The organism is uncultured Lawsonella sp. (assembly GCF_947252745.1).
Lineage (GTDB): Bacteria > Actinomycetota > Actinomycetes > Mycobacteriales > Mycobacteriaceae > Lawsonella.
The window spans coordinates 345,470-460,812 of sequence record NZ_CAMXWW010000001.1; the positions used below are offsets into that span (position 1 = coordinate 345,470).

The 115,343-nt window shown below is 62.1% G+C and carries 85 protein-coding genes, 1 tRNA gene and 3 pseudogenes (1 of these 89 cut by a window edge); 31 read left to right on the forward strand and 58 right to left on the reverse strand.

Features of this window, described 5'->3' with window-relative positions; genetic code table 11:
• On the reverse strand, positions 1-1,820 hold the 5' portion of the coding sequence (clpB, locus tag Q0X28_RS01505) for an ATP-dependent chaperone ClpB (protein ID WP_298575725.1). The gene continues 757 nt to the left of window position 1, outside the view; the window shows 1,820 of its 2,577 coding nt (coding positions 1-1,820); it begins with the start codon at positions 1,818-1,820; its stop codon lies beyond the left edge, outside the window.
• Between the two features lie 259 nt (positions 1,821-2,079).
• On the opposite strand from clpB, the gene Q0X28_RS01510 reads away from it, so the two are divergent.
• Complete coding sequence (locus Q0X28_RS01510) at positions 2,080-3,309, forward strand: FAD-binding oxidoreductase (RefSeq protein ID WP_298575728.1); 1,230 nt, start codon at positions 2,080-2,082, stop codon at positions 3,307-3,309.
• A gap of 36 nt (positions 3,310-3,345) precedes the next feature.
• Here Q0X28_RS01510 and Q0X28_RS01515 read toward each other — a convergent pair whose 3' ends face one another.
• From Q0X28_RS01515 to dnaK, 4 genes are all read right to left on the reverse strand, one after another.
• On the reverse strand, positions 3,346-3,732 hold the full coding sequence (locus Q0X28_RS01515; RefSeq protein WP_298575731.1) for a heat shock protein transcriptional repressor HspR: 387 nt from the start codon (positions 3,730-3,732) through the stop codon (positions 3,346-3,348).
• Positions 3,729-5,000 (reverse strand): molecular chaperone DnaJ, encoded by a 1,272-nt coding sequence (gene dnaJ, locus Q0X28_RS01520; RefSeq protein ID WP_298575734.1) that lies wholly within the window; start codon positions 4,998-5,000, stop codon positions 3,729-3,731. The genes Q0X28_RS01515 and dnaJ overlap by 4 nt, the downstream gene beginning before the upstream one ends.
• A gap of 210 nt (positions 5,001-5,210) precedes the next feature.
• Positions 5,211-5,927: a nucleotide exchange factor GrpE gene (grpE, locus tag Q0X28_RS01525; RefSeq protein WP_298575737.1), complete on the reverse strand. Its 717-nt coding sequence runs from the start codon at positions 5,925-5,927 to the stop codon at positions 5,211-5,213.
• A gap of 12 nt (positions 5,928-5,939) precedes the next feature.
• Positions 5,940-7,790, reverse strand: a complete 1,851-nt coding sequence (gene dnaK / locus Q0X28_RS01530) for a molecular chaperone DnaK (protein ID WP_296239674.1) — start codon at positions 7,788-7,790, stop codon at positions 5,940-5,942.
• Positions 7,791-7,967: 177 nt separating this feature from the next.
• On the opposite strand from dnaK, the gene Q0X28_RS01535 reads away from it, so the two are divergent.
• From Q0X28_RS01535 to Q0X28_RS01545, 3 genes are all read left to right on the forward strand, one after another.
• Complete coding sequence (locus tag Q0X28_RS01535; RefSeq protein ID WP_298575741.1) at positions 7,968-8,891, forward strand: DUF5692 family protein; 924 nt, start codon at positions 7,968-7,970, stop codon at positions 8,889-8,891.
• A 76-nt stretch (positions 8,892-8,967) separates the two neighbouring features.
• Positions 8,968-12,384, forward strand: coding sequence for a (Fe-S)-binding protein (locus Q0X28_RS01540; RefSeq protein ID WP_298575744.1), 3,417 nt, complete (start codon positions 8,968-8,970; stop codon positions 12,382-12,384).
• Between the two features lie 113 nt (positions 12,385-12,497).
• The gene (locus Q0X28_RS01545; RefSeq protein ID WP_298575747.1) at positions 12,498-13,721 is read left to right on the forward strand and encodes a pyridoxal phosphate-dependent aminotransferase; all 1,224 of its coding nucleotides are present in this window, start codon (positions 12,498-12,500) and stop codon (positions 13,719-13,721) included.
• A 295-nt stretch (positions 13,722-14,016) separates the two neighbouring features.
• Here the strand turns inward: Q0X28_RS01545 and Q0X28_RS01550 are convergent, their stop codons facing one another.
• On the reverse strand, positions 14,017-15,012 hold the full coding sequence (locus Q0X28_RS01550; RefSeq protein WP_298575750.1) for a hypothetical protein: 996 nt from the start codon (positions 15,010-15,012) through the stop codon (positions 14,017-14,019).
• Positions 15,013-15,620: 608 nt separating this feature from the next.
• Here Q0X28_RS01550 and nrdF point away from each other — a divergent pair.
• A complete protein-coding gene (gene nrdF / locus Q0X28_RS01555; protein WP_296239682.1) occupies positions 15,621-16,640 on the forward strand; it encodes a class 1b ribonucleoside-diphosphate reductase subunit beta in 1,020 nt (339 codons plus the stop codon).
• A 169-nt stretch (positions 16,641-16,809) separates the two neighbouring features.
• On the opposite strand, the gene Q0X28_RS01560 is transcribed toward nrdF, so the two are convergent.
• From Q0X28_RS01560 to dcd, 3 genes are all read right to left on the reverse strand, one after another.
• On the reverse strand, positions 16,810-18,543 hold the full coding sequence (locus Q0X28_RS01560; RefSeq protein ID WP_298575754.1) for a hypothetical protein: 1,734 nt from the start codon (positions 18,541-18,543) through the stop codon (positions 16,810-16,812).
• Between the two features lie 2 nt (positions 18,544-18,545).
• Positions 18,546-19,067 carry an RNA polymerase sigma factor gene (locus Q0X28_RS01565; RefSeq protein ID WP_298575757.1) on the reverse strand — a complete coding sequence of 174 codons (522 nt, stop codon included), beginning with the start codon at positions 19,065-19,067 and terminating at the stop codon, positions 18,546-18,548.
• Positions 19,068-19,288: 221 nt separating this feature from the next.
• On the reverse strand, positions 19,289-19,882 hold the full coding sequence (dcd, locus tag Q0X28_RS01570) for a dCTP deaminase (protein ID WP_298575760.1): 594 nt from the start codon (positions 19,880-19,882) through the stop codon (positions 19,289-19,291).
• A 321-nt stretch (positions 19,883-20,203) separates the two neighbouring features.
• Here dcd and Q0X28_RS01575 point away from each other — a divergent pair.
• Positions 20,204-20,277: transfer RNA gene (locus tag Q0X28_RS01575), tRNA-Gly, on the forward strand.
• 74 nt (positions 20,278-20,351) lie between these two features.
• Positions 20,352-21,620, forward strand: coding sequence for a glycosyltransferase 87 family protein (locus tag Q0X28_RS01580; RefSeq protein WP_298575763.1), 1,269 nt, complete (start codon positions 20,352-20,354; stop codon positions 21,618-21,620).
• Between the two features lie 105 nt (positions 21,621-21,725).
• Here the strand turns inward: Q0X28_RS01580 and trpA are convergent, their stop codons facing one another.
• The 8 genes and pseudogenes from trpA to Q0X28_RS01620 all read right to left on the reverse strand — a co-directional run bounded on the left by trpA (position 21,726) and on the right by Q0X28_RS01620 (position 31,655).
• Complete coding sequence (gene trpA / locus Q0X28_RS01585) at positions 21,726-22,574, reverse strand: tryptophan synthase subunit alpha (protein ID WP_298575766.1); 849 nt, start codon at positions 22,572-22,574, stop codon at positions 21,726-21,728.
• Positions 22,567-23,730 carry a tryptophan synthase subunit beta gene (gene trpB / locus Q0X28_RS01590; protein WP_367270665.1) on the reverse strand — a complete coding sequence of 388 codons (1,164 nt, stop codon included), beginning with the start codon at positions 23,728-23,730 and terminating at the stop codon, positions 22,567-22,569. Before trpB ends, trpA begins: the two co-directional genes overlap by 8 nt.
• 75 nt (positions 23,731-23,805) lie before the next feature.
• Positions 23,806-24,582, reverse strand: a pseudogene (gene trpC / locus Q0X28_RS01595) (indole-3-glycerol phosphate synthase TrpC); the annotation flags it as partial.
• Positions 24,583-24,585: 3 nt separating this feature from the next.
• Entirely contained in the window at positions 24,586-25,608 is a 1,023-nt protein-coding gene (trpD, locus tag Q0X28_RS01600; protein WP_298575769.1) for an anthranilate phosphoribosyltransferase, read from the reverse strand.
• On the reverse strand, positions 25,605-26,231 hold the full coding sequence (locus Q0X28_RS01605) for an aminodeoxychorismate/anthranilate synthase component II (protein WP_298575771.1): 627 nt from the start codon (positions 26,229-26,231) through the stop codon (positions 25,605-25,607). The genes trpD and Q0X28_RS01605 overlap by 4 nt, the downstream gene beginning before the upstream one ends.
• A 2-nt stretch (positions 26,232-26,233) precedes the next feature.
• Positions 26,234-27,751: an anthranilate synthase component I family protein gene (locus Q0X28_RS01610; RefSeq protein ID WP_298575773.1), complete on the reverse strand. Its 1,518-nt coding sequence runs from the start codon at positions 27,749-27,751 to the stop codon at positions 26,234-26,236.
• Positions 27,752-28,044: 293 nt separating this feature from the next.
• The gene (locus Q0X28_RS01615; RefSeq protein WP_298575778.1) at positions 28,045-29,700 is read right to left on the reverse strand and encodes an acyltransferase; all 1,656 of its coding nucleotides are present in this window, start codon (positions 29,698-29,700) and stop codon (positions 28,045-28,047) included.
• Between the two features lie 50 nt (positions 29,701-29,750).
• Positions 29,751-31,655 carry a hypothetical protein gene (locus Q0X28_RS01620; RefSeq protein WP_298575781.1) on the reverse strand — a complete coding sequence of 635 codons (1,905 nt, stop codon included), beginning with the start codon at positions 31,653-31,655 and terminating at the stop codon, positions 29,751-29,753.
• A gap of 102 nt (positions 31,656-31,757) precedes the next feature.
• Between Q0X28_RS01620 and Q0X28_RS01625 the strand changes: the two genes are divergently transcribed.
• The 4 genes from Q0X28_RS01625 (at position 31,758) to Q0X28_RS01640 (ending at position 37,264) form a co-directional block, all read left to right on the forward strand.
• Entirely contained in the window at positions 31,758-32,150 is a 393-nt protein-coding gene (locus Q0X28_RS01625) for a hypothetical protein (RefSeq protein ID WP_296239482.1), read from the forward strand.
• A gap of 99 nt (positions 32,151-32,249) precedes the next feature.
• Positions 32,250-32,729, forward strand: a complete 480-nt coding sequence (locus Q0X28_RS01630) for a universal stress protein (protein ID WP_296239481.1) — start codon at positions 32,250-32,252, stop codon at positions 32,727-32,729.
• An 82-nt stretch (positions 32,730-32,811) separates the two neighbouring features.
• Complete coding sequence (locus tag Q0X28_RS01635) at positions 32,812-32,979, forward strand: DUF2613 family protein (protein WP_296239480.1); 168 nt, start codon at positions 32,812-32,814, stop codon at positions 32,977-32,979.
• Positions 32,942-37,264: a DUF3367 domain-containing protein gene (locus tag Q0X28_RS01640; protein ID WP_298575786.1), complete on the forward strand. Its 4,323-nt coding sequence runs from the start codon at positions 32,942-32,944 to the stop codon at positions 37,262-37,264. The genes Q0X28_RS01635 and Q0X28_RS01640 overlap by 38 nt, the downstream gene beginning before the upstream one ends.
• A 14-nt stretch (positions 37,265-37,278) precedes the next feature.
• Here the strand turns inward: Q0X28_RS01640 and Q0X28_RS01645 are convergent.
• Positions 37,279-38,679 (reverse strand): annotated as a pseudogene (locus tag Q0X28_RS01645) (acyltransferase family protein); the annotation flags it as partial.
• Between Q0X28_RS01645 and Q0X28_RS01650 the strand changes: the two are divergent.
• Positions 38,561-39,901, forward strand: a complete 1,341-nt coding sequence (locus Q0X28_RS01650; RefSeq protein ID WP_296239478.1) for a porin PorA family protein — start codon at positions 38,561-38,563, stop codon at positions 39,899-39,901. The pseudogene Q0X28_RS01645 and the gene Q0X28_RS01650 sit on opposite strands and share 119 nt — an antisense overlap.
• Here the strand turns inward: Q0X28_RS01650 and Q0X28_RS01655 are convergent.
• Entirely contained in the window at positions 39,867-41,351 is a 1,485-nt protein-coding gene (locus Q0X28_RS01655) for a lipopolysaccharide biosynthesis protein (RefSeq protein WP_367270660.1), read from the reverse strand. The two genes, Q0X28_RS01650 and Q0X28_RS01655, sit on opposite strands and share 35 nt — an antisense overlap.
• A 78-nt stretch (positions 41,352-41,429) precedes the next feature.
• Between Q0X28_RS01655 and Q0X28_RS01660 the strand changes: the two genes are divergently transcribed.
• A complete protein-coding gene (locus tag Q0X28_RS01660) occupies positions 41,430-43,355 on the forward strand; it encodes a hypothetical protein (RefSeq protein WP_298575790.1) in 1,926 nt (641 codons plus the stop codon).
• On the opposite strand, the gene Q0X28_RS01665 is transcribed toward Q0X28_RS01660, so the two are convergent.
• Entirely contained in the window at positions 43,283-44,428 is a 1,146-nt protein-coding gene (locus tag Q0X28_RS01665; RefSeq protein WP_298575792.1) for a glycosyltransferase family 4 protein, read from the reverse strand. The two genes, Q0X28_RS01660 and Q0X28_RS01665, sit on opposite strands and share 73 nt — an antisense overlap.
• 105 nt (positions 44,429-44,533) lie before the next feature.
• On the opposite strand from Q0X28_RS01665, the gene Q0X28_RS01670 reads away from it, so the two are divergent.
• The gene (locus Q0X28_RS01670; RefSeq protein ID WP_298575795.1) at positions 44,534-45,331 is read left to right on the forward strand and encodes a class I SAM-dependent methyltransferase; all 798 of its coding nucleotides are present in this window, start codon (positions 44,534-44,536) and stop codon (positions 45,329-45,331) included.
• On the opposite strand, the gene Q0X28_RS01675 is transcribed toward Q0X28_RS01670, so the two are convergent.
• The 5 genes from Q0X28_RS01675 to Q0X28_RS01695 form a co-directional block, all read right to left on the reverse strand.
• Positions 45,328-46,830, reverse strand: a complete 1,503-nt coding sequence (locus Q0X28_RS01675; RefSeq protein ID WP_298575798.1) for a DUF4185 domain-containing protein — start codon at positions 46,828-46,830, stop codon at positions 45,328-45,330. The genes Q0X28_RS01670 and Q0X28_RS01675 overlap by 4 nt on opposite strands.
• A gap of 119 nt (positions 46,831-46,949) precedes the next feature.
• On the reverse strand, positions 46,950-48,776 hold the full coding sequence (locus Q0X28_RS01680) for a phosphoenolpyruvate carboxykinase (GTP) (protein ID WP_298575801.1): 1,827 nt from the start codon (positions 48,774-48,776) through the stop codon (positions 46,950-46,952).
• Positions 48,777-48,960: 184 nt separating this feature from the next.
• Positions 48,961-49,515, reverse strand: a complete 555-nt coding sequence (locus Q0X28_RS01685; protein WP_296239471.1) for a hypothetical protein — start codon at positions 49,513-49,515, stop codon at positions 48,961-48,963.
• 41 nt (positions 49,516-49,556) lie between these two features.
• Positions 49,557-50,384 (reverse strand): hypothetical protein, encoded by an 828-nt coding sequence (locus tag Q0X28_RS01690; RefSeq protein ID WP_296239470.1) that lies wholly within the window; start codon positions 50,382-50,384, stop codon positions 49,557-49,559.
• Positions 50,374-51,081 carry a hypothetical protein gene (locus Q0X28_RS01695; protein WP_296239469.1) on the reverse strand — a complete coding sequence of 236 codons (708 nt, stop codon included), beginning with the start codon at positions 51,079-51,081 and terminating at the stop codon, positions 50,374-50,376. The genes Q0X28_RS01690 and Q0X28_RS01695 overlap by 11 nt, the downstream gene beginning before the upstream one ends.
• A 259-nt stretch (positions 51,082-51,340) precedes the next feature.
• On the opposite strand from Q0X28_RS01695, the gene trmB reads away from it, so the two are divergent.
• The 4 genes from trmB (at position 51,341) to Q0X28_RS01715 (ending at position 57,902) form a co-directional block, all read left to right on the forward strand.
• Positions 51,341-52,240 carry a tRNA (guanosine(46)-N7)-methyltransferase TrmB gene (trmB, locus tag Q0X28_RS01700; RefSeq protein ID WP_296239468.1) on the forward strand — a complete coding sequence of 300 codons (900 nt, stop codon included), beginning with the start codon at positions 51,341-51,343 and terminating at the stop codon, positions 52,238-52,240.
• The gene (locus Q0X28_RS01705; RefSeq protein ID WP_298575806.1) at positions 52,230-52,955 is read left to right on the forward strand and encodes an NYN domain-containing protein; all 726 of its coding nucleotides are present in this window, start codon (positions 52,230-52,232) and stop codon (positions 52,953-52,955) included. The genes trmB and Q0X28_RS01705 overlap by 11 nt, the downstream gene beginning before the upstream one ends.
• Entirely contained in the window at positions 52,948-56,031 is a 3,084-nt protein-coding gene (locus Q0X28_RS01710) for an MMPL family transporter (RefSeq protein ID WP_296239466.1), read from the forward strand. Before Q0X28_RS01705 ends, Q0X28_RS01710 begins: the two co-directional genes overlap by 8 nt.
• 86 nt (positions 56,032-56,117) lie before the next feature.
• A complete protein-coding gene (locus Q0X28_RS01715; RefSeq protein ID WP_298575809.1) occupies positions 56,118-57,902 on the forward strand; it encodes a YbhN family protein in 1,785 nt (594 codons plus the stop codon).
• Positions 57,903-58,025: 123 nt separating this feature from the next.
• On the opposite strand, the gene Q0X28_RS01720 is transcribed toward Q0X28_RS01715, so the two are convergent.
• The gene (locus Q0X28_RS01720) at positions 58,026-58,898 is read right to left on the reverse strand and encodes a glycoside hydrolase family 25 protein (RefSeq protein WP_298575812.1); all 873 of its coding nucleotides are present in this window, start codon (positions 58,896-58,898) and stop codon (positions 58,026-58,028) included.
• Between the two features lie 67 nt (positions 58,899-58,965).
• Between Q0X28_RS01720 and Q0X28_RS01725 the strand changes: the two genes are divergently transcribed.
• Positions 58,966-60,984, forward strand: coding sequence for a M13 family metallopeptidase (locus Q0X28_RS01725; RefSeq protein ID WP_298575815.1), 2,019 nt, complete (start codon positions 58,966-58,968; stop codon positions 60,982-60,984).
• Positions 60,985-61,106: 122 nt separating this feature from the next.
• Here the strand turns inward: Q0X28_RS01725 and Q0X28_RS01730 are convergent, their stop codons facing one another.
• The 3 genes from Q0X28_RS01730 to Q0X28_RS01740 form a co-directional block, all read right to left on the reverse strand.
• Entirely contained in the window at positions 61,107-62,966 is a 1,860-nt protein-coding gene (locus tag Q0X28_RS01730) for a YhgE/Pip family protein (RefSeq protein ID WP_298575818.1), read from the reverse strand.
• Between the two features lie 402 nt (positions 62,967-63,368).
• Positions 63,369-64,226: a L,D-transpeptidase gene (locus Q0X28_RS01735; protein WP_296239461.1), complete on the reverse strand. Its 858-nt coding sequence runs from the start codon at positions 64,224-64,226 to the stop codon at positions 63,369-63,371.
• A gap of 485 nt (positions 64,227-64,711) precedes the next feature.
• Positions 64,712-65,611 (reverse strand): universal stress protein, encoded by a 900-nt coding sequence (locus Q0X28_RS01740; RefSeq protein WP_298575821.1) that lies wholly within the window; start codon positions 65,609-65,611, stop codon positions 64,712-64,714.
• Positions 65,612-65,802: 191 nt separating this feature from the next.
• Here Q0X28_RS01740 and Q0X28_RS01745 point away from each other — a divergent pair, with 191 nt between their 5' ends.
• The 5 genes from Q0X28_RS01745 to Q0X28_RS01765 all read left to right on the forward strand — a co-directional run bounded on the left by Q0X28_RS01745 (position 65,803) and on the right by Q0X28_RS01765 (position 72,558).
• Positions 65,803-66,903 (forward strand): pseudouridine synthase, encoded by a 1,101-nt coding sequence (locus tag Q0X28_RS01745; RefSeq protein ID WP_298575824.1) that lies wholly within the window; start codon positions 65,803-65,805, stop codon positions 66,901-66,903.
• A gap of 1 nt (position 66,904) precedes the next feature.
• On the forward strand, positions 66,905-67,666 hold the full coding sequence (locus Q0X28_RS01750) for an ABC transporter ATP-binding protein (RefSeq protein WP_298575827.1): 762 nt from the start codon (positions 66,905-66,907) through the stop codon (positions 67,664-67,666).
• A gap of 3 nt (positions 67,667-67,669) precedes the next feature.
• The gene (locus Q0X28_RS01755; RefSeq protein WP_298575830.1) at positions 67,670-70,210 is read left to right on the forward strand and encodes an ABC transporter permease; all 2,541 of its coding nucleotides are present in this window, start codon (positions 67,670-67,672) and stop codon (positions 70,208-70,210) included.
• A 142-nt stretch (positions 70,211-70,352) separates the two neighbouring features.
• Positions 70,353-70,952, forward strand: coding sequence for a hypothetical protein (locus Q0X28_RS01760; protein ID WP_296239456.1), 600 nt, complete (start codon positions 70,353-70,355; stop codon positions 70,950-70,952).
• An 82-nt stretch (positions 70,953-71,034) separates the two neighbouring features.
• The gene (locus Q0X28_RS01765; protein WP_298575835.1) at positions 71,035-72,558 is read left to right on the forward strand and encodes an NYN domain-containing protein; all 1,524 of its coding nucleotides are present in this window, start codon (positions 71,035-71,037) and stop codon (positions 72,556-72,558) included.
• 124 nt (positions 72,559-72,682) lie between these two features.
• On the opposite strand, the gene Q0X28_RS01770 is transcribed toward Q0X28_RS01765, so the two are convergent.
• Together Q0X28_RS01770 and Q0X28_RS01775 are read right to left on the reverse strand one after the other, a co-directional pair.
• On the reverse strand, positions 72,683-74,491 hold the full coding sequence (locus Q0X28_RS01770; protein WP_298575838.1) for an alkaline phosphatase: 1,809 nt from the start codon (positions 74,489-74,491) through the stop codon (positions 72,683-72,685).
• A gap of 304 nt (positions 74,492-74,795) precedes the next feature.
• Entirely contained in the window at positions 74,796-75,455 is a 660-nt protein-coding gene (locus tag Q0X28_RS01775) for a TetR/AcrR family transcriptional regulator (RefSeq protein WP_298575841.1), read from the reverse strand.
• Between the two features lie 107 nt (positions 75,456-75,562).
• Between Q0X28_RS01775 and Q0X28_RS01780 the strand changes: the two genes are divergently transcribed.
• Entirely contained in the window at positions 75,563-77,551 is a 1,989-nt protein-coding gene (locus tag Q0X28_RS01780) for an MFS transporter (protein WP_298575844.1), read from the forward strand.
• On the opposite strand, the gene Q0X28_RS01785 is transcribed toward Q0X28_RS01780, so the two are convergent.
• The 8 genes from Q0X28_RS01785 to Q0X28_RS01820 all read right to left on the reverse strand — a co-directional run bounded on the left by Q0X28_RS01785 (position 77,548) and on the right by Q0X28_RS01820 (position 86,967).
• Positions 77,548-77,946, reverse strand: coding sequence for a CrcB family protein (locus tag Q0X28_RS01785; RefSeq protein ID WP_298575848.1), 399 nt, complete (start codon positions 77,944-77,946; stop codon positions 77,548-77,550). The genes Q0X28_RS01780 and Q0X28_RS01785 overlap by 4 nt on opposite strands.
• A 2-nt stretch (positions 77,947-77,948) precedes the next feature.
• The gene (locus Q0X28_RS01790) at positions 77,949-79,280 is read right to left on the reverse strand and encodes a CrcB family protein (RefSeq protein ID WP_298575851.1); all 1,332 of its coding nucleotides are present in this window, start codon (positions 79,278-79,280) and stop codon (positions 77,949-77,951) included.
• Positions 79,281-79,481: 201 nt separating this feature from the next.
• Complete coding sequence (locus tag Q0X28_RS01795; RefSeq protein WP_298575854.1) at positions 79,482-80,696, reverse strand: hypothetical protein; 1,215 nt, start codon at positions 80,694-80,696, stop codon at positions 79,482-79,484.
• Positions 80,697-80,805: 109 nt separating this feature from the next.
• The gene (gene dnaB, locus Q0X28_RS01800) at positions 80,806-82,236 is read right to left on the reverse strand and encodes a replicative DNA helicase (protein ID WP_298575857.1); all 1,431 of its coding nucleotides are present in this window, start codon (positions 82,234-82,236) and stop codon (positions 80,806-80,808) included.
• Positions 82,237-82,781: 545 nt separating this feature from the next.
• Positions 82,782-83,234 (reverse strand): 50S ribosomal protein L9, encoded by a 453-nt coding sequence (gene rplI / locus Q0X28_RS01805; protein ID WP_298575860.1) that lies wholly within the window; start codon positions 83,232-83,234, stop codon positions 82,782-82,784.
• 47 nt (positions 83,235-83,281) lie between these two features.
• On the reverse strand, positions 83,282-83,797 hold the full coding sequence (locus tag Q0X28_RS01810) for a single-stranded DNA-binding protein (RefSeq protein WP_053962104.1): 516 nt from the start codon (positions 83,795-83,797) through the stop codon (positions 83,282-83,284).
• Between the two features lie 42 nt (positions 83,798-83,839).
• Complete coding sequence (gene rpsF, locus Q0X28_RS01815; protein ID WP_296239445.1) at positions 83,840-84,127, reverse strand: 30S ribosomal protein S6; 288 nt, start codon at positions 84,125-84,127, stop codon at positions 83,840-83,842.
• A 308-nt stretch (positions 84,128-84,435) separates the two neighbouring features.
• A complete protein-coding gene (locus Q0X28_RS01820) occupies positions 84,436-86,967 on the reverse strand; it encodes a transglycosylase domain-containing protein (protein WP_298575867.1) in 2,532 nt (843 codons plus the stop codon).
• Positions 86,968-87,436: 469 nt separating this feature from the next.
• On the opposite strand from Q0X28_RS01820, the gene Q0X28_RS01825 reads away from it, so the two are divergent.
• Both Q0X28_RS01825 and Q0X28_RS01830 read left to right on the forward strand, forming a co-directional pair.
• On the forward strand, positions 87,437-87,991 hold the full coding sequence (locus tag Q0X28_RS01825; protein ID WP_298575870.1) for a PadR family transcriptional regulator: 555 nt from the start codon (positions 87,437-87,439) through the stop codon (positions 87,989-87,991).
• Positions 87,992-88,162: 171 nt separating this feature from the next.
• Positions 88,163-89,227, forward strand: a pseudogene (locus tag Q0X28_RS01830) (inositol-3-phosphate synthase); the annotation flags it as partial.
• Between the two features lie 633 nt (positions 89,228-89,860).
• On the opposite strand, the gene Q0X28_RS01835 reads toward Q0X28_RS01830, so the two are convergent.
• From Q0X28_RS01835 to Q0X28_RS01870, 8 genes are all read right to left on the reverse strand, one after another.
• Positions 89,861-90,358, reverse strand: coding sequence for a hypothetical protein (locus Q0X28_RS01835; protein ID WP_298575873.1), 498 nt, complete (start codon positions 90,356-90,358; stop codon positions 89,861-89,863).
• 82 nt (positions 90,359-90,440) lie between these two features.
• Entirely contained in the window at positions 90,441-90,920 is a 480-nt protein-coding gene (locus tag Q0X28_RS01840) for a hypothetical protein (protein ID WP_298575876.1), read from the reverse strand.
• A gap of 105 nt (positions 90,921-91,025) precedes the next feature.
• Positions 91,026-92,789, reverse strand: coding sequence for a pyruvate dehydrogenase (locus tag Q0X28_RS01845; protein ID WP_298575879.1), 1,764 nt, complete (start codon positions 92,787-92,789; stop codon positions 91,026-91,028).
• Between the two features lie 246 nt (positions 92,790-93,035).
• Positions 93,036-93,275, reverse strand: a complete 240-nt coding sequence (locus tag Q0X28_RS01850; RefSeq protein ID WP_296239652.1) for a hypothetical protein — start codon at positions 93,273-93,275, stop codon at positions 93,036-93,038.
• Between the two features lie 10 nt (positions 93,276-93,285).
• Positions 93,286-94,068 (reverse strand): carbohydrate ABC transporter permease, encoded by a 783-nt coding sequence (locus Q0X28_RS01855; protein WP_298576016.1) that lies wholly within the window; start codon positions 94,066-94,068, stop codon positions 93,286-93,288.
• Between the two features lie 171 nt (positions 94,069-94,239).
• Positions 94,240-95,295, reverse strand: a complete 1,056-nt coding sequence (locus Q0X28_RS01860; RefSeq protein ID WP_298575883.1) for a carbohydrate ABC transporter permease — start codon at positions 95,293-95,295, stop codon at positions 94,240-94,242.
• The gene (locus tag Q0X28_RS01865) at positions 95,295-96,596 is read right to left on the reverse strand and encodes an ABC transporter substrate-binding protein (RefSeq protein ID WP_298575886.1); all 1,302 of its coding nucleotides are present in this window, start codon (positions 96,594-96,596) and stop codon (positions 95,295-95,297) included. Before Q0X28_RS01865 ends, Q0X28_RS01860 begins: the two co-directional genes overlap by 1 nt.
• Positions 96,593-97,840, reverse strand: a complete 1,248-nt coding sequence (locus tag Q0X28_RS01870; RefSeq protein ID WP_298575889.1) for an ABC transporter ATP-binding protein — start codon at positions 97,838-97,840, stop codon at positions 96,593-96,595. Before Q0X28_RS01870 ends, Q0X28_RS01865 begins: the two co-directional genes overlap by 4 nt.
• A gap of 133 nt (positions 97,841-97,973) precedes the next feature.
• Here Q0X28_RS01870 and Q0X28_RS01875 point away from each other — a divergent pair, with 133 nt between their 5' ends.
• Complete coding sequence (locus Q0X28_RS01875; RefSeq protein WP_298575892.1) at positions 97,974-99,512, forward strand: amino acid permease; 1,539 nt, start codon at positions 97,974-97,976, stop codon at positions 99,510-99,512.
• On the opposite strand, the gene Q0X28_RS01880 is transcribed toward Q0X28_RS01875, so the two are convergent.
• Together Q0X28_RS01880 and Q0X28_RS01885 are read right to left on the reverse strand one after the other, a co-directional pair.
• The gene (locus Q0X28_RS01880) at positions 99,486-100,703 is read right to left on the reverse strand and encodes a TIGR00730 family Rossman fold protein (RefSeq protein ID WP_298575895.1); all 1,218 of its coding nucleotides are present in this window, start codon (positions 100,701-100,703) and stop codon (positions 99,486-99,488) included. The two genes, Q0X28_RS01875 and Q0X28_RS01880, sit on opposite strands and share 27 nt — an antisense overlap.
• A 238-nt stretch (positions 100,704-100,941) precedes the next feature.
• A complete protein-coding gene (locus Q0X28_RS01885; protein ID WP_296239644.1) occupies positions 100,942-101,097 on the reverse strand; it encodes a hypothetical protein in 156 nt (51 codons plus the stop codon).
• A 243-nt stretch (positions 101,098-101,340) separates the two neighbouring features.
• Between Q0X28_RS01885 and Q0X28_RS01890 the strand changes: the two genes are divergently transcribed.
• Both Q0X28_RS01890 and Q0X28_RS01895 read left to right on the forward strand, forming a co-directional pair.
• Complete coding sequence (locus Q0X28_RS01890; protein ID WP_296239643.1) at positions 101,341-102,234, forward strand: hypothetical protein; 894 nt, start codon at positions 101,341-101,343, stop codon at positions 102,232-102,234.
• Between the two features lie 64 nt (positions 102,235-102,298).
• Positions 102,299-103,216 carry a fructosamine kinase family protein gene (locus Q0X28_RS01895; RefSeq protein ID WP_298575899.1) on the forward strand — a complete coding sequence of 306 codons (918 nt, stop codon included), beginning with the start codon at positions 102,299-102,301 and terminating at the stop codon, positions 103,214-103,216.
• 38 nt (positions 103,217-103,254) lie between these two features.
• Here the strand turns inward: Q0X28_RS01895 and Q0X28_RS01900 are convergent, their stop codons facing one another.
• Complete coding sequence (locus tag Q0X28_RS01900) at positions 103,255-103,833, reverse strand: hypothetical protein (protein ID WP_296239639.1); 579 nt, start codon at positions 103,831-103,833, stop codon at positions 103,255-103,257.
• A gap of 354 nt (positions 103,834-104,187) precedes the next feature.
• Between Q0X28_RS01900 and tpx the strand changes: the two genes are divergently transcribed.
• Positions 104,188-104,691, forward strand: a complete 504-nt coding sequence (gene tpx, locus Q0X28_RS01905; protein WP_298575903.1) for a thiol peroxidase — start codon at positions 104,188-104,190, stop codon at positions 104,689-104,691.
• A 226-nt stretch (positions 104,692-104,917) separates the two neighbouring features.
• Here tpx and Q0X28_RS01910 read toward each other — a convergent pair whose 3' ends face one another.
• The 8 genes from Q0X28_RS01910 to Q0X28_RS01945 form a co-directional block, all read right to left on the reverse strand.
• Positions 104,918-105,619, reverse strand: coding sequence for an HAD family phosphatase (locus Q0X28_RS01910; protein ID WP_298575907.1), 702 nt, complete (start codon positions 105,617-105,619; stop codon positions 104,918-104,920).
• Positions 105,620-105,821: 202 nt separating this feature from the next.
• Positions 105,822-107,225, reverse strand: a complete 1,404-nt coding sequence (locus tag Q0X28_RS01915; protein WP_298575910.1) for a lipase family protein — start codon at positions 107,223-107,225, stop codon at positions 105,822-105,824.
• Between the two features lie 88 nt (positions 107,226-107,313).
• Positions 107,314-108,327 carry a triacylglycerol lipase gene (locus Q0X28_RS01920; RefSeq protein WP_298575913.1) on the reverse strand — a complete coding sequence of 338 codons (1,014 nt, stop codon included), beginning with the start codon at positions 108,325-108,327 and terminating at the stop codon, positions 107,314-107,316.
• Between the two features lie 341 nt (positions 108,328-108,668).
• Positions 108,669-110,360 carry an FAD-binding oxidoreductase gene (locus Q0X28_RS01925; RefSeq protein WP_298575916.1) on the reverse strand — a complete coding sequence of 564 codons (1,692 nt, stop codon included), beginning with the start codon at positions 110,358-110,360 and terminating at the stop codon, positions 108,669-108,671.
• A gap of 344 nt (positions 110,361-110,704) precedes the next feature.
• Complete coding sequence (locus Q0X28_RS01930) at positions 110,705-112,333, reverse strand: FAD-binding oxidoreductase (protein WP_298575918.1); 1,629 nt, start codon at positions 112,331-112,333, stop codon at positions 110,705-110,707.
• 51 nt (positions 112,334-112,384) lie between these two features.
• Complete coding sequence (locus Q0X28_RS01935) at positions 112,385-113,368, reverse strand: TIGR01777 family oxidoreductase (RefSeq protein WP_296239628.1); 984 nt, start codon at positions 113,366-113,368, stop codon at positions 112,385-112,387.
• A gap of 128 nt (positions 113,369-113,496) precedes the next feature.
• On the reverse strand, positions 113,497-114,246 hold the full coding sequence (locus Q0X28_RS01940; protein ID WP_298575921.1) for a TenA family protein: 750 nt from the start codon (positions 114,244-114,246) through the stop codon (positions 113,497-113,499).
• 116 nt (positions 114,247-114,362) lie between these two features.
• Positions 114,363-115,130, reverse strand: a complete 768-nt coding sequence (locus tag Q0X28_RS01945) for an anaerobic ribonucleoside-triphosphate reductase activating protein (protein WP_298575923.1) — start codon at positions 115,128-115,130, stop codon at positions 114,363-114,365.
• Positions 115,131-115,343: the final 213 nt, after the last annotated feature.

A 115,343-nucleotide genomic window follows, 5' to 3' on the forward strand; every position in this document is an offset into this window, starting at 1 on the left:
AAGGAGCCCAGCGGCCGGTTGGGGTCTGCCACCCCCGCGCGGGCACGGCGGACTGCATCAGACACTGCCTTCACAGCGCCCTCTTGGCCCACCACATTCTGGGCAAGTTCTTCTTCCATGCGGAGCAGCTTCTGCCCTTCGCTTTCCAGCATGCGGCCTGCAGGGATGCCGGTCCAGGCTTCGACAACTTCGGCGACGTCGTCTGGGCCCACTTCTTCCTTCAACATCATCTGCGAGTATTCGCTGGTCGATGCTTGGGAGTTTTCGGCTTCGGCGAGTTTCTTTTCTGCCTCGGGGATGCGCCCGTAGCGCAGTTCGGCGGCCTTACCCAGGTCGCCATCACGCTCGGCCCGCTCGGCCTGTCCACGAAGATCCTCCAGGGTTTCCTTGAGGTTGCGGACGGCGTCGATGGCGTTCTTTTCGTTCTGCCAGCGGGCCGTCAGTTGGGCGAGTTTTTCCCGTTCGTCGGCGAGTTCTTGGCGGAGTGCCACGAGGCGTTCGAGGGAAGCGGCGTCTTCTTCTTTGTCGAGGGCGAGTTCTTCCACCTCGAGGCGGCGCACAATACGCTCAGCGGTGTCGATTTCCTCCGGGGAGGAGTCGATTTCCATGCGCATCCGGGAGGCAGCTTCGTCCATGAGGTCGATTGCCTTGTCCGGAAGGAAGCGGTTGGTGATGTAGCGGTCGGAGAGGGTCGCGGCGGCCACCAGTGCGGAGTCCTTAATACGAACGCCGTGGTGTACTTCGTAACGTTCCTTGAGTCCACGCAGAATACCGATGGTGTCTTCTACGGTTGGCTCACCCACGTAGACCTGTTGGAACCGCCGTTCCAGGGCGGCGTCCTTTTCGATGTACTTGCGGTACTCGTCCAGGGTGGTGGCGCCGACCAGGCGGAGTTCGCCACGGGCCAGCATGGGCTTGATGATGTTGCCAGCGTCCATGCCGGAGTCGCCGGTGGCGCCAGCCCCGACGATGGTGTGGATTTCGTCGATGAAGGTGATGATCTCGCCGTTTGCATCCTTGATTTCTTGGAGGACGCTCTTCAGGCGCTCTTCGAATTCGCCACGGTACTTGGCGCCGGCGATCATGGAGCCCAGGTCGAGGGCAATGAGGCGCTTGCCGCGCAACGACTCTGGTACATCGCCGGAAACGATGCGACGTGCGAGGCCTTCTACGATGGCAGTTTTGCCGACGCCAGGTTCACCGATGAGTACCGGGTTGTTCTTAGTGCGGCGGCTGAGGACCTGTACGACTCGGCGAATTTCGGAGTCACGTCCGATGACGGGGTCGATTTTGCCTTCGCGGGCTCGTGCAGTGAGGTCCGTGGAGTACTTCTCGAGGGCCTGGTAGTTGTCCTCCGGGTTTTCGGTGGTGATGCGTCCGGAGCCGCGCACGGAGGTGAAGGCTGCCTTGAGGTTCTCTGGGGTGGCACCCAAGGACTGCATGGCCTTGGCAACGGGGTGCCCGCTAGTGGCGAGGCCGACCATGAGGTGCTCGGTGGAGGTGTAGTCGTCACCCATGGAACTGGCGAGTTCCTGGGCGGTATTGAGGACGGTCAGCCCGTCCCGGGAGAGGTTGGGGTTAGCCATGCCTCCGCCACTGGCCGCGGGGAGGCCATCCACAAGGGACCGTGCTCGCTGGAGGAGGGCGGCGGGGTCGACGCCAGCACTGTGGAGGAGCGGTCCAGCAATGCCGTCTTGCTGCTCGAGGAGTGCGACGAGCAGGTGAGCGGGTTCTACGCTGGGATTTCCTTTCGCGGCAGCGGTTTGGAGGGCGGCGGAGATGGCCTCTTGGGATTTGGTGGTGAAGCTCTGGGTGTTCATGGGGTTTTGTCCTTTTCTCTATGGTGAAGTGTGGTGATGGGTTGTGGAAGCGTCAGATACGTGATGACCTATGTTTTTAGTGCCTCACTATCACTTAGTTGAGTCATTATGACTCATGTTCAATTTCACTTTAGCAAAGTTGAGCGGATATAGCTAAAGATTTTTTCGAAAAACTCGCAGTCTTTTTTCTCACACCAGCAGCTATGATGGGCACATACAGGCATAGTGGACCACCCCAAGGCGCCTGAGAGGAGATGCAATGAGCCGCCACCGCGACGACACTGCGACCGGATCCGGCCGCCATTCGCGCGGCGAATCCGACCTCACCCCCACCACCTACTACACCGTGCTCGGGCCCGCCATCGAACTCCTCCACGCGCAACCCGAGGACTTCATGCGTGACTTCTATGCCACCGTCTTCGCGCACGACTTCCAGCTCCGCAAACGCTTCCCCGCCTTCACCGATCGCCGTACCATCCGCTACGCTCGCGGCCTCATCTACTTCCTCGAAACTATCGACCAGGCCACCCCCCACCCAGAGCAGCTCGACGATGTAATGGAATTCCTTAGCCAACTCGGACGGGACCAGCGCAAGCACCAGTTCACCGACGCCGACTACCACACCTTGGCAATTGCCCTGCGCGACACCTTCGCCCGTCTCATGCCCCTCCAGTGGAGCACCGACCTGGACGCCGCCCTACTGAGCTCCTTCGAGCACGCCATCGACGTCATGCAGACAGCCGCCTCCGTAGAGAACACGCCCCCGGTCTACCTCGGCAATGTCATGGAAGTGCAGCGCCTCACCCGCAACATCGCCATCATCCGCCTACACGTCGCCCCTCCCATCGACTACCTGCCCGGCCAGTACATGTCCGTCCAGATTCCACAGTGCCCCGGCACCTGGCGTTACCTCTCTGCCACCATCCCCGCCAACCCGGATGGCTACCTAGAATTCCACGTGCGGGCACTCGAGCACGGCTACTTCAGCACCCAGGTGGTACACAACACCCGCCCCGGCGACCAGTGGATTCTTTCCAACCCGCACGGCAATTTACACGTGTCCGGAGAACGCCCCGTCTGTATGATCGCCCGAAACGTCGCCGCTGCCCCCATGCGCTGCATTCTGCTGGACATGGTGCAAACGGGGAAGAACAACCCCCTGGTGGATGTCTACTACGGCACCCGCTATCCCGGTGAACTTTTCGATGCCGCCACTTTGGCCAATATTCAGGCCGCCAACCCTTGGCTTATCGCCCATATCTGCGCGGAGGAAGACAGCGACCCCTGGTGGCTGCGCGACGCTCCCCCACTACCCCCAAATTTGCTGCTGCGGCAGGGCAATCCGCTGGAGTTGGCGGTTGCTGACGGGTGCGTACACGACCGCGAGATCCTGGTGGGCGGCGGCCAGCAAATAGTCCAGCAGGCCGTGGCGAATCTACCGCGCCTGGGCGTTAACCCGGCCGATATTCACCACGACCCACTGGATTAGAGTTCTTAGTGTCCTGACTTATCTGAGTACCCTCACTTAGCTGCGGCGGCGCGCTTCAGGGCTCCACACCACCACTGCTTGACTGCGGGGAACGTGCACCAACACACTCCCAGTACGATGCTGCTGGTTCACCGCTTCAAGTGTCTCCTCCAACTGTTCGACCTGCTCTTGCAGTTCCTTCACCCGCTGAGAGAGCTTCAAGATCCGCTTAATACCGGCCAGGTTGATGCCTTCATCCTGGCTGAGACGTTGGATCTCCCGCAGGAGTTCCACATCCTCATCGGAGTAGCGGCGTCCACCTCCCTGTGCTCGGGCCGGTGTCACCAGCCCAAGCCGGTCGTATTGGCGCAGTGTTTGCGCGTGCATGCCCGCCCGCTCAGCTGCTACCGAGATGACGAAGAAGTGCTTTTCGCGTTTGCTCATACCGCACCTGCCCATCCCGCCCGTGGGTCAAACCCAGAGCGTTGTTCTGCTTGTGCATAGTTTTTGAGTGCCTCGCTGGTGTCGGCATCCAGATGTGTGGGAATCTGCACCTTGAGGGTCGCCAGCAGATCCCCTGCGGCCTCCTTGGCGGGGGCGATCCCACGCCCACGTACCCGCATCACCTGGTCGGCAGTGCTGCCAGCAGGGATGCGGATGGAGACAGTGCCGTCCAGGGTGGGGACGGTAACGGTAGCTCCCAGCGCCAGTTCTGAGAAGGAGACAGGGACGTCCACCAGCAGGTTGTTGCCCTCGCGTTGGAAGACCTTATCGGGGATGATGTTGATCTTCACGAAGAGGTCGCCAGGAGGGGCACCGCGCAGGCCGGCTTCACCTTTGCCGTTGAGCCGCACCTTCTGGCCATCTTTTATACCCGCGGGGACCCGAACTTTGAGGGTGCGGGTGCGGTTGACGACGCCTGAGCCACCACAGTCGGAGCAGGGGTCCTTGATGACGGTGCCGGTGCCGCCGCAGTTGGTGCAGGGTTGCGAGAACTGGAAGGCACCTTGTGCCGAGTGTCGGAAGCCTGACCCATTACATTCGGGGCAGGTGCGGGGGGCGGTGCCTGGGCGCGCCCCGGAGCCGTGGCAGGTGGTGCAGGCTGTCTTGGAGGTGATGCGGATAGGCACGGTGGCGCCTTTTGCTGCATCCCGGAAGTTAATGGTGATGGAGGTGGTGATGTTGGCGCCACCATTGGATTGCTGGGGTGGTTCGGGCCGGTGTCCGCCACCGCGGCGTTGGTTAAAGAGGCCACCAAGAATGTCGCCTATGCCGCCAGCTCCGCCGGTGGCGTTCTGGGTTGCGCCGCCAAAGATGTCGCCAAGATCGCCGATGTCGAAGCCGTCGGTGCCGTAGGTGTAACTGTGACCGCCGCTGGGGGTGAATCCGGTGAAGCCACCGGCGCCCTGACCAAATCCATTGCCGAATCCCCCGGGTGCGCCGAAACCGCCTTTTCCCCCGAACCCGCCGAATCCTGAGGACAGCATGGCACGGAGTTCGTCGTACTCTTTACGTTCTTTCGGGTCGGAGAGAACGGCGTTAGCTTCGCTGACTCGTTTGAAGCGCTCTTCTGCGGCTTTGTCACCGGGGTTGGCGTCGGGGTGGAGACTTCGGGCGAGTTTTCGGTACGCCTTTTTGATCTCGTCTTGGGTGGCATCTTTGCTGACGCCGAGTTCCTTGTAGAAGTCCTTATCGGCCCATTCTCGCTGCATGGTGTCTCCTCCTCTCTGGGCTAAAACTATGGTTATCGATAATATCTAAGATTGAGTCTATACTACTCAACTTTATCTGTGTCAGTAACTGTGTGCCTATTAAATGCCGTAATCTGGACCGCTTTCACAGTCACGAACGGAACTGTCCCCACATAACGTAGTGGCGACCCCACTGGGGAGGCCGCCACTACACTACGTTATGAAATGAGGTTACTTGTCGGCGCTATCCGCATCGGACTGCTCCGCCGCACTTGACTCGGTGGACTCGTCACCGTCGGAAGCGGCAGCCGCGCCCTCGTCACCACGGACAATAACCATGGCTTCGCGGAGCACGCGATCTCCCAGGTTGAAGCCCTTGCGGAGAACTGCGCTCAACACCTTCTCGCCGTCACCGCCTTCATCTTGGATGGCGGAGTGACGGTTGGCGTCGAACACGTCCCCGACCTCGCCGAACTGGGACACGCCCTGTCCTTCCAGGATGGACGTGAACTTATCGGTGAAAGCCTTGAGAGGGCTTCCCTCGGTGACGTCGCCGTGCTGGCGGGCCCGCTCGACATCGTCGGCAAGTACCAGCATTGAGGTGACGACACCGGCTTTGCCATTGTCCCGGGCAGTGCCGAGGTCACGTTCAACACGCTTGCGGTAGTTGGTGAATTCGGCGGTGACCCGCTGCAGGTCCTCGGTGAGTTCCTGCACCTTGGCCAGCAGTTTGTCTTCTACCGTGAGCTCCTCCTCGGCAGCTGTGGCGGCCTGGCCGGCTGCGTTGGGGTCACTCGCGGTGTCGGCACCGTTCCCAGCGGCCGCGTCGGCAGTATCTGCGGCAGCGGCAGCCGGGTTGGCGTCGGCGGCGGTGGCGGAGGCCTGCAGATCCGAGGTGTCGTCAGCCTGTGACTGTCCCTCGGTGGGGTTCTGAGATGCGTCCGTCATGTCTATCAGTCCTTACTTGTTGTCGTCTTCGACAACCTCGGCGTCTACCACGTCGTCGTCGCCACCAGTGGCGGAGGCGTTGTCAGCACCTGCATCGGCGGCGGTGGCACCTTCTGCGGCAGCCTTCTCGTACATAGCCTGGCCCATGGCGGAGGATTCGGTCTTTACCTCTTCCATGGCGCTGCGCAGAGCGGCAACGTCACTACCCTTGAGGGCTTCCTTGGCCTTGTCGAGAGCGGCCTGGACCTTGTCCTTGTTCTCGGACGGAACGGTCTCGGCGTTGTCGGCGAGGAACTTCTCGGTCTGGTAGACGAGAGTTTCCGCTTCGTTGCGGAGAGAAACCTCTTCGCGGCGCTTGCGGTCTTCCTCGGCGTGCTCTTCCGCATCCTTAATCATGCGGTCGATTTCTTCCTGGGAGAGGCCGGAACCATCTTGGATGGTGACGGTGTTCTCCTTGCCGGTGCCCTTGTCCTTAGCGGTGACGTGGACAATGCCGTTGGCGTCGATGTCGAAGGTGACTTCGATCTGCGGGATGCCACGGGGGGCGGGGGCAATGCCGGAGAGTTCGAAGGAGCCGAGCAGCTTGTTCTGCGAGGCCATCTCACGCTCGCCCTGGTAGACCTGGATCTGCACGGAGGGCTGATTGTCCTCGGCAGTGGTGAAGGTCTCGGAGCGCTTGGTGGGGATGGTGGTGTTGCGCTCGATGAGCTTGGTCATCACACCACCCTTGGTTTCAATACCGAGAGACAGCGGGGTGACGTCGAGGAGCAGCACATCCTTCACTTCGCCACGGAGCACGCCAGCCTGCAGGGCAGCACCCACGGCGACGACCTCGTCCGGGTTCACACCCTTGTTGGGCTCGCGGCCACCGGTCAGTTCCTTCACCAGGTCGGTGACGGCGGGCATACGGGTGGAGCCACCCACGAGCACCACGTGGTCGATCTCGGAGACAGAGATTCCGGCATCCTTGATGACCGACTGGAACGGGGTGCGGCAGCGGTCGAGAAGGTCCTGGGTGATGCGCTGGAATTCGGCGCGGGACAGGGTCTCATCGAGGAACAGCGGGTTCTTATCGGCGTCGACGGTGATGTAGGGGAGGTTAATGGTGGCGCTCTGCGAGGCAGACAGCTCAATCTTGGCCTTTTCTGCGGCTTCACGAAGACGCTGCATGGCCATGCGGTCCTTGGACAGGTCCACGCCGGAGGCGTTCTTGAACTTGTCAACAAGCCACTCGACGATGCGGTTGTCCCAGTCGTCGCCACCGAGGTGGTTGTCACCGGAGGTGGCGCGGACTTCCACAACACCGTCACCGATCTCCAGCAGGGACACGTCGAAGGTGCCGCCGCCGAGGTCGAAGACGAGAATAGTCTGTTCCTTGTCGGCTTTTTCGAGTCCGTAGGCGAGGGCGGCTGCGGTGGGCTCGTTCACGATGCGGAGCACGTTGAGACCGGCGATCTGGCCAGCATCTTTGGTGGCCTGACGCTGGGCGTCATTGAAGTAAGCCGGCACAGTGATGACGGCGTCGGTGATGGACTCACCCAGGTAGGCTTCTGCATCGCGCTTCAACTTCATGAGCACGTGGGCGGAGATTTCCTGGGGGGTGTACAGCTTGCCGTCAATGTCATTGGACTTCCAATCGGAGCCGATATGGCGCTTGACGGAGCGGACGGTGCGGTCAACGTTGGTCACTGCCTGGTTCTTGGCAGGCTGCCCGACGAGGACTTCACCGTTCTTGGCGAAGGCCACGACGGACGGGGTGGTGCGGGATCCCTCTGCGTTGGGGATAACCTTTGCTTCTCCGCCTTCCAGGACGGAGACGCAGGAGTTGGTGGTGCCGAGGTCAATACCTACTGCGCGTCCCATGATGTGTACCTCCATATGTTGTGTTCGTTCGTAAGGTCATTTCACGCTCTATTGAGCGGTACGCACTCAAGTATGACATATCCACTCTCAGTACGCAATAGTAATTGAGCCTATTATACTCAATTTTGTGCATCATAGGCACTTGACCTGCAAAGATGGACTCACCCCGGCGTCGATATGCTGACGAAGCTTCCCGAAGCCCGCACCATCACCGCCGAGCCAAAGACACAAGCGTGGTATATGGCACTGGCAGCAAACTTTGACGCCCGCCACATCGGCATCGACCCCGCCACCGGCTTCCGCACCATTGGTGGCTACTGGAATCTACTCAGTGCCGCCGCCGGTTTCCTCAACATCCTCACCATCACCGGTCTCACCCGCATCATCGTGGCAGGGCGTAAGGGCAGCAACGTCAAGTCCATCGTCTGGCTCGATCAGATTTGGCCCTGGATCATTGCCTACGATCTGTGGAACCACGCCTTCCTCTACAACTCTCTCGGTGACTACACCTGGTACTGCTCGTTCGCACTACTGCTAGCCTGCACAATTCCCGCATTCACCTGGGCACGTGGTCAATGGATCTGGTTCCGTTGCTACACCCTTATGTACTGGATTGCGTTCTACAACTGGCTCCCCACCATCGCTACCCCACCAAATGCAATGACCAACTTCGCCACTATGGACCCTGCCGCCAACAAAACGTGCTCCTGGCTCGCCCTTATCGCCAACGTCGCACTCTTCGTGTACTGGCTCTACTTGATTATCAAACACAAGCGGAACCCCTTCACAGAAGCCCTCTTCATGGAAACCAAGGCTTTCCGACGTGTCGTCAAAGAAACTTGCGACGACAAGGAGAAATACTTCATCACAGACTGTGTCGAGAAAACCCCCGAAGAACTCGGATTCGAACCCGACAGCCCCTTCCCACCTGCGAATGGTTACGTCACCCACTACTTCTGGTGGGGCAAGAAAGACAAGCGCTACCCCAAGCTCCGCACACCGCTAAGCTCAACACCAGCACTCGTCAAGAAAGGAATTGAGTCCAATCCTCAATGGGATGTACCAGCTGGAGAGAACGGAGAACTAACCGACACCAACTAGTGCCCTTGCAGTAGGTGCACAATGGTCAAGTTGCGCTTACTTTAGCCAATCTGTGCCGCTGTATAAGATAGATAAGGTGACTAGTGACGACCTGCACGCGCTCGTGAATACCCCTCTCACGCACGCCAGCGCACCCACCATTCCCTGGGATCTCACCATCCCCATCGGGATCGTCGCAACCCTCTTCAGCATCATCTGCTGGGGCGTCTTCATTCGCGGCGTCGTCCACCTCGTCACCATGCTGCGGCTGGCCGAACCCGACCACACCCGCACCAATCACCCCTGGCACCGGCTCTGGAACCTCCTCAAAGAATTCATTGCCCACACCCGCCTCATCCGCAAGCGCCGCACCGTCGCCATCTCCCACTGGTTCGTCATGGTCGGCTTCCTGCTGGGCATCTTCATCCTCTTTGAGGCCTACATCCAGATGTTCGACCCGTCCAGCGGCTGGCCTTGGTTCCACGAACAACGCTGGTTCCGCGCCCTCGTCGAACTTGTCGGCATCACCACCGTCCTCGGCGGCCTCTACCTCACCCTCACCCGCCTAAAAAACAACCCCCACCTAGGCCGCAACAAACACTCCTCCCGCTTCTACAAGTCCAACATGGGAGCCGCCTACTTCGTGGACGCCGTCGTCATCCTCGAAGGCCTCGGCATGCTCGCCGTCAAGGCCGGCCAACTCGCCACCTTCCCCACCTTCGGCGGCGGTGACCCCACCATCGACTGGGCCACCTACTGGATAGCGAAGATCCTCCCCTCCAACCCCCTCATGGTGAGCCTCTTCGCCGTGGCGAAACTCCTCATCGCCATGCTGTGGCTCCTCCTCGTCGGCTTCAACCTCAAGTGGGGTGTCGCCTGGCACCGCATCGGCGCCTTCTTCAACATTTTCCTCAAGCGTGAATGGGACGGCTGGACCTCCCTCCGCGCTGTCCGCCCCATGCGCAGCGGTGAGAAAACCCTCACCATGGACAACGTCGACCCCGACAAAGACCTCCTCGGCGTTGGCCGCATCCAAGACTTCACCTGGAAAGACTGGCTCGACTTCTCCGTCTGCACCGAATGCGGCCGCTGCCAGGATCTCTGCCCCGCCTGGAACACCGGCAAACCCCTCAACCCCAAACTCATCGCCACCGGGCTGCGCGACGTCGCCCAAGACAGCGCCCCCTATCTTACGGCCGCCCGTGCCGCCGGCTTCGTCGACCCAGACACCGGCCGCGTCGACCACGACGCTTTCCCCCGTCTCATCGACCTCCTCCCCGCCACGCCCACCGGGAAACTCGCCCACCAACGTGCCGAACTACAGCGCCTCTCCCAACCGCTCATCGGCCTCAGCCCCCAGCACCCGAACGCCCTACAGCACCCCGAACGCATCGGCCTCCTCGACGAAGAAGCCCTCTGGGCGTGCACCACCTGCGGCGCCTGTGTCGACCAGTGCCCCCTCGACCTAGAACTCGTCGACCACGTCGTTAACCTGCGCCGCCACCAGGTACTCGCCGCCGACCAGTACCCACCGGAACTCGCCAGCCTTTTCAAGAACCTGGAAAGCAAAGGAAACCCCTGGGGCCAATCCCCCACTGCCCGGGAAACCTGGATCGACGAACTCGAACGAGAAACCGGCTGGCGCGTCCCCGTGTGGGGCAAAGACGTCCACGACTTCGCCGGCGAAGGCATGGAATACCTCTTCTGGGTGGGCTGTGCTGGCGCCTACGAGGATCGCGCCAAAGAAGCCACCAAGGCCACCGCCCTCCTCCTGCACCTGGGCGGCGTCAAATTCTGTGTGCTGGGAAACCAAGAAACCTGCACTGGCGACTCCGCCCGCCGCGCCGGCAACGAATTCCTCTTCCAAGAGATGGCAGCCCACAACACCGGACTCCTGGAATCCGTCTTTGGGGAGAGCCCGAACCGGAAGATCATCGCCACCTGCGCCCACTGCTTCAACACACTTGGCAACGAGTACCCGCAGTCCTACACCGTCATCCACCACTCGGTCGTCCTCAACCAGCTGGTGAACCGCCGCCGCCTCGTCCCCACCACCCCGGTTGAGGGCATCACCACCTACCACGACCCCTGCTACCTGGGCCGCCACAACCACTTCTACAGCCAGCCGCGCGAACTGGTAGAGTCCTCCGGCACCCAGGTGAAGGAAATGGATCACATCCGCGAGCAGGCCTTCTGCTGCGGCGCCGGCGGTGCCCACTTCTGGATGGAAGAAAAGCACGGCACCCGCATCAACCTCATGCGCGTAGACGAGGCATTGCAGACCGGAGCCACCACCATCGCCACCGCCTGCCCCTTCTGCACCGTCATGATGTCGGACGGAGTGAAGCAGCGGATGACAGAATCCGAAAGCCGCCTGCTGGCCGCCCAAGCCAAACGCACCCGCGTCGCCGACATCTCCGTACTGCTGCTGGAATCTGTCCGGCGCGGCGACAAATTGCCCCAGCCACTCGTTCCCATCCCCGTGGGCGATATTGACGTCGAGCAGGAAATGGACGGCCTCGATCTGCCGAATGCCATCCCCGCCGAAGAAATGGCAACGGTCAACGACTACACCACCACTCTCCAAGAGACCGACCAAGAAGCTGTCCGCGCTGCCGCCGCCGAACAGGAAGCCGTCGAAGACGTGCTGGCCGAGCTGGAAGAGGAAGCCGTCATCGACGATGCTTCCCTACTCGACGCGGGCGTGGTGACAGTCTCCCTACAAACCGTTGGTCTGCCTCTCCTTGGCCTCATTGAGCGCCCAGATGGTGTTCCCTCCGCCCAAGCTCCCGGCCCCGAACCCGTTGCGGTGCTCCCCAGTTCCCTGGCAACCTACCTGGCGGAGGTACAACAGCTGGAGAAGGAGCGGAAGGCCGAAAAAGAGAAAGCCGCCCAGCGAAAGGAGCGGGTGGAACGGGCTGGCCAGTCCGCCCCCGTTACCGGTAAACCGTTGGAAGAGAAAGCCGACAGTGCTGTCTCTGTGAAGGCTGCCGAGGTGGCCAAGGATGGTGCCGGTAACGAGCTCAACCTGGATGTGCCGGGCCTGCCGCTGGTAGGCATGATTGCCCGCACTGATGGGGTGCCCACGCCGCTGCCACCGCTCTTGCCGGTTACTGAGGAGGCGGCCGCTAAGGCCAACCAGGCTATCGTGCATATTGCCCCCGCTGCCCCACTGGTCGACGAGGACGGCCTAGATAGTGGTTCGGACCATAGCGTAGCTGGTTCCATTAGCAACGGTGCCAGTGACGGCGCTGACACGAGTGCAGAGGATACTGCTGTCGCGCCGGCCGATGCCGAAGAGAAGCGACTCCCCGTGCCCGGATTGCAGCTGCGTGCCGGTGTGCATGCCCCGTTCGACTTCTCCCGCCCACTCGCCCCCACGACGGGCAGTCATGAGGGTGCCGACGGGGCGGATGAGGATCTTGCCGCTGAGCCTGCGAATAATACACATCAGGAGGGTGTCAGTATTCGTCCCGGACTTGCTGCTCCCCAGGATTTTTCAGTTTCCTCCTAAGAACCCCCGAGGATCCGTCACGTACCAGCACAAACCGGTAGTGAGCTCTGGGGCCAACAGGTGTAATCTTGCATCTGTACCAGTACGTTTAATATTTCACAGAAGAGAGCACAATGAGCCCTCGGCCTCTCTACCAGTCCAAGAAACTGAAGAACGTCGTCTACGACATCCGCGGCCCGGTGCTGGACCGCGCCAATGAACTTGAAGCGCAGGGTGCTGAGATCCTCAAGCTCAACATCGGCAACCCCGGCAAGTTCGGCTTCCTGACCCCGAAGAACGTCACCGACTATATGAAGGACAAGCTCGACGCTGCCGTCGGCTACTCCGACTCCCGCGGTATTGCCGAAGCTCGCCAGGCCGTCATCAACCGCTACGCCAACACCCCGGGCTTCCCCGAGGTGGACATGAACAGCGTCTACATTGGCAACGGCGCCTCCGAGCTCATCACCATGTCCCTGCAGTCCCTCTGCAACCCCGGCGACGAAATCCTCCTCCCCGCCCCGGACTACCCGTTATGGACAGCCTCTACCGCCCTCGCCGGCGGCACCCCCGTCCACTACCTGCTGGACGAGGCCAACGACTGGAACCCCAGCCTCGAGGACATCGAGTCCAAGATTACCGACAAGACCAAGGCCATTGTCGTCATCAACCCCAATAACCCCACCGGTGCCGTCTTCTCCAAGGAGACGCTGGAGGGCATTGTCGACATCGCTCGCCGCCACAGCCTGCTAATCTTCGCCGACGAAATCTACGACCTCATCCTCTACACCGAGGCCCCGCACTATAACCTCGCCACTCTGGCCCCCGACCTGCTGGTGTTCACCTTCAACGGTCTCTCCAAGAGCTACCGTGCCTGCGGTTACCGCGCCGGCTGGGTTGTTATTACCGGCCCGAAGGACCACGCCCGCGACTTCCTCGCCGGCTTCCACCTGATGGCCTCCATGCGCTTGTGCTCCAATGTGCCCGCGCAGTACGCCATCGTGGCAGCCCTGGAAGGCGAGCAGGACATTCAGATCCAGACCGCCCCCGGCGGCCGCCTCCACGAACAGTGGAAGACCACCGTGGACACCCTCGACACCATCCCCGGTGTGTCCGTTGTGGTGCCGAAGGGCTCTATGTATGCCTTCCCGCGGTTCGACCCTGAGGTGTACCCGATTGCCGATGACGAGAAGTTTTCCATGTCTCTGGTGGAAAACGAGCACATCCTCATGACCCACGGCACCGCCTTCAACTACCCCACCACCGACCACCTGCGCATTGTGATGCTGCCGGAGGCCGCGGTGCTGAAGGAAGCCATTGAACGTCTGGGCAACTTCCTCTCCAGCTACAAGGGCTAACTGCTGGGCCGTTAGGCCTTCGTCCTAAGACACTCCCTCCCCCTCACTTCTCCGTGAGAGGGAGGGAGTTTTTGTGCGCGTAGTAGATGGCGTGCGTGGAGGGGTAAATGACGACGCACGGGGATAGTGTGCGGACGTTGATGACACAGGTGGGGGCGCCATGGTGGGAATGCCAGAGTGGGGAGTGACGTGCAGGCGGGGTGGAAATAGTAAAAAGTGGGCTACCGGGGGTGAACCCGGTAGCCCACTTTGTGGACTTTACGGAGCTTTATAGCGTGCTGTTACCAGCGGCTAATTAGGCTTCGCCCTTCTTCTTGTTGCGGGCACGGTAGATACCGTAGCCAATGCCACCTGCTACTGCGAGGCAGAGGATGACGATACCAGCGATGGCGCCGCCGGAGAGGCCGCCGTCATCGGTGGGGGTGTCCTTGTAGGGATCCTCGTCAAGAACTTCCATGCCGGAGGCGTCGGTGGAGGGAGCAGCCTTGGAGGACTCGGTGCCCTTCTTGTCGCCGTCCTTCTTGTCGCCGTCCTTCTTGGCGTCTGCCTTCTTATCGTCGGCCTTCTTGTCGCCAGCCTTGGCAGCGTCGGCAGGGCCGCCCACAGCGTTCACGGACAGGAGGGTTGCCGGGCCGGAGAGGGCCTGGCAGTTCAGGCTAATGTGCTGGGTGCCGATGACCTGAGTGTCAACGACGTTGCGCATGGTGACGAAGTTCTGGGGGTTGTTGAATTCGCCAGCGGGGCCTTCCACTGCGGGGTGGACGGTGCCGATCTTGCCAGCCTTGGAGGCCTTCATCTTCATGACGATGGTCGGGACGGCCCAGTTGGCGTCCTTGCCTTCGACGGCAACGCCGAAGCCGGAGACCACGAGGGTCTTGCCGCCAACGAGGGAGATCTTCGGGGTGCCCTTAAGCACGGCGCCGGAGCCTTCCAGGCTTGCAGTCACGAAGGAGGAAGGATCATCGATGGTGAGGCGCATAACGACGTCGTCAGCGCTCTTAATAACGGCGATTGATTCCTTACCAGGGATCATTTCCGGCTTGTAGTTAACGCGGACCTCGTACTCTTCGCCAACCTTCACCTGATCGGGAGCAGAAACGTCGATGACGTCAGTCTTCTCACGAGTCTCGTTGAAGTTCATCGGAGCACCGTTGGTACGGCAGCTGGACTTAATCGTCTTGGAAGCGGTGGCAGCGGAAGCGGTGCCGACCATGAGAGGGGACAAACTAAGGCTCAGACCCGCAGCAGCAGCGAGGGCGAAAGCCTTCTTGGTGATCGTTGAAGTTGACATGTATCCAATTTTACGTAGTGAAAGGCAACATTTCCTCGCTATTTCACTTCATGTAGCAACAAAAATGAGATTTTCGCCACGTAGTGGCACAACTTGGCCCACCGCCCAAAAAATGAACAAAAACTGCTCATTTTTTATTAATCCTCAGCAATTAATAATGCTTTCATTTAGTGGCGTTGAACTGCACAAATAGTTGAAATGGTAACAAATTTCCATTTTCTGTTACTCCACAGAATTTCGATATCTGAAGAAGAAATTTCGACGACTCTCCGATTGTCAAGGCTTTTGTGAGATGTGCGACATTTTTAGATTTCAGGGGTTTATTGCCACCACCAAGCTCGCCCACGCCACCCGCCGCGCTACCCCGCCTCCCCTCTAGCCCCTCTTCCGCTTCCCCTCTAGCCTCTCCTCCGCCCCGCCTCCCCTGCCCTTTCCCGGGCGAAAAATCCGGAGGTCCGACCTTCTTCGCAAGCTCCCTGAGCGCTTGTACCATAGGAGTATCGTGCGAGCGCGATCAACCCCTCCACGCTCGCTGCCGACGCCGCAGAGACTGTCCGACTGCCGCGTGACACCGTGGAGACTACCGTTACCGAAAGGACGCATGCGACATGCCGTTTGAGGTTCTCACCCCCGCCCAAATTGCCTCCGGCCACAAAGCCGACCGCATCCTCGACACCATTAAGGCCAGCCCCATCGACTGGAATAACATCGAGGACCCCAAAGACAAGGAAGTGTGGGACAAGCTCACCGAAAACTTCTGGCTACCAGAAAAGGTGCCACTGTCCAACGACGTCAAGTCCTACAATGACCTCCCCAAGGCGGAAAAGAAGGTCATGCAGAACACCTACGGCATGCTCACCCTGCTCGACACCATCCAATCCACCGTGGGCGCCACCGCCATGGTGGGCGACGCCCTCACCCCACACGAGGAAGCCGTCTACTCCAACATCGTCTTTATGGAGTCCGTGCACGCCAAGTCCTACTCCTCCATCTTCTCCACCCTCTGCTCCAAGGAAGAAAACGACGCCATCTTCCGCTGGACAGAGAACAACGAGCTGGTGCAGAACCTGGCTCGCATCCAGATGAACTTCTACACCGACATCGACCCCATTAAGCGGAAGATTGCCGGCACCATGCTGGAGGGCTACCTCTTCTACACCGGCTTCTTTACCCCCTTCTACATGGGATCCCGCAATAAGCTGCCGAACACTGCCGACCTGCTGGGCCTCATCTTCCGCGACGAGCGCGTCCACTGCTACTACACCGGCTACAAGTACCAGAAAATGCTGGAGCCGCTCTCTCCAGAAGAGAAGGAACGCTACAAGGAGATGACGTTCGACTACCTGCTCGAACTCACCGCCACCGAAGAGGCCTTCCTCCACGAGCTCTACGATGAGGTTGGCTGGTCCGAGCTGGCGATTTCCTACAGTCACTTCAATGCCAACACCACCTTGAAGTACCTGGGTTACGAGCCGCTCTACCCCGCCGACGTGTGCCATGTGGATCCGGGCGTGATGGGTTACATTGCCTCCGACAACATGGAGAACCACGACTTCTTCTCCGGTTCCGGCTCCACCTACATTGTGGGCGAAGTGGAGAACACTACCGACGACGACTGGGACTTCTAGCCGCCGCCTCAACTGCGTCAGCTGAGGCGTCTGCACTAGTTCTGCAGAAGTACAGTTGCTGACCGTTTCCGCACTTATACAAGAATCCCGGAAGGTTCCTGAGCCTTCCGGGATTCTTTGTTATTTCGTTAGCGGGGTGACGGGTCCTGCTGTCCTCAGGGGCAGGTAGTTAGGATCCGCTATGCTGGGTCGCCGGGCAGGGGAAGGACTCGTGGACGGTTTCCGGGACGAGACCTTTGGTGCCCTTGGGGAAGGTGGCTTCCAGCTTGGTGTAGATCTGCACGCCGTACCCGCACTGTTGCAGGTCGGAGAGCTTGATGATGACGGGGATCCGGTGGAACTTGCCGGCGGCACAGAACGGGTCGCAGTCGTTGATGACGGCGATACCGCGGCCGTTGGCCACCTTCTTACCCCAGTCCTTCCAGGAGATCTCGATAAGGCGGAAGGCACCCGTGGCGCAGCCCAGGTAGATCTCGTCGGGGCCCTCTGGGCCTTCCGTGTCGATGCAGTTGAGGAAGCCGGTGGCGCGTACCAGTACCAGGGTGTCCTGCGGGGTGGCACCTTCCACGGCGTACACCTGTCCGCTCTTCGGGTCGAAGGTGAGGGTGGCGGTGGTGGTGGACACCTTGTTAGGGGCAAACTTCACGGTGACGGTGTCGTCGGGGACTGCCCCGCGGAGTTTCTCCGGCGTGCTCACCACGGTACTGCCGGCTTCCCGCGCGATGACCTGGTAGAGGCCGTGGTAGAAGGAGCCGTCAAGACCGGGCACGGTGAGTAACAGGAGGGCTGAACGGGACGGCTGCACGCCCGGAATAGCCTGGGAAAGAACATTTTCCAGGCCGTCTGGGTCAGTGGGCCAGGAGGACAGTGCGGCCACATTGAGGGTGGTCCCGCCGATCTGCACCTGCTGGGTGCCGCGCTTGGTGTAGCCCTTGCCCAGGCCAAACAGCTTGGGACTGCCGGCTTTCTTCCACTTTTCTTGAGCTGCCGGGCTATCGAAGCTCAACTCGCCCTGGGACACCTGGGTTTCCACCTTGCTGGCGTCCATGATGGTGCGCTGGTTGGTGGTGACGTTGTAGATAATGCCGTCATTGTTGAAGTGGCGGACCACTTCTCGGTTGTGTAGCAGAAGTGCGGAAGAGGACAGCTGCTGGACGTTGACGGCATCGTGACGGGCTTCTGCACCGGCGTTACGCAACAGCGTTTGGGCTTCGGCGCGCGGCACGGTGGGGGTGGCGGGGATCACTTGGCCAACACCGACGAGGATGGCGACGGCGGCAGCAGCAGCGGCAATACCACCGATGAATGGGCCACGGGCGCGGCGCTGCTTGGCTCGCTTTTCCCGCTCGGCAGCCATGCTAATGATGATGTGCTGCGAGGTGGTGGCGTCGGGGGCATTAGCTTCGTCGTCCAGGACGCGCTGCACTTCGGGTGCCTCCACGGGGGTGGGGGCGGGCGGTTGAGCCACGCCGGCCAGGTCTCCGGTGTTGCGGCCCGTCACGTAACTGTCACTATTACCGAGGGCGAGGGTACCGTCCGGAATACTGTTGGAGCGGATGGGAGTGACGGCGCTGGAGGCGTCAGTGTTGAGGGCGGCGCTGCGCTCGGCTCGGTGCTCGGCACTCTGACCAGCACTGTGACCGGCACTGCGGCCGACAGTGTGCTCAGCACTGTGGCCGGCACTGTGGCCGGCGTCTGCTGCCCCGTGGGTGGGGAGTTCGGCGGACGTCCGCCCTGCGATAATGGTGTCGAGGAGCTCCATGTTGGGCTGCTCGAGGGACCCGTCACCGGCCGTATGGCGAGGGACGGGGTTGGCTGCCTGTAGACGGCGCCAAGCTTCGGGGTCCGCTTCGCCGAGGGGCTGGAAGCGGAGCGACGACTTCGGTTTCTCCGGGTGAGACACGATTACTGCTCCTCTACAGTGTGTAGTGCTTCCGCGAACCGGATACGGGCGCGATGTAAACGGACACGTGCTGCGGCAGGTTTGACCTGCAGTACGGACGCCAGTTCTGCGGTGGTGAGACCGTCCCACGCAGCGAGCAGAAGAACGTCCCTATCAGAATCAGAGAGGAGAGCTAGAGCTGCCTTGACCTGGGCACTTTCGGCCACACTCTCGGCCACATCGGCGGAGCTGCCATCATCCACCACGTCGATGGGGTCCATGATGGTCTCATGGTCACTGCGGCGGGTTGACGAGCGGAAATACTCACTCACAACGTTGTGGGCGATTCCGAAAAACCACGGAAGCGGACTTTTCAAAAGATGGGGCGGAACATTGTCTCGGGTTTGCCAGACTCGCGTCATCACCACGGACAGCACATCCTCAACATCGTTGAGGGGGATGCGACGCCGTAGGTATGCCACGACGGGCTGGTAGGACTGCTGATACGCAGCTCTAAACCATTCCTCTTGTAGCGCGTCAGTCATATGTCTAGTTTACGATCGAACCTTGCGGGTTGCGGATACCTTCGCCCTACTCGTGCCTCCCACGTGGGGATTGTTACACCGTAGGCCGAAATTCTCACTTATAGGGACGCTGCGTGGGGGAGACGAAGGGAGCGGAGAGGAGAAGACAACGGCAGAGAGAAGCGTAGGGACAAGGTGCCGGAGCGGGAGATACCGGCACAGAGAGGCGAGAAGTCGGAAGGCTAGCGAGGGGTGACGGTGCCGTCGTCACCAACGTGGAAGTTCTTCCAGGCTTGTGACGGGGTAGGTCCACGCTGCCCCTGATATTTCGAGCCCAACGCCGACGACCCGTACGGCCGCAACGTGGGGGAACTCAGCCGGAATACGCACAGCTGGCCCACTTTCATCCGCGGATACAACTTGATGGGCAGATTGGACACATTCGACAATTCCAAGGTGATGTGTCCCGAAAAACCGGGGTCGATAAACCCCGCGGTGGAGTGTGTCATCAGGCCAAGGCGGCCCAACGAGCTCTTCCCCTCCAGGCGTCCTGCCAGACTGTCACAGAGGCTCACGACCTCCAGCGTGGAGCCCAGGACAAACTCGCCCGGGTGCAGAATGAACGCTTCCTCCTCCGGAACCTCAACCAAGGTGGTGAGGTCAGGCTGGGGAATAGCAGGGTCGATATGGGTGTAGCGGGTGGAGTTGAAAACACGGAACAATCCGTCCAGGCGCACGTCAATGCTGGACGGCTGCACGAGGGCAGCATCGTAGGGTTCTAGGGAAAGATCGCCAGAACCGATGACGGCACACAAATCGACATCAGAAAGTAGCACGCCCCTAGCCTAACCTGTTTACCACCCCATCAGTACTATTCGACCGCATCATCTCGCCACCAGACCGCCACTGGATCGGGACTGGACCACCACTAGAACGGCACCGACCTTATCGCCGTTCGGAGAACCAGACACATTCCCGTGGCGGGAAATGGACCCGTCACCGGGCGGAGAAACGAACACCACAACGCAATAAGGGCCGTGTGGGTTTAGCAGGAGAAGCTCAGGCTGCTAATCTAAGGAAGGCGGTTCTTGCCACAACAATGTTTCCCACCGTGAAACAACGCGAATCGTGATGTTGTGGACCTGTAGCCAGCCTCCGCCGATGTAGTTCAATGGCAGAACATCAGCTTCCCAAGCTGAATACGCGGGTTCGATTCCCGTCATCGGCTCCACTCCACACTCCTGCACACACCCTCAGCACTCGAAACCTCACAGCGACTCCGTACACACAGATGGGACAGGCTGCATGCGGCGCGAAAAATGGCTCGGTCAGAACGGTAAATATGCAGCAGGCACCATCCCGCTCATGCTCCTCGCCGCACTCCTCATGGTGGCCCTCCCCGCCAAAGGGCAATTCCCCAGCTACCACATCGACTTCGACGTCTACTGGACCGGCGCCCGCTACTTCCTCGACGGCGGCTACGTCTACGGAGAAATCCCCACCCTCCACCAAGGCGCCCACCTCCCCTTCACCTACCCACCCGTCGCCGTCCTCGTCTTCATCCCCTTCGCCCTCATCCCCTACCAGGCCAGCTCCATCCTCTTCACCCTGCTGTCCCTGCTAGCCCTCTACGTCGTCGCCCGCTACACCCTCACCGCCCTCCGCACCTACGGCTTCGCCGCCACCGAAAAACCCTGGCACGAGATCGTCCTCTGGGTCGTCATCATCGCCAGCCTCTTCACCGCCCCCATCGGCGACACCTTCGGATTCGGGCAGATCAACCTGCTACTCATGGTGCTCATCGTCGTCGACTGCCTCACCCCCCAACGCCGCTGGTGGACCGGCGCACTCGTCGGCCTCACCATCGCCATCAAACTTACCCCGATGGTGTTCCTCCTCTACTTCTTCTGGCGTCGGGACTGGAAATCCCTAGGCATGACCATCGGCTCCCTCGTCGCCTACAACCTCATCGCCTTCCTCGTGATGCCCAGCACCGCCAAGCTCTACTGGACCGAAATCATCTCTGACGGGGAACGCATCGGCAACTACGACTACGCCGGCAACCAGTCCATCAACGGCCTCCTCGCCCGCTTTGGATTGGAAGGCACCACCCTCTCCGTCGCCTGGTTCATCGTCGCCCTCCTCGCCGGGCTGACCGTCGCCGTCATCGTCTGGCAGCTCGTCAAAACACACCAGTACTTCGCCGCACTCATGGTAAACGGCCTGGCCGCCAACCTCTGCTCTCCCGTCTCCTGGGAGCACCACTGGACCTGGGTCGTCCCCTTGGTCGCCCTCTTTGCCGTGTGGGCCTGCAAACAAACCCCCGCCCGCTGGGTGTGGGGTGTCCTCAGCGTGCTGGGCATCATCATTTTCTACGCCAACCCCTACGCCCACCTACCCAACGACCACCACCGGGAACTTACCTGGAATCCCTGGCAGCACATCGTCGGCGAATCCTACGTGCTCTGGACACTCCTGGTGCTCATTGCACTAGTAGCGCTGCGGCCATTCTCCCGCGCCAGCGAAATGCGCGAGGCGGCAGTGAAACTCACCGCACTCAAGAAGCCGGCCTAGGCATCATCAGCCAACATCATGGTGACCTGCTAGCAGCCGGACATGATGTTCACGCCGGAGCCCGTGAACAGAGCCTGCCAGCATGTCCATCTCCCGGTTACCTGGTTAGGCGAGCCCCTCATCAATTGCAGCCCGTAGACTGGCCACAAACTCCTTCACCGGCTCCACCGCATTCTCGCCATACTCGGCGATAAGCCGCACAATAGCCGAGCCCACAATCGCCCCGCCGGACGCGTGCGCCATCGCGTGAGCCTGCTGCGGCGAACTGATCCCAAAACCAACAGCCACCGGAATGTCCGTCACCTCCCGAATCTTCCCCACAATTGCGGGAATATCGGTAGTGATCTCGCTACGCATACCCGTTACACCCAGCGAAGACACCAGGTAGAGGAACCCGCGGGCACCCGTCGCCACCCGCTCAATACGCTCATCGGAGGTCGGCGCCAGCATAGAAATGAAGTCCACCCCATAGCGTGCCGCCACGTCTGCAACCTCGTCACGCTCCTCATAGGGGACGTCCGCCACAATAATGCCGGCTACCCCCAGATCCCGACAGCGGGCAAAGAAACGATCCATCCCATAGTGCAACACCGGGTTCATGTAGCCCATAAAGACCAGCGGGACACTGCAGGTCTCGCGCAGCTGTGCCACCATGTCGAAAATGCCGTCCAAGGTGGTACCGCCCTGTAGGGAACGTAGCGATGCTTCCTGGATGACAGGCCCCTCCGCCACCGGGTCAGAGAAGGGAATGCCCAGTTCCACCAGGTCACAGCCGGCCTCGGCCATACCGATAACCAGCTGACGAGTGGTGTCCAGGGTGGGGTCACCGGCGGTGACGAAGCCGATGAGGGCTTTGCGGTCGGCGAAGGCGGAGGCAATAGTCGGCTGTACCGGCTCGTGCGCAGTAGCGTCGGACTGTGCGGAATCCACCGCGGGGGTTACAGAGTTACTCATGAATATCCACTCCCTTGTAACGGGCAATAGCGGCAACGTCCTTATCGCCGCGACCCGACAAACACACAATGATCGACTCATCCGGGCTCAACGTGGGAGCCAACTTCCGCGCGTAGGCCACCGCATGGGCGGACTCAATCGCCGGAATAATGCCCTCCACCCGGCTCAGATACTCAAAGGCGGCCACTGCTTCATCATCGGTGACAGGCACATACTGCGCACGGCCCGAGTCCCTCAGGTAAGCGTGCTCCGGGCCGATACCCGGATAGTCTAGCCCTGCCGAGATGGAGTACACCTGGTCAATCTGACCATCCTGGTTCTGGCAGAAGTAGGACTTCATGCCATGGAAGACGCCCACCTCTCCCTTCGTCATAGTCGCGGCATGCCGCCCGGTATCCACGCCGCGGCCCGCCGCCTCACAGCCAATAAGCCGCACATCAGCATCGGGAATGAAGTGGTAGAACATGCCCATGGCGTTCGAGCCACCGCCCACACAAGCCAGCACCGCAGCGGGAAGCCGCCCCTCCACCTCGAGAATCTGCCGGCGGGCCTCCTCGGAGATCACAGCCTGGAAGTCACGCACCATCATGGGGAACGGGTGGGGGCCCATCACCGAACCAAGGCAGTAGTGGGTGTCGTCAATACGGCTCACCCATTCGCGCATGGCCGCATTCACGGCATCCTTCAACACCTGGGAACCCGAGGTGACGGCGTGCACCTTCGCCCCCAGCAGCTCCATGCGGTACACATTCAGGGCCTGCCGGTCGGTGTCCTCCTTGCCCATGAACACCTCGCACTCCATGCCGAGCAGTGCGGCGGCGGTGGCAGTGGCGACACCGTGCTGGCCGGCACCAGTCTCGGCGATAAGGCGGGTCTTCCCGCGCTTCTTCGCCAGCAGCGCCTGCCCCAGCACATTATTAATCTTGTGAGAACCCGTATGGTTCAGGTCTTCTCGCTTCAGATAGACCTTGGCGCCACCCAAATCCTCCGTCATGTGCTCCGCAAAGTAGAGCAGCGACGGGCGATTCGCATAGGTGAGGTAGAGATCTGTCAGCTCCGCGCGAAACTCCGGGTCGGCCATGCACTGGAAGTAAGACGCCTCCAGGTCGTGCAGCTCCTGCATGAGGGTTTCGGTAATGTACTGGCCGCCGAACATGCCGAAGCGACCCGGATGCTCCGGGTTAGTGGGATCGCCTTCCGCCACCTGGGCAGAGGCAGCAGCCAAGTTCCGGAGCGCCCGCACCCGGTCCGGGGACCGCATGAGGGTTTCCCCAATGAGGGCTGCGTCCACGCCAATCTGCCGCAGGGTGAACATGTCGGCAGCATCCCGCACCCCAGATTCGCCCACGAACAGCACATCTGGCGGCACCTCCTGGCGCAGCCGGGCCGTGTTCGTAAAGTCCACCTCGAAGGTGCGCAGGTCCCGATTATTGACGCCGAGGATCCGGGCACCAGCGGCGAGGGCACGCGCCACCTCCGCAGTGTCGTGGGCTTCCACCAGTGCGTCCATGCCCAAGTTTTCGGCCAGCGCAATCTTGTGGGCCAGATCCTCATCCTCCAAGAGAGAGACGATGAGGAGCACCGCGGAGGCGCCGAGGATAGCAGCCTCTTCAATCTGCACATCGTCAATAATGAACTCCTTACGGAGAACCGGGATGGTGAGGTCAGCAGCGATTTCCTGCAGGTACTGGGGGCTGCCCTGGAAGAAGTCTGGTTCGGTGAGACAGCTGATCGCGCGGGCGCCACCCTGCTGGTAGTCGCGGGCGATCTCCAGGTAAGGGAAGTCGGGGCTGATGAGTCCCTTCGAGGGGCTCGCCTTCTTCACCTCCGCAATAATGGATACGCCCGGGGCGGCCAACGCCCGGTAGAAGTTGCCGGCGCGGCCGGTGGCCAGGCGTTCCGCGGCGGCCTGCTGGGCGCGCCGGGTGAGGCTGGCAAGGTCCGTTTCCGCTTTGAAGGCATCCACCCGTACGCGGGTCTTCGCCACAATGTCGTCCAGGATCGTCATGGGTTACTCTCCTTCTTCCAACGCATTGGTGGCGGCAATGAACTCCTCCAGCTTGGCCTTGGCCTTGCCGGAGTCGATCATCTCGGCCGCGATCTGCGCGGCCTGCTCCAGGGTGGTGTTCTGCTTCGCCAGGTAGATACCGGCGGCTGCGTTCATGATGACAGTGTCCCTCTTGGGGCCGGGCTGCCCATCCAGGATCTGGCGGGTGATGACGGCGTTCTCGACCGGGCTGCCGCCCACCAGGTCCCGCTTGGTGCCGCGCTGCAAACCGAACTGTTCCGGGGTAAGGGTGTATTCGGTAAAGACGCCGTTGATGCATTCGCAGACGGTGTTGTCGGCGGAGGAGGTGATCTCGTCTAACCCATCCTGGGAGTAGACCACCAGGTTGCGGCGTACTCCCAGGTTGTCGAGCACCTCGGAGAGGGGGCGGACGAGGGACTCGTCATACACACCCAGCACCTGCATATTGGCGGCGGCCGGGTTAGTGAGCGGGCCCAGCACGTTGAAAATAGTGCGGATGCCCAGTGCGGTACGGACGGTGGCAACGTTCTTCATGGCGGAGTGGTAGCGCTGCGCGAAGAAGAAGCACATATTGACGTCGTCGAGTAGTTCCAGGTTGCCCTCCGGACTGATGTTGAGGCGGGCACCCAGGGCCTCCAGACAGTCGGCGGCGCCAGACTTGGAGGATGCGGAGCGGTTGCCGTGCTTGGCGACGGGCACTCCTGCCGCGGCGATGACGAAGCTGGAGGTGGTGGAGATGTTGAAGGAGAATGCTTTGTCTCCCCCGGTGCCGACGATTTCCAGCAGGTCCCGGTTGTGGTCGATGCGGGTTCCGTGGTTGCGCATGGATTGGGCGGCGGCAGTAATTTCCTCCACAGTCTCGCCCTTGATGGAGAGGGCGGTGAGAGCGGCGGCTTTCATGATGTCGGAGGCTTCCCCGGTCATGATTTCGTCCATCATGTAGCGCATGGTGGGGGCGGAGAGGTTATCCCCGCGTACCAGTTGGTCGAGTGCGTCTTTAATCATGCGAGACTCCTTTGGAGGAAGTTGTCGATCATGGTCTGTCCTTGGGGAGTGAGAATGGATTCGGGGTGGAATTGCACACCGTAGGTGGGGTGCTTCACGTGCGTGACGGCCATAATTTCGCCGTCGTCAGCGCGGGCGGTAATACGCAGCTCCTCCGGCATGGTGGCGGGGTCTGCGACAAGGGAATGGTAGCGGCCCACCACGACACGCTCCGGCAGTCCGCGGAAGAGCTCGTCGGTGGGGTCGACGGTGATGGTGCTAGCTTTGCCGTGGAGGAGTTTGTCGGCGTAGGTAATGGTGGCGCCGAAGGCCTGGCAGAGTGCCTGGTGGCCAAGGCAGACACCGAGGATGGGGTAGTCGCCGGTGAGTTCCCGCATGATAGCGGGGCAGATACCGGCATTTTCGGGGCGTCCCGGGCCGGGCGAGAGGATGATGGCCTGCGGGTTGCGGCGGCGGATATCGGCCAGGGTGACGGCGTCGTTGTGCACCACCTGCACTGCCGGCACGCTCTCGGCGCGTTCAGCATGATGTTGCCGCGCATACTGTTGGAGGACGGGGGAGCCCGCCACGAAGTGGTAGAGGTTGTAGGTGAAGGAGTCGAAGTTATCGATGAGCAGAATCATGGCTAATGCTCCTCTCCGCGGCCCGCGACCGTTCCGGCTTCGCGGGGGAGCCCTCCATTGGCGCGTTCCACCGCCTCCACCACGGCCTTCGCCTTGTTGATGGTCTCTTGGTATTCGGTGGCGGGGACAGAATCTGCCACAATACCAGCACCAGAGCGCACCGCCACCACCCCATTGCGCTTGTAGGCGAAGCGAATAGCAATGCACATGTCCATATTGCCGGTGAGGTCGAAGTAGCCCAGGGCGCCGCCGTAGACGCCGCGCCGAACCCCTTCCAGCTCGTCAATAATCTGGCAGGCACGGATCTTGGGAGCACCGGAGAGTGTGCCAGCCGGCAGTACAGAACCCACTGCGTCTATGACGTTCGCACCTTCGGCTAGCTGGGCTTTCACCACGGAACCAATGTGCATAACGTGCGAGTAGCGGTGGACCTGCGCCAACTCCGTCACCTTCACGGTGCCGGGGGCGGCGAAGCGGCCAAGGTCGTTGCGGCCCAGGTCGACAAGCATGTAGTGTTCGGCCAGTTCCTTCGGGTCGTGCAGCAGCTCGTTTTCCAGGGCGGCGTCTTCTTCCGCGGTGGCGCCGCGGGGGCGAGTACCTGCTAGCGGGAAGGTTTTGGCGACCCCGTCCTGTACCGACACCAGGGTTTCCGGGCTGGCGCCGGCGATCTCTCCCACCGGGCTGGTGAAGTAGAACATGTAGGGGGACGGGTTGGTGGTGCGCATCACCCGGTAGGCGTCGAAGAGGGAGCCACTGGCGGGGGCCTGCAGCCGGTTGGCAAGCACCACCTGGAAGATGTCCCCTTCGAGGATGTAGCGTTTGGCGCGTTCCACTATGGCCGTGTACTTGTCGCGGTCCATGTCGGGGGTGAGGGGACCGTGTAGCTGTAGCGGTTCTACCGGCTGGGTAGGCTGTTGGAAGACCAGGTGTTCCATCTCGTCCAGGGTGCGGAGGCCCTGCTGGTAGGACTCGTCAAGGTTCTCGGTGGGGATATTAGTTATGAGAACGATGTGCTGGGTGAGGTGGTCGAAGCAGATGACGTTCTCGAAGAGCATGAGGTCGAGGTCACGGAAGCCCTCGTCGTCTGTGCCGTGCAGATGGAGGGCTGGTTCGTGGACGGCGAAGAAGTCGTAGGCGAGGTAGCCGACGAGGCCGCCGGTGAAAGGCGGCAGTTCCGGCAGGCGCGGACTGTGATGTTCGGCGATGAGGCGGGCGATGACGTCGCGGGGCAGCTCCGCAGTGGTGGTGGCCTGGTCTTCGTGGCCGAAGGGGGTAATGGTGACGGTGCCGTCTTGCGCGGTGACGGTGAGGGAGGGCTGGTAGCCGAGGAAGGTGTAGCGGCCGCGGTGGTGCGGGTCGCTGAGGGATTCCAGCAGGAAGATGTGGGAATAGCGTTCCTTGAGGGCGGCGATGAGGCGCAGTGGGGTGGTGTGGTCGGAGTAGACCGTGCGGGCGAGGGGAACGCGTCGGTAGCGAGAGTGGCCGAGGAGAGTGTGGAGGTCGGCCAGGGTGGTGGTCATGAAGGTAACGTCCTGTTGCTCGTGCGAGGGTGGCGGGGCAGTATGCCTGGCATCTCTCCGGGGGGAGGGTCGGCGGAGCCGAACTGCCAGGGAGGATTTCGCGAAGGTGGAGAAGCCGGTGCGAGAACCGGAGGAATCCACTGCTGTCTGCCGAGAGCAACGGGAAGACCGTGTGCGGGACAAGGGCGCTGGATGCAGCCGCTGCGTTTAGGCAGAGCAGAAGGTACCGCGCCATCGCCAGGACGACAGGGCGAACCCACAGAGGGATTCGCGGCAAGGTCCACAGGCGTTAGTCATATCTTGACTATAGCAACAGGCTTCGAGGAGCTGCTAACACGGCGGGGGCGGTCCCAGGAGGGAGAGTACTGGGTGAGCCCACTGAGCGAGCGGTTGAGGAGCCACGCCAGCGGTACCGTCACCACCACCACAATAAGCGTCACGATCAGCCAATTTCCAGTGAAGGTGTGGTAGTTGAGCAGACGCATGACGCCCTCCATCACCAACATGTGCAGCAGAAAGAATTCATAAGAAATTCTCCCTAAACGGACGGCCGGACCAGCTGTAAACAGTCCATGGTAGTTGCGGGTCACCCGGTCGCCCTCTGGATCACCGAAAATAAGCGGCACGATGAAGCCGCAGGCGGTCATCAAGCCGAAGAACCCACGGCCCCACGCGTCCGCGAACTCCGCCGGCACCACCGCCGGCTCCCCGGCCACATTGATCGCCACATAACAGAGGAACGCAATAACCCCCGTCAGCAGCGACGTGAGGGTGATGGCCGATTGGCGGTAGCGGGGAATGCGCACCGACAACACCGCCATCATCATGCCTACCACAAACCACACCAGGAAGGAGGGCAGCCAGGTGCGGGAACTCACATCCACCACCCGGTAGTCTCGGGTAACCACCTCCCACACCGGAGACACCGCCGCCCACAGCAACAGGAACACCAAGGTGCCCAACGCGCTAAACCGCCGCCGATTCACCACATGCACCGCCAGCAGCGCAATGAGAGGGAACAGCAGGTAGAAGGAGGCGGTTACGCACACTGCCCAGGACTGGGTGAACCCAGTGTGGTAATGCCCCAGCCCATAGATCTGGGTGAAGGTCAGGTGACGGACCACGTCCTCGGTGCTCGCCGCATTCCCCGCCAGGGAGCGCTCCCCATGGAACACCCCAAACACCAGCGCCACCACAACCCAATAGGCGGGAACCAGGCGGCGGAAACGATGCCAAAAATAGCTGCGCAGGGTGGGGGTTTGCCCCACACGCCCGTCCTCCTGCCGTACCACCATGGCCCGCACCCACGGGCGGAAAAGGAAGAAACCCGAGAGCAGGAAGAAGGCAGCCACCCCGAGGGTGCCGATGCGGTCAAACACCCCACCCATGTAGGTGAGGCGGAAATGCCCGGTGGAGAAAGCCGCATGGTTGATGACGATGAGCAGTACCGCGTAGGCGCGCAGCCCGGTGAGGGCCGGCATCTGCCCCGACAGGTTCTCCACATGCCGCACTGGGCGTTGGCGGGCCTGGCGTTCTGCCGTGCGAGTGGGCGAGAGAGCCACGGCGGGGTTGGCGGAGAGGGCGTCGGCCGCTGCTCGTTCCTCCCTTTTGCGTGCCTCCTCGGCGGCCTGGATGGCGCGCTGGCGGGCTTCCTCCTCCGCGCGGGTGAGGGTGCGGGAGATGGAGGCGGCATTGTGGCGGGATTCGCTTCCGCGGTCGAAAGCGGAGTCGTACCGCAGGAAGAGGGTTTCCGCGCCCGGAGTATCCGGTTCCACCTCGAAGGGGTAGGGTGTGCGGGCGGCGGGCCGGCCATGAGGAGTGGATTCGCTGCGCTCGAAGGCAGGTTCGGACCCCATCATGAGGAAGGCGGCGGAGCGTTCCACATCCAAAGGATGCGGGGTGACGGCGGGGATGCCGGCAGCTGGGGTGGGGTGGCCACTGTCTGTCATGGGGCTCCCCTCTCTCCAGGCACGGGTTCATTCTGCGGTGTACTGTCGGGCTACATCTGCGACGGTAGTGCCAGGCTACCAACTTGTGCGCCATTGAGACAGAACACCATGGCAGAGTTGAGCAGTCGTACCGTCATCTGGCGTCCCGCTCCCACCATCCGGAACCACACGGTGTGCGTGCCCGCCTGCACCGGCACCCGCACTCGTTCTCCCCTATCGAAGCTCACCGCAATAGTGCCGGCGATGCTTGCCGTGTAGTGCAGCTCCACATCCCACGTGGAGTACACGAGTGGTCCGGTGAAGGGGTGGCTTACTCCGGTGACGGGGGCGGCCAGGCAGCGCGGACCGGCCGGCGAACCGGCGAACGTACCAGCGGACGCACCAGTTGGGCTACCTGCGGCAGGCTGCACCGGCAACCCTTGCAGCTGCTGCACCGGCTGCAGTAGTGCCGGCCGCAGTACTCCTTGCTCATCCAACAGTGCCGGCGTGGTCGTCCACATCGAGAACACGGGATGCTGCGGCAGCACCCCAAACACTCGGGAGGTGAGGTTATTCGGATACTCCACCGACGAGAGAATGTGCTCAGCCAACGGCTGCGGCTGTAGCCTCCCCGGGTGCGCAGATAGCGTCCGCACCGCGTTCGCCAGATACTGGCCGGTGGGATTCTGCCGCCACACCTGGTTGAAGGTGACGGTACTGGCCAACGACCCCACGACCACCACAGTGCTCAGCATGGCGACGGCGGCGGGAAGCTTCTCATGCCAGGCCAGGAGCGTCTCCCGGAACCGGGTGTAGTTTCTCGCCCTGCTAGGCTCCACATGGGTGAGCAGCGGAAACATCAACATGGCGATGCCAAACAGTACCCCCACCTCCGGCATGTAGCGGAAGGACTGCACCACCTGCGGGGCAGTGTCGGCGGAACTGCGGGCCAGCAGGATCGGTAACTGCTCGGCCACTACCACCAGCACAAACACCGTCCACAGCAGCCAGCTGCGGCTCCGCCACAGGAGCGTCACTGCAATAATGGCGGCCACCACCACTGCGGACACAATAAGGAGTGCCAGCGGCGGGTGCGCCCACGGCAGCCCCGGCTCCCCCGGCAGCGGCTTCTCCCAACGCCACGGGCCACCCAACACCCCAGGCACCACCCCATGCGTTAACGTGCGCCCTAACAGCGACGGCACCTGCGCAAACTCGTGTGCCGGCGGGGTCTCTCGGAGCGAAGAAAAGTAGACGATCATCCACAGGAAACTGGTAATGACTAAGCCAGCCAGCAATGGACGGCCGCGGCGCACCTGCTCGGTAATCTCCGTCACCCACTGGTGGTGGGACGTCGGCAACACCACCCAACCCATCGCAATCAGCGCCACCACCAGCACAATCAGCACAGCCTTCTCATAGAAGAAGAGGGTGAACAGATACACCAGGATAATGCGCACCATCAGCAGCTGACGCCGATCGACATCCGTTGACCGGCACAGCAGAACGGTATCCGCCGCCGTCCACGCCAACCCCGCCCACAGCGGAACAAACGTGAGGCCCGCCGACCACCACACCGTGGAAGGCAGCGCCACCGGAGACAACAGCACCACCCCCAGCGCCGCCAGCGACAGCCACCGCTTGCCACCCATCACCGTCACCATCCGCAACGTCGCCAACACCGCAAGAAGATGCAACAGCCCCAGCTGCAGCGCCGGCAGCCACCACTGCAAGGGCGCTAACCTGGTAGCCAACCCCGACAGCAGAAACGCCCCCGGCATCAAATGCCCATGATGGTTCCAAAACAAACAGGTGGAGGAGAGGCCACAATGCTGGTAGTGGCCAATAAGAACAAGATCATCGGTGTAGAAAGACCCCTGCGCCAACACCACCGTATGCAGCACAACCGCGACCGCGACCAGCGCCCACGCCACCACCCAGTAGCGGCGGGATGACAGCGCAGGGCGCGACAACACCGGGAACACACCTTCATCATAGTCAGCGCCAACAGCCTGGGAAGGGACCCCTCACCGTGCCAAATACCGCCAAATGTGGGGTGGCGTCACTACAGTAAAACTATGCGTTTCGGAAAGACCTCGCTCCGCCTCCTCAGCTGCGTGAGCGCCTGCGCCCTCGCCCTCACCGGCTGCGCACAACCGGACCAGAACGCCTCCCACACCCCCTCCCCCGCGGACAGTGTCCCCACCGACGTCAACATCACCTGCGCGCGCTTCACCTCCCTCTCCCCCGCAGACCAAAAAACGGCCACCGACAAACTACTCCGCAGCTACCAGGAAGCCAGCGCCCTCGCCTCCGACCAGGCGAAAGCCCGGCGCGACTTCCACTTGGAAGGCAAACCTTCCGACCGTGTTGAAATGGAATCCCCCTCCTTCCTCAACCTGGCCCGCCACACCTGCGCACTGCCCCGCAACCGGGATGTTCGGCTACTCACCGCCATGGGGTTCAGCTAGCCCCCTCCTACAGAAGCACCCTCGCCGTTTCTATACAATCTAGCTAGACACCCGTTGCGCGGCTCCCGCGCAGCCCACAATTCTCCAGAGGAGACCCTCATGACTGCCCCCAGTGACCGTGTCGTACTGATTGCCTACGACGGCTCTCGCCAGGCAAAACGCGCTGTGGCTTTCGTCTCCACCTTCATCCACGAGGAACGCGTCATCCTCCTCACCGCCTGGCAAGCCGTCCAAATGCAGGCCGCCCGCGCCTCCGGCATCGGCGGACTCGTCCAACCCGACTGGGACTCGGAAAAAATGGTCGAAGATCCCGGCCTCACCGACGCCCGCAACTTCGCCTTCGAAGGCGCCGAACTGGCTAAAGAACACGGGATGGAGAATACTGAAAGCTACCTCGTGGAGTACACCACCAGCGTGTGGAATGCCATCTGCAAGGTGGCAGAGCAGCTCGACGCAGACCTCATTGTGACCGGCACCCACGGCCGCACCGGATTCCAGGAGCTGATGCACCCCTCCGTGACCGACCGGGTCCTCAAGCACGGACACCGCCCCGTCCTCATCGTGCCCCCCGAGGTATAGGAGGTATACCACCCCCAGCCCACGGGGCAACCGTCACCCGCGCCCCCTCTCGGAGACCACCCAAAGGAGACCTGGAACCGATATGAAGATCGTCACCGCCGGCGTTCTCAGCACCATCGTCGGTGCTGCATTGGCGCTTGCCCTCGTCATCCCCATCACCAACTCCACCTCCGGTTCGAGTCTCCCCCAAGGCATCACCGGAAACGCCGACGATGCCATCTCCGGCCAGGTTGTCTACGGCAGCCGCTAATCGCCGCCACCCCCGCTGCCTGCGGCGCTGCCACACCCCCTCTTGCACGCCACGGCACCATCACCTGCTTCGCCACCTGCGGCGCCACCGCAGCTTCCCCTACCTGCTCAGCTACCTCGGCTTCCTCTGCCTCACCCTCCTACAGGACCCTGGTCGCACCGCCGCCGACACCAAACACGACCTCACCGCCAACCCCCTCGGTTTTCTCGCCCGCTCCACCAGCCTGTGGGACTCCACTGCCCCCATGGGGCAACTCCAGAACCAGGCCTATGGCTACCTCTTCCCCCAAGGCCCCTTCTTTGCCTTCGGGCACCTCCTGCACCTCCCCGGCTGGCTCACCCAACGCCTCTGGTGGGCGCTACTCCTTTGGGTCGGTTTCTGGGGCATCATGTGGCTTGCCCGCACCCTCCGCATCGGCGGCCCACGCAGCCGCGTCGCCGGTGCGCTGGTCTACGTGCTCTCCCCCCGCATCCTCACCACGCTGGGGGCGATAAGCTCCGAATCCCTCCCCTACATGCTTGCCCCGTGGGTACTCGTGCCAGTGGTGTGGGCGCTTGACGGCAATGGCTTGTCGAGCGGCGCCAGTGGCCCGCGCCCGGCGCAGCTGCGCCATGCCGCTTTTCTTTCCGCCGTCGCTGTCGCCTGCATGGGGGCCGTCAACGCCACCGCTACCCTGGCCGCGGTGCTCGTCAGTATCCTCTGGTGGCTCCTCCACCGCCCCTCCGGCCGTTGGGCCAGGTTCACCGGCTGGTGGATGCTCGGCGGAGTACTGGCATGCACCTGGTGGATTGGGCCACTGCTACTGCTTGGCCGCTACTCTCCGCCCTTCCTCGACTACATCGAATCCGCCCAGGTGACGACCCGTTGGGCGAACCTGTCGGAAACACTGCGCGGTACCACCTCCTGGACCCCCTATCTTTCCACCGAGCGGGTTGCGGGGGCGCTGCTCGTCACCCAACCTGCCCTCATTGTCGCCACCGCCCTGGTTGCTGCCGCGGGCCTAGCAGGATTAACCCTGCGCAGTATGCCGCACCGGGGGCGACTCATCACCATCGCCCTGGTGGGCGTTACCCTTCTCTGCTTGGGCTGGGTGGGGGCCCTCGGCGCACCCTTCGCCGGCCACGTGCGGGCTTTCCTGGACGGGCCCGGCGCGGCCTTCCGCAACGTCCACAAATTCGATCCGCTGCTCCGGCTGCCCCTCGCCCTGGGCTTCACCCACCTACTCAGCCGCGTCCCCGTCCATTCCTGGGCGGACGTGGCCCACCCGGAGCGGCAGCCGCGTGTCGCAGCCGGCATGGTGATGGTGATGGCACTGGTGGTGGCGGTGTCTCCCGCCTGGACGCTGCGTCTCGCTCCGCAAGGCACCTACCGGGAGGTACCCGACTACTGGTCCGAGGCCGCCCAATGGTTGGCTGCCCACGCCCCGGAACCCCCCAGCGGCGGAGCCGGCAGCAGCCCCCAGGAGCCCACCCCGGCAGCCCGCGCCCTCGTGGTGCCGGGCGCGAATTTTGCCAGCCAACTGTGGGGCCTCACCCGCGATGAACCCCTGCAACCCCTTGCCCGCAGTCCCTGGGCGGTGCGGGATGCCATTCCCCTGGTTCCGCCGAATACGATTCGCGCGATGGATGCGGTGGAGCAGCTGGTGGCCGATGGGCGGCCGGCGGAGGGTTTGGCTGCCACGCTAGCGGGGCAGGGTATTCGTTTTGTGGTGGTGCGTAATGACCTCAACCTGGCGGTGAGTGATGCTGCCAGCCCGCTGTTGGTGCATCGAACTATGCTGGGGTCTCCCGGGTTGCGGCGGGTGGCACAGTTTGGCCCGGCGACCCGGGCGGGGGTGGGATACCAGGCGGAGAATACTCCCCAGCCGGTGCCGTTTTTCCTGCGGGATGTGCCACGCCCCGCCTATCCGGCTATCGAAATTTTTGAGGTGGATCTGGATGGTCCACATACCCCGAGCTCGTTCCCCTTTGGGGGCCCGTGGCTGGTGGATACGGATTCGGTGCCGCTGGTAGTGGGCGGGCCGGAGGCGTTGAGTTCCTTCAACGACACTGCGTTGAGTTTCGGGCAGCCGATTCCGACGGTGCGGATGCTGTCCGGGCATGTGACGCGGCTCTACCAGCAGACCGTCAGCCAGCAGTCTGCCAGTCAGCAAGCTGGGGTGGGGCCGGGCGTACCCTCGCGAGACGCACTCCCACAGGGCAGACGCCCACAGGGCACAGTTCAGGCCGGCGGCCCAACTACGCCGCGCTGGCTGGGCCTCACCATCACGGATAGCCCCAAAGCCCGTGAAACTGACGTCGGGCGGGTCGACCACCACTCCTCCGGTATCCGCAGCCGAGGCGACACTCGCTACACCGGCAGCCGGCACCCCGACTACGCCACTGATGCCGCCCCCCTCATCTACTCCCGCTGGTATGGGGGCAAGGTGACGGTAAGCTCTAGCGCCGGCTACGCGGATCAACTGGGCAAGGTACGCCCCGGGGCAGACCCCGCCGCCGCCTTCGACGGCAACCCCCGCAGTGCCTGGCTCTCTGCTTTCCCCGGTAGCGCGGTTGGGCAATCCCTAACAGTGCACCTCAACCACCCAATTCCACAGGGATCGGTGACGGTGACAGTGCCGCGCGGGCTGCCCGGCAGTCCCGTCAACCGGCTGGTGCTCCACACCAATGCCGGTTCCGCCATCGTGTCCACCACCTCCGGACACCGCACCGTCATACCATTCCCCCCAGGTACAACGACATGGCTGCGGATTTCTGCGGGGTCGACGCGGGACGGATCGGCCGGCGACCAGTTTGGTCTCTCCGAAGTGGTGGTGCGCGATACCAGCCGCCCTACCGCCAGTGGGGCAGGAACCGTGGTACAAATTGGCCGCGAAGTAGTGGTGGGTTACCCCGACCATGCGGAGTTTTTGCCGCCACTGCTCGGCTGGAGTCTGCACCAGGACTATTCGGGGGCACTGCCCTGTGCGGATGGCCCCACGGGGGCGAGGGTGTGCGACCCGTCTTTAGTGGAACCACCGGAGGAGCCGGGGGTGTTGCGTCGCACCATCACCACCCCGCGGGAGGTGGAGGTGACGGCGCGTATGCTGGTGCGGCTGAACAGTGCCCGCATTGCGCAGGTGTCCACCACCGCCCCGCCACACCTGCGGGTAAACACGGGCTGTGATGGGGGGCTGGCACTGGTGGTGACCCCGGGCAGTGCGCTACAGGCCGCCGCCTGGAACTCCCTAGAGAATTCCCCCAGTTTCCCCGTCCCCCAACGTATTCCGCTACGATTGGAGGGTAATTCGGAGGACATCGCGGCGGCACTGCAGCGCGGCGAGACAGTGCCGGCGGTGGCGTGCCAACCGTCCACAGTGCTGCTCCCCGCCGGGGAAGTGCGGGTGGAAGGCCATGCAGGCCGCAACCTGGTGGTGGACACCCTGCAGCTGATAAGCCCTGCCGGCCAACGCCGTCTGGCTGAGGCGGCACGCCTGAGGGCCAACCACCGCTCCACCCCGCCACGTCTGCTGGAGTGGGGAAATAGTGTGCGGCGCCTGGAATTTGGGCCGAGTACGGACACGCGCCTACTGGTGGTGCCGGAGAGCGTCAACCCGGGCTGGCAGGCCACCCTCGCTGATGGGCGCATGTTGCAGCCCACCACTGCCAATGGTTGGCAGCAGGCGTGGTTAGTGCCCGCAAACTCGGAAGGAGTAGTGACACTTCGGTTTACCCCGAACACCCCCTACCGCACTGTGCTGGGGGTAGGCGGAGTGCTAGTGCTGCTACTCATCGTGCTCACGGTAGTCGGTGGGGTGCGACTGCGCCGACTGGATTCCCCCCACTCCGACAGTCCCCTTGCATGGCGATGGAGTGCAGTAACGGCACCCAGCCCCCACCCCCGCCAGTCCTTTGGAGACAGTGGCCGCTACCATTGGGCCACGCTTCTTACCGCCGCCGGCACAGTCCTCAGCGGTCTGCTACTGGCCGCCCACCCGTGGACACTCACCGGTGGCCACAGCTATGCCGGCGACCACTGGCTCACCCAGCTCTGCGCCCTCATTGCCGTCGTCGCCTTAGCTCTCGCCACCACCCCTCTGCCGGCCGGCTGGCGCCACGGCATCCGCACACTGCGGCAACGCTACGCCTCAGCTGGTGCCGCCACTGTGGCACCGGGTGCCGACTCAAGTGCCGCCTCCACTGTCACACTGGGTGCCGCCGCTGCCTCTCCCCCAGACGCCGCCACCACCCGGCGTGCCTCCCAGGCACGCAATCGCCGTCGCAACGGCTCCTCCACCAGTGCATAACTGGCGGCACTCAGCGGCACCGTCACCACCACCGTCACCACCCACACCCCCAACGTGTGGCCACTAAACAGCGGCACCCCCAGAATCTGGAAAGCCGCCCACAACGCCACCAGATGCCACAGAAAAATCCCATAAGACCAGCGCCCCAGCGCCTGCAACACCCCACTACACAGGATAGGGTGACGGGCCCCCACCGGCCCCACCACCAGTGGCGCCACACAGAAAAAGGCGATCTCTACACCCATCACCATCCGCAACGCAAACGCCCGCGGGGAAGGCTCTACAAACGCCGCCGGCCCCATGAACGGCTGCGCCGCCACCAGAAACAGCACCGCCACCACCACTGGGTTCAGCCACCCCACCTGCACCAGTGCCTTCACCCCGCGGTGCTCCCACAACCCCAGGAAACAATCCGCCCACACTTCCGCCAGCAGCATCCCCACCCCAAACCAGGGAATGAATGCCGGGAACTGCATCTGCCCGTTAAGGTCCCCCAACGGCTCCCACACCTGCCCCAACGGCACCCACGCCCAGCCCAAGAACAGCGCGCACACCACCCCAATAGTGGGGATGCGCCACCGCGCCCGCTTCCCCCGCAACCCCCACAACACCCACGCTGCCAGCGGCACTAGCAGGTAGAACGCGCCTTCCACGGACAAACTCCACATTTGGGTGAGCCCATCGGTGAGCGAGAGCGGAACATACACCTGCGTGAGAGTGAGGTTGGACAGCACCCCTTCCCAGGAGAGCCGCTGGCCACCCGGGAACAGCAGTAGCACCGTCACCACCACCAGCCAGTAGGCGGGCATGATGCGGACGAAGCGCGCCCGATAGTAGCGCCCCACCGATGGGCGCACCCCACCAACGTCCTGCCGGGCGGCAAGAGCCTGCCGTCGCCACAACAAAAACCCGGACAGCGCAAAAAACACCGCCACCCACAAATCCAGGCGCCCCCACAGCCACTGCCACCCCACCCCCGTCTGAAACGCCACATGAGCGGTGAGTACACCCAACGCCGCCAGCGCCCGCACGCCCTCCAAAGCGGGGATAAAAAACCGCGGCTGTTCCATAGTGCAAAAATGTCCTGTGTTAGTATTTGTCCTGATAGGCCTTGTATAGACGGCAGTGTGACGCACCGCCGCCAGCGGCCACCGTACTTTCACGCTATGGCAGCGACCCCCTCCCGGAGCCCGCGCTGTAGCACTCGGGTAGCGGTTCGTGGCCCCACACGAACCGCTATCGCCCCTACTATAAACCCCCCCAGAACACCCACTGTCGACCAGCGAAGGAGACCCAATGGCAGCCCCTTCCGACAGCCCCAAGAAACTTCTCCCCAGCATCCTCGCGGGCCTAGGTGCCCTCCTTCTGGTCGCCGGCATCCTCCTCCCCACCTTCCTGGTGCCACGCCTCTCCATCACCCCCCTCTCCGTCGGGCCTGGCAACAGTGGAAACACCTACACCACGGACACCATCGAAGGCACCGCCTTTGACCCCATCGCCTACCGGCAGCAGAAACCCACCGCCGGCAACGCGGACCGCCCCGAATGCAAGCAGCCCAACCCCGCCACCTGGCGCCTCCCCATGTTCTGCTTCATCGACACCCGAGTCCCCCTCAGCAGCCGCACCACCGTCTTCGGCGCCGAACCCGCCAACGAGAAAGTGAACACCTACCAGGCCGGCTACACCCTCTGGCGCAAGGACCGGAAGACGTTGGAGGACGGCATCATCACCTCCTACATCGACCGGGTGACCACCGACCGCCGCACCAGCGCCCCCACCGGTGAATCCATCATCTACCCCAACGCCGACCCGGCGAACCCTGGCGCCAACGACCCCATCAAGCCCTTCCACCGCACCGGCTACCAGTACAAGTTCCCCTACAATATGAGCCTGGACGGCCACTACACCTACTTCGACCCGTTCGTACTGCAATCCATCCCCCTCACCCCCGTGCGGGAAACCGTAGTGGACGGGGTAAAAGCCCTGGAATTTAAGCAGGTTGTGGGCCCCACCAATCTGTACAAGGTGTGGGAGAAGGCGCTGCGCGACGACCACGGGAAACTCTCCTTCATCGACAAACTCACCCTCTCCGCCTACCGCTTTGATGAGCCGGAGAGCGTATGGAAAAACGGTGGCAGCGACAAGGTAGTGCCCTACTACGCCTACTACTACAAAGAGCGCGACCTGGTAGTCTCCCAGGCCACCGGGCAGATCCTCAAAAAGCACGAGTACTTCCAGTGGTTTGCTGCCAAGGATGAGGACGGCGCCCGCGCCTACCTCCACGACAACGGTATGAAGGCGGGCTTGGATAACCCCATCGTGACGCTGGTGGAGGCGGATACGAACCTGTCGGAGAAGGACACGGAGAACATAGTGGGTGACGAGAAGTCCACCTATGCCCTGCTACAGGGCGCGACCGTGGCCGGCTGGGTGATGGGTGGTGTGGGCCTGATTCTGCTGGTGTTTGGTTGGTTTACCGTGGTGAAGAGGACCCGCGAGTGGGAGCGCATTACCCGTGCTGTGAGGGAGGACCTGCCGCTCGACGGTGACGGCGACGACAACAGTGACGACGCCGGCGCTGGCGACGGTGCGAGTGACAGTACTAGTGCCGGTGACGGCGAAGGCGCGGCCCGCTAGCAGCGTCACCCCCGCAAGCACTCTCACCCTCACAAGACCACCCGATGTCGCTACCGGGTGCCAACCGCCCGGCGCGAACCGCCCGGCGCCATTCCGTCGCGCCGACAACCACCAGCGCAGCAGCTGCACACCCCACCGCAGTACCCAACAGCCCCACCGGTGTACGGATAGCCGCCAGCACAATCACCACTTCGGCCACCAATAGCGGCCACACCACCAGGGTGAACCTCTCTCCCTCCACCGCAATAGCCCCCACCAACAGCACCTGCAGCACGCTCAACAGCACCCCCAACAGTGCAAATAGCCACAGCAGCCCCGTCACCGGCGCAAACCTCTCCCCCAACACCAGCGGCACCCAGCGTGACACCACCTCGGTACCCACTACCACCACAGCCCCCACACCCCACAACAACCCCAGCGCCCGGCGTAACGCCCTCCGCCGCGCCTGTGCATCCGCCAACTGCGGGTAGAACACCAACGCCACCGCCGCCGGCAGCCAGAACGCTATCTTGGTGAAAATGCCTCCCGCCGCGTAGAGCCCCGCATCGGTATGGGTGAGCACCCGTTGCGCCAGCACCACATCTATCTGCGCGAACACCATAATGAGCAACTGCACCTGGGTAGCCCACCACACCGCGGACAGGGACACGCCCGCGGCGGCACTGCCAGATGTGGAGGGTGACGGTGCCCGCCCCGTTAGCACCCGCGCCACCGCCCACACCAGCGCATACCCTACCGCCGACGCCACAAACGACCACCCCACCGAGCCAGTTCGCCACAGCACCAGCACCGCCGGCCCCACCTTGCCGACCCCCGCCAACGCCACCACCGCAGCCAGCGCCGCAAAGCGTTGCTCGCCCTGCAGGATGCCCTGCTCCCCCGCCAGCCCCACCAACACTGGCACTGCGAGTAGCGCGGAAAGCGTCACCCACCCCGACCAGTGCGCAAAGTATGCCGTAAGGGCAAGCCCTACCAGCAGCGCCACCACCGACACCACCCCACCGGTGTGCCACACCAGCCGGCGGGCCCCAGCAACCGCCGTCCCCGTCGCCCGCTCCCGCGCCACCACGGTTTGCACCGCTAACGCCGGCACAGCCGCCACCACCTGCACCGCCATCAACGCCGCAAATTGGCCATACCCGGCGGGACCCAGCAGATTCGTGGCAGCAATATGCAGCAGGTACCCCAGGATGTTGGCGAGCATACTGCCCGCAGTCACCCACCCCATACCGCGGGCGAGCTCCCCCCGGCTCGGCCTCCTTACGCTCCGCTCGCTCCGAACACTCCGATCACTACGCCCGACCTGTACGTCCCGCGCACTCCGCACGTCCTCCCGTTCGCCCGGCTCACCCCTTACACCCCGATCGCTCTGTACGTCCCGCTCGCTCCACATGCCCGGCTCACCCGCGGGCGCGGGCTCCGAAGCAGCAGCAGAGCGGAACACACACATGCCTCCATTATGCTGCCCCACCTCAATTTTTCTTTGTGATGCTCGTACAATTCACGACCCTTCAGGCACAATGGAAGCATGTCGCGCAGAGCACTCCGTTCCGTCAACGCTGCCCTCGGCTGGGTCAACCTATGGTGCATTGTGCTCACCTGCGTCCTCCTGTGGCCCCTCTTCAAACGCGGCTACCTCCTCACCCGCGATGCCGTCTCCACCCCCCGCTCCTACATCACCCCCTCCGCCCTCGGCATTGGAGACACCACTGCTCGCGCTGTCCCCCAAGACGCCTTCCTCGCCATCGTCTCCCAATTCATGGACGGTGGCCTGGCCGTCAAAATCCTCCTCTTCCTCGCCCTTATCCTCGCCGGCATCGGCGCCGCCTGCCTCGGCTGGTACTTCCTCTTCCCCGGAACCCGCGGGCAAGCACTTGCCCAGGGTCTCGTCGCCGCCACCTTCGCCATCTGGAACCCCTTCGTGGTCGAACGCCTTCTGCAAGGGCACTGGTCACTGCTGGTGGGCTATGGGGCACTCCCCTGGATCGGCCTCACTGGCACCATGGTGATGTCCCCCGGCCGCTACACTCGCCTCACCGCCTGGGCTGCACTAGCCGCCTCCATGGCGGTCGCTGGCTTCACCCCCACCGGTGCCGTCATGGGCATCATATTCGCCGTCATCTCCGTCGGCCTCCCCAAACGCCCCATCGACGTGGCGGAACTCCGTCTCGCCATCGACCACACCTCCAGCCCCCTCAAATACTGGCAGCGCGTGCTAGTGGTGTTGGCTATCGGACTACTCGTCACCCTCCCCTGGCTCTACCCTTCCTTCCTACAGGTCGCCCACAACGGGCCCGCCTCACTGTCGGACAGCACCGGCATCTCCGCCTTTGCCGCCCGCGGAGAAGGCCCACTGGGGTCCCTGGGGACGTTCTTCTCTCTCGTCAGCCTGGGCGGAATTTGGAACGCAGACGTAGTGCCGGCTAGCCGCTCCAGCTTCTTCATCTTTTTCGCCCTGGCACTCCAGCTAGTGCTGTTGGGCATTGGTGTGTGGCGGTTCCGGCGCTCCAAGACGCGTCGGCTCGTCTACCTGTGGACGGGTGGTGCACTCTTCGCTACGCTCATTGTCACTTTCTTCTCCTACCCCTTCGGTACCCAAGTAGCAGTGTGGCTGGTGGAGCATATCCCGGGGGCAGGCCTGTTCCGCGACACCCAGAAGTGGATGGCGCTGATGATGCCGATCTATGCGGTGCTCATGAGTGCCTGTGCCCGCACTGTCTACGAGTTCAGCTATCGCCACAAAGTGTTTGGGACGCGGGTGGACACGCGGGGGGCGATCGCACTGCTCTGCGTGCTCATTATTGTGATGCTTCCCGACGCGCCGCTAGCTACCGGAAAACACTTGCAGCCGGTCATCTACTCCTCCTCCTGGAACGAGATCATTAAGGCGGTGGAGGGGAGCAACGGCGACATGGCGGTGCTGCCCGCCGGGCAATTACGTGTCTTTGACCACGCCGAGAACCGGCCCGTGCTGGACCCCGCCCCCCGACTGGTGCCGGTAGAAGTATTGAACGCCGACGATCTGCCAGTACAAATGACGCGCACCGTCGACGGCCAGGATGAGCACAACACGGTGGTGGTACGCGGTGAGAATCTGCGCGCCCACCACGTGGAGCAGGCGCTGCTGCAGGGTGCGCCAGCTGGTGTACTGGCCTCCCTTGGTGTGCGCTGGGTGCTCATTGAGAGTGTGGTGGCGCCGAAGGTTCCGGACACTCTGGAGTTTCGCAATACGCTGCGGGGGCTGGAGCCGGTGGTGACGGCACCCGATCTTACCCTCTACCGGGTGCCGGGGATCGTCAGCCGCGACTACTCCCCCACCCGCTGGGAGTGGGCCTTCGCATTCACCTTCCACATTGTGTGGCTGCTCTTAATGCTGGTGGGCTACACCGCCATGACCTGGCTCATCGTTAAGGACAGGAAGCGTGCCGCGGAGGCCTCCCAGGAGAATTTGTAGGCCCGCTGCTGGGCAGCCTTCCCCATCTGGGCACACAGCTGCGGATTGTCGATGAGCCGCTGCGTGGCCTCCCGGAACCCCTCCAGGCTATCCACCAGCAGACCCGTCACCCCATCCACCACAGAGTCAGTAAGCCCGGCGGAACTGCGGTAGCCGATGGTGGGCACGCAGTGTTGTGCCGCTTCCGTGACAGCCAAACCCCAGCCTTCTTTCCGGGAAGGCATGAGATGAAGGTGCGCTTGCGCGAGGAGCTGGTGTTTGCGGGTGTCGGTGACATGTCCGTGGAAGGTGACCTGCTGGGCGGTGAGGCCACAGCGGCGGGCATGCTGGCGCAGTTCCGCCTCCCACCAGCCGCTACCGATAATGTCCAAGTGGAGATGAGGGTAGCTGGGTAGTAGCGCGGCTAGGGTGGTGAGAGCGTGTTCGAGTTGCTTGTGGGGGACAAGACGGGAGAGAGTGACGAGGCGTAGCGTTGCGTCTCCCTCCAGTGGTGCGAGGCGGACCGGCTGATCGGCGCTGAGGGGGGTGCATCCGTTGGGTACCACCGCAATGCGAGCCGCGTCCACGCCCAACCGCTGGAGTTCCCGCTTCGAGGCCTCCGATACGGTGATGTAATGGCAGTCGCGGTGTACGAGGGGCGAGAGCCAAGACTCTAGCCACCAGCCCAGCTGCGCCAACCCTGGCCCCGCTACTGGCCACTGTTCGTGGTGGCAATGGTGTTCCAGGATGATGACGGGGGCGGGGCTCACCAGATGGGCGAAGAACGGTACCCCGTTTTGAGTGTCGATGATGACGTCCGGCACCCCCATGTCCGCTAAGGGCCCGCGACCCCAACGGGCGCAGACGAGCGCCGCCAGCGCTCGCGGATAGACGGTGATGCGGTTACCGCCGCGGCTGAACCGGATGCCGTTATGGTCTTGTTGGGCGGGTGCGCCCGGGTAGGCGGCGGTGCGGTAATACACCCGGTGCCCGGCGTTGGCGAGGGCCTCCCCCATGGTTTCCAGGTAGTGTTCGGAGCCGCCGCCCTGGGGGTGGCCGCTGTCGCGCCAGCACAGCAGTAATACTGTGGCCATGGGGCTCCTTCCTGTCCCCTCCAACCTACCTGGCGGCGCCGCGCACTGCACCAGCCGGCATGTTTCATCCGGCCTTCCTGGCGCTCTGCCCGGTAGGCTCACAGTGTGACCTCTACCCCGCCTGCTTTCCGCGCTCTGCGCCACCGTGCCACGTTGGCCCGCTCGTGGGCTTTGCTCACCAGTTTCCCCGATGAACAGCGCCACCCGGACCGTTTCTACAGCAACCTTGCCAGCGATACTGCGGACGTCATTGAACTGCTGTGGGAGGGGACGACGGGAGGCTCGCTGGCGGGGACGACGGTGCTGGATGTGGGCGGTGGGCCCGGCTATTTCGGCCGCGAGTTTGGGCGGCGGGGTGTGCGCTACATTGGCTGCGAGCCAGATCTACGGGAGCTCCACGCGGCCGGCTTGCCGCTGGAGCAGCAGGTGCGGGGACTGACCGTGCAGGGTTCCGGCATGGATTTGCCGTTTGCTAGCGATGCGGTGGACGTGGTGTATTCCAGCAATGTGGTGGAGCATGTTCCAGAGCCGTGGCGGATGTGCGATGAGATGGTTCGGGTGTGCCGGCCGGGTGGGCTTATCGTGGTGAGCTACACCCTGTGGTACGGGCCTTTTGGGGGGCACGAGATGGGGCTCACCCACTATCTGGGCGGGGAGAGAGCGCGGCGGTTGTATGAGTGGCGGCATGGGCACCCGCCGAAGAATTATTTTGGTCGGTCGCTGTTTGCGGTGGGCTGCCGGGAGGGTATGGAGTGGGCCCGCCTTCAGCCTGATGCGGAGGTGGTGGGGTTCTTTCCCCGCTACCACCCGGGTTGGGCGTGGTGGATGGTGAATGTGCCGGGGTTCCGGGAGGTGGCGGTGAGCAACCTGGTGACGGTGCTGCGGAAGCGGGAGGTGTCTTAGCGGCGGACAATGCCGGGCTTAGGCGGGAATCCGTTGGGGAAGAGGAACTTCGCGATTTCCCCCCGGTTGTCTTCCGGTACGTAGGTGTAGGCCAGTTTCTCCATGTGGTGGACGGTCGGCAGCATCGCCTTCACGGTGGACACCTGGTAGGGCAGCCACGAGGAGAGGGTGAAGAAGACGGTCTGGCCGCTCTGATTGGGCAGGAAGTAGGGGTTGTAAATCTTCGCCCGCTGGGTGGGGATGAGCAGGTAGCGGTTGGTCCAGTTGATGAGGTCCTTAGAGTAGCGCAGGTAGATGTTGTCGCCGTTGCCGAGGGTGAGCATCATGAAGCGCTTAAGGCGCGGGTTCCATTGGACGGTGAGTTCGGAGATGCGGCCGGGGATGACGGGGGCTGCGGCGGCGGGGTCGTCCTTAATCCACTTTTTGCCGTTCCAGTATTCCCAGGCGTGGAGTTCTTCGAAGGAGCGGGCGGGGACGCGAGCCAGGTATCCGTCACCCATGCGCCCATTGGGGGTACAGAATTCGTAGACGTAGCGGCCGTGTTTGAGGAAGGCGCCCATCTGGAAGTTGGCGAAGCCACCGCTGTTGGGCCGGAAGATGTGGGTGGGCTGCCAGGTTTGGCCGTAGTCGGTGGAGCGGTAAATGTGGGAGAAGTTGGTGGTCCACATGCCGGGGTCGCCCCAGCGGCGGATGGACATGAAGTCGATGTATTGGACGCCGTGGAGGGACATGGCGGCGGTGGGGATCTTGGAGAGTTCGCGGTTGTGGCCGTGTCCAGAGTTGACGATTTCTTCGGCTTTGTTTTCGTAACCGGTGAAGAATTGGGTGGTGCGGACGTTGTAGGGGTTGTTGACGTCTGCCCAGGCGAGGGCGGAGCCGCGGAAGCGGCTCATGGGGCCGAAGTGGCCGGGACCGTAATTGTCGCCGAAGGCGATGAGGGTGCGGCCGTTCCCGGCGTCCCAGGTGATGCCGACGTCGGCGCCCCAGACTCCGGCGTCGCGGGAGACGTTGTTGGCGGCGGCGACGCCGACTAGTGGTTTGCCCACGATTTCTGCGTTGGCTGCGTCGAGTGTGGTGACGCTGGTGTATCGGCTGAGGCCGAGGACGAGGTTGGCGCGGGAGAAGTTACCGGTCAGCATTTTTACTGGTTCGGTGATGAGTTCTTGGCCGGCGCGGTCGGGGAGGAAGATGATGTGGAGTGGGTCGCGGGGGGTGAGGTCACCGCGGCCGATGCTGGCGGGGGAGATGAGGTTGTTGGCGCCGATGAGGTCGCGCGGGATGGCGGAGTGGTCGCGGAGGGCAGCGCGATTGTGGTGGGTGAGTTCGAGTGCGCTGGGATAGCCGGCGCGGGCGGCGCTGCGGGCGTCTTGGATGGTGAGGGGGGTGACGGAGCTATCTGCGGCGGTGGCGGGGGTGAGTGTGGTGAGGACGATGGCACCTGTGAGGGTGGCAGCTAACGCAGCGGTGAGGCTGGTGTTAAATATGCGATTGTTGCGCACAGATGTTCTCCTTGTGACAGGTGTGATCACCAGTATTGTAGCAATAGTGCCCCCCACTACCGAGATAGCGGGGGGCACTATTTATGCTTGTGAGCTCGGAGGGAGCTCAGCGAGTCCGATTAGGCCTCAGCAATACGCTGCTTGAGGGCTTCGTACTCGTCAAGAACTTCCTGCGGAACCTTGGGTCCGAGCTTGGTGAACCAAGCGTCGAGGTCGGGAAGCTCGCGCTCCCAGTCTGCCTTGTTGACAGCGAGAGCGGCCTTGACGTCGTCCTCAGTGTAGCCTTCCAGGCCGGAGAGGTCGAGGTCCTCAACGCGGGCGGTCTGGCCAACGATGGTGTTGTCAGCTTCAACACGGCCTTCGAGGCGGTCAACGATCCACTTGAGGACGCGGCTGTTGTCGCCGAAGCCGGGCCACAGCCACTTGCCATCATCGTTCTTGCGGAACCAGTTGACGTAGAAGATCTTGGGCATCTTGTCGCCGCCCTTTTCTCCCATCTCAACCCAGTGCTGCAGGTAGTCGCCAACGTTGTAGCCGATGAAGGGGATCATGGCCATGGGGTCGCGACGGATGGAGCCGACCTGGCCTTCAGCGGCAGCGGTCTGGCCGGAGGACAGGGTGGCGCCGATGTACACGCCGTGGTTCCAGCTGTAGGCCTCGGAGACCAGCGGAACGGTGTCGGGGCGGCGGCCACCGAAGAGGATGGCGGAAACCGGAACGCCCTTGGGGTCGTTGAACTCTTCAGCGGTAACCGGGCACTGGGTGATCGGCACGGTGTAGCGGGAGTTCGGGTGAGCGGCCGGGGTATCGGGCTCGGGGGCCCAATCGTTGCCGTGCCAGTCGATGAGGTGAGCCGGGGCGTCGCCCATTTCCTCCCACCAGACGTCGCCGTCATCGGTGAGGGCAACGTTGGTGAAGATGCAGTTACCGGGCTCCATGGAACGCATGGCGTTCGGGTTGGAGTCGTAGTTGGTGCCGGGGGCAACACCGAAGAAGCCGTTCTCGGGGTTGACGGCGTAGAGGCGGCCATCTTCACCGAAGCTCATCCAGGAGATGTCGTCGCCAACAACCTCGGCCTTCCAGCCGGGGATGGTGGGCTGCAGCATGGCGAGGTTGGTCTTGCCACATGCGGACGGGAAGGCGGCGCAGATGTAGTAGGCCTTACCTTCGGGGGAGGTGAGCTTCAGGATGAGCATGTGCTCAGCCATCCAGCCTTCGTCGCGGGCCATGACAGATGCGATACGCAGGGCGTAGCACTTCTTGCCGAGGAGGGCGTTGCCGCCGTAGCCGGAGCCGAAGGACCAGATCTCACGATCCTCGGGGAAGTGGGTGATGTACTTGGTTTCGTTGCAGGGCCACGAAACATCTTCCTGGCCTTCAGCGAGAGGAGCGCCAACGGAGTGCACGCCGCGGACGAAGTCGCCGTCCTTGCCGATCTTCTCGAGGGCAGCGGCACCCATGCGGGTCATGATGCGCATGGAGACGACCACGTAGGCGGAGTCAGAGATTTCAATGCCGAGCTTGGGATCATCGGCACCGAGGGGACCCATGCAGAAGGGGATGACGTACATGGTACGGCCCTTCATGCAGCCCTTGTACTGCTCGAGCATTTCTTCGCGCATGGCCTTGGGCTCGGCCCAGTGGTTGGTGGGGCCGGCACCGTCTTCGGTCTCGGAGCAGATGAAGGTGCGGGACTCAACACGGGCAACGTCAGCAGGATCAGAAAGAGCGAGGAAGGAGTTCGGCTTCTTCTCGGGGTTTAGCTGGGTGAAGGTGCCAGCGTCAACGAGTTCTTGGGTCAGTCGGTCCCATTCTTCCTGGGAACCGTCGCAGAAAACGACCTGGTCGGGGGTCATGACCTCGGCCCACCGGGCGACGAAGTCAATGATTTTTTCATTCTCAGTGGGGATGGTTCCCTCGAAGCCTGGAATGGTCTTTTCAGTCATCTGTCACTCCTACAAGTAATTGATGTCATGCTCCATGTTAATGACCTATGGCAATAAGAGCACATCGAGGTTTGGTGATTTGGGGGTAACTCCCTATATGAAGTGTGACACAGGACACACCATCACTAGTAGAGCCTGAGTCACACTAGTGAGGTGTGCCTATGAAACACATGTCAACCAGGGTTTAGAGGGAACCATCCCGGGGCAAACTGGGCGGGTAGGGGAGCTTCCATCGCTTGTTGGTGCCGTCGAAGCAAATGTTCTGCAGATGGTCAACGATCCCGTCCGCATCCTCGTCGCTGAAGATCAGCATGCCATCTTCATAACCCAAGGTTGCGCAATGGTTTTCATCAATCTGAATGGCAAAACAAAGCTTCCCAAGTTCCATGTACATTTCACCGGGGCGTATCGCATCAGTATCGCCATGTTCAATTGGGCGCATGATTTCGTCACCATTGGAAGCGAACGACGTCACACCAGTCTCGCCGGTGGGGTCAATAATGCCCACCCCCACCAAATGGGCGGGACCTGTCGTCATCTCGCCGGGATCAAAAAATGTGATATCCGGCTCATATTCGTTGTCGTAGTCCCAACAGATGCCCTCATCGGTGATGTACTCGCCGGTTTCGGGATCTACAGGGGCGTTCATGGGGATGGGCACCCACTGGTTTCCCATGGCGTCAGTCACCACGAAGGCGGACCCAAGCCAGGGGTCGAAGGGAATCTCGAAGTCGGACATGGTGCTCTACTTTCTGTGGAAATGTGTGGAGTCTGAGGGGGTCACGCGCGCGTCTCCTCAGCGGATGTCACCAGCGCTTCAACGGTGTCTGAGTCGGTTGACACGCTGGCATCGCAGTCGTGGTCCAAAACCAGGGCCACGCGGCGGGGTACAAGACTGGAAACAGTGGTTCCTGCCGCAGGCCAGACGCAGTCAACTGCGAGAGGGCGGTCAGTATCGGAAGTGGCGTCGTCGTTCTCTGCAGAGTTGTTGTCCCGCATCGCATCGAAGAGAGTGCCCGAGAAGAACCACTTCGCCATAAGTTCCTCCACACGGCGATTCATCTCGCTGCGCACCCCAGTGATGAGCAGACTCTGAATCTTCTCTTCGTGTTGGCGATACCGCAGCATCGCCACAATGCCCATGAACATCAGACCCACGACGATAGCCGCCAAGATCCACCATGAGCCGTGCAGGCTCACTCCGGAGTAATCCAGGACGAACACGACACCACGGACAACACCAATGCCGGCAGCAAGGGAGAGCACAGAAGGTGCCACCACATCAAGTCCGACATTGGGCACTCTAGTGGTCAACTCACACTGCTGGCCGGCCACCTCGTCAACGGTGGCGAGCAGATCCTGTGAGATAGTGTCCCTCAGTCGAGGCGACACCAGATCGGCGATGGTGAGTTGCAGCAGCGTCATCGACTCATAGGAGCGTTGCCGCCACTGCTCTACCGGGTTCTCCCCGGGCTGCAGCGCATCCTGAGTCCATCTGTCGATGGCGGTTCGTACTTGGACGCGCTGCATTCCCAGGTTTTCGTCGCGTTTCTTGCGGTAATGCTTTTCGAGATAGGTACACGTGTGCACCCAAAGGTCACTTGCCACCAAGCCTCCGCATCATCAGTTCGAGGGCTTCCGTGCAGAAACCACAGCCGGCTGCCACATTCATCACCAACTGCACACAGCGCTCGGTGACGAGTTCCTGTGCGCACTGCTCCGCCAGCGTGTGAGCAGCAGCGTCGGGATCGGACCAGTCCACTGGCGCCAGCACCAGCGGAACCGGATAACGCTGGGGTAGCGTTGCCGCGACTCCCACTTGCACCACCACATCTGGCCATTCACCCACCCGCTGCACGGGGGTGAGAGTGTTTTTCCCACCCGACTGCCACAGGCCGAATACGCCGGATTTGAAGGTCCCCGCTGGCACACACTGAAAAGTCAAGGGCAACGCCGGCGCCATGATGGGGTTCTCCCCCTGGTAGCCGGCCACTACCTCGGTGGGCTGTTGGGATGCAAGAAGAGGGGCAAGGTGCTTCTGTAGGTATTCGGCCACCACCACAACCGGCTCCCGTGTGCGGGGGCCATTCGCTGGTGGAGTGACGCCGAAACCGTCCCCGGTAATCGCAATAAGAGAAGGGCGCGTACACACCGTGAACAACGCAGCCGCCCAACCGGTAGTCCGATCTTCATCGGTCAGGCCGGACAGCGACTGTAGCGACAGCAATAGCGACCGCGCCAGCGGGCGTGCCGGCAATGGTAGCTGGGCAGCAGGTACAGCCTGTTGAGGTGACGGTACGGACATAGGCCCTCCTTTCGGCAGCTAAGTGTGCCGAACTGTGTTCCGCTTGTGGGGAGCTACATTTCCAGCATTTCTCCAAAGGTGCAGGTCAACGCGAAAAAATGGCCAAAAAATACATCAGAAAAGCTTTTTCAGGTGTCTTATTGGCATATCGCCACCCCTCACCTCCGCCTCACCCCCGCACAACTCGCAGAGACACCACAAAAATGACATAGCCGCAGCAAAAAGTGACATTTTTGTCCAAACAAGGGACGATGAACAGGTGACTACTAGCCCAGAACCCACCACCTCCACGCGTAACCCGCGCTGGAACGACCCCGCCTACCGTGAGGCCCTCGCCGCAGAAAAACGCGCCCACAACGCCAAGCGCGACTCCTCCTCCCGCCTCTACCCGCGGGTGACGGCCTTCCGCGCCCGCAAAGGCGCCATCTCCGACGCGAAACAGGCGATCTGGGACGAGTACTTCCCCACCCTCGGCAAAAATGCCAGCGATGAGCGCCTCACCCCCGCCGACATCGACACCTGGTTCGGTCGCCCCGCCACCACCATCCTGGAAATTGGCTTCGGCACCGGCACCTCCACCAGCGCCATGGCCAAAGACGAACCCGACATCAATGTCCTCGCCCTCGAGGTCTACAAACCCGGCATGGCACAGCTCCTCGCCCGCATGGTGCGCGAAGATATCCCCAATATTCGCCTCCTCCGCGGCGACGCCGTCGACATCATGGACAGCATGCTCCCCAGCGATTACCTGGACGGGGTACGCGTCTTCTTCCCCGACCCCTGGCCCAAAGCCCGCCACCACAAGCGGCGCCTACTCCAACCGGGAACCTTCGAACTCATCGCCAGCGTGCTCAAGCCCGGCGGCATCCTTCACATCGCCACCGACCACGCCGACTACGCCGAGTTTATTGAAGAAACCGGCGACGCTTGCCCGGAACTCATCCGCCGTAAAGAAGGACTCGCCACCCCCGCACCCATGAGTCTGCAGCGCCCCACGACTAAATTTGAGGGGAAAGGCCTGCGCGAGGGACGCGTCATCCACGAATTCATTTGGCAGCGTCCCACCGGCAGCACCGGCAGCACCGGCAGCATCAGCAATGACGGCAACGCCACCCGCACCAGTAACACCGGCACCGAAGGAGACATGCATGAGCAGTAACGCTCCCACCCCGCGCGCCCTCCTCATCTGGGACGCCCCCAATATGGACATGGGGCTCTCTGCCATCGTCGGCGGACGCCCGAACAGCTACCAGCGCCCCCGCTTCGACGCCGCCGGCCTCTGGCTCCTCCACCAAGCCGCCCAACTTGCCACCGACACCGGCCTGGACCCCGACAGCATCATCTGCGAAGCCACCCTCTTCACCAACGTCAACGAAGCCAACGTCGACGGCATCCACTCCTGGATCGACGCCCTCCGCAACATCGGCTTCTCCGTCTTCGCCAAACCCAAAGAGACGGCAGACAGCGACGTCGACGACAATATGCTGGAGCACCTCTCCCTCCGCATCTCCGAAGGCAACCTGAAACTCGTGGTCGTCGCCTCCGCCGACGGCCGCAACTTCCAAGCCACCCTAGATGACCTAGCTGCCAAAGGTGTCCTCGCCATCGTGCTCGGCTTCGCCGAAGAATGCACCTGGGCAATGGAAGACCCCAACCTCACCTTTGTGGATGTGGAAGACGTTGACGGACTCTTCCAACAACCCCTCCCCCGCATCGACCTGGAACATCTTCCCAGCGGGGGTGCCTGGCTGCAGCCCTTCCGGCCACTCCGTGCCCTTCTCAACCGCTCCACCGACCGCAGCGACTCGGTAGTGCCCGAACTTGGCCCCGCCATCACCGACGACCCGCACGCCAAGGAGACACTGCATGTTTAGCAAATGGGGCGAATTCATTCAGCGCCACCGGAAGCTCGTCCTCGCCATCATGATTGTGCTGGTCAGCGCTCTCGGCGTGGTGGGTCAGCGACTCCCCGACTATCTCAGCCAATCCGGCTGGTTCGACCCGGGTAGCGACTCCATCAAAGCCGCTGAGCTCGAAGAAAGCACCTTCGGTCGCGATAACTCCGCCGACGTCGTCGTCATGTACGATGCACCCGCCGGAAAAACCGTGGACGACAAGGCCTTCGCCAAAAAAGTACAAAGCCACCTGGACCAGCTGGAAAAAAATAACCCCCAGTACATTGACGGCATCGCCAGCTACTGGAACACCAAGCAGGCCATGCTGACCACCAAGGACAAAAAACACGCCATGGCCTCCATCCGGCTCAAAGGCTGGGGCAATGACATCCTCAAAAACTATCGGAAGGTCGAAAAGCAGATCCCCATCGAGGACGTCTCACAACACATCGCCGGGCAAACCCCCGTCTCCGGCGCCCTCGACACCGGCATGGCCAAAGACATTAAACGCGCCGAACTGATGGGTCTGCCCATCGTCGGCGTGCTCCTCATCATCGTCTTCGGCGGTGTCCTCGCCGCACTCCTCCCCTTGCTGGTCGGCGGCCTCTCCATCATCGGCTCCACCGGCATTCTCACCCTCATCGGCATGACGACAGAGGTGAACGCTTTCGCCCAATCTTGCGTCACCCTCATCGGCCTCGGCCTCGCCATCGACTACGCCCTCTTCATCGTGAGCCGCTTCCGCGAGGAGATGGCAGAAGGATTCGACACGCACACCGCCGTCACCAGAACAGTGGCGACAGCCGGACGAACCGTCGTCTTTTCCGCCATCATGGTGGGGGTTTCCCTGTCCTCCATGCTCATCTTCCCGCAGGCCTTCCTGAAGTCCGTCGCCTACGGCACCATCTCCGCCGTCGTCCAGGCTGCCATCCTCTCCCTCACCATCCTCCCCATCCTGCTGAGCTACCTGGGCAAACGCATTGATGCCCTCCACATCGGACCCCGCAAGAAGGAACCCACCCCACTACAGCTCTACAACGGACTGTGGGGACGCATCGCCGGCGGTGCCATGAAACGGCCGGCCGCCACCATCGTCCCGCTGGTCTTCCTCATGCTGGTGATGGCGCTGCCGATGGGTAACCTCAAGTTCGGCGGCATCAACGAAACCTACCTCCCGCCCGATAACGAGACCCGCCTCGCCCAGGAAGCCTTCGACAAGACCTTCCCAGAGATGCGCACCAACCCCGTGAAGGTGGTCATCTCCGGCTCCACCGGCATCCAAACTGGTGCCATCCTGGCGGAGATTAACCAGGTGAAGGGCCTCACAGGCGAATTCCACATCACCAAGCAGACCAAGGTGGACGAGAACGGCAAAGCCACCACCGTGCTGCACTCTGGTGTAGTGGACATGAAGGACAATGCCAAGGTCGTCACCGATATCCGCGAGAAACTCGACATGCTCTATGCGGGCGGGGGCACCAGTGCGTTCGCCGGCACTAACATGGACGGCTCGCACGTCTACGTAGGCGGCAACCCGGCGTTGGAGAAAGACTCCATTGACGCGCTGCTGCGCCACCTCCCGGGGATGGCCGTCTACATGCTGGTAGCCATCACTATCCTCATGTTCCTCACCTTCGGGTCGCTGGTGCTACCCATCAAGGCCATCCTCATGACGCTGCTGTCGATGGCCTCCACGCTGGGTATTCTCACGCTCATCTTTATTGACGGGGTGGGCGCCAACGCCCTCAACTTCACCCCCGGACCCATGATGAGTGCGGTGCTGGTGCTCATTGTCGCCATCCTCTTCGGCCTCTCCACCGACTACGAGATCTTCCTGGTCTCCCGCATGGTGGAGGCGCATGCGGCCGGCCACACCACCCAGGAATCCATCCGCTTCGGCACCGCCTCCACGGGCCGCATTATTACGGCGGCGGCAGCGATCATGATTGTGGTGACGGGTGCCTTCGGGTTCTCCGAGATTGTCATGATGAAGTACATCGCCTTCGGCATGGTGATCGCCCTCTTCCTCGACGCCACCATTGTCCGCATGCTGCTGGTGCCGGCCGTAATGCGTGTGCTCGATGACGACAACTGGTGGGCCCCGGCCAGCCTGAAGCGCCTACAGCACAAGATCGGCTTGAAGGAATCTGAACTGGACGACCCGACGTTGGCGCTAGTGGACTTCGCCACCGGCACCGACCTGCGCGAACAGCCTGCCTTAGTGGGCGTGGGCGCGGGTGCTACCAGTGTCGCCGGCGGAGCAGCTGCTGCCGCTGGTGCTGGCAGTGCGGCTGCCGCGGGCGGCCATGCCAAGCGCATCTCCGCCGCCGCTATAGCGGATGCCAGTGATGTGCACTCGGCCCGCCGGATCGACCCATCGCTGCTCCAACACGTGTCCACCGAGGAAGGGTTCAGCGCGCCCCGCACCTTCACCACTACCCGCCCCGCCGACTACGGCGAGCAGGTGACGGAGGATGGCTACGTGGAGACGGCTAACGAACCGGAAGAAAAGCAGGAAGAGAAGCCGCGTGGCTTCTTCGCCCGGCGCCGCGCCCGCAAACAAGCGAAGCAGCGGAAGGCGGTAGAGGATATCCGCCAAGCCCAGCGGTCCGCCCAGCTGCGTGCCCAGCGTGAAGCACAGGCAGCTGCCCAGGCTGCGGCCCTCGCCACCACGGTAGAAGACCCATACACGGACGTTGACGAGACCCCCTATACAGTTCCCGAAGCGCAGATGGTCGACAACTACGACGAATTGTTCCAGCACACCGACACGCAGCGGCAGTCCTACCAGACGGAGGACTACGAAGCGGTGGAGACTCCCCGCCCGGGCCTGCGCCCCGTCGCCCGTCGCGCAATGCACATCAACCGCCTAGAGGACAACCGCGGTGACGCAGCCCGTCGTCCGCAGATTCCGCATTCCACCCACGGCGCCTCCTATGACCGCAGAGAAGAAACCGGTTACAGTGGTGACAGTTGGGCCGATGCCCGTAACGACAACACCCCCATCTCGACCGCTGAGTTGATGCGCCGTCTACGAGAGGAAGACGAGAACTGAGCACCTCGGAGCTCCCTGACTTCGACGATCTCAGGGCCCCCTACGTCCCCTCCTTGCACCCCCGCAAGCAGGGAGCGAGCTCCAGCTTGCCTCGCGTCGACCACACATTCCGCGCCGCCACGCCAGACTCTGCTGCACACGGCCCTGCCGCGACGGGCGCCTTAACGACAGACGCTAGTGTCAGTGGCACCGTTGTTTCTGGCACTGCTCCTGCTAGCGGTGCTGTCGCTGAGGGCGCTGCTTCTGGTGGCGCTGCTGGTGCCCCCACGGAGCCAACCGCACCCGACACAACATCCGGCAGCACGTCCGGTACTGCCGCCAACACGAGTCCGCGTCCCCGGCGCGCATCCTCGCTGGGAACACCTCCCCCGCCACCGCTGATCTTCGACCCGTTTGCCGTCACCTCCGAGCGGGAACCGGAACCCCTTACCCCCGGCACGTTCTATGTGGATACGGCAACCTCTGCAGATGGCTCTACCCGCGTCACCGGCAGTGCCAGCAAACAACCCCCCAAAGTTCCCCCCACCACCAAGGTCAAAGGGTTCTTCCAGCGCGTTAAGCAAGCGTGGAACTCTATCCCCCGCTGGTTGAGCTCCTTTGTGGTGCTCATCATCGTGGTGGTTGTACTCTTCGTTCTCTACCACCAAACCTCCTTCCTCAAAGAAGCCTTTGCTGCCATCCGCACCGCCAACTACTGGTGGGTTGCCGCCTGTACCGCAGCCTCCTTCGCCTCCATGCTGTCGTTCGCGGCAGTGCAGTGGACCCTCCTGCGGGCAGCGGGCGTCCGCTCCCCCTTCTGGAAGAACACCGCTATCGTGTTCGCCTCCAACGCTCTCTCCGGATCCATTCCCGGTGGCCCTGTGCTGGGTACCGCCCTCACCTTCCGAGAAACTCGCAGACTGGGTGCCAGCACTATTGTGGCCACCTGGCAGCTGGTGGTGGCGGGAGTATTGGCCACTGCGGGCCTCACTATCCTGGGGCTGGGTGGCGTCATTTTTGTGGGCACAACCTCTAACCCCTACCTCTTGACTGCCGCCCTGATCGCCCTGGTGGCGGTACTTTTTGTGCTGCAATGGGCGATGCGTAACCCGCAGCATATTGAGGGCCGGCTGCGGCCGGTGGTGCAGTGGGTGCAGCAGAAGCGCCGGAAGGATCCGGAGCCGGCGCTGGACAAACTTCACTCCACCATCGAGCAGATGAAGGCGGTGGAGCTTTCCCACCTGGAACTGCTGAAAGCGTTCGGCTGGTCGCTCTTTAACTGGGTGGCGGATGTGGCCTGTATGGGTTGCGCCGCCTATGCGGTAGGGGCACGGCCGAGTGTGGGCGGTATGGCCATTGCATATGTGTCCGGCAAGATCATTGGTACTGCTCCGGTGACACCAGGTGGTTTCGGTACGGTGGACGGCACTCTTATTTGGGCGTTGACGCTGGGCGGGTTGACGGCCGCGAACTCGCTGGCCACCGTGCTGGTGTATCGCCTCATTAGCTTTGCGCTGATGGTACTGATCGGCTGGCTGCTGGTGCTGGTGCTGTTCCGTGGTTCCGAGAAGACCTCCGCGTTGGTGTCCGGTTATGCCGAGACGGCCGAGGAGTTGGGCTACGAGAATGCGACCACATTAACGGGGTCGATTCGGGCGCGCCACCGGGTTGTGCAGGAAAAGTTTGACAAGGAGCGGCGTGACCATGCGGCCGCGCAGCAGGCGGCAGATGAACGGGCGGCTTCCCAGCAGGCTGCTGCCGAGAAAGCTATGGAGGAGAAACCTGCTCCGCCGAAAACTGCACGCGGGAAGCCAGGGTTCGGAAAGCCAGTGCTCAGCGAGCCGGTGTTCAGAAAAGCGGGTTCGAAGAACACTGCGGCAGAGCCGAAGTAAGCAACGCCAGACTCGTCACAGCAAGCAGAACCGAACCAAGCAGAGCCACAGCAAGACGCCCCACAATAACGGGCCAGCACTGTAGCGAGTCAGCACAGTAGCGCGCCAATGTAGTGCGCGGCGCTACTTTTGTTCTACGGGAACCACTCCGGTAGCGGCGAACACACGCAGTTGCTGCATGGTTCCGCCAAACTTATTGGAGTCCACCTCCTGGGCCTGCACGCCGTCAATCTTCGTGTGGGAGGAGTACTGCCAGAACGTCCACGTCTTCCATCCGCCAGGGAGTGGCAAAGTGGGGCTTTGCGCGCCGTTATAGTCGGCAATCCACAGGGGGAAATTGGTGAAGTCGGGAGTGTTCCCCATCTGGTTCATGAGGAACGAACGGTAGCTGTAGATGATGGGGGTGAGCCCTACCCGGTTGTAGGTTTCCTGTAGGAATGCCCGCACCCACTGGTTGAGCTGGGCGGCATTGAGGCCTTTTGCTTCCTCAATGTCGAGTACTGGGGGCAGCGAGGTGCCGCCTTTCACACTGATGGTGTCGGCGAACATGGCGGCTTGGGTGCGGGCGTCTTTGGAGACGTCCGCGTAGTGGTAGCCGCCCATGAGGACGCCGTTGCCTTGGGCGGCCATGGCGTCATTGACGTAGTACTCGTTCTTGTAGTGGGTGCCTTCGGTGGCTTTGACGAACACGTAGGTGTAGCCGGCGGCCTGGACACGTTTGAAGTCCACGTTTGCGCCGTTGGGGTGCTGCCAGGAGGCAATGTCGATACCGTTGGGCATGTCGTTGTAAGGGACATTGGGCTGTACGGTGACCGCCACGGGTTCCGGCAGGCTGACGGTGTTGGCGGTGCCGTCATTGTTTCCGGTGGTGTCGGCGTGGGCGGGGGCGGGAGCGAGGGTGAAGTGTCCCAGGCTGAAGCCGGAGGTGAGGGGTGCTATCAGAAGTGCGGAAGAGAGTCCGAGAGTAGCTAACACGGGGAACAATCGCGTTCTCATAGCTACCAATAGTAACTTTTGTCTCTGCTTTATCATAGTTGTTTTTCGATGCGGCTACCCTGGCTACATGACTATTTCCAGCAACACCCCCCGCTCCGGCCTCACCCTGGAAGGACAGGACCCCTCCATCCGGCCCGCGGATGACCTTTTCCACCACGTCAACGGCAGCTGGCTCGCCACCCATGAGATCCCCGCTGACCGCCCTCTCGACGGCGCCTTCATACAACTTCGCGAAGATTCCGACGCCCGCGTCCGCAGCATCATCGACGACGCCCCCGCTGAATCCCGCATCGGTGCTCTCTATCAATCTTTCATGGATACGGAAGGCCTCAACGCGCTGGGCCTCTCACCGCTGGATGACGACCTCGCACTCCTCCACGACGTTCACGACCACCACACCATGGCTCTCGCTGTGGGCGAGCTACAGCGCGTCGGCGTGGGCGGACTGCTTGGCAGCTTCGTTGACCAAGACGCCAAAGACCCCACCCGCTACGTCGTCTACCTGTCACAGTCTGGCCTCTCCCTGCCCGACGAGGCCTACTACCGGGAGCCGCAACACGCCGACACACTAGCGGCCTTCCAGCAGCACGTCGCCCGCATGCTGGAGACCACCCAGCTGCTGCGCCGTGTCCCCCTCACCGCCAACCTCACCCCCGTGGATGCCGCCGCTGCCATCGTCGCCTTCGAAACCGCGGTGGCCCACCATCACCTCGACGCGGCCACCAACCGGGAAGCCGAAAAGCGCTACAACCCTACTAGTTTCGCAGAAATCGATGCCAACCCTAACTACGCCGGCTACCCCATTGCCGAGTGGTTCCGCCTCGTCGCTGCCCCCGCCGCCAGCAACTACGCCGACACGGTCATCGTCCGCCAACTCGAGTTCCTCGCCGGGGCCAGCACCGTCTGGGCAGACACCGACCTCTCCACCCTAGCCGCCTGGGCAGTGTGGCAGCTCCTCAACTCCCGCGCGTCCCTGCTCACCGAAGATCTCTCCCGCGCCAACTTCGAGTTCTTCGGCACCACCCTCTCCGGTACAGAGCAGCAGCGAGAACGCTGGAAGCGCGGCGTCTCCCTCACCAGTAGCCTGCTGGGCGAAGACATTGGCCGCGTCTACGTGGAGCGCCACTTCCCACCCGCCTACAAGCAGTCCATCACCCAGTTGGTGGAGAACCTGCTGGAGGCCTACCGGGTGTCTATCCGCACCCTGGACTGGATGACCCCCGCCACTCGCGAGAAGGCACTGGCCAAACTGGACAAGTTCACCATCAAGGTGGGCTACCCGGATATGTGGCGCGACTACAGCGCCGTCCACCTGGACCCGGCCGACCTGGTGGGTAACTACCGTACTCTGGCCCGCTTCCTTGATGACTACGAATGGGAAAAGCTGGGGAAGCCGGTCGACCGCACCGAATGGTTCATGCACCCACAGACGGTGAACGCCTACTTCAACCCGGTGATGAACGAAATCGTTTTCCCCGCAGCAATTTTGCAGCCTCCGTTCTTTGATGCGGAGGCCGATGACGCTGCCAACTACGGTGGCATTGGGGCCGTTATTGGGCACGAGATCGGCCATGGTTTCGACGACCAGGGTTCCAAGTATGACGGTGACGGCCGCCTGGAGAACTGGTGGACCGACGAGGACCGCGCCGCCTTCACCGAACGCACCAAACTGCTGGTGGAACAGTACAATGCCCTCACCCCCACTGGCCTGGACCCCTCCGTCCACCACGTGAACGGAGCCCTCACGTTGGGCGAGAATATTGGAGACTTGGGTGGCTTGTCTATCGCCCTCCTGGCGTACGAACTTGCCCTCCAGGCGCAGGGAATTGATGACGTCAACGATGCCCCCGTGATGGAGGGGATGACGGGTCTTCAGCGCGTGTTCTACAACTGGGCGACAGTGTGGCGCACCAAGATCCGCAAGGAACAGGCCATCACCTACCTGTCAGTGGACCCGCACTCCCCCGCCGAGTTCCGCTGCAACCAGATTGTGCGCAACATTCCGCAGTTCTACCAGGCTTTCCAGGTGGTGGAGGGTGACGGTATGTGGCTGCCGGAGGAGCAGCGCGTCCGCATCTGGCGCTAGCCACCACTGGGTAACAATCACAGGAGAAGTCCCCGCAACCTTGCTGGTGCGGGAACTTCTCCTTCATACGCCGGCTGGTGCGCTCGCTCAACCCGAGGCTTTCCGACGCACCAGCGGTAGAGCTAGTCGCTGGTCATTGGGCCGGGGGTAAGACCGAGGCCAGCTTTTTCGGCTTTGTGGGCTTTCGCTTTTCCCACCGCCTTGGAGATGAGCAGCTCACGCTCTTTCAGCTCCCCGAGGCGCACGTAGCGCACCACACCGCTCAAGACAACAGACGCAATCGACATGAGGATCATGACGATAATGGCCACCCAGAAGGTGCGGTTGAAGATGGCGTCGGTACCCAGCGTGAAGGCATCACGGGCGTAGCTCATGGGTGAGAACGGGTGGATGACGGTGAAAAGCCCCGGAGTGGTGCTGAGCGGCCAGATACCACCGAAGGCGAAGAGGCCCATCATGTACACCACCAAGGAGGCGATGCCACCCACCAGGCGCCCGAAGAGCATCCGGTAGAAGGTATAAGCCACACCCGCCATTATGCCGATAACTATGATGATGCCAGCCATGGCAAGGTCGTGGACAGGGTCCCATTCGATGCCTGCCGATACGCCCGCCATAATACCCATGGCCAGAACGCCGACGGCGCTGTTCACTCCCGCGGCCTTTAGTACCGGCAGGAAGGCGTCCTTGGCGCGGCTATCGTAGTGGCGGCCCATACTGACCGGCAGGAACATGGACAGGACCGCGGTGAGCAGGAAGCCGATGACCACCACGAGGGCGAGCGAGGAGCCGGGGGCGATGACCTTCTCGGTAATGTCACCGACGACTTTCTGGGCGGGGTGCATGTTGTGTTCTGCCAGCAGGTAGGGGCTGGCCATTTGGGCGGAGGAGGCTGCCAGGTCCTTGATGAGCGGGGCGTCCTCCACACCCTGGGCCAGGCCAGCGTACAGTTCGTTGGTGCCGGCTTTCAGTTCGTTGGTGCCGTTGGCCAGTTCGTGGGCACCGGCGTTCAGCTGCAGCATGCCGGAGCGGTAGGGGGCGTTTGGGTCGTTGAGGTTGTAGGACACTTCCCGGGCGCCCGCTTTCAGCGTTTTCAGCTGGTTGACGAGGGCGTTGGAGTCCTTGGCGTTGAGAGTTGCGGCGATCTCCTGCACCTTCTTGCCCTGTGCGACGATGTCGGGGATGCCGGACTGTACCAGTACGTCGCCGATGCCGTTGAGGGTGGGGGCGAGCTGGCCTACCTGGGTGAGGAGGGGGACGAGCATGTCGACTAGTTGGTCGACACCGCCGGAGATTTGCTTCATTCCGGCGCCGAGTTCATTGGTTCCGGCGAGGAGTTGGTCGCTGCCGTCTGCTAGCTGGTGGGCCCCATCCTGGATTTGGGCGGCACCGTCATCGAGCTGTTGCGAGCCGTTGCGCGCTTCGATGAGGCCGTCGCGGAGGCCGTTGAGGCCCATGAGGACTTGTTTTGCGTAGTCTTGACCGATGGAGGCGGTGACGGATTGGGAGACGAGGGGGACGAGGCCGCCGGTAAGGAAGGCTCCGGCGGAGCCGTTGTAGTCGTTGTAGGTGATGTTAATGCGGGCCTGTTGGGGCTTGGGATCAATGACCGTGTTGATCTTCTGGGAGAAGTCTTTGGGGATACTGATGGTGAAGAGGTAGCGGTCTTCGAGGAGGCCACTGCGGGCTTCTTTCGCATCTACTTGGGAGATGTTGAGATAGGGCTCTTCTTTGAGGCCTTTGACGACGTCTTGGCCGAAGTTGTCTTCTCCGACGCCGGCATCGTCATTGACGATGGCGATGGGGACGTGCTTGAGGTAGACAGTGGGGTCCCACATGGACCACATGTAGACCGCCGAGCCTGCAATGGGGAGAACAATAAGTAGGCTAATGAGAATTCTGGAAAGAATCGATTTGGGCCGCCAGTTGAGTAGCTTACCTAATCGGGTTTTTGTGGTTGGGGAGTCGTTGATGTCACTCACAATAGGCTCCTTGGGGGCTTCTTGTTCCTAAATAAGAGCAATCGGTACCGGGGATACTACCGGTTAGCAGCTTGTCCTGGTGTCCAAATATCGGTGGAGCCGAAGTATGTGTTACTAAAACTTGCTTTGCAGAATTTAAAGTCCTCTGACCTGCTAATTAGTCATTAAACACAAATTAAGTCTTGTTATTGTTGCCAAAGTGCATTTTATTCTTGTCTATGCTTCATTAAAATATAGGACCATTTATTTGTAATTTCTCACAAATGGGACAAGTGATTAACTTCCCCTCCCATTCAGAAAAAACAGCGAACAAAAACGTCTCCGCCGACACGCCGCAGCATGCCAACGGAGACGCTCAGTGTCACAACAACGAGGCACGAGAACCCCCGCACCCCCGGCGGATCAGTAGGCGCCCCGCGCCCAGTCCCCCATCCCGTCGTTCTTCGACAATGTTCCCTTTGAGTTAATAACGCGCACCACGTCGCCCTGCCGCCAATTCTCGAAGAACCACTTCCCGTTCTCCGTTGAGACATTGAGGCAGCCGTGGGAGGAATCATAGGACCCCTGCGCACCCACCGACCACGGGGCAGCATGCAAGAAAATACCGGAGTACGTCATGCGTAGCGCATACTCCACATTCGTGCGATAGCCCTCCGCTGCCGTCACCGGCACCCCATACGTCGAGGAATCCATGACCATTTGGCGGTGCTTATCGCCAATGTAGTAGAAGCCATTAGGGGTCTCATGCCCTGCCTTCCCCATAGACGTCGGCACACGACGAATAACCTTCCCGTCCGAGTAGACAGTAATCATATGGGTCTTATCGTCTGCGACAGCCACATGGCGGGCACCCACCTTAAAGGTACGGACACTATCGCCCACCTTCACCCTCACGGTAGTGTGGGCAGGCCAGAAAGCAGCCGGGCGCCACCGCAGCTGCGTCGGACTCCACCAGCGGAAAAGCCCTGGCACGTCATAGCGTTCCCGCTTGGAGTTAAAAACCTCCACCTGCACAAATTTCTCAATACGGGCACGGTTCGCCGGAGCCTTAGTGAAGGTGATGATAATAGGCTGCCCCACCCCCACCGTGCTATTCTGCACCGGATCAATGGTGGCAGGCTTAAAGTTCGGCTTCTCCACACCCGGCAGCTCGGGCTGCGGGAAGGGGAAATCCCCAGCGTAGGCAGGGGCCAGGGAACTCACTACCAGGGCAGCAGCCCCAGCCAGAGCGGCAGCACTGAGACGCTTTTTCGTCAACATACAGTTCATTATCCTTTCGCCCTGCGTCATCGGGTCGCGCCACCACAATGGGGCGTAGCAGCAGGGGATATGGCAGAGGACATAGCAGGAGATACGGCACCAGGATACCGGGAATAGCGATCGCCGGTTTCGCTTGGGGGGGGGGATGGCGAAACCGGCGATCTTTGGCGTTGGCGTCCAGAGAGTCATTATGGGGGGGTGCGCGACTCTGCGGACAGCTATCGGCTCAAGCATCAACGTGCGATCCGCAACGCCACGGCTACACTCTAACAGACAAAAGGCAGACACGGGTAAGTTCCCTAAAATTTACGCTAAGAGCGGAAACCCAGGTCAGCCCACAGATCCTCTATGCGCTCCTCTACTCTCCTCAATTATCCAGGAAGACTGGCGGCACAAGCCCGCTGCGGAGGCTGTCACAGCACTCTTCTCTCATAGCAGTGCCCTCCCACAGCGGTGCCCCCACCGTCAGAAACCTTCGCCACCCACTAATCGGTAACGTGCCGTTCACGCACCACCATCAGGGGGACGGGAGACAGCCGCAGCAGCGCCCGCGACGTGGAACCCAACAACATGCCGGTAAAACCACCCCGACCATGCGAGCCCACTACTATCATGCGAGTACCCTTGCCGACCTCCGCCAGCGCCGTCTCCGGCGACTCCCGCCGGATAACAATCTGCGGGGTAATGCTCTCGTAGTCGTCGTCGTACTTCTCCAGCTCCTCCTGCACCACCTGCCGCTGCTCCGCCTTAGCCTGCTCCCAATCCAGGTTGGACAGGTTCATACCGGCCAACGAAGACGCCACCGCACGATCCAGCCAGGCGTTAACCGCCACCAGCTCCGAGCCATGCGCATCCGCTTCCTGGTAGGCAGTTTGTACCGCCAGTGCCGACACAGGAGACCCATCAGCGCCCACCACAATACGGTTATGCTCCGCGGCAAGGTCCATATCGTCCCGCAGCACCACCACCGGGCAATGTGCGTGACCCACTAGCGAGGCAGACACCGAGCCGAGCAAAGCCCCAGCGATACCTCCTAAACCACGCGAACCAATGACCACCATGTCTGCTTCCTTGGACAGCTCTAGCAGCATGGAAATGGGGCTACCTTCATGGAGCTGCTGCATGAGCTCCACCTCGGTAGTGACCTCGCGAATAGCAGCGGCAGCGTCGTCAATGAAACCCTGCGCCTGCCCTTCGAGCTCTTCAAACATTGCGCGCGAGGGAACCATGCCCTCCGCATAGAGGAATTGGGGAACGATGTAGGCGGCCGCCAACAACACTGGCAGATCGCGGGCTTTGGCTTCCTGTGCTGCCCATTGTGCTGCGAGCCGGGAGGAAGGGGAACCATCCACACCCACCACAATGCCTACGGGTACGTCACTCATCGTGCTGCTCCTTCCGGGACTAGTGTTCAGTTCTTACACTTTCAATTCTAGAAGGGAAAACCGCCGAAAACGCCCAAAAGTGAGAATGAACTACAAGCAAATTCTGGATCTCGAACCACCCCTGCCACAACGGATTTTAGAATCCGAATAAGGTGACAAACACCACTCCACGCAAAGGGTAAACTACCTATATGGGCACTCCACTCCACCCCACCCCGCATCGGCCGCTCCCCCTGCGCGACGGCGTGGACCCCGTATGCTTCCGCCTCCCACAACACCTCCCCGCCGAATGGGAAGGGCGCCCCGCCGCCAGCATCCTCCTCGAACGCTTCGACCGCTCCCGCGACTTCCTCGCCTCCCAACTCGCCGCCGGCACCATTGTCGACGACGACGGCCAGCGCATTACCGCCACCACCCCCGCCCGCGGCGGCCTCGCCCTCTGGTCCTACCGCCCCCTCCCCGCAACCGAACCCACCGTCCCCCTCGACATGCCCATCCTCTACCGGGACGACACCCTCCTCGTCATCGACAAACCACACTTCCTCCCCACCATCCCCCGCGGGCGCTACGTCACCCACACCGCCCTCGTCCAACTCCGCCGCCAGCTCGCCGCCGCCGGCGACACCGCCACCGCAGCCGCCATCACCCCCGCCCACCGACTCGACCGGCTCACCGCCGGCGTCCTCCTCTTCACCCTCCACAAAGACGCCCGCGGCCCCTACCAAACCCTCTTCTCCCATGGCCTCACCCACAAAACCTACGTCGCCATCGCCCCACTCCCCCACCCCACCCACAGCCCCCGCGCCCTTCCCCTGCTCGACGGCCAGGCCGTAGAGATCCGCAGCCGCATCGTCATCTCCCGCAACCGGCTGGACTGCTACGAAGAACCCGGTGAACCCAACGCCCACACCACCGTCGAACTGGTGGACAGTCGCGGCGACTACGGCCTCTACCGGCTCACCCCCCACACCGGAAAAACCCACCAGCTGCGCGTCCACATGAACAGTTTGGGAACGAATTTGGTGGGAGATCCGTTGTACCCAGTAGTGGCAGAAGACGGCCCCGACCACCCGGAGGACCCACAGCGCACCCTGCAGCTCCTCGCTGCACAGCTCAGTTACCCTCCGCCCGCGCAGACGCGCCCTCCCGACCCGGCCGACGCAGTCTCCTCCCCGGCCACCATGCACGACCCTGACGACGTCCGTGTCTACCGCAGCGCACGCACCCTCCAGTGGCCCGACGGCACCCCCGCACCACACCACCGCTACCTCCCACCCCTGAAAGGCAGCTGACATGACCACCACCAGCAGCACCCCCGCCGCCCGCGCCGACAACATCACCAAAGTGTACGGCACCGGAGAAACTGAAGTGCGCGCCCTTGACGGCGTCACCGTCTCCTTCCCCCGTGGTCAATTCACTGCCATCATGGGCCCCTCCGGCTCCGGCAAATCCACCCTCATGCACTGCCTCGCCGGCCTCGACACCCCTACCAGCGGCACCGTCCACGTCGGCCACATCGACCTCACCCAACTCGGCGACGACCACCTCACCCAGCTACGCCGCGAACGCATCGGCTTCATCTTCCAATCCTTCAACCTCATCCCCACCCTCACCGCCGGAGAAAACATCTCCCTCCCCACCGACATCGCCGGCAAAACCCTCGACCAGGACTGGGTGAGCACCGTGGTGAAGCGCCTCCGCATCGACCACCGGCTCGACCACAAACCCTCCGAACTGTCCGGCGGTCAACAGCAGCGCGTCGCCTGCGCCCGCGCCATCGTCTCCCGCCCCGACATCATCTTCGGCGACGAACCCACCGGCAACCTGGACTCCAACTCCTCCACCGAAGTCCTCTCCATCCTCCGCAGCGCCGTCGACGACTGGCAGCAAACCGTCGTCATCGTCACCCACGACGCCAAAGCCGCCGCCTACGCCGACCGCGTCCTCTTCCTCGCCGACGGGCAGATTGTGCACGAACTTCACGCTGGCCACGGCGCCCACGACCGCATCACCCGCGACGACATCCTTGACGTCATGCGGACCCTGGAGGGCTAACCCATGCCCAAGACACATCGCCGCCACCCACTCGCCCGCGTTACCCTCGCCAACCTGGCGTCCCACAAACTCCGCTTGCTCCTCACCATTGTCTCGGTTGTGTTGGGCACCTCCTTCATCAGCGCGAGCCTGGTGTTCACCGCCACCCTGCAAGGCAGCTTCCAGGAGATGTTCAACAGCAGCCTCAGCTCCATCGACCTGCGGGTGAGTAGCTCCAACCAAATCGGCTCCATCCCCTTGACCGAGCGCACCAAGATCGCCGACGTGAAGGGCGTCGCCGGCACCAACCCGGTGGTGGTGGGCGGCCTCGCGATCACCGACCAGGACGGCAAAGCCCAGATTGCCCAACCGGGTGGGGTGACGGCCGTCGGTCACTTCCAGAACACCGGTAACCTGACCAAGGACATTCGTCTGGCAACCGGCCACTTCCCCCAGGCCTACGACGAGATTGCCCTCAGCCAGCCGCTTGCTAAGGCGATGGGTTACCGCCTGGGCGACACAGTGGAGTGGATGAGCGCCGCAGGCGGTATCGAGAAGGGCACCCTGGTGGGCACACTCGCCCCCACCGACACCGACCAGGCGCAGCTGCTCTTCACCCCCGACCACCTTATGAAGTCCTTCACGGATGGGGAGAACGTCAACGCTATCGACGTGGACGTGGACACCTCCCAGCCGGGCATCACCGTGCAGAAGGTGCGGGCGGAGCTACACAAGATGTACCCCAAGTACAAGGTGCAGACTGGCCAGGAAGTCGCCGACGAGATGAACAAGGAGGTCCGCAAAAACCTCACCTTCTTCAACTACTTCCTGGTGGCATTCGGCGTTATTGCCCTGGTGGTGGGCACATTCCTCATCTACAACACCTTCGCGATGATCGTCGCCCAGCGTATCCGCGAACTTGCCCTGCTGCGGGCAATCGGTGCTACCCGCCGACAGGTCACCCTCTCGGTGCTGGCGGAAGCACTGGTGGTGGGCTTGCTGGGGGCGGCGCTGGGGGTTGCGGCGGGAGCCGGGCTGGCCTTCGGCTTGGCCGCCCTCATGAGCAAAGTCGGCATGGCTATCTCGAATGGGGGCTTGACGGTGACGGCCACCAGTATCATCGTCCCGCTGGTGCTGGGCGTACTGGTGACACTGGTGAGCGCCTGGGTACCCGCCCGGCGCGCCGGCAACATTCCCCCGGTGCAGGCCATGCATCAGGATTCCAACACCGCCATGGGCTCCCTGAAAGGGCGCACTATCGCGGGAGTAGTGTTCCTAGTGGCTGGCATCGTGGTAGCTGCGGTGGCGGGTGCCTCCATGGTGGGCAAGCCTGGCTTCATCACCGTTGGGGTGGGGGCTCTGGCGATGATGTTGGGTCTCTTCCTGGCGGGCCCGGCGCTCTCCAAGCCGGCGGTGTACGCGCTGGGGTCGCTCATTAAGCCGCTGCCGCCGTTCCGGCAGACCGGCACCTTGGCTATGCGTAATGCGCTGCGGAACCCGGTGCGGACTGCCACCACCGCGTTCGCTTTGACCTTGGGTCTGATCCTGGTGTCAATTGTGGGGGTGATGGGTTCTTCCACGACGGCCTCCACGAAACAGGTCATCACCGGTGGTTTGACCTGCGATTTCGTGATTGTCCCCCCGACGAACATGATGATTCCGCGCCAGTTCACCCCCGGCGTGGAGGACATGGTGGGGGTGGAGGACTCGTCCGCCATCTTCTACGGGTTTACCGACATTGACGGCGAACCCAGGATGTTTGCGTCCCCAGACCGGGACGCCTCCCGCATGATTAACTATGAGATTGCCGAAGGCCGCTACGACATGAGCGGCGATGCTCTCCTTATCTCCCAAAAGTTTGCGGAGAAGAGGCAAGTGCACGCCGGCGACACAATGACGGTGGAGACGCGCACGGGTGACCAGAAGGTGCCGGTGAAGGCCATTTTTAAGGACAATCCCGTCATTGGCGATGTGGTGATGAGCTTCCCCCTCTACGAGAAGGTCGTTCCACCGTCGCACCAGTTGGCCTACCTCATTCTGGTGCAGTCCAACGGCATGTATGGCGCCTCCACTATGAAGGCGCAGTTGCAGAACTCGCTGGCAAAGTTGAAGATTCTGCGGGTGCAGACCACGGAGGAGTTCGCCGGCCGCCAGGCGAAACTGCTGGATTCTATGCTGTCGGGTCTGTACGCACTACTGATGCTCTCTATCATCATCGCGGTGTTGGGCGTGGTGAACACGCTGGCATTGTCGGTGACGGAGCGGCGGCAGGAGATCGGCATGCTGCGGGCTATTGGAATGAGCCGGGCGTCACTTCGCCAAATGTTCTATCTGGAGTCCATTGTGCTGAGCGTATTTGGCACAGTGTTGGGGACGGCAGCGGGCACCCTACTGGGGTGGGCGTTGACGAACACGATGAGCAACTACGGCATCAGCATCGTCGTCATTCCGTGGCAGATGATTGTGGGCGTACTGGTGGGCTCGGTTGTGGTGGGCGTGCTGGCGGCGCTGGGGCCGGCGAAACGGGCGGCGAAGATCAGCCCGCTGCGGGCTATCGCCGACTAGCACCGCCGCCGGAGGCATTTTGGCAACTGTCCAATATGCTCTCCGCAGATATCCCGAGGGTGGCGGCTCGCACCAGCTTCTGAGTGAAACACACCCACTTTTATTAGTAACCCCTCACAATTCAAATAGTTAGGCTATAGACATGACGTCATCCCCCCGTACCTTCCGAAGCGGCGGCCCCACCCCGCACGCCTTCCGGTCGGCTGCCGCCCTGGCAGCCAGTGCGGCATGCGTCATCGCCCTCGCTGCCTGCGGCCCCACCGAGGAGACCATCACCCCGTCACCCTCCCCCAGCAGCAGCACCACCAGCACAACCACCACCGCCTCCAGTAGCAGCACCCCCACCCCTACCAGCTCACTGCGGGCCGCCCCACCCACCAACCAGTGGAGCCGCGACAACCTCCGCGGCGCCCCCGGCCTACCACCCAGCCGCTACTTTGAACCCCCGGTGAGTCCGCACAGCCTCGCCCCCGCCAACACCCGGTGCCTCAGCTACACACCACCCACCGGGAAGGCCACAGACAACGTCATCACCACCGGCCTCACCTCCTGTGCGGAGGCGAACGAGGTGATCTTTGACTTCTTGTTCGGTGCTGGCCGCGAACCTCGCAGCTACGCACGTGTCCGGGACTGGAACTGCCGCCGCAGCTCCCGCACCGACACCCCCGAGGTGCGCTGCACCTCCCGCCTGACCACTATCCGCGCTATCCCCCGCCCCGGGGTGGACACAGCATCCCGCTAGGCCAACCCGGCAGAGAGAAAGGCACCGTAGTGGTTTTTAGAAGACAACAGCTGATCCCACAACTAAAGAAAGGAGACCCACCGTGGTAGACCGCGTTGAGGTATTCGTCGATACCTCCTACTTACTGGCGAGCTTTTACAACTCATGGACTACCGGCGCCAGGGCCCAATTAGAAATAGATTTACCGGCTGTGACCAGCCACCTTAATACAATTGTTAGCGACAAAATTCATCTCCCTGTCCACCGCCAACTCTGGTACGACGGAATCCCGGACTCCGGCCCCCACCGTTACCAACGCACGCTCCGCCACATCAACGGAGTACAACTGCGCGCTGGCCAACTTATCGAATGGGGCGACCGCCGCACCCAAAAGGGCGTCGACACACGGCTCGTAGCCGACATGGTGCTGCGCTCCGTCCGCGGGATCGTCAGCGATATCGTGCTCGTTTCCGGCGACGCCGACATGATCCCCGGCGTAGAAGCGGCCGTGGACCACGGGGTGCGCGTCCACCTCATCGGCTTCGGCTGGGACTCTATTTCCAACTCGCTCCGCTCCGCCTGCGATACTGTCACCGTGCTGGATCCTCGCGACGACTTCGACGAGTGCATGCACATTGAGGTGCTGGAATCCTTCACCCACCATGAGGAGGATGATGACGGCGAGGCTACGGCACCGTCCGGCCTGGGCACCGACGCAGACTCGACTATGCCCGCCACCCTTGACGAGGCTGACACAGCAGCGTTGAGCACCATGGACGAGGCAGAGGATGATGGCGTAACCGGTACCTTCGACGCCAACCCCACTGCCCCCCACGGTGTACCCCTCATCCCACCTGTCCTGTCCCCCGGTAAGTTTAGACGCCGCGGCACCCGCCACCGCATTCGCACCCACCACGCCACCGCCGACTGCACAGCCCACGACGCCGAGGTGGAAGCTAACGCCACTACCTGCCAAGAAAAAGACACCGCCCCCGCCAGCCAGGAAACCGCCGGCGAGGCCGCCCGGGCGGTCGCTGCCCAAGGTGATTGCGACGCGGTAGCGGAGGCGCATGCGGAAGCCGCCACCGAGGGCGCAAGAGAGGGTGCAACAGACGACGCCCTACGGGGCGCAAAAGATGCTGCCACCGGAACTCCCAGGGTGGCTGCCAACGAGGGTACTACCGCTGACGCCGCCAGCGTCCACCCGGACACCCCGGACGGCACCGCCCAACCCGATGCGGCACTAGACTCTCCGGAGGATGCCGAGCCGGTAAGCCAGCCCACCCGGCGGCCATCACCCGGCATGATGGCTCAAAAGCGGCGCCCCACCCAACGGTCCCGCTACGTGCCCCTGCCCTACGACGAAGTATGGGAGAGTGCCGGGAACCAAACTCCGTTCGACATTGGCCAGCAGTACGCCATGTGGTGGTACAACAATGCTGCCACGGCGGAGCAGCGCTCTACCGTCCACATCCTGACCGGGGGCGGCCTGCCGGCGGAGATCGACCGGCCGTTGCTGCAGTTCGCTTGCCAAACCCTGGATGCTTACACCCTGAGTGATTCGCAGCGCGTCAACCTGCGCGACGGGTTCCACATGGGTATCCGCGGCATCATTATGGGCAAATAGGCGGATGCCCTCGCCGGGATCGGTGTGAGGCGAGGGCATCCGTTCGTCCGTTTGTGGCTGGGTGCCGCTAGGGACGGCGAGCCGCTTTTATTCGGCTAGAACTGTTGCGGCTAGAACTTTTTTGCTAGAACTTCAGTGGCTTCTTCACTGGGTAGAGTGCGCTGGTGCCTTCATTGGTGGCCCAGGAATTGCCCCAGTGCTGGCCGCTTCGTGAATTGGACTTGTTGTTCACGAAGAACCAGTCTGCCTGTGCAAACTTGCGGTTCATTTCAACCACCACATAGCCGTGCTTGGAGCATTGGCACCAACGAATGTGCTGGTTGGTGGTTTGCAGTGCCTTGTCGACCGTGTCGAACAGTGGATCGTTTTCGGGGAGTTTCAGGCCCACTTTATCGGCAAGAATGTCGTCGACGTTGGCAGCAGTAACGGAGGGGCCCACAAACTCTACTGCGACGCGGCGGCCCTTCATGTTGCCGTCGAACTTCTCGTAGATGTCGTTAGCGAAGGACATATGGATGTCGCCAGTAACGGCAACTACGTTCTTGATATTGTTCTTGGCGATCATGGAGGTCAGGCGGTAGCGGTCCCACTGGTAGCCATCCCACTGGTCCGAGTTGAACATGATGCCGTGAGCAGGAGCACCGGTCTTGGCGGCAATAAAGTCTGCAATCTCGGGGCTGATGGGCGGAATCTGGAGGGCGGCCATCATCACCGGGTTGCCGATGACTTTCCACAAACACGTGCTGTTCTTGATGTTGTCGCGCAGCCATTGCATCTGCTTCGCGCCACCGATGGTGTGATCTGGGTTGTCCTGCTTCAGCCAGTTTTGCTTGGTGCGGTAGGAGCGCAGGTCTAGGCAGCTCATGTCCATGAGCTTGCCCCAGCGGAAGTAGCGGTAGAGGTGCTCTCCGTCAGTCATGCTGTTGACTCGGGTGGGCATGTATTCGAAGTAGGCCTTTTCGGATTGGCGTTTACGAGCCTTCCAGTTACCTTCCTTGCCTTCAGTATGGTTGACGGCACCTTCGAGGTAGGAGTTGTCGGCGGATTCGTGGTCGTCCCAGACGGTGATGAAGGGGTACATGGCCTGGCAGCGTTGCAGGTCCGGGTCGGTCTTCGTGTGGGCGTGACGGCGACGGTACTGTTCGAGAGTCATGGTCTCGCCCTTGTACTCGTGCTCGCGCACTTTACCGAATGCGCCGGTGTATTCGCCGGTGGCATACTCATAGAACCAGTCGCCTAGGTGGACGACGAAGTCCAGGTCGCCGCGGTCGGCGAGGAATCGGTAGGTGGAGTAGTGGCCGGCTTCCCAGTTGGAGCAGGAGAGGAATGCGAACCGTACTCGCTCTGGCATGGAGTTGAGAGCGGGGGCGGTCTTGGTGGCACCGACCGGAGAGACGGCGCCGGCAGCGGGCCCGTCGAGGACGGTGAAGCGGTAGAGGTAGCGGGTGTTGGGTTGGAGGCCGGTGGCGTCTACCTTGACGGTAAAGTCGCGGTTTTTGTCAGTGGTGACGATGCCGGAGCGGACGGCGCTACCGAAGCGGCGGGAGCGGCCGACCTGGGGGCAGACTTCCCACTTCACCTTGACGGGGGTACCGCGCAGGGAACCGGGGGTCCAGGTGGGTTGTTGGGTGACGCGGGTCCACAGGATGACGGCGTTGGGGGCTGGGTCTCCAGAGGCGACGCCGTGGACGAACACCTTGGTGGAGTAGGGGGAGGTGGGCCCTTGCGGGGCGGCGCCGAGGCTGGTGGCGTTGCGCTGACCGCCGGTGCGGTCGAGCGGGCTGGCGGCGGCGGTTCCGTTGGCCGCGGTGGGCAGGATGGAGGCGGAGGCACCGAGGGCGATGCCGGCGGCAGAGGCTTTGAGCACACTGCGTCGTGACACGTTCTTATCGGAGACGAGGGTTTCCGACGAATGCTTATTTTGTGATCCCATAGCTGGGATTTTTGCACGTCATACCCTATTTTCTTAGCTCAGATGGGGGTTCTCGACAGGTATTCGGAGAGTGTTCATCGGTTGGCTACCGGAGTTCATGATGGCAGAGTGGCGATTTCACTGTTTGTTAACTATTCCTCGTCTACAATGCACTCTGAGCAGCACTTTAATAATTCTTAGGTATTATTAATACCACTTATTTTGGCATTTATTGCCGCAGTTTCGCTTATGACAATGCAGCCCGTCATAATTCCGCCTACCACATTGAAGCTTGCGACAATGCAGCCCGTCAGCATGCAGCGTGTCAGCTCTCCACGGCCGAGCTGCCGGCATTGTCGCTGGGAATCATGGCGAGTACCGACTGCACGATGATGGGGCGTACCTCCGCAAGTGTGTCGCCCGCCTCGAGTGCGCGGAACCCCACTCCCAATTGCGCCATGGTGAGGTTGGTGTAGATGGTACTTCTGCCTGGTGCCAGTTTCTCCCACACATCTGCCAGGTTGGAGTTGGCGCGGGCGTGTACCTCATCGACGTCTACTCCGGCACGAGTAAAGGAGTTGCGGTTGTCGATGGTGGCGGTGACGTTGGGGGTGCGTCCGCCCGGGTTTTCTGCGTTAACGACGATGGTGCGCATCCACCCGTGGTCGGAGGCGGCAGCCTGTTCGAGGTTGACGGTGAGCCAGGCGCTGAGCCATTCGCGGGGATCGTCGATGTCGGCGGTGGCGGCGGCGACGGCGGCCATCCAGCCGGGCATATAGCGTTCGATAACGAGGCGGCGGAGGTCGTTGACAGAGGTGACGTAGCGGTAGATGCTGTTGCGGGCGATGCCGGCGCGCTTGGCGATGGCGGCAGCGGTGAGTTCGGTGCCGGGTTCGTTGCGGAGGATTTCTTCAGCGGCATCGACCAGCGCCGTTTCGATATTCTCACGGTGTTCTTTCACCGTCTTAGCGGCGATACGTGGCATCTTGGTCAACCTCCTGTTTAATCTATTCTAACGGCACCATTGACAGTGTCAGCAACATGGCGCACAATGTTAGAGACACCCTGTCTCTAAAAGTGAGTGGAGGAAAAATGGCACTCCCCAAATACCCCAAGCCCGGTGCGGAGACAGCCAGCCCTGCTGACCACCCTGCACCAGCAGACACTGCACGCGCCACCACTGCATCCACCAGTGCCACCAACGACGCGGACACCACCAGTACCCACGCCGACGTCATCTCCGAACCCGGTTGGCGCAAATGGGCCATGCTCGCCGTCCTCGCCCTCGGCCTGTCTCTCATCATCCTTGACGGCACCATCGTCAATGTCTCCCTCCCCACCATCATCAAAGCCCTCAAACTGGACCTCTCCCAGGCCCAGTGGGTGAGCGCCCTCTACACTGTCGTCGTTGCCTCCCTCCTCCTCGGCATCGGCAGCTTCGCAGACCGCATCGGCCGCCGCACCACCTTCGCCATCGGTCTCGTCATCTTCGTCCTCGGGTCCATCCTCGCCGGCAGCTCCACCACCGGCAACGCCCTCATCTTCTCCCGCGCTCTGCAAGGCGTCGGCGCCGCCTTCGTCATGCCCTCCACCCTGTCCAACGTCCACGCCAACTTTACAGGTCGAGACCGCGCCATCGCCTTCGGAATCTGGGGTTCCACCATCTCCGCCATGGCCGCCATCGGCCCCCTCGTCGGCGGTGCCCTCACCACCTACAGCGACTGGCGCTGGATCTTCTTCATCAACGTTCCCCTCGGCATCCTCTGCCTCATCGGTGCCTTCGTCGCCGTCCCCAACACCAAGGCAGCAAAAGAAGACTCCCTCAGCGACGTTGAGGAAGCTATCGCCGAATCCCCCGAGGGCGAGGCCACCTTCCTCCCCAAGGCCGGTGCCGTGACCCCCAAGACCGGCCATGACGTCCTCGGTTTCATCCTCTCTATCCTCTCCGTTGGCCTCATCGTCTTCTCCATCATCGAAGGCCCCAAGCTGGGCTGGTGGCACCGCAACGCCAGCCTCAAGGTGTTCAACCAGGACCTGATCCCCAACGCCACCCTCAGCTCCGTGCCCTTCCTGCTCATCATCGGCATTCTGATTCTCATCGGATTCGTAGCCTGGGAGCTCTACCGGGTGAAGCACACCAAATACGTGCTCTTCGACCCCTACTTGTTCCGCAGCCCCGCTTTCGCCTGGGGTAACCTCACCGCCATGGTGGTCGGAATCGGACAGTTCTCCCTGACTTTCCTGCTGCCCATGTTCATCATCAACAGCATGTGGAAGTCCCCCATGACCGCCGGCTGGGTCCTGGCAGCAATGGCTATCGGCGCCATGATCTCCGGTGGCCTCGCCCGCCGCGTCACCGAATCCATCACCCCCACCGGTGTCGTCATTATCGGCCTGGGGCTGGAAGTCGTGGGTGTGGCCATGCTGGCCGGTACCCTCAACGTCGAGCAAAACCTCTGGTCTATGGCATTCATGCTGGTCGTCTACGGTGTTGGCCTAGGCTTCGCCTCCGCACAGCTGACCTCCACGGTGATGGGAGACGTGCCGGTGGAACGCTCCGGCATGGGCTCCGCCACCCAATCCACTGTGCGCCAGCTTGGTAGCGCCACCGGTATCGCTCTAGGCGGTTCCGTGCTGGCCACCTCACTCAGCAACCACCTGCCCGACCTGGTAGCCCAGGTGGGTGCCCCCAAGCAGCTCACCGAGCCGCTGGTGCAGGCCACTATTGATTCCGGTGGCGCCAACCTACGCTTCATGCAGTTGCCCCCATTCTCCGACATTCTGCGCCTGGGCTACACCGACGCCGTCTCCACCTCCATGTGGGTATCGATGGCATTCCTGGTGGTTGGCTTCCTAGCCTCGCTGCGGCTGTGGCAAGTGAAGAACCGTCCCTCCAAGGCCATGCTGGCCCGCCAGGCCCGCCGCCACTCCGGGGAGACCGTCGCGGAACGCAGTGCGGCCGTCGAGCAGGAGCTGAAGGACAAAGAGCGCAAGGAGGCCATCAAACGGGCCGCCAACCGCAGCCCGGAAGGCACCTCGGCGGCAGAAGCCATGAAGAACTTCAAGCGCCAGCGCCGCTAGCCCAGGATGAGGAAAGCGGCGAGTACGCCCAGCAACAGTCCACCCAGTACGCTCCCCAGTGCGTAGAACAGTGCCTGCCAACCGTGGTGAGTGCGTAGCATCGTCACCACTTCCACACTGAAGGTGGAAAAGGTGGTGAACGCGCCGCACAGACCAACACCCCAGATGGCATAGCTGTTGTCGCTCATGACGCCCACACTGAGCGCCACGGTAAATAGCCCGAGCAGAAAGCTGCCGAAGAGGTTAGCGAGCAGGATGCCGGTGGAGAAGGCAGGGACGCGCTTCCCTTTGGCGGCACTGTCCAGCTGCACGCTCAGGAGTGTGCGGTCGAGAATGAAACGTAGCAGGGCGCCGAGTGCGCCACCACCCATGACAAGGAGTGCGGTAGTTCCCATTGCTACTTGTCCTCCTCATTCTCGGTGGCATGGGCGGCAGCAAGGCGGGCCGCAAGGTCTGTCACTGTGCCGGCTTGCCCTTCGGGGACAGCCCACCGGGAGTGACGGCTGGCAACTTCTCCGTCCTCATCGAAGGTGATGACGGGGAACTCTGCAGTACCGGGGAAAGCGAAAGCCTCTGAGTCGAAGTCAAGATCGGGCAGGTAAAGTTCCGGCTCGGGTTTCCCATTCGCCATGAGAGGGCGAGGTTTCGCGTGTGAGTGCCGGCCGGCGCGCGGGCTGGATGTGGGCGTAGCCGCAGGCGAGGCATGACGCGTGGTAGCGGCGCGAGACTCAGGTGCAACTTCCTTGGCTGGTGCGGCAGTGGGCTCAGCAGACTCAGCTGCTTGAGGAGCTTTGGTCGTCACAGGAGACTTGTACGCCTCAGGAGTCTTGAGTGCCTCGGTGGTGTCAGTGGCCTTGGCAGCCTCGGCGTCTACAGGTTGTGGTTCCCTCACAGCTTCTACCATCGGTGCCGGTGCGGAAGCACGATGAGCGACCGGCTCGGCCTGGCGGGTTCGGCTATCCTGGCGAGCAGCCTGCGTGTGGTTGCTCTGGTCGGCATGGTCGGCACGGTCGACAGCCAGCAGCTCCTCCGCGTCGTAGGACTCGGTAAAGAGTTCGGAGTCGTCATCCTGCAGGTCCTCAATGGGGGCATGCTTGGCAGGATAGAGCTCCGCTTCCGGCGCTTCAGTAGCTTCGGTGGCTTCCGCAGCCTCAGCGGTTACTACACCGTCACCAGCCTCAGCTCCACTGGCATCAGCTACACGATCATCCGCTTCAGCCGCGGCACGGTCGACAGCCAGCAGCTCCTCCGCACTCTCGTCCGAATCCACCGAAAGTTCGGTGGGCAGCCCACGCTTGGCATCCTGCTTATCCAAAGCCAGCGTGGTACAGAACATGGCCACTACCGCTGCCATCACAGACAGCAGCACATTGAGCAGCACCTGCAGGCTCGCCAGCCACGGGTGACCTTCATTGGCCAGCTGCAGGCTCAGCACCATCACCGTTGAGAATGTGGTGAAACCACCCAGCAGGCCGGCACCCAGGAACGCAACCACAGCGGGCCGGTGGGGCAGGCGACGGGCAGCCGACACCGTCACCACACCCAAGAGGGCGGAACCCACCACGTTAATGAGAAGAACGGACCAGGCGATAGTGCCGGGCGCACTGGTCCAACCTGTGCTGAGAGCCCAACGGAGCAGTGCGCCCAGGGCGCCACCAGCGGCAACCGCCAGGGCCATCCCCAAATAGCTGCGCAGTTTCTCCAGGGAGAAAGAGGTGCGAGATGTCATGAAACGCTTATTACTTCCCGATTCGTGGCCAACGGTGGAGCAGCGTTCTCCTCCCGGAGGCGGGGACGTAGGTTACTGCTTTAACAGTACCTGTTCGCCCCCGCTCTCCCGGAGTTGAGACAGTGTGAATTCCCACCGATTTCCCGGACAAGGGGAAGCCACGAGCGGCCGGGCGGGTGGGCGTCCACGATGGAATACGCGCTAGGGACGCGGCTCCACAATTTGCTTGCTCAAGGATTTAATCCATTCCAGCAGCCCACCAGTGCTGGCAGGGGCCGGCTTACCCGTCCACAGGGTGTAGAGCTTCTGCTTTGCGGTCGGGTCGGTGATGCGGATGACGGTGCCGTGGCGGTTCGCGCGGCGGCTGCCGTTCGGGCGGAGCGTGGCAATCTTGCCATGGTTGCTCCACTTGCCATTAAGGCTGCTGGCTTCCGCCACGAGGTTGCCGCGGCTGGAGTCCTTCCCCCAGGTAGAGAGCTTGTCGGTGTAGAGGAAGTACTTTCCGTTCAGCTTGGTGAGGGAGGGGCCTTCGGACCCTTCGACAGCGTTGCGGTTGACAAGTTTCCAGCCGCTGGTGCCCATGTGGCTGTTGCGCCAAATTTCGTTGTGGGCGCCATCGCGCTTAATGACGATGTAGTAGTTGCCATCATCGTCTTGGAAGGCGGAGCCATCAATGCGGTTGTCGGAGGGCAGGGAGAAGTGGATTTCCTGGGCGCGGCCGGGGCGGAACGTGATCTTGGGGAGGCGGGCATTGTACTGGGACGGCCCGTCATAGCTCAGTTCATTGACTTTCACCAGGTAGGGAACCATGCGGTCCTGGTAGGGGCGGCCGTGGAAGAGACCGAAGTAGCCAGCGCAGAACATGATGTACACCTGGCCATTGCTGTCCCGGAACCACTCGGGGGCAACGATGTCGGTGCCGAAGCGGGCGGCGGGGCTCAGGCCGATGCCCGGGTACTTGGCGCCGCCGAATTGGAGTGCTTCGGGGAAGGACCAGGTTTTGCCGTCCTTGGAGACACCGATGGTGGGCCAGAATTTGCCGTCGTGGCGGTTCCACCCGGACAGCATCCAGAAGGCGCCGTCATGGTACATGATGCTGGGGTCACCCAGGGTGTGGTGGATTGAGCCGAGGGTGGACGTGTCGTCATTGGGGTTGCCGGGGGTGGCGTCCTGGTAGGCGATGCCCAGTTCGTCGAACTGCTTGCCGTCGGTGGAGAGGTAGAGAGTGTCGGAGTGGTCACCGTCGTTGGTGAAGAAGGCACCCATGAGGACGTCACGTGACATGAAGTCGCTGTAGCTCACATTCCGGTTGAAGGCGGGGGCGGCGTGAGCGGGGAGGGGAGCGACACTGGCGGAAGCCAGGGTGAGGGCGAGGAGGGCGGTGGCACCCCGACGCCGTGAGTGGCGGTTAGCCATTTCCGGTTTCTTTCTTGAGTAGTGATGGAGAGAAAGGTGCGTCAGCTGTGGGGGCTCGGGTTAATATAGTCCATCGAGTCCGGGCGACACGCAGTTGGCGCGGCGGCTTCTAGTCGAAGTCGCGGGCTTTGTTGACGAAGCGGGAAAAGTGGAGCTGAGAGACGACCTCGACGGTGCCGGTGGGGCCGCCGCGGTGCTTACCGACGATGATTTCGGCTTCGCCGGCGTGAACATCGTTGGGGTCGAACATTTCTGGGCGGTGGAGCAGAAGCACCATGTCGGCGTCTTGTTCCAGCGAACCAGATTCACGAAGGTCCGATACTTGGGGGCGTTTATCGTTGCGCTGTTCGGGGCCACGGTTGAGCTGGGAGACGGCGATGACGGGGACTTCCAGTTCCTTGGCGAGGAGCTTGAGTTGGCGCGAAAACTCGGCGACTTCTTGCTGGCGGCTTTCCACTTTTTTGCCGGAGCTCATCAGCTGGAGGTAGTCGACGACCACCAGGTCGAGGCCGTGTTGTTGCTTGAGGCGGCGGGTTTTCGCGCGGATTTCCATCATGGTGATGTTGGGCGAGTCGTCGATGTAGAGGGGTTTGTCGGCGATCTCGGACATGCGTTTCACCAGTTTGCCCCAGTCCGCATCGTCCAGGCGGCCGCCGCGCATGTCGGCGAGGCGTACTTGGGCTTCCGCGGAGAGGAGGCGCATGGTGAGTTCGATGCGCCCCATTTCCAGGGAGAACATGACGGAGGTTTTGTCGTGTTTGAGGGAGCAGTTGCGCATAATATCGAGCGCGAGTGTGGATTTGCCAACACCGGGGCGGGCGGCGATGATGATCATCTGGCCGGCGTGGAGGCCGTTGGTGAGCTCGTCGAGGTGGAAGAAGCCGGTGGGGACGCCGGCTGCTTTGCCGTCGTTGCGGGCGATTTCCTCTATTTCGTCCATGGTGGGTTGGAGGACGTCTTCGAGGGATTTGTAGTCTTCGGTGTGGCGGCGTTCAGTGACCTCGTAGATTTCAGCTTGGGCGCGGTCCACCATGGCGTCTACGTCCATGCCGTCGGCGGCGGCGTAGCCGTAGGAGGTGATGCGCATGCCCGCGTCGACGAGGCGGCGGAGCAGTGCTTTTTCGGCGACGATGTGGGCGTAGTAGGGAGCGTTGGCGACGGAGGGTACTGCTTCGATGAGGGTGTGTAGGTAGGGGGCGCCGCCGATGCGTTGGAGTTCCCCTTCTTTGTCGAGTTCGTCGGCGACGGTGACGGCATCGGCGGGCTCTTCATTGGCGGAGAGTTTCATGATGGCGTCGTAGATGCGTCCGTGGGCGGGCTTGTAGAAGTCGTCGGCGCGGAGGATCTGGTGCATCAGCGGGGGAAGGTCTTTGGAGAGCAGCATGGCGCCGAGGACGGCTTGTTCGGCGGCTTGGTCGTTGGGGGGCTGCTTGTCGTGGAGAGCGGCGCTGGGTATTCCGGTATCGCTGGGGACTCCCGCGTAGGGGTCATCGTAGGGCGGTTCGAAGGGGTCTCCGAAGGGCCCAGCGTTGCTTGTCATGGTTGCGCATTCCTACCGATGAACAGTTGGTGGGGTGTGTCTCTTACTTTATGCGTTTAGCGGGATAAAGTCAGATCTACTGTGTGCTGTTGATGGGTGAAATGTGGTGGAGGGTGTGGGGCGTGCAAGCTGTCCACATCTGCCTGTGGATAAACCTGTGGATGAATGGTGCACTTATACCCAAATCCCATGTGGCGTTTGGGGAAGAAATGCGGAAAGTTGTGGAATTGTGTGGATAACTTTTCCAAAATGCCAGTTCAGAGCATATTTCCTAGTGTGGATAAGAGAGCTTTTGGAAGGTTGCAATAATTTTTTCGTCACGCGCTGCCTTCCCCCATAACACCCCCAGCTACCTGCTATTTACGCGCCTTTCGCCGGCTACCAGCCAGTTATCCACAGAGCGGAGCGCTTTATCCTCTCGCCTTCCCCACCAGGGATAGACATAACCACCGGCTAAGCTACCGAGCTTTGTCCAGAAGCGTATTCGGCAGTTAACCGGTGGTTAAAATGCTGTTGTCTGAAGTTTTGGGATGGGTGAGTAGGTATTACTCTGCGGCGATGGCGACGGTGACAGTGGCCTTGACCTTGCTGGAGAGAGCCACGGCAACGTCGTAGTTTCCAACGGTCTTGATCTGGCCCTTAGCCAGCTCAACGGCGTGCTTGTCGATCTTGGGGCCGCCAGCCTTTTCAATTGCTTCGACGATGTCGGCAGCGGTGACGGAGCCGAAGAGCTTGCCGCTCTCTGCAGACTTCACAGCAACCTTGACATCAGTAAGAGCCTCGAGAGCTTCCTTGACCTCGCGGGCGTGCTCAGCGTCGCGGATCACACGATCCTGCTGGGCGCGCTTAATAGCGGCGATCTGCTTCTCGGCGCCACGGGTGGCGACGATAGCCTTGTGGCGGGGAAGCAGGAAGTTCCTTGCGTAACCATCCTTGACCTCGACGATTTCGCCGGGGGCACCAAGGTGGTCAACGGCAGTGGTGAGGATCAGCTTCATTGATCTTCTACTTTCTTCGTTGATAAATCTGTGTGCTGTCTGCCAGATCAGAACGGGGGTTCATCCATCCCTCCGCCGAAGTCGGACTGTGGGGCGGAACCCCACGGGTCGTCGGACGGAGCGGACTGGTTGGCAGAGCCACCACCGAAGGAATTATTGGATCCACCGAAGCTGTCGCCGCCGAAGGAGCCACCTCCTCGCGTCGCCTTCGTCACCTTAGCGGTGGCGTAGCGGAGGGAGGGACCAATTTCGTCGACTTCCAGCTCGATAACGCTGCGCTTCTCGCCCTCACGGGTTTCATAGGAGCGCTGACGCAGACGACCTTGCACGATGACGCGAGAGCCACGAGTCAGAGACTCGGCAACATGCTCGGCGGCATCACGCCAGATGCTGCAGCGTAGGAACAGTGCTTCGCCGTCCTCCCACTGGTTAGTTTGGGAGTTGAAGCGACGTGGCGTAGAGGCCACGGTGAAGTTAGCCACGGCGGCACCCGAGGGGGTGAAGCGCAGCTCAGGGTCTGCGGTGAGGTTTCCCACCACCGTGATCGTAGTTTCGCCAGCCATAATTCCTCCTGCGATGATGTGCGTTAGTCAGCAGCCGGGGGCTTACTGATCAGCGCGCAGCACCTTGGTGCGTAGAACGCTTTCATTCAGGGTGAGCAGTCGATCGAGCTCCTGAACCGTTGCCGGCTCGCAGTTCACATCGACTACCGCGTAGATGCCTTCCGAGTTCTTCTTGATCTCGTAGGCAAGACGGCGCTTGCCCCACACATCGACCTTGTCAACCTTGCCGCCTTCTTCACGGACCACGTTCAACAACGTGTCCAGGGACGGGGCAATGGTGCGCTCGTCGAGAGTGGGATCAAAAATGACCATCATTTCGTATTGACGCACGGACCTCATCACCTCCTATGGACTAGTAAGAATCGGCCACGGCCTTTCCGTGGCAGGAGGGTTCGTTGCGTCTGCAACTTCACCAGTCTAGCAGGAGAAATGGCTCCCCTCCTAACGGAGAAAAGCCATTCTTCCGGGACACGGTGTGTTTTGTTTGGAAATATGGATGCTCTGAGCTAACAGGGCGGTCGGGCCGGGCGGCTAGCCGGTGGTCCACCAGGGCGTCGGTCCGGGTAGCCAGCCGGTGATGCGGGCAGGGGCTCACACCTCTGGGCGGCCCGCCTCAGGCTTGCTCAGTTGGCGGCGGGTTAGCGCCACAGCACCCCGCCGTCCTCGTCCGGGTTGTCCTCGTCCGGTTGGTGTGTCGTGGTGGTGGTGGTGGGCGGCGCGAACGGGTTCTCCACGCCCGGCAGTCCGGGGAAGGTCGGACGGGTGGCGGAGGTGCGCTTCGATTCGCTGGGCTCGTGGTGCTGCCGCTTCTTCTTCTTTTTGTCCTTCTCGGCAGTTTCGGATGGCGCGTAGTAATAGTTGTAGCCTGGTCGGCCGGCTTGGCCGTCAATGGCACCGGGGGCGGGGAAGTACTTGAACTGTTCGCCTTGCAGAGTGCCGTCCATGGTCGCTTTCCAGATGTCGGAGGGCAGTGTGGAACCCCAGACTGCTGCTCCCCCACTGGTTTCCAGGGCGGTGCCGTTCTGGGTGCCCACCCACACGGCGGTGGAGGCCTGCGGGGTGTAGCCCACCATCCAGGCGTCACGGTTCTTGCCGGTGCTGCCTAGCTGCACGGTTCCGGTCTTGGCGGCGGAGGGGCGCCCTCCAGCTAGGCCGTGGCCGTTGGAGTAACTGGCGATGGGTTCCAGGGCGGAGGTGACGTTGTCGGCTACGACTTCCTTGACGCGTCGCTCGCCGGACTGCTGGTCGTGCTGGTAGACGGTGCGGCCTTCGCCACCGTTGGCGACGGCTTCCTTGACGAAGAACGGTTCGTGGTAGATGCCGCGGGCGGCGAAGGTGCCGTAGGCGGAGGCCATATCGAGGGGACGGACGGGGTAAGCACCCAGAGTGATGCCGCCTTCCACGTAGCCATCTTTATTTTGGAGGGTCTTGCCGTAGCCGGGGATTTCGCGGGGGATGCCGGCTTTGTAGGCCATGGCGCGTACGTCCCGTGGTCCGTTCTTGAGGTCCATCATGAGGCGGTAGTAGCTGGTGTTGAGCGACATGACGGTGGCGGAGGCGATGGTACAGGTTCCGCAGCTCATGCCCTCCGAGTTCTCGATGGTGATGTGTCCCATCTTGTAGGGGGCGGAGGAGTACATCTTGCTGAGCGGGATGTTTTGGTCCAGGCCGGCAGCCAGGGTGAATACCTTGAAGGAGGAGCCTGTCATTTGCGGGGAGTCGGCATAGTCGAAGTCGCCGGCTTGGGCGCCACCGTAGTAGGCCAATACTCCACCGGTTTGTGGGTCGATGGTGACGGCGGCTGCCCGCATTTGCTTGGGTTGGCTCTTCAGGGTGTCTTGTACGGCCTTGATGACGGCTTGTTGGGCATCGGGTGAGATGGTGGTGATGATGCGGAGGCCTTCGGAGGTGACGGTTTGTTCGTCGAAGCCGTGGTTGGCCAGTTCCCGCATGATTTGCGCCTTGAGGATCCCGTTGGGGCCAGAGAGGCGATTGTCGAGGGTGCGGTTCTTGTTTTCGGGGAGGGTCTTGGGGAAGTCCATCTTGGCGACTTCCTCGCGGGTGAGCCAGCCTTCCCGCAACATGCCGCGCACCACATATTTCCAGCGGTTTTCGGAGGCGACGGGGTTGATGCGGGGGTCGAGGTTGGAGGGCTGTTGGATGAGCCCGGCCAGCATGGCGGACTGCGAGGGGGTGAGTTCGTGGACGGGCTTGCCGAAGTAGGTTTGGGCGGCGGTATCAACACCGTAGGCGCCGCGGCCGAAGTAGATGGTGTTGAGGTAGGCCGTCATGATGTCTTGCTTGGACCACTGGTTTGCCATCTTCATGGAGATGACGAGTTCTTTGAACTTGCGCCAGTAGGAGCGTTCGTTGCCGACCAGTGCATTCTTGACGTACTGCTGGGTGATGGTGGAGCCGCCGCCGGTGTCGCTGCGGCCGGTGAGTTGGCCGAGGGCGGCGCGGCCGAAGCCGCTGAAGGAGAAGCCCTTGTTCGTCATGAACTCGCGGTCTTCGGCGGCCATGGTGGCGTGGCGGAGGTGTCCGGGGATCTGGGAGGCGTCGACTTCTCGCCGGTTTCCGGCTTCAGGGATGATGTTGCCGAGGACGGTTTTACCGTCGCTGGCGACGAGAGTGACGCGTTGTGCGGTAGGGATGTCTCCGGGGGCGGGGACCCGCACGAAGATGTACATGAGGACGAAGAAGATGACGCTGGCCACGATGGTGGTGAGGAGGAGCAGGGCGATCCATTTGAAGATGCCGGCGATGACGCTCTTCGGGGTGACCTTCTTCGGGGGGCGGGGGGCTTTGGGGCGGCGGGTTTTCTTTGGGGCGCCGTCGCGTGGGGGTTTGCCGCCGCGGCTGGCGGCGGTTGCCTGGCCGGCTGCCGAGCCACGGGATGTAGTGCCACGGGAGGCGGTGCCGCGGGAGGCGGGTGCGGGGCGAGTTCCCGCAGTGTGGAGGGCGTCGACGGAGATACGACGGGCACGCTGTTGCGAGCCTCCAGAGGTTTGACGGGCGGCTTGGCCAGCGCCTCGCTGCGGATGGGTATCGTGTGTGTTTCCGGCTTTGCGGCTCAAGTCCTTGGCAAGCAGGGAGGCTTTACCTTGTGTGGCAGCCCAGGTGTCGCCAACACGATCCCCGAAGGTGCGGGGGGCGTCATGTCGTCCCATGCGGTGTGCCCTCTCTTGCGGCGAAAGTTGTACAACATCCCATCTTATAGGCACTTTCCATTCTGGACGACTATCTCCACCTGCATACTCGATGACGATTCCCACGTGGGAGGTGCGGTGGGAGGGGTCTGCGAGGGCTGTTGTTGGTGCGGTGGGAGGGATTGTCGGAGGCTGTTGTTGATGCGATGTGAGGGGTTGAGGAAGGCCTTGTGGGGGTGACGGCGTCGGGCTCGCATGAGGCCGATGACTGCTGTGGTGGGTTAGAGCGGCGGGTGTGCACGGGGTTAGGTCGGCGGGTGCGCATCGCGGAAAACATCGCCGAAGTCATTGTCGAGGATATATCGGCTCGATATAGTGGATGTTAGCTTTGGGGTTATTTTTCCCGCTCCTGATAGTGTTCTGGCTAGCACCAACCGCGTCGCCCCCAGCGGCGCCGTCACCGCGCACAACCTGTGGAAAGGAGAACACAGTGCTCGACATTGCAGTACTTGGCCTCCTCGACATTGAGCCCATGCACGGCTACCAGATCCGCAAAGTGCTCACCGAAATGTCGGGCACCGTCCGCGGTTTCTCCTATGGTTCGCTCTACCCAGTACTGAACAGGCTCGAGACAAATGGCCTTATTGAGTCTCCTCTGGAAGACTCTGTCGTTACTCTGACGCGCCGAAAGGCGAAGAAGGTGTATCGGCTCACAGAGATCGGCCGCCAATATTTTCTCGAGCTACTCAGCGACATCCCTCCCACTAGTTTTAGCGATGAAGACTTCGGCATGCGCCTAGCCTTCTTCGACAAAACTCCCGCAACGGCACGCCGCCGCCTGCTGGAAGGGCGCCGCCGCCTTCTCGAAGAACGACGCGACCACCTCCTCAGCGTGATACACGGCAGGGTCACTCCACCCATCAACCCCACCAACCCACTGTCCCCGTACAGCCAGGGGTTGAACGAGCTGGCCCTCGAATCCGCCCAACGCGAGATCTCCTGGGTCAACTCACTTATCCAAGCGGAAGACGAAGACGGCGCCTAGCGTTACCACTGCTGCAATGCCCGGCACACCCCGCCGCGTGCTCCCCGGCACCCCTGCTGCCCACCACTGCGGCAGCACCCGGTTCCCCGGGCACCGTCACCACTCCTCCACTTGGGTTCTATCCACCGTGAAGAGGGGTAGCACCCGCTCCCCCACCGCAAGGAGTAAATAGTGACTGACAATAAGATTCGCGTTGCCATCGTCGGTGTTGGCAACTGTGCATCGTCTCTGGTGCAAGGCGTTGAGTTCTACAAGGACGCCAAGCCCACCGACCGCGTGCCCGGCCTCATGCACGTCGTCTTCGGCAAGTACCACATCAACGACATCGAGTGGTCCGCCGCCTTCGACATTGACAAGGACAAGGTTGGTCTCGACCTGGCCGACGCCATCTGGGCAGGCCAGAACTGCACTATCAAGTTCTCTGACGTTCCCGAAACCGGCGTGAAAGTCCAGCGCGGCCACACCTACGACGGCTTCGGCAAGTACTACCGCACCGTCACCGAGGAATCCCCCGAAGAACCCGTCGACGTCGTGCAGGTCCTCAAGGACACCAAGACCGACGTCCTCATCTCCTACCTACCGGTGGGCTCCGAGGAAGCCGACAAGTTCTACGCCCAGTGCTGCATCGACGCCAATGTGGCGTTCGTCAACGCACTGCCCGTGTTTATCGCCTCCGACCCCGAGTGGGCCAAGAAGTTCACTGACGCTGGCGTTCCCATCGTCGGTGACGACATCAAGTCCCAGGTGGGCGCTACCATCACCCACCGCGTCATCGCTCGCCTCTTCGAAGAGCGCGGCGTGCGCCTGGACCGCACCTCGCAGCTGAACGTGGGCGGCAACATGGACTTCATGAACATGTTGGAACGCGACCGCCTGGAGTCCAAGAAGGTCTCCAAGACCCGCGCCGTCACCTCCATCGTCCCCCACGAGATGGCGGACCGCGACGTTCACATTGGCCCCTCCGACCACGTGGCCTGGCTGGATGACCGCAAGTGGGCGTACGTCCGCTGCGAAGGCACCACCTTTGGTGAGGTTCCGCTGAACCTCGAATACAAGCTGGAAGTGTGGGACTCCCCGAACTCCGCCGGCATCATCATCGACGCCCTGCGTGCCGCCAAGATCGCCAAGGATCGCGGCATTGGTGGCCCCGTGTGGGCTCCTGCCTCCTACTTCATGAAGTCTCCCCCGCGCCAGCTGCCGGACGACCGCGCCCGCCGCGCCGTTGAGGACTTCATCGAGAAGGGCGAAGAATGGCCTACCGACCTCACTGAGGCTTCCGTGTGGCGCGCCGGCGAAGATCCGCTGGAGTGGAAGGCATAACCACCAGCTGTCTGCACACCAAGCAGCAGCTTATGAAGCCTTCTCCTAGCGGGTAACGCAATCCGTTTCCACACATAACGGAAGAAGTCACACACAGTGGCGGGTGAGAGATTCTCTCACCCGCCACTGTTCTTTATGCCAGGTCTGTCAATGCCTCTATGCCAGGCCCGTAAATGCAAGAAACGACCTCCAAAATGCGGAGGTCGTTTCTGCGGGAGTAGCTTGCGTGCAACTACTTACTTATGTGATTGATACTGTAGCGCATGTGCTTTACACGCGCACCTTTTTCTCAGATTTCTGAATCGATCTAGAATCTGTCGTCTATTCGACTTGCGCCACGAAAATCCAACTTTTTTACCACTCGGAATAGTAAAACCCGCGATTCCCACCTTAGGCCTAGCACGCTGAAAAAGCGCGTCACCTGCGTTAATATCCCGGAAAGCAGTTAGTGAACCTTTCCATACAGGCGCGATTGCCACATATTGCCGGTATTTTTTACCAGTGATTGTGACGCCTGTCATATTTACCCCCAGGGGTAAACGAGAGAATTCATATACCCCCCCGTTCGGGGGTGATACTGTTTTCTTTTAGGTATTCTTCAAGGAAAACATGAAGAGTATTAGCAAGCATCTGCTCCTCCGAACCACGACCCACCGTCACCGGAATACCGTGATACGAATACGCCGCCTGCAGTGCAGCAACACGCCACGGCGCCAACACTTGGTTCTCAACACCCTTGAAAAACAGCTGGCCACTATTCTGCTTGGAGTCAACACCCGCCACGCCACTCTCAGAATTACTCTTCGGAGACCCCGACCCCTCCACCTTCGCGGCGCGGCGACCTAAGTCCCACTTCTCGTAACTCGCCCAGCGATCCCCCCACCGACAAGAACCTACTGCACACCACAAACACACAATACTGGCGGCCCAGCCCAGCCAACTCACCCCCGGATACCCCCACCTCAGTAGACGTGGAGTCGTAGAGGATCTCCCCAACGACACCCCATCCCGGGCATCCTCAGCATTCGCAAAGCGGGGAGCATCCACCACAAAAGTCCAGTAGCACTTCTCCCGATGACCCAAAAGCGCCAGCCCGTGATCCCGCTTCGCACACGTATTGGTAATACGGTTAATCCACGAGTACAGCGCGTACCGGGACACCGCGAAACGCGGCGTGATCCTTGATCGCCGCGGCAACAACATCCGCAATGTCCTGCGCCTGATGGTTAAACACCACAGGGTGCAACCCCACCCGAGCACGCCGCTGATTCAGCGCCTCGATCCGAGGCACACGCGCCGGCAGGTTATGCTTCGCCACATCCTGCACGTCGGACACGTCCACACCCTGGTAGACGTCTTGCCGCTCACGCAGCTCCGCAATAGTGCGGCGCAGTTGCGCGGGAGAGGACAGATAGCGGTCCACCCCAGCAACGTCAAGCTCACCCTTATCTTCGCCGGGAGATTCCTCCGGTGACGGCGAGGTGGGCGGCACCGGCGGATCCTGCGGCTCATTCACCACAGAAAAGGGCACATCCGGTACCGGCGCAGCCTGGGATGGTACGGCTGCCAGCCCCATTAACAGACCCGCCCCGAGAGCGAGGGACGACATACCCGCCGTCACCTTCCGTAAAGAAACGCGGGCGGGGATACAGGCAGTGAGGGTGTCATCGTGTCTCCTTCGCTTACTCGGGGCTGCGCTGCACGAGCGGAAAATTTACTTATTAAACAAACTGAACTGCGAGGGTCGCTTCGGAATGTTACGGAGGTTAGAGCGAGCCATCGACATAACCTCGCCAAAACCACCATTAAGCACCTGCTTCGACATGGCGGTGGCGAAGCCTTGCATCTGCTCCAAGGTGATCTTCGGCGGCATAGACAGTGCGTTCGGATCCGTCACCACATCAATAACGCAGGGGCCCGGGCGCTCCATCTCCGCAGCAAATACGCTCTCCAGCTGGGTCGGATCCTCCACCCGCACAGAGTGGATACCAAGCGCCTCGCCCACAGCGGCGTAGTTCACGGACTCAGAATCGGTGGCAAAGTCCGGCAGACCAGCCACCAGCATCTCCAGCTTCACCATGCCCAGGGAGGAGTTGTTAAAGACAACCACCTTCACCGGCAAATTGTAGTTCTTGATGGTGATGAGGTCACCCATCAGCATGGACAGGCCACCGTCACCACACATAGCAATAACCGGACGATCGGGGCGGTACGTACCCACCCCAATCGCATGCGGCAGCGCATTCGCCATCGACCCGTGCAGGAAGGAGCCGATAACGCGACGCTTCCCATTGGGGGTGAGGTAGCGGGCAGCCCACACGTTGCACATGCCGGTATCGACAGTGAAGACGGCGTCCTCAGGAGCGGCCTCATCCAGCTTCACCGCAGCATACTCGGGGTGAATAGGCTTCGCCTTGGTGACATCGCGAGTGTAGGCACCCACCACCTTGCTCATGCGGTGCTCCTGGCGCTTCAGCATATCGTCCAGGAAACTCCGATCGGTCTTGTTCTTGACCAGCGGGTTGAGCAGCTTAAGGGTTTCGCCGACGTCACCGTGCACGGCAATGTCCAGGCGAGTGCGGCGGCCCAGGCGGGCGGCGTCGATCTCAATCTGGGCGGTCCTCACATTGGCGGGCAGGAACTGCTGGTAGGGGAAGTCGGTACCGACAAGAATCAGCAGGTCGGCGTCCTCCATAGCATCCTGGCAGGCACCATAGCCGAGCAGGCCGGACATGCCCACGTCATAAGGGTTATCCCACTGGATAACTTCCTTGCCGCGCAGCGAGTGGCCCACCGGGGCCTTCGCCAGCTCAGCGAGCTCTATCACGGCATCGTGAGCGCCCCGGGCACCAGCACCCACAAAGAGGGTGACCTTGCGGGCATTGTTGATAGCATCGGCCAGGGCCTGCACATCCTCGATGGCGGGCACAATGTGGGCCGGCTTAGGGCTAGTGATAGTGTCGGGCAGGTTACCTTCCACCTCCGCATCGGCGACGTCGCCGGGGAGGGTCAGCACGGCAACACCCGGGCCGGAGAGGGCCTGCTGGATGGCGGAGCGAGTAACGCGCGGCACCTGGGCGCTAGTCGACAGCATTTCGGAGAACACGGAGCACTCGTCAAAGATGCGATCCGGGTGGGTCTCCTGGAAGAAGCTGGTTCCGATCTGGGAGGAGGGGATGTGAGAGGCAATGGCCAGCACCGGCAGGTGGGAGCGGTTAGCATCGAAGAGACCGTTGATGAGGTGCAGGTTGCCCGGGCCACAGGAGCCGGCGCAGACAGCCAGCTTGCCGGTAACTTCTGCTTCGGCAGCGGCGGCGAAGGCGGCGGTTTCTTCGTGGCGGACGTGAATCCAGCTGATCTGCTTGGAACGTCGAACAGCATCGACGACGGGGTTGAGGGAGTCACCTACGATGCCGTAGATGTGGCGGACGCCGGCTTCTTCGAGCTGGTGCACCAGATGTTCTGCAACTGTAGCCATTGTTCTTCTTTCTGTACCTCGGCGAGGGCCGGTGAGCGGGCGGAGGCGTTCTGTGTTGTGCGTGCCGTCGACTGTGCGGGGTGTGCACAGGGGCGGCATGTACTCTTCTCAACCGAAACCCGTCGCGGAAATATTCCCCATCCACACCCCGCCGGCGCCCCACCGTGGTATATGGCAACCGGGTGACGGCACAACAAAGGGGGCGCGGCAACTACCACGCCCCCATCACAACAGGTCAGTTCACTATTAGTTCACTTTTCGGTACCAGATTGCCAAGGCGATAAGCACCACCGCGGCAACAAGAAAAATGATCGCAGCGGTCGCCAACGCCGACCCTGTCCCCTGCACTAGCGCCATCACCAGGGTGAGCAGTGCCAGAATGGTGATAGTGCCGACAATGCCCATCGCCAGTTCCAGCCGCTGCATGATGCCGCGCTGCCGGCGCCCAGGATCGGAAACACGCCCCCGACGCGAGAAGTCCGCCATACTGATCCTCCTATGCTTTCACGCCACCAGAGGTAAGGCCGGCAATGATCTTCCGCTGGAAGATCAGCACCATGATGACCAAGGGGACGGTCACAATAGCACCCGCCGCCATCACCGTGGCGTAGGGGTAGTCAAAGGCATTGCCGCCGGTGAACCGGGCAATAGCCACCGTCACCGGCTCCGTGTGCAGCGTGGATAGCTGCTGGGCCAACAGGAACTCGTTCCACGCCATGATAAAGGCAAGGATGGCGGTGGTGAAGATAGCCGGGGCGGCCAACGGCAGCATAATCGTGCGGAAGGCCTTGCCGCGGGAGCAGCCGTCCACCCGGGCAGCCTCCTCCAACTCCCACGGCAGCTCATCAATGAAGCTGGTGAGCGTAAAGATGGTGAGCGGCAACGCGAAGGAAATATTGGGGATGATGAGTGCCCAGTAGGAGCCGCGCAGCCCAATATCGGTGAAGAGCTGGAAGAGCGGCGTCACCAGCGCAATGCTGGGGAACATGGAGGCGCCCATGATGACACCCAACACCACGTACTTGCCGCGGAAGTTGTAGCGGGACAGTGCGTAGGCGGCGAACACCCCCACCACCACCGCAATGAGCGTAGTGACGGCGGAAATGATGAGGCTGTTGCCGATGGCGCGGAGGAAATTGTTACCGAAGTCGGTGGAGAGGGCTTCCTTGAAGTTGTCGAGGGTGACGTGGGTAGGCCAGGGGGTGGTGGAGAAGGTGTAGTCCTTCTCTCGGAAGGCCGTCACCAGCATCCAGTAGAAGGGCAACAAGCCCCACAGCATGATAATGATCGCCAGCACATAGATGCCGACGGAGCCGGCGTGGGGGCGGCGGTTGCGTTTCACTGGGCGGGGTGACGGCTCGCGGACCGGCTGGGTGGCGAGCTGAACCGGTGGGCGCTGCGAGAGCGGCTTCACCGACAGGTCGTTGCGGTAAGCATCAGAAGCCATCAGTTAGTCCTCCTCTGCGACGACGGGATCCGGCTGTTTGTTGAGTCTGGCCCCCAGCACCTTCACAAAGAAGAGGGCGATGAGGAAGATAAGCAGGAAGATCAGTGTGGATAGTGCGGAGGCGACGTTCACCTGATCTTGCCGGATGGCGGCCACCACCAGTTGGGACACGGTGGCGGTGGGGGAATCTGGGTTGGGGCCAACCATGATGTAGGGCAGGTCGTACATGCGGAGGGCATCCAGCATACGGAAGAGCACCGCCACCACAATGCTGCCTTTGGCGAGCGGCAGGGTGATGCGGGTGAAGCGCTGCCAGGCGTTGGCGCCGTCCACACGGGCTGCCTCATAGAGATCTTTGGGGATCATTTGCAGCCCGGCGAGGATGAGGAGCGCCATGAAGGGGGTGGTTTTCCACACGTCCGCCAGGATGATGGAGAATCTGGCCGCCCAGGGGTCGGTCTGCCAGGCGATGGTGGTGTGGAAGAGGGAGTTGATGATGCCCTGTTCCGCGAAGAGGAAGGACCACAGTTTGGCGGTGATGGCGGTGGGGATGGCCCAGGGGACCAGCACGGCGGCGCGCAGTAGCCCACGACCCCGGAAGTTTTGGGCCATGACCAGCGCCATGCCGATACCGATGATGGTTTCCAGCAGCACCGTCACAAGGGTGAAGAAGAGGGTGTTGCCGAGGGCAGGCCAGAAATCATTGGCGAGGGTGCCGGATGGGCAGGCGACGGTGGTGCTGCCGGTGGAGCAGCTTTGGGTGAGCCAGTAGCCGTAGTTGCGGAAGCCGATGAAGCCGCCCGGGTAGAAGAAGCCGTCGTGCCGGTTGAGGACGGGGTCCGATTTGAAGGAGAGGACGACGCCGCTGAGCAGCGGGTAAAGGATGATGACGCCGATGAGGACGAGAGCGGGGGTGAGGAGGGCGGCGACCTTTCCGCGGGCGGAGGGCCGCTTGTGCCGCGGCTGCCCGTTGGCGGTGAGCTGGGGGCCCTTCCGGCGCCCGGTGGCGCTGTTTGTTGCCGTGTTCTTTGCCGTGTTCGTTGTCTTGACCGCGCTCATCAGTGCTCCGCCACTTCGATTGCGCTGGTCATGTCCGCGGTGGCCTGGACGACGGTTTTACGTCCGAAGAGGGCTGCGTAGACATTGTCCTGGATAGCTTTGGAGATGGCCGGGTAGAAGGGGCTGACCGGGCGGGGCACCGCATTTTCCAGGGCTGTTTTGAGAACCGGCAGGTAGGGGTACTTCTTGATGAGGGACTTGTCGTCGTAGATGGAGGTGAGGACCGGCGGGAAGGAGTTTTGGGCGAAGCTCAGCTGGTTCTCCCGGTTTTCGATGAAGGCGATGAAGTCCCGGGCGGTGGCCTTGTGTTCGGAGTAGACGTTGATGGCGTTGTTGTAGCCGCCCAAGGTGGAGGCGCCTACCCCGTCTTTGCCGACCAGCGGGGCTACCGCGAACTTGCCTTTGACTTTGGAGTCGTCGGAGGCGCGGGCGTTCTCGTACATGTAGGGCCAGTTGATGGCGAAGAGGGCTTCCCCGTTGACGAAGGCCAGGTTGGTTTGTTCTTCGGTGAAGGAGACGGCGCGTTTGGCGATGACACCGCTCCGGTAAGCGTCGACGAGTGCTCGGAGGCCGTCGCGGGAGGCATCGGAGGTGACGGTGGGGGTGAACCCGTCAGCGCCGACAATCTGCCCGCCCCACCCATTGATGAAGATGGAGGTGTTCACGGTGAGGCCTTCGTACTGCTTCAACTGGGTGACGAGGCAGTCCAGCTTGTGCTTTTTGGCGATGGAGCAGTCTTGGGTGAGTTCGTCCCAGGTGGAGGGCGGGGTTTTGATGAGGTCGCTGCGGTAGAAGAGTAGCTGGCCGTTGGTGTTTTGGGGGGCAGCATAGACGGTGCCGGAGTAGGTGGCGGATTCCACTGTGGCCGGCAGTAGTTTCGTCATGTCAATGGCCATGGTGCCGTGGAGGGGCTGGAGCCATTGATGGGCGGCGAAGCTGGCGGTGTCGATAACGTCGAGGGCCATGACGTCGAATTCGCCGGAGCGGGCCTGCAGGGATTGCACTAAGGTGTCGCGCTGCGAGTCCGCTTCGCCGGCGAGTTCGTGGAGGTTGACGCGCTCGTTGGGGTGGGCGGCGTTCCAGCGTTGGACGACAGGGCGCAGGTTGGCGATGTCGTTTTTGCCCATGGCGAAGGTGATGGGTCCGCGCTCGTCGAGGTTTTTCTGGGCGGCGTGTTCGGCGTCGTTGTAGGAGTTGTTGGCGCATCCTGTGACGGCGAAGACGGCGGCGACACCAAGGACGGCGAGCTGCAGGGGCCGGTAACGATGCTGGTGGAAGTGGTGATGGTGGAGGTGGCTCATGCGTCTGCCTCCTCGGTGGCGGCCGCTGCGGCTACGGGGGCGGTGGCGGCGACGGCGTCCCAGAGTGTCACCCCGGATTCGTTATCGGCAAAGAAGTAGAGGTCCTGTGGGGCGACGGTGATGCGCACCAGGTCTCCGCGGGCGGGCGGGTTCTGCCAGTCCACGGCGGCGGTGATGCGCTGCTCGGAGATCTGCGCGCCGGCCGCGTTGGCCAGGTGGCCGTGGCCGATGGCCTGGGATCCTAGTTCTTCCACCAGATCCACGCGCATGTAGAGGGTGTAGGCGCCGGCGGTGCCCGCAGCACCGTCACCAGCAGAAGCAGCGTCACCAGCGCTTGCCCCAGCACCAGCACTGTCCCCCACGCCAGCGGCGGGTGCGGCAACCACACCCTCCACCCGCTCGGGGCGGAAGCCAACCAACACGGACGTTGTGGGCACCCCCGCCGGGATACGGCCCGGCAGCGGAATGGGCGTCTCCCCCACCCACGCAGACGCACCCCGTACCGGGGCGGTGAGAATGTTCATCGATGGAGACCCAATGAAGCCCGCCACAAACGCATTGGCGGGATGGTCGAACAGGTTGCGGGGCGTATCCACCTGCTGCAGCCGCCCGGCGCAGAGCACTGCCACCCGGTCGCCCATCGTCATGGCCTCCACCTGGTCGTGGGTGACGTAGACGGTGGTGGTGCCGAGGCGACGCTGTAGTTCGGCGATCTGGGCGCGAGTGCGGACGCGCAGGCGGGCGTCGAGGTTGGAGAGCGGCTCGTCCATGAGGAAGACGCGTGGCGAGCGCACTATAGCGCGCCCCATGGCAACACGCTGCCGTTGGCCGCCAGACAGTGCTTTGGGCTTACGGTCGAGGTAGTCGGTGAGGTCCAGCAGGCGGGCGGCTTCTTCCACGCGCTGGCGGATTTCTTTCTTGTTCACCTTGGCGAGCTTCAGCGCGAAGCCCATGTTTTCGGCCACGGTCATGTGCGGGTAGAGGGCGTAGTTTTGGAAGACCATGGCGATGTCGCGGTCTTTCGGATCGGCCATGGTGACGTCATCGTCGCCGATCAGGACCTTCCCGGAGTCCACAAACTCCAGACCGGCCAGCATGCGCAGGGTGGTCGATTTACCACAGCCGGAGGGGCCGACGAGTACTAGGAATTCGCCGTCGTGAATATCTAAACAAAGGTTGTCGACGCTAGGCTTAGCGGCTCCGGGATAGATACAGGTGGCGTGATCGAAGGTCACAGATGCCATGTGTCATTGTCCTCTCTTGGCAGTCACACGCGCGCCGCAGGGCACGCACGCAGCCCAGAATCGTTCTTCTTATTATCCCCGTTGTACGAACCATTCACGTTATTTCGGTGGCAATGAGTAGGCTAAATAAACCATGCGCAGCGCGAAATCACCTTTCATTCGACAACCCGTCCAGGACATTATCGACCAGTCCGGGATGGGGACGAACCGCAGTGACGACGGTTCCGGGCCGACTCTACGCAAAAGCATCTCCACCTTCGAGCTCGCCATGATGGGCGTGGGATGCACCGTCGGCACCGGCATTTTCTACGTCTTTTCCATTGCCGTGCCCGAGGCAGGCCCCGCTGTCATCCTGGCCTTCCTTATTGCCGCCGCCACAGCTGGCCTCACTGCCCTCTGCTACGCCGAGTTGGCCTCCTCCATCCCCACCTCTGGCTCCTCCTACACCTACACCTACGCCACCCTCGGCGAGCTCGTCGGCTACCTGGTGGGATGGTGTTTGTTGCTGGAGTATGCGGTCTCGGGGGCGGCGGTGGCCGTCGGCTGGTCCGAATACCTCAACGACTTCCTGCAGCGTGTTTTCGGATGGCACCTTCCAGACTACCTCTCCGTCGCCCCCTGGGACGGCGGCAGCTTTGTCGGCTTCTCCATTAACCTGCCCGCTGTGGTGCTGGTGACGATCTGCTGCTTCCTCCTCATGGCTGGCACGCGTGAATCTGCGCGCGCGAATGCAGTGATGGTCATCCTTAAGCTGAGCGTGCTGCTCATGTTCTCGATCGTGGCGTTCACCGGCTTCCAGTCCGGTAACTACCACCCCTTCGCCCCCATGGGTGTGGCGGGCGTGGGGGCCGCCGCCGGCTCCGTGTTCTTCAGCTTCATCGGCCTGGATGTCATCTCCACCGCCTCGGAGGAAGTGAAGGATCCGCACCGTACTATTCCCCGCGCCCTCGTTATTGCACTGGTGGTGGTGACGGCGATCTACCTGCTGGTCGCGGTGGCAGCGGTGGGCGCCCAGGAGCAGGGCCTCTTCCAGCACCAGAAGGCGGGTTTGTCGCAGATTCTGGAACATGTGACGGGGTCCGGTACGTTTTCCGTCATTCTGTCAGCGGCCGCCGTCATCTCCATCTTCTCCATTACCCTGATGACGATTTTCGGCCAGACGCGCGTGCTGTTCGCCATGTCCCGCGATGGCATGATCCCCAAGGGCTTCGCCTACATTTCCCCGCGTACTCGCACGCCGGTGATTAACACCGCCATTACCTGCCTGGTGGTGGGCTTACTGGCGGGGTTCCTGCCGCTGGAGTACCTCTCCGACATGGTGTCTATTGGTACGTTGACGGCATTCGCGGTGGTGAGCTTAGGTGTAATTATCCTGCGCCGACGTAACCCCAACATGCAGCGAGGTTTCCGGGTGCCACTCTACCCAGTGATCCCCATCATTTCGATCATCGCTTGCCTGTACCTCATCAGCCAGCTGCACCCCGTCACCTGGGCGACGCTGGCGGTGTGGATGCTTGTCGCCTGCCTCACCTATGTGGGTTATGGCTACCGGCATTCCAGCTTGCGGATGCGGCTGCTGGCGGCGGAGGCTGCCGGGGTTGAGGTGGATGTGAATGGCTCCAGCGCCCTCCAGGAGGAGACGTCTTTAGCCGCGCACGACCGCGTCGAATAGCGCCTCCGGGGTATCGACCACAATAAGGCTATCCAGCAGCGTCGGGGAGAGAATGTCCACCTGCGCATAGGACGCCAACGCCGTCAACAAGCTATCCCAGTAGCCGTCCGTGTTGTAGAGCACCACCGGCTTCTGGTGGATGCCCAACTGCCGGTGCGCCCACACTTCAAAGAATTCCTCCAGCGTGCCCACCCCTCCGGGAAGCGCCACGAAACAATCCGCCAACTGCGCCATGCGGTTCTTGCGGGTGGACATGTCCTCCACCACCTCCAGGCGAGTGAGCGTGTCGTGGGAGACCTCATGCCCATCGAAGTGGTGCGGGATAACGCCGTAGACGGAGCCGCCCTGGCTGAGTGCGGCGTCTGCGATAACCCCCATGAGGCCGCAATTGCCGCCCCCATACACGATGCCGTGCCCGGCTTGGGCAATGCCCTCCCCCAGCCGGCGGGCGGCCTCCCGCAACCCAGGTTGGGTGCCGAAGCGGGAGGCGGTGTAGCAGGCGAACGTCCAGTAGGGGCTGTGGGTGACGGCTACGCCAGCCTCCGCTAGCGCCTGCAGGGCAGCCTCCTCGGTCTCTGCGCTGACGGGGGCGGAGAGGTCGGCAAAGACGGTGGTGGCGAAGCCTTCCCGCTGCGCATCAAGGGCTGTGGCGCAGACGCAGTGGGAGAGGGCGAGGCCCACCACGTCCACCTCGGTTGTGCCGTAGCGGCGGAGCAGGTCGGCCAGTGCTAGCCCCTGCTCGGTGGTGCCGCCAGCGGTTGCGGGAGCGGTGGTTGCGTAGTTCGAGGTTGAGGGGTTGGTGGCTGTGGGGCCGGTGGGTGCGGAGCCGGTGGTTCCGTCAAACCCGGAGTAGCTGGCCGCATACTGGCCTTTGCGCACTGCCTCCAGCGGCAGGTCGGGGTGGCTGGTGCGCAGTGCTTCCAGGGCGGCTTGGAGACGCGGGTGGAGCTCCGCGTTGGGGGTGCCGGCCTGGCCGTGGGGCGGCCAGGTGTCCACAAAGTCGGGGGTGTCGCTGAAGTGGCTACCCGGGTTGATGTGCCAATCCTGGGTGGTGACGATGAGACCGTAGCGGTCAGCGTGAGCGCGCAGGTAGTCGGCGATGCGGTCGGCAATGTCGTGGCCGCCCGGGACGGGTAGCTCGCCACCTTCGCAGAAGGTGGGCTGCATGTCGACGATGAGCAGGGCGCGCATTCACGAGCTCCTTGGGGAGAGGGGGTGGTCAGCTTGGTTCCAGGATAGGGGAGGAGTACGGAGGCGGGAAAGTACCGTCACCACCCCGCATGGGTGGGTTCCGCCAGGATGCTTGTTTTCTGGGGCGTAACCGTCACCAGCTCCGCGCAGCGTCTCTGCGCATAGCAACAACCACCCGGGTGTGGCCGGAGAGGCAACACGCTGCGGGTGGTTGCTGGAATGGTGGAAGTAGGGCTACTTACTTCTTGCCGAACTTGCTCTTGAGGGAGTCGAGCAGGCCCTTGCCCTTGTTCTTGAGGTCTTCCTTCTGCTTGTCGTCAAGCTTGTTGTAGGCGTCGGTGGCCTTGTTCTTGACTTCTTCGGCCTTGCCCTTGAGGTTGTTTGCGTCGACCATTGTGGTGTCCTTTCGGAAGTTTTCGGTCTGGTGACTTCGATTTTAAGAGTGATTTACTGCCCGTGCCACCGATTTCCACGTATTTACCTGTCAGCGAGCGACAGCCCTCCCCCACTCCGGTTACCGGTCTAGGGCGTGCTCGCGGTAGGCGCTATGGCGTGTGCGCACCAGGCGCTATAGCGTGCGTGCAAGGTGGCAGTTGCGCCGGACGTGGCAGCGCGAACCCCTTGCTAGGCTGAAACCATGCGCGATTTCTACCGTTTCCAGGTCTGTTGGCACCCCCACACGAGCAGCGGCGAAGCCCTCCGTTTGGCCTGCTCGCTGGCCGCCATCGGCCAAACAACAGTCCAGGTAGTCGCCCCCATCTACCCCTCCGATGCGCCAACCGGCCGGCAGCGGTTCCTGCGCAGTCTCTCCCACAAGTTGGGCAACGCCATGCCGGAGCCGGGCGATACTGCGGCGGCGGTACGCGCCTTGGGCTCCGCCGGCTTGGGCTCCAACCATTTCGCTACCCCACCGGCGTTCTCGCTGAAGGCCGCCGACCTGTTCCATGCGGTGGTGGCGGGGGTGACGGATCCGCGGGCGCTGCCCACCGCCATGGTGATGCTGGGGCCGGAGGCACACGACCCGCACACGGGCATCGGCCCGGACGGTTTTGCCGTGCAGGTGGTGCGGGAGCTGCAGCTGCCGGTGGCGATTGCGCCGCAGGGCTACCCCGGCTCCCCCTCCGGTATTCGCCGTGTGACCTGCACCTTTGATGGTTCCGATGCGTCTCGGGAGGCGCTGCGGATGGCGACGGTGCTGGCGCAGGTGCTGGATGCGGAGGTGCGCGTGGCCACGACCACTCCCCCGCCGCTGACGGAGGAGGAGACCATCACCCGCCGTGAACCGTTGGTGGATCCACTGTTGGAGGAGGGGTGTGCGCTGGTGACGGAGTGGAGTGGGGCGGATACTATCGCCACCCCGGAGCCAGATTGGGCGATGCAGAACGAGGAGTCGTCTGCGGAAGCGCGGTGGCTGCCGGAGGAGCTGGTGGTGTTGGGCCATGTTCCGAGTGCTGCAAACAATGCGGCGTGGGCGCGGGTGTGCACTGCCTTTGGGGTGCCAGTCGTGTTGGCGCCCGCAGTAGTGGGCTGAGCGGACTGAGCAGTGGGATGACGAGTCCTGCCCGTACCTGTTGGTAACTACCTATGCTGGTGGTATGCGCACCTTCACCAAAACGGACTCTGCCCGCCCCTACGCCATCGAGATTGAGGCGCTTGGCCTGCACTGGCTAGCCGAAGCCATGCCCTACGGCGGTACCCCGATTGTGCCGGTTCTACACAGCGAGCCGGGGCGGATGACGCTGGTGGAGGTGCCCAATGGGCGGCCTACCCGCCAGGCCGCCTACCAGTTTGGGCAAACCCTAGCGGTGACGCACGCAGCCGGTGCACCCACCTTTGGGTGCCCTCCCCCCGGATGGGAGGGCAATGGGGTGATTGGGCGGATGGAGTTGCCGCTCCGTCAACCCCCGTCCGGGACGGTGTACCAGACGGACACCCCGGATTCTTCCGCTACGGAGCCGTCAACCACTGGAGGTGTCGACGCGGCGGGGCGCAGCTGGGGTGAGTATTTTGCGACTGACCGGATTCTTCCCTGTCTGCCGGCGGCATTGCGGAATGGTTCGCTGAGCCGGACTGATGCGGCTGTGGTGGAGGAGGTGTGTGAGCGGTTGCAGGCAGGCTACTGGGATGCCCCGCAGCCGCGGCTGGTGCGGGGGCCGGTGGCGCGTATCCACGGGGATTTGTGGAGAGGGAATGTGTTGTGGGCCCGGCGAGAGGATATTGAGTGGGCGGAGCCGTTGCCGCAGAACGTTTCTGATGGGGTGGTGGGAATACTAATTGATCCGGCTGCGCAGGGAGGCCATGCGGAGACGGATTTGGCGTTCCTGGAAGTGTTTGGGCAGTCCTTCTTGGGCGATATTTACGACGGATACAACTCGGTGTCGCCGCTGGCGGAGGGGTGGGAGCAACGTCGCCGGGTACATCAGCTGTATTTGCTGGCGCTGCATGCCGCGATCTTCGGCGGCGCCTATGGACAGGAGACGGTGCAGACTGCCCGGCAGTGTTTGCGCTTGTAGCCCCACCCCTCCGCGGAGGTGTGCGGTGTGGAGTGTGGTTATTCGGGCTGTGCCGGGCCCACGTAGGTGGCGGTAGCTGGGTTTACTCCGAGGAAGGAGATACCTACGCCGGTGGAAGTGGTCCAGCCGACGACACCTTTGTTCTTGGCGCCCTTCAGGTAGGCGGCCTCACCGATTTCCTTCATGCTGGTGGATTTGGGCGGGAGGACCTTGGCGACCACGGAAGCTAGCGGGGTGTTTTCGGTGGCTTCGATGATTTCGTCGGAGGTTTGACGGGTCCAGAAGGCGGAGACGGAGCCGCAGTTTCCGGTGAGGACACCCCAGAAGCTCACACCGTAGGCGGCGTAGTCATCCACATGGTTGGGGGCGGGCTTGTTGAACTTGTCGGTGACGGTGCATTCGGCGCCGGAGGCGGTGACGATGGTGTCGCCGGGTTTGATCTCCACGAGGGTTGTCGTGGTGGTGGGGTGGGTGGCTGGTGCTACTGGTGCGGCGTGGGCAGCTCCCAGTCCAGTTCCGAGGCCGACGCCGAGACTGAGAGCTAGGGCGGTGGTGCTGATTCCAAAGGTTCGTGCAAGGGTTGGGAGGGCAGGTACCCTCGTGGAGTGTGTCAACATTGTTTATTCCTTTCGCCGCAGATAGTAGCAGGTATGGGTGGTTGCACAATTGCATTATGGTGCGATTATTAGCATATCCTAATTTCCTATAGCGCGCAGTATGAATAGTTACTTCCTCTACGCCGACCCGTCACCCACTCGGGCCCATCACCTAACCCGAGCCATCACCCAACGTCTCCTGTCACCTACCCGGACCCGTCACCAAAAGTTCGCCTCTAACTCCACCCCACCCCAGCGCCCCCAGAGCCATAATGAAGATGCTCGCCCATACTTCTGCGGCGCGCCAGGAATACTTCCGCCCGCCCCAGCGTTGAACGAGATAGACACGCCCTCAATGGGAAAGGAAACATAGACATGGCTCAGACCAAATTTAATGGCACCGTTGTAAACACCGTTGGCGAACTGCCCGAGCTCGATTCTGCCGCCCCCGAGTTCACCCTCGTCGGCTCCGATCTTTCCGACATCACCCTTGCCGACTTCGCCGGTCGCAAGGTCATCCTCAACATCTTCCCCTCCCTCGACACCGACGTGTGTGCCGCCTCCGTACGCAAGTTCAACGAAGAAGCCGTCAAGCTGGACAACACCAGCGTCCTCTGCGTCTCCGCCGACCTCCCCTTCGCCCAGGAGCGCTTCTGCGTCTCCAACGGAATTGAGAACGTCAAGAACGGCTCCTCCTTCCGCTCCACCTTCGGCGACGACTACGGTGTGACGCTCGCCGATGGCCCCCTCGCCGGCCTCCTCACCCGCGCCGTCGTGGTTGTGTGCCCCGAAGGCAAGGTTCGCTACGTCCAGCTCGTCGACGAAATCACCACCGAGCCCGACTACGACGCCGCCATCGAGGCCGTCAAGGCTATCTAACTCAACTCCATACGTTGACGCGCTCGATAGCGCTATCCGCCCGATAGCCCATTGAGTGCGACTCAACTGGAAACCCCGCACGCCAGGACTGCAGCGTGCGGGGTTCCTTATATCGTTCGGTGACGGGTCCAACGCGTGCGTCAAGGGCGACGGAGGCAACCACACGGGCCCCACAGCAAGGCCGCCAGCACTGGCGACGAGCGGCGGCAGCCGGAAGCACCTCCCGCTAGCCGGACTGGTACCCCTCGGTGAGCTCCGCAATGAACTCACGCAACTCGCCCTCCCCCACAAACAGATGCGCCCGCAAGCCTGCGATGGCGGCACCATCACAATTCTCCTGCGTGTCATCAATAAAGGTCAACTCCTCCACCGGCACACCCATCTGCTCCGCAGCATGCTCAAATGTCCGCACATCCGGCTTCGCCGCACCCAGATCGCAGGACCAGGTGATGGAATCGAAATGCTGCAGCCACGGCTTGGTACGGAAAACCTCCGCCAACTCCACCGGGATATTGGACAGCAACCCCAGCGGGTAGCCTGCCGCAGACAGCTCCGCCAGATAGCCCAACATGGACTCGTCAACCCGCCGCCAAGAATAGAGATCCTCGGCGATCAACGCATCCACCTGCTCCGGGGTGAAGGTGGTACCGAGCTGTTGGGACACCACCTTCCAGTAGTCGGGGCCCAACCATTCGCCCGCATCGTAGGGTTTGCGCACACCTCGATAGACTTCGGCGAACCGCTCGAAAGTAAACGGGAGCGCCACCTCGGTGTTCTCGGCTAGTGGTACCGCTGCTCCCAAGGCCAGCTGGTAGAGGCGCTGCTCACTCTCCGGATCCTGTAGGCAGGCAAAAACGCCAAAGCAGTCGAAGAGAAGCGGGGGCAGCGTCGCATCAGAACCGGCGGCGGTCGGTTGGGCGTCCTTCATAACCCCAGTGTACCGGCGCACTTCACCGCGCCCCTTCACCACTCCGTCCCCCACACACACATCACTCTGTCCCGCGCACACCACTCCGTCCCCCACACACGGCACTCCCCCGAGCGCCCCCTCACACGACACTGTCCTCGAATACAGCAACCGCCCCGCTCCTCACACAGAGGGCGGGGCGGCATGAGAGGGGTAAACGAGGTTACTTCAGGGGGAAGTCGAGGTTACTGCTGACACATCCAGCGGACTGGGGATTGCCGCTGAAGATACCGATGACTTCGTCAAGCATCTGGTCGAAGATGAGGAAGTTGGGCAGCATGTGGGTGAACAGGGGTGCTACGCCTGCCGCGGTGTAGTTGATGGTGTGGAAGTGGACTTTAGCACCGGCTTTGCACCAGGTGTTGACGCCAGTTTTCACGGTGTCGTACGGGATGACCGCGTCGCTTCGGTTGGCGTACAGCACGACCCGCGCTTTCGGAGTCTTGGTGGAGGCGTTCAGCTGGTCCTGGAAAATCTTGAGGACTTCCGGGTATTTGTTGAGGAAGGCTACCAGGGGCTTTCCGTCTTTCGTCCACTTGGCGGTGTCCTGGTAGGCGTAGCCCATGAGCGTGTCTGCTACACAGCTGTTTCCGATCTTCGCCAAGTTCTTACGTCCTTTGGCGTTGACGTTTTCATCGACAGCCTGCTTTACCCCGGGATAGGTGCCGGCGTAGCCATTGATGCCATAGCCGAGAAGACCGGAGAGGGCACCACCTTCGATGCTCTTTAATGTGCCGAGCAGGTCAATGGGGGGAGCACCCACGTAGGAGACTTTCAGGTTGACATCGGGGGCATAGCTGGGTTGCAGGGCGGCACCTACGTAGGAGGCACTGCCGCCTTGGCTGAATCCCCAAATTCCGACAGGAACGTTCTTGTTCAGGCCTTTTAGCTCACGCACTGCGCGGGCTCCGTCCAGCATGGCGCGGCCTGCTTCCACGTTATTTCCGTAGGACTGGATGGAGTTGTCGGCCGCCATACCGTTGTAGTCGATGACGAAGACAGTGAGACCTTTGCCGAGAAGCTTCATGACGTTGAGGTTCTCGTAGTTGGTCACCAGGGAGAGGAACTTGTTTTGTTGCCCTTGGCGCGGATCCAGGCCACTGGTGACGGCCAGGAAACCGCCGGGAGTCTTGGAGAAGGCGCATTGTTTGCCTTGACCGGAGGTACTGGTGCCGTAGACGAGGATGGGTCGTTCGCCCTTACCTGCCCAGGGGGAGGTGGGTTCCATGAGGGCACCGGTAGTGATGTACACCTTCCCGTTGGAAAGGGTGGTGGTGTACATGACGCGTTTGCCCCGGATGGGGTACTTGGTGGCGGAGCTTTCGGTGGGATAGAAGAAGGACCGGAAGTCCTGGCTCTTGACGACGCGTCCGGGGGTGCCGGGGATAGTCTTGGGGACCTTGTAGAAACCGTCAAAGTTGTTGAGATAGTTGAGTGTTGCCGACGTGGTGTCGAGGGGGGCCGCCTGGGCGGGGGCTACAGCATTGCTGGCGAAGGCAGCGGTGACGAGTGCTGCGGCAGACAGAGCAGCGGTTGCTCTGGTGATTCCTTGAGGGAGAGTGAACATGAACACAACCTCCTATAGTGTGCGTCCGCCCCTCACCGTAGTGAGGTTCACTCTCCCTTAAGGCTCTATTAAGAATGATTTATATCACCTATGGGACATATTGATGAAGCGCTACCGGAGTGGTATCACTGACCGAACACACAATCGGCGTCATCTTCCCAGCCAAGAAGTCCTGAACGACCTGCAGGAACACAATATTGAGGGTGATGCCCACATGGTCTGCCTTGGCCTTAGGACAGAGGTCCTGCAGCAGGTAGTTCTGCACGTTGGGCCCGGCTGAAAGGAACTGGCTCTGCCAGGGGGTGACGGTGGTGTCGCCAGTGGTGGCGAGGACCGCATACTGCACGTCAGGGCGGGTGAGGCTAGGGGTGGACACCTCACGGACGAAGTCCGAGTACGGCAGGAGGTCCTTGATTCCGGAGTAGCCGATCTTGTCGACGACGTCGACGGCGAGGCGCCCGAAGGCAGTCTTTTGGTCGAGTTTGCCGCCCATGTCGGTACCGTGGGTGGCGGGGGCGGCGGCGAAGAACTTACCGACGTACTGGTGTCCGCCCATCTTGTTGAGATACCAGTAGGGCATGAGGCCGCCGGCGGAATGGCCAACGAGGTCGACCTTTGTGGCACCGGTGGCGGCGCGGACTTTGTCAACGAAGGCGGCTAGTTCTTTGGCGCCTTCCCGCAGGTTGGTGTAGCCGAAGCCGGGGGTGGGGGGTACGGCTCCCCAGTCGAGGGAGAATACGCAGAATCCGGCAGCTTTGAGACTGGGGGCGAGTCCTATGTAGGTGAAGGCGTTTTCGCCGCCGAATCCGTTGAGGAGGATGACGGGGTTAGGGTGGGCGGTGCTGGGTTTACAGTCCCAGTGGTTGGCTCCCACGGGGATAAAACTTCCGTGGCTGTCCATACGGCCGACGTCGGTGAAGGAGAGGTCCCCGGCGTGGGAGGTGTCCAGCGCGGGGAAGGTGGTGGAAACGTTAGAGCCGAGGGAGGTGGGAGTCCCGGGTTCGGGGGCGGGTGCCGCGGAGGCAAACCCGGCACTGGTGGCGAGAAGGCCGACGCTGGCGAGGATGCCAAGTGCGGTCCGAGACAGTGTGTTGAGAGTCATGAACAGACGGCTTTCGTCATGAGTAGGTGTGCTTTCACCGTCATCGTAGTCTGTAGATGCCTTCTAATATTGAGCATTTCACATTGCATATATCAGTAATAATTTTTGACGCCTCACCCCATCTATTTCCGCCCCTACGAGGAGGAAGCGACACAACGAACCGCAGGACAGCACACCTCTCCTAAGGGATGGCACTGCCCTGCGGCCCGTTTTCACTACTTCACTGTTGAGTTGTTGTACCGATCAACTTCTCTAGTTGTCCCCTGGCGGGGACGTTGTTCACCCAACTTCTCCTGCCCATGGATTGTGTGGACCATGGGCAGCAGCGGTGGGGCGTCTTATTAACGCAGCGGATCGTCCGCTTCGTAGCGTGCGCGCAGGGACACGGGGCCATCCTGCAGCTTGCACGGGTTCAGAATGCCTGCCGGGTCGTAGAACTTCTTGGCGTAGCGGAGGAATTCGATCCACATATCGCCGTTCTCGACCAGCAGGCCGGGGGCGTGGTCCTGACCCACACCGTGGTGGTGGGTACAGGTGCCTGCGTACTTTTCCATAGCGTTGGTGGCGGCGTCCTTGACGTCGGCCCACTGCTGCAGCTCTTCGCCCTTCTTCTCCTTCATGAAGTAGGTGAAGTAGAGGGAGCAGCCGGATTCGTACAGGTGGGAGACGTGGCAGAAGAGGTACAGCGGGGTGCCGTGCTTCTGGCCTGCCGCTTCCATGTCCTCCACGATGTGGTTGTGGAGGTTGACGGCGTTATCCCAAATGGTGCAGGTTTCCAGGGTGTCGACGGCGATGTCGGAAGTCATCATGACGTCACGCAGGTAGGGGCTGGTGAAGCGTTCCTTGATCCACATCATGCCGGCGGTCGGGCCGAGGCGCACGCCACCCTTACCGGTGAGCTTCATGGCGAAGGCTTCACGGTCGGAGCGGGCTTGCAGCTTGCTACCGCCGAAGGCGAACACTGCCATGCAGGGGGTGGACTGGCCGCGCAGGGACAGGTAGCGGCTGAGGGTCTTGCCCAGGTTGCCGCCGCCCAGCTGCTTGATGCCGAAGTCGGTTTCCTTCTCGTTGGAGAGGCGAGCGAGGTGCGGCATGTCGCCGTTCTGCTCGAGTTCACGGAAGACCTCGATGCCTTCTGCGAAGGACGGGAAGAAGTAGCAGTCGAAGACCATGGTCTCGGGCTTCTTGTGAATCTGCACGGTGATCTCGGTGATAATGCCGAAGACACCCTCGGAGCCAAGGAAGAGCTGGCGCGGGTCGGGGCCGGCAGCGGTGGAGGGCACGGTGCGGATGTCCATGGGGCCACGCGGGGTGACAACGCGGAGGCCAACAATGTTCTTGTCGATGCGGCCGTAGCCAGAGGATTCCTGGCCGGCGGAGCGGCAGGATGCCCAGCCACCGACGGTGGAGAATTCGAAGGACTGCGGGAAGTGGCCGACGGTAACGCCCCACTTGCCGAGTTCAGCTTCCAGATCCGGGCCGAAGACGCCTGGCTGGACAGTGACAGTCATAGCCTTGGTGTCGATCTCCACGATCTTGTTGAAGCGGAGCATGGAGATGGAGATGGCCTTCTTGAATTTGCCGCGCATAGCTTCCACGCCACCGGCGACGGAAGTACCGCCACCGAAGGGGATGACGGCGATGCCACGCTCGGAGCAGACCTCGAAGAGCTTGGCGATGTCGTCCTCGGAGCCGGGGTAGACGATGGCGTCCGGGGCGCCTTCGCACTTGCCGAGGCGCAGGCGGAGGAGGTCCGGGTAGCTGCGGCCGTAGGTGTGCATGACGCGGGTGTAGTGGTCGTCCTTGAAGAACTCGTCACCCACAATTGCCTTGAGGGCAGCAATGTCGTCGGCGTCGAGCTTGGAGGGGTTAACCTTCACATCCTCCAGCTTGACGGGGGGAGTGTGGACGTCTTCCATGCCGCAGACGCTCTTCAGAATTTCCGTGGCGCCCGGCTTGATGGGCTTGTCGTGTCCGTCGACGCCCCAGCCCCACCAGCGCATACGGGGCTTGATGTCTTCCTGAATACCCATGGAAGAGGGTCCTTTCAGTAGTGGTGTGAATGCTTTCATCGGGAGAAACAAAAGCGTTACACATTGAAATAATCTGTAACTAGTTTTCAGTGTAGCGTGCAAACCCAAAAATACCTAGACAAAAGTGACACTTTTTTACGAAGTGTTACAAGTCGCAGTTCAAGGCCATAAAAAAACAATGCATTTCGCTTGCCACACTCACCCACACCACACCCCAAGCCACCCCTACCCCACCAGCACACAAGAACCCCCCAGCGCGCCACCCCAACAAGGGCACACACTGAGGGGTCCTCACCGCTAGTCCTGCGGACGGTACCAACCGATCCCTTCGGACTATCCTGCGGCTAGTCCTGCGGGATTAACTTCCCCGGGTTCATGATGCCGGCCGGGTCCAGCGCGTCCTTCACGGACTGCAGCACAGTCACGCCCAGGTCGCCGATCTCCCAGCGCATACCGGACAGGTGGTCCGTGCCCACCGCGTGGTGGTGCGACACCGTGCCGCCCACCTCTTCGATGGCATCCAGCAGAGCCTGCTTAGCATCGAAGTACTGGGCCACCGGATCCTCATCCTGCTTCGCCACAAAGGTGAAGTAGAGGGAGGCGCCAGCGTGGCAGACGTGCGAAATGTGGCACATGATGAGAGCCGGCTTGCCGCCCTCAGTCAGGCGCGCCACCATCTTCTCCGTCACCTTCGTCTTCAAGTTAATGAGGTTCGACCAGTCAGTCGCGGTCTCACAGGTGTCGGAAAGAATCTCGTTGACAATCAGCGAATCGCGCAAGCTGGGGGCATTAAAGCGGTTCTTCTCCCACTCCTCCGCCGGGCCGGCACCCAGCGAGGTGGCGCCGTTGACCAGCATAATATTGCGGGTTTCCTCGTGCGAGAGCCGAGTGTGCTCCTCGCTGCCCTCATACATGGTGATGGCCAGGCAGCCACCCACCTTCTCCTCGGAACCCAGGTTGTCGACGGTAGCCAGGTTCATGGCGGATTCAATCTCGTCGGACAGGCGCAGCACCGTCACTCCAGTTCCTGCCTGGGTGACCTTGCGGAGAGCCTCCGCACCGGTAGCGAAGTCGGGGAACACGAATGCCTCGTGGCGGACGGTTTCCCGCACCGGGTGAATGTTGACGGTGACTTCGCTGATGATGCCGAAGGTACCCTCCGAGCCAATGATGAGCTGGCGGAGGTCCGGGCCGGCGGCAGAGAACGGAGCCTTGGAGGATTCCCAAATGCCCTGCGGGGTAACCATGCGGACGTGGCGCACCATCTGGTCGAAGGGGCCGTAGCCAGCAGAGCTTTGACCGGAGGAGCGGGTGGCGGCGTAGCCACCGAGCACGGCGTAGGGGAAGGACTGAGGCAGGTGGCCGATCTGGTAGCCCTTCTCGCGGAGCAGCTTTTCAGCTTCCGGGCCGGGGATGCCGGCGCCGAAACGAGCGGTCATGGACTGCTCGTCAATGGAGATGAGCTGGTTAAAGCGGGCCATGTCAACACTGATGACGCTGTCGAACTTCCCACGCAGTGGGCGGAGACCACCCACCACGCTGGTGCCGCCGGAGAACGGCACCACGGCGATACCTTCCTTGGAGCAGTACTGCAGGATAGCCAGCAGTTCGTCCTCGTTAGCGGGGGCAACGATAGCGTCCGGGGCGGGTACAGTCTCACTGCTGGCGAAGGAGAGTTGGTCCGCGGAGGACTTGCCGGCAGCACGGCGAAGGCGCTGCTCGTGCTCGGTGGTGACGTACTCCTCACCGACGATCTTGGCGAGGCCAGCCAAGTGTTCCGCGGAAATGCGGGACTCTTCCAGCTTCACGTGGGAGCTGTCCAGGTTGGGAGTGGCGTCGCCACTGATGCCGAAGACCTTCACGAGGAGCTTCTTAAGATCCTCACCGAGGGGCTTGGCGTTCTCGGGGGTTCCCCACAGGTTGTAGTACATGGGGGGAAGGGGAACTTTGGTTGTGTTTTCTACAGCTCTCATACCTTCAGGCTAATAGAGGAACCTGAAGGTTGGGAGAAAACGAGGGGAAAACTAGTCGTCTTCCGGCAGCTGGTGGTAGAGGGACTGCTCAATGGTGCGGTACTGGAAGAAGAACCCGTGGTTGGGCAGATCCTGCAGCTTACGAGGTTGCGCACGCTGGTCGGACATAGCCAGCTGGCGTGCTCCCTGGTGCCCCACCATGGTAGAGGCAATTGCGGGGATGATGAGTCCCGTAGGCCGGTCCAGCACTACGCCGAGCGCCTTGGTGAAGTGCGAGTTGGTGCACGGTTCCGGGCTGGTGGCGTTGACGGGTCCCTCGAGTGTGTCGCAGGTAAGCATCATGGCGTAGATACGGGTGAGGTCGTCAATGTCGATCCAGGACATCCACCGCTTCCCCATACCGATGAGGCCGCCACCGCCCCAGTTAAAGATGTCGACGAGGAGCGGCAACACACCGCCGTCACGGGATAGCACGATGCCGGTACGGACGTTGACGACGCGCTTCCCGGCAGCGCGGGCAGGCTGGCAGGCGCCCTCCCACTTCTGGACGACGTCGGCGAAGAACCCGTCACCTGGGGCGGAGACTTCAGTGAGGACTTCAGCGCCGCGGCTATCGCCGTAGATGCTGATGGCGCTGGCGCAGATGAAGGTGTGGACGGTGTCGGACTGGGCGACGAGCTCCGCCAACTTGCGGGTGGGGATGACGCGTGAGTCGCGGATGCGGCGCTTCTTGTCCTGCGTCCAGATGCCTTCCGTGCTTTCACCGGCGAGGTGGATGAGGGCATCGATGCCGTTGAGGATGTCCGGGTCGGGGTTGGTGGGGTTCCAGATGCGGTCGTCGAGGCCACGGGCACCCTCTCGGAGCAGTCGGATGACGTGATAGCCCTCTTTGCGGAGCTCTTCGCAGAGGGCCTTGCCGACGAGCCCGGTGGAGCCGGTGACGGCTACCGTGTGGACTTTGGCGGCGCTGCAGGAATTCGCGCCGCTAGCGATTGTGGAGGCGGGGGCGTGAATGGTTGTGTCTGCGGATTCCATGCTTCTAAGGCTACCCGTAATATGCGAGGGTGGCGTGAGGTTTTTGGTATTCGCTGCGCCTTGACACATTTGCCACACTGTCGCAGTCTGACCTCCAAAAGTGGAGGTGCCATAACGTTTCTCGACCGCTACGAAAAATGTCGGCGAGACTGATCGAAGAACATCACCTCATGCAATGTCCCTATGCAAAACTCGCCCACGGCTACGGCAGCGTCCTCCGGTGCTGCCTGCGACAGCGCTTCCTCCACCAACTCGATGGCCTGCGCACACGGCTCCACGAACCCATCACCGGAGTAGAGCATGATCCACTCCTCATAGGGGTGCTGCTCCCCCGGATGGTCCGCCACCCACGCCCGGTAGGCGGGAAGCAACCGCAGCGCCACCTCCGGGTAGGTCCAGAAACAGGGCAGCATGGCGGAGGCGCCAATAGCGTAGGGCTGGGTAGCGCACGCGTCACGCAGAAATGCCTGGTATGCGAGGTTGCTGGGGGACGGGTAGCCCTGCTCCTCAGCGACTTCCTCGGCGACACTGCCACCCTCCAGTTCGCTGTTGTGGGAGTCCACTTCACCTTCGGAGAGGGCGGCGGCGTCGTTCCAGAAGGCGGCGGTAGAGGCGTCGGGGGCGTTGCGCCCGAGAGAGCGGAGGCCGTTGATGTAGGTCTCCAGGTAGTGGTTATCCTGCTGCAGGTAGTAGCGGTATTCGGGGGCTGCGAGGGTGCCGTCACCTAACTGTGTGATGAACGGGATAGCCATGATGTCCCGGAAGAGCGGTAGAGCGGCCTCCCACAGCTGTTGGGTGTGCGGGCCGGCGACAGGGACCAGTGGCTGGTCGGTCTGCAGGGGCGGGTAGCTGGTGGGGGTGACGGGAAACTGGAACATACGGTCCTCCAAGGGTGAGTGAGGTGAGTGCGCTCCACAGTGGGGCTGCTGCCTGCTGGTGGCAGCTGAGCTGATGCGGGATGACCGCACGTGAGCTGCTGCCTGCTGGTGGCAGTCTATCCGAAGTTGTAGCGTGCTTTCAGCGCTTCAAACTCCGCATCCCATCCCGACCGGTCGTAGCTGAGAGTGCGCCCGTCCGGTAGCTCTTGGCGGGCCCCTTCCGCACGGGCTTGCTGTAGCCGGTAGGAGCCCACCCCTTTCTGCTGCAGCAACTCAACAATGGCGGGAAGGTCGGTGACGGCGACAGAATCCGGGTGGAGGGTGGTGCGGGCCTGTACGTCAATGCCGGCATTTATCAGCATATCGAGGGATTCCATGGCGTGGCGGGAGCCGACCGTGCCGATGCTGCTGCGCGGATCGGTGGCGATGATGCTGCTGTAGTGGGCGGGGGCGGCTTTGATGTCGAAACCCACCCAGTCGATGAGCGGGAGCAGTGGCCGCAGCAGGGTGGGGTACACACCCATGGTGTGGAGGCCCACCTGGAAGCCCAGCGCGTGAGCGCGTTCCATGGCGTCGTGGAGGCCGCGCTGGCGGGTAGGTTCGCCGCCGGTGAAGACCACGCCGTCGAGGAGCCCTTGGCGGCGCCGCAGGAAGGTTTCGACATCCGCCCAGGCCATGATGCCGGGGGTGCGGCAGTCGATGAGGTCCGGGTTGTGGCAGTAGACGCAGTTCCAGGGGCAGCCCTGGAGGAAGATGGTGGAGACCATGTGGCCTGGCCAGTCCACGGTGGAGAGGCGGACGAGCCCGGCGACGGTGAGGCTGTCGGCGGAGGCGAGTTGGCGGTGGGTGAGGTGCACACCGGTATGGGTGGTGGCGGTTGCCATTGGGCGCCTCCTTCGTGGTGCTGGGCTAGGTGTTTAGCTTAGCGCTGCAAGGGTGCTCGGAGTGGGGAATGTAGTGGAATAGTTAAATGATACCTACTACATATTGTGGTGTTATGGGCGTTTAGGGAGGTCGCCTGTTCCCTCGTGCATAGCTCTTGTGGTGAGCTAACTCACAGAATCTCGTAGTGGCGTGGGCGTGTTACTGCGCGCCAC

Excerpts from the sequence above, each read along its gene's own strand:
- Q0X28_RS01510 (WP_298575728.1), top strand. The coding sequence starts at position 2,080 with ATGAGCCGCCACCGCGACGACACTGCGACCGGATCCGGCCGCCATTCG.
- Q0X28_RS01515 (WP_298575731.1), bottom strand. The coding sequence starts at position 3,732 with ATGAGCAAACGCGAAAAGCACTTCTTCGTCATCTCGGTAGCAGCTGAG.
- dnaJ (WP_298575734.1), bottom strand. The coding sequence starts at position 5,000 with ATGCAGCGAGAATGGGCCGATAAGGACTTCTACAAGGAACTCGGCGTC.
- grpE (WP_298575737.1), bottom strand. The coding sequence starts at position 5,927 with ATGACGGACGCATCTCAGAACCCCACCGAGGGACAGTCACAGGCTGAC.
- dnaK (WP_296239674.1), bottom strand. The coding sequence starts at position 7,790 with ATGGGACGCGCAGTAGGTATTGACCTCGGCACCACCAACTCCTGCGTC.
- Q0X28_RS01535 (WP_298575741.1), top strand. The coding sequence starts at position 7,968 with ATGCTGACGAAGCTTCCCGAAGCCCGCACCATCACCGCCGAGCCAAAG.
- Q0X28_RS01545 (WP_298575747.1), top strand. The coding sequence starts at position 12,498 with ATGAGCCCTCGGCCTCTCTACCAGTCCAAGAAACTGAAGAACGTCGTC.
- Q0X28_RS01550 (WP_298575750.1), bottom strand. The coding sequence starts at position 15,012 with ATGTCAACTTCAACGATCACCAAGAAGGCTTTCGCCCTCGCTGCTGCT.
- nrdF (WP_296239682.1), top strand. The coding sequence starts at position 15,621 with ATGCCGTTTGAGGTTCTCACCCCCGCCCAAATTGCCTCCGGCCACAAA.
- Q0X28_RS01565 (WP_298575757.1), bottom strand. The coding sequence starts at position 19,067 with ATGACTGACGCGCTACAAGAGGAATGGTTTAGAGCTGCGTATCAGCAG.
- Q0X28_RS01580 (WP_298575763.1), top strand. The coding sequence starts at position 20,352 with ATGCGGCGCGAAAAATGGCTCGGTCAGAACGGTAAATATGCAGCAGGC.
- trpA (WP_298575766.1), bottom strand. The coding sequence starts at position 22,574 with ATGAGTAACTCTGTAACCCCCGCGGTGGATTCCGCACAGTCCGACGCT.
- trpB (WP_367270665.1), bottom strand. The coding sequence starts at position 23,730 with ATGTTCGGCGGCCAGTACATTACCGAAACCCTCATGCAGGAGCTGCAC.
- trpD (WP_298575769.1), bottom strand. The coding sequence starts at position 25,608 with ATGATTAAAGACGCACTCGACCAACTGGTACGCGGGGATAACCTCTCC.
- Q0X28_RS01605 (WP_298575771.1), bottom strand. The coding sequence starts at position 26,231 with ATGATTCTGCTCATCGATAACTTCGACTCCTTCACCTACAACCTCTAC.
- Q0X28_RS01610 (WP_298575773.1), bottom strand. The coding sequence starts at position 27,751 with ATGACCACCACCCTGGCCGACCTCCACACTCTCCTCGGCCACTCTCGC.
- Q0X28_RS01615 (WP_298575778.1), bottom strand. The coding sequence starts at position 29,700 with ATGACAGACAGTGGCCACCCCACCCCAGCTGCCGGCATCCCCGCCGTC.
- Q0X28_RS01625 (WP_296239482.1), top strand. The coding sequence starts at position 31,758 with ATGCGTTTCGGAAAGACCTCGCTCCGCCTCCTCAGCTGCGTGAGCGCC.
- Q0X28_RS01630 (WP_296239481.1), top strand. The coding sequence starts at position 32,250 with ATGACTGCCCCCAGTGACCGTGTCGTACTGATTGCCTACGACGGCTCT.
- Q0X28_RS01635 (WP_296239480.1), top strand. The coding sequence starts at position 32,812 with ATGAAGATCGTCACCGCCGGCGTTCTCAGCACCATCGTCGGTGCTGCA.
- Q0X28_RS01640 (WP_298575786.1), top strand. The coding sequence starts at position 32,942 with ATGCCATCTCCGGCCAGGTTGTCTACGGCAGCCGCTAATCGCCGCCAC.
- Q0X28_RS01650 (WP_296239478.1), top strand. The coding sequence starts at position 38,561 with ATGGCAGCCCCTTCCGACAGCCCCAAGAAACTTCTCCCCAGCATCCTC.
- Q0X28_RS01655 (WP_367270660.1), bottom strand. The coding sequence starts at position 41,351 with ATGTGTGTGTTCCGCTCTGCTGCTGCTTCGGAGCCCGCGCCCGCGGGT.
- Q0X28_RS01660 (WP_298575790.1), top strand. The coding sequence starts at position 41,430 with ATGTCGCGCAGAGCACTCCGTTCCGTCAACGCTGCCCTCGGCTGGGTC.
- Q0X28_RS01665 (WP_298575792.1), bottom strand. The coding sequence starts at position 44,428 with ATGGCCACAGTATTACTGCTGTGCTGGCGCGACAGCGGCCACCCCCAG.
- Q0X28_RS01680 (WP_298575801.1), bottom strand. The coding sequence starts at position 48,776 with ATGACTGAAAAGACCATTCCAGGCTTCGAGGGAACCATCCCCACTGAG.
- Q0X28_RS01685 (WP_296239471.1), bottom strand. The coding sequence starts at position 49,515 with ATGTCCGACTTCGAGATTCCCTTCGACCCCTGGCTTGGGTCCGCCTTC.
- Q0X28_RS01695 (WP_296239469.1), bottom strand. The coding sequence starts at position 51,081 with ATGTCCGTACCGTCACCTCAACAGGCTGTACCTGCTGCCCAGCTACCA.
- Q0X28_RS01705 (WP_298575806.1), top strand. The coding sequence starts at position 52,230 with ATGAGCAGTAACGCTCCCACCCCGCGCGCCCTCCTCATCTGGGACGCC.
- Q0X28_RS01710 (WP_296239466.1), top strand. The coding sequence starts at position 52,948 with ATGTTTAGCAAATGGGGCGAATTCATTCAGCGCCACCGGAAGCTCGTC.
- Q0X28_RS01720 (WP_298575812.1), bottom strand. The coding sequence starts at position 58,898 with ATGAGAACGCGATTGTTCCCCGTGTTAGCTACTCTCGGACTCTCTTCC.
- Q0X28_RS01725 (WP_298575815.1), top strand. The coding sequence starts at position 58,966 with ATGACTATTTCCAGCAACACCCCCCGCTCCGGCCTCACCCTGGAAGGA.
- Q0X28_RS01735 (WP_296239461.1), bottom strand. The coding sequence starts at position 64,226 with ATGTTGACGAAAAAGCGTCTCAGTGCTGCCGCTCTGGCTGGGGCTGCT.
- Q0X28_RS01740 (WP_298575821.1), bottom strand. The coding sequence starts at position 65,611 with ATGAGTGACGTACCCGTAGGCATTGTGGTGGGTGTGGATGGTTCCCCT.
- Q0X28_RS01745 (WP_298575824.1), top strand. The coding sequence starts at position 65,803 with ATGGGCACTCCACTCCACCCCACCCCGCATCGGCCGCTCCCCCTGCGC.
- Q0X28_RS01750 (WP_298575827.1), top strand. The coding sequence starts at position 66,905 with ATGACCACCACCAGCAGCACCCCCGCCGCCCGCGCCGACAACATCACC.
- Q0X28_RS01755 (WP_298575830.1), top strand. The coding sequence starts at position 67,670 with ATGCCCAAGACACATCGCCGCCACCCACTCGCCCGCGTTACCCTCGCC.
- Q0X28_RS01760 (WP_296239456.1), top strand. The coding sequence starts at position 70,353 with ATGACGTCATCCCCCCGTACCTTCCGAAGCGGCGGCCCCACCCCGCAC.
- Q0X28_RS01770 (WP_298575838.1), bottom strand. The coding sequence starts at position 74,491 with ATGGGATCACAAAATAAGCATTCGTCGGAAACCCTCGTCTCCGATAAG.
- Q0X28_RS01775 (WP_298575841.1), bottom strand. The coding sequence starts at position 75,455 with ATGCCACGTATCGCCGCTAAGACGGTGAAAGAACACCGTGAGAATATC.
- Q0X28_RS01780 (WP_298575844.1), top strand. The coding sequence starts at position 75,563 with ATGGCACTCCCCAAATACCCCAAGCCCGGTGCGGAGACAGCCAGCCCT.
- Q0X28_RS01785 (WP_298575848.1), bottom strand. The coding sequence starts at position 77,946 with ATGGGAACTACCGCACTCCTTGTCATGGGTGGTGGCGCACTCGGCGCC.
- Q0X28_RS01790 (WP_298575851.1), bottom strand. The coding sequence starts at position 79,280 with ATGACATCTCGCACCTCTTTCTCCCTGGAGAAACTGCGCAGCTATTTG.
- Q0X28_RS01795 (WP_298575854.1), bottom strand. The coding sequence starts at position 80,696 with ATGGCTAACCGCCACTCACGGCGTCGGGGTGCCACCGCCCTCCTCGCC.
- dnaB (WP_298575857.1), bottom strand. The coding sequence starts at position 82,236 with ATGACAAGCAACGCTGGGCCCTTCGGAGACCCCTTCGAACCGCCCTAC.
- rplI (WP_298575860.1), bottom strand. The coding sequence starts at position 83,234 with ATGAAGCTGATCCTCACCACTGCCGTTGACCACCTTGGTGCCCCCGGC.
- Q0X28_RS01810 (WP_053962104.1), bottom strand. The coding sequence starts at position 83,797 with ATGGCTGGCGAAACTACGATCACGGTGGTGGGAAACCTCACCGCAGAC.
- Q0X28_RS01820 (WP_298575867.1), bottom strand. The coding sequence starts at position 86,967 with ATGGGACGACATGACGCCCCCCGCACCTTCGGGGATCGTGTTGGCGAC.
- Q0X28_RS01840 (WP_298575876.1), bottom strand. The coding sequence starts at position 90,920 with ATGTCGTCCCTCGCTCTCGGGGCGGGTCTGTTAATGGGGCTGGCAGCC.
- Q0X28_RS01845 (WP_298575879.1), bottom strand. The coding sequence starts at position 92,789 with ATGGCTACAGTTGCAGAACATCTGGTGCACCAGCTCGAAGAAGCCGGC.
- Q0X28_RS01850 (WP_296239652.1), bottom strand. The coding sequence starts at position 93,275 with ATGGCGGACTTCTCGCGTCGGGGGCGTGTTTCCGATCCTGGGCGCCGG.
- Q0X28_RS01855 (WP_298576016.1), bottom strand. The coding sequence starts at position 94,068 with ATGCTGTGGGGCTTGTTGCCCTTCTACTGGATGCTGGTGACGGCCTTC.
- Q0X28_RS01860 (WP_298575883.1), bottom strand. The coding sequence starts at position 95,295 with ATGAGCGCGGTCAAGACAACGAACACGGCAAAGAACACGGCAACAAAC.
- Q0X28_RS01865 (WP_298575886.1), bottom strand. The coding sequence starts at position 96,596 with ATGAGCCACCTCCACCATCACCACTTCCACCAGCATCGTTACCGGCCC.
- Q0X28_RS01870 (WP_298575889.1), bottom strand. The coding sequence starts at position 97,840 with ATGGCATCTGTGACCTTCGATCACGCCACCTGTATCTATCCCGGAGCC.
- Q0X28_RS01875 (WP_298575892.1), top strand. The coding sequence starts at position 97,974 with ATGCGCAGCGCGAAATCACCTTTCATTCGACAACCCGTCCAGGACATT.
- Q0X28_RS01880 (WP_298575895.1), bottom strand. The coding sequence starts at position 100,703 with ATGCGCGCCCTGCTCATCGTCGACATGCAGCCCACCTTCTGCGAAGGT.
- Q0X28_RS01885 (WP_296239644.1), bottom strand. The coding sequence starts at position 101,097 with ATGGTCGACGCAAACAACCTCAAGGGCAAGGCCGAAGAAGTCAAGAAC.
- Q0X28_RS01890 (WP_296239643.1), top strand. The coding sequence starts at position 101,341 with ATGCGCGATTTCTACCGTTTCCAGGTCTGTTGGCACCCCCACACGAGC.
- Q0X28_RS01895 (WP_298575899.1), top strand. The coding sequence starts at position 102,299 with ATGCGCACCTTCACCAAAACGGACTCTGCCCGCCCCTACGCCATCGAG.
- Q0X28_RS01900 (WP_296239639.1), bottom strand. The coding sequence starts at position 103,833 with ATGTTGACACACTCCACGAGGGTACCTGCCCTCCCAACCCTTGCACGA.
- tpx (WP_298575903.1), top strand. The coding sequence starts at position 104,188 with ATGGCTCAGACCAAATTTAATGGCACCGTTGTAAACACCGTTGGCGAA.
- Q0X28_RS01910 (WP_298575907.1), bottom strand. The coding sequence starts at position 105,619 with ATGAAGGACGCCCAACCGACCGCCGCCGGTTCTGATGCGACGCTGCCC.
- Q0X28_RS01915 (WP_298575910.1), bottom strand. The coding sequence starts at position 107,225 with ATGTTCACTCTCCCTCAAGGAATCACCAGAGCAACCGCTGCTCTGTCT.
- Q0X28_RS01920 (WP_298575913.1), bottom strand. The coding sequence starts at position 108,327 with ATGACTCTCAACACACTGTCTCGGACCGCACTTGGCATCCTCGCCAGC.
- Q0X28_RS01925 (WP_298575916.1), bottom strand. The coding sequence starts at position 110,360 with ATGGGTATTCAGGAAGACATCAAGCCCCGTATGCGCTGGTGGGGCTGG.
- Q0X28_RS01930 (WP_298575918.1), bottom strand. The coding sequence starts at position 112,333 with ATGAGAGCTGTAGAAAACACAACCAAAGTTCCCCTTCCCCCCATGTAC.
- Q0X28_RS01935 (WP_296239628.1), bottom strand. The coding sequence starts at position 113,368 with ATGGAATCCGCAGACACAACCATTCACGCCCCCGCCTCCACAATCGCT.
- Q0X28_RS01940 (WP_298575921.1), bottom strand. The coding sequence starts at position 114,246 with ATGTTCCAGTTTCCCGTCACCCCCACCAGCTACCCGCCCCTGCAGACC.
- Q0X28_RS01945 (WP_298575923.1), bottom strand. The coding sequence starts at position 115,130 with ATGGCAACCGCCACCACCCATACCGGTGTGCACCTCACCCACCGCCAA.